The sequence below is a fragment of the Achromobacter sp. DH1f genome, from assembly GCF_000633435.1.
GTDB lineage: Bacteria > Pseudomonadota > Gammaproteobacteria > Burkholderiales > Burkholderiaceae_B > Achromobacter > Achromobacter deleyi.
The window spans coordinates 108,755-203,384 of sequence record NZ_AYMF01000012.1 but is presented as its reverse complement, the minus strand read 5'-3'; the positions used below and the strand labels follow the sequence as shown (position 1 = coordinate 203,384).

At 66.1% G+C, this 94,630-nt stretch carries 81 protein-coding genes and 1 tRNA gene (1 of these 82 only partly in view); 44 read left to right on the top strand and 38 right to left on the bottom strand.

Going from position 1 to position 94,630, the window contains the following annotated elements; genetic code table 11:
* Nucleotides 1–836: 836 nt before the first annotated feature.
* From U858_RS0113275 to mpl, 13 genes are all read right to left on the bottom strand, one after another.
* Nucleotides 837–1,670 carry a symmetrical bis(5'-nucleosyl)-tetraphosphatase gene (locus tag U858_RS0113275; RefSeq protein ID WP_025137641.1) on the bottom strand — a complete coding sequence of 278 codons (834 nt, stop codon included), beginning with the start codon at nucleotides 1,668–1,670 and terminating at the stop codon, nucleotides 837–839.
* Nucleotides 1,667–2,845 carry an LPS export ABC transporter permease LptG gene (lptG, locus tag U858_RS0113270; RefSeq protein WP_025137640.1) on the bottom strand — a complete coding sequence of 393 codons (1,179 nt, stop codon included), beginning with the start codon at nucleotides 2,843–2,845 and terminating at the stop codon, nucleotides 1,667–1,669. Before lptG ends, U858_RS0113275 begins: the two co-directional genes overlap by 4 nt.
* Before the next feature lie 93 nt (nucleotides 2,846–2,938).
* Nucleotides 2,939–3,673, bottom strand: coding sequence for a monofunctional biosynthetic peptidoglycan transglycosylase (gene mtgA / locus U858_RS0113265; RefSeq protein ID WP_025137639.1), 735 nt, complete (start codon nucleotides 3,671–3,673; stop codon nucleotides 2,939–2,941).
* A gap of 4 nt (nucleotides 3,674–3,677) precedes the next feature.
* Nucleotides 3,678–4,541 carry a shikimate dehydrogenase gene (aroE, locus tag U858_RS0113260; RefSeq protein ID WP_025137638.1) on the bottom strand — a complete coding sequence of 288 codons (864 nt, stop codon included), beginning with the start codon at nucleotides 4,539–4,541 and terminating at the stop codon, nucleotides 3,678–3,680.
* On the bottom strand, nucleotides 4,538–5,437 hold the full coding sequence (locus U858_RS0113255; RefSeq protein ID WP_025137637.1) for a TonB family protein: 900 nt from the start codon (nucleotides 5,435–5,437) through the stop codon (nucleotides 4,538–4,540). The genes aroE and U858_RS0113255 overlap by 4 nt, the downstream gene beginning before the upstream one ends.
* Before the next feature lie 56 nt (nucleotides 5,438–5,493).
* Complete coding sequence (locus U858_RS0113250; protein ID WP_025137636.1) at nucleotides 5,494–6,582, bottom strand: ABC transporter ATP-binding protein; 1,089 nt, start codon at nucleotides 6,580–6,582, stop codon at nucleotides 5,494–5,496.
* Nucleotides 6,575–8,353, bottom strand: coding sequence for an iron ABC transporter permease (locus U858_RS0113245; protein WP_025137635.1), 1,779 nt, complete (start codon nucleotides 8,351–8,353; stop codon nucleotides 6,575–6,577). Before U858_RS0113245 ends, U858_RS0113250 begins: the two co-directional genes overlap by 8 nt.
* Nucleotides 8,354–8,515: 162 nt before the next feature.
* Entirely contained in the window at nucleotides 8,516–9,613 is a 1,098-nt protein-coding gene (locus tag U858_RS0113240; protein ID WP_025137634.1) for an ABC transporter substrate-binding protein, read from the bottom strand.
* A 172-nt stretch (nucleotides 9,614–9,785) separates the two neighbouring features.
* Nucleotides 9,786–12,281 (bottom strand): extracellular solute-binding protein, encoded by a 2,496-nt coding sequence (locus tag U858_RS0113235; protein WP_025137633.1) that lies wholly within the window; start codon nucleotides 12,279–12,281, stop codon nucleotides 9,786–9,788.
* Nucleotides 12,268–12,939, bottom strand: a complete 672-nt coding sequence (locus tag U858_RS0113230; protein WP_025137632.1) for a response regulator transcription factor — start codon at nucleotides 12,937–12,939, stop codon at nucleotides 12,268–12,270. The genes U858_RS0113235 and U858_RS0113230 overlap by 14 nt, the downstream gene beginning before the upstream one ends.
* 1,091 nt (nucleotides 12,940–14,030) lie before the next feature.
* On the bottom strand, nucleotides 14,031–15,947 hold the full coding sequence (locus U858_RS0113225) for a ribonuclease catalytic domain-containing protein (protein WP_025137631.1): 1,917 nt from the start codon (nucleotides 15,945–15,947) through the stop codon (nucleotides 14,031–14,033).
* Between the two features lie 72 nt (nucleotides 15,948–16,019).
* Nucleotides 16,020–16,622, bottom strand: coding sequence for a YqiA/YcfP family alpha/beta fold hydrolase (locus U858_RS0113220; protein WP_025137630.1), 603 nt, complete (start codon nucleotides 16,620–16,622; stop codon nucleotides 16,020–16,022).
* A 32-nt stretch (nucleotides 16,623–16,654) separates the two neighbouring features.
* On the bottom strand, nucleotides 16,655–18,025 hold the full coding sequence (mpl, locus tag U858_RS0113215; protein WP_025137629.1) for a UDP-N-acetylmuramate:L-alanyl-gamma-D-glutamyl-meso-diaminopimelate ligase: 1,371 nt from the start codon (nucleotides 18,023–18,025) through the stop codon (nucleotides 16,655–16,657).
* Nucleotides 18,026–18,134: 109 nt separating this feature from the next.
* Between mpl and U858_RS0113210 the strand changes: the two genes are divergently transcribed.
* The 13 genes from U858_RS0113210 to U858_RS0113150 all read left to right on the top strand — a co-directional run bounded on the left by U858_RS0113210 (nucleotide 18,135) and on the right by U858_RS0113150 (nucleotide 29,810).
* Complete coding sequence (locus tag U858_RS0113210) at nucleotides 18,135–18,668, top strand: TlpA disulfide reductase family protein (RefSeq protein ID WP_025137628.1); 534 nt, start codon at nucleotides 18,135–18,137, stop codon at nucleotides 18,666–18,668.
* 89 nt (nucleotides 18,669–18,757) lie between these two features.
* The gene (aroQ, locus tag U858_RS0113205; RefSeq protein ID WP_025137627.1) at nucleotides 18,758–19,192 is read left to right on the top strand and encodes a type II 3-dehydroquinate dehydratase; all 435 of its coding nucleotides are present in this window, start codon (nucleotides 18,758–18,760) and stop codon (nucleotides 19,190–19,192) included.
* An 88-nt stretch (nucleotides 19,193–19,280) separates the two neighbouring features.
* Entirely contained in the window at nucleotides 19,281–19,739 is a 459-nt protein-coding gene (gene accB, locus U858_RS0113200) for an acetyl-CoA carboxylase biotin carboxyl carrier protein (RefSeq protein WP_025137626.1), read from the top strand.
* 9 nt (nucleotides 19,740–19,748) lie between these two features.
* Complete coding sequence (accC, locus tag U858_RS0113195) at nucleotides 19,749–21,095, top strand: acetyl-CoA carboxylase biotin carboxylase subunit (RefSeq protein WP_025137625.1); 1,347 nt, start codon at nucleotides 19,749–19,751, stop codon at nucleotides 21,093–21,095.
* 114 nt (nucleotides 21,096–21,209) lie between these two features.
* A complete protein-coding gene (gene prmA / locus U858_RS0113190; protein ID WP_025137624.1) occupies nucleotides 21,210–22,136 on the top strand; it encodes a 50S ribosomal protein L11 methyltransferase in 927 nt (308 codons plus the stop codon).
* Nucleotides 22,137–22,160: 24 nt separating this feature from the next.
* Nucleotides 22,161–23,519: a DUF3426 domain-containing protein gene (locus tag U858_RS0113185; RefSeq protein ID WP_025137623.1), complete on the top strand. Its 1,359-nt coding sequence runs from the start codon at nucleotides 22,161–22,163 to the stop codon at nucleotides 23,517–23,519.
* Nucleotides 23,520–23,531: 12 nt separating this feature from the next.
* Nucleotides 23,532–24,473 (top strand): carbohydrate kinase family protein, encoded by a 942-nt coding sequence (locus U858_RS0113180; RefSeq protein WP_025137622.1) that lies wholly within the window; start codon nucleotides 23,532–23,534, stop codon nucleotides 24,471–24,473.
* Nucleotides 24,474–24,697: 224 nt separating this feature from the next.
* Nucleotides 24,698–25,201 (top strand): glycine zipper 2TM domain-containing protein, encoded by a 504-nt coding sequence (locus U858_RS0113175; protein ID WP_025137621.1) that lies wholly within the window; start codon nucleotides 24,698–24,700, stop codon nucleotides 25,199–25,201.
* Between the two features lie 410 nt (nucleotides 25,202–25,611).
* Complete coding sequence (locus U858_RS0113170; RefSeq protein ID WP_025137620.1) at nucleotides 25,612–25,851, top strand: acyl carrier protein; 240 nt, start codon at nucleotides 25,612–25,614, stop codon at nucleotides 25,849–25,851.
* Nucleotides 25,829–27,007, top strand: a complete 1,179-nt coding sequence (locus U858_RS0113165; protein ID WP_025137619.1) for a D-alanyl-lipoteichoic acid biosynthesis protein DltD — start codon at nucleotides 25,829–25,831, stop codon at nucleotides 27,005–27,007. Before U858_RS0113170 ends, U858_RS0113165 begins: the two co-directional genes overlap by 23 nt.
* Nucleotides 27,004–27,210 carry a hypothetical protein gene (locus U858_RS33685; protein WP_025137618.1) on the top strand — a complete coding sequence of 69 codons (207 nt, stop codon included), beginning with the start codon at nucleotides 27,004–27,006 and terminating at the stop codon, nucleotides 27,208–27,210. Before U858_RS0113165 ends, U858_RS33685 begins: the two co-directional genes overlap by 4 nt.
* 7 nt (nucleotides 27,211–27,217) lie before the next feature.
* A complete protein-coding gene (locus tag U858_RS0113155; protein WP_025137617.1) occupies nucleotides 27,218–28,345 on the top strand; it encodes an MBOAT family O-acyltransferase in 1,128 nt (375 codons plus the stop codon).
* Nucleotides 28,346–28,361: 16 nt separating this feature from the next.
* Nucleotides 28,362–29,810, top strand: coding sequence for a D-alanine--poly(phosphoribitol) ligase (locus tag U858_RS0113150; RefSeq protein ID WP_025137616.1), 1,449 nt, complete (start codon nucleotides 28,362–28,364; stop codon nucleotides 29,808–29,810).
* Between the two features lie 126 nt (nucleotides 29,811–29,936).
* Here U858_RS0113150 and U858_RS0113145 read toward each other — a convergent pair whose 3' ends face one another.
* The 5 genes from U858_RS0113145 to U858_RS0113125 all read right to left on the bottom strand — a co-directional run bounded on the left by U858_RS0113145 (nucleotide 29,937) and on the right by U858_RS0113125 (nucleotide 39,641).
* Nucleotides 29,937–30,497, bottom strand: coding sequence for a YggT family protein (locus U858_RS0113145; protein WP_025137615.1), 561 nt, complete (start codon nucleotides 30,495–30,497; stop codon nucleotides 29,937–29,939).
* Nucleotides 30,498–30,678: 181 nt separating this feature from the next.
* On the bottom strand, nucleotides 30,679–31,338 hold the full coding sequence (locus tag U858_RS33680; protein WP_025137614.1) for a histone H1-like DNA-binding protein: 660 nt from the start codon (nucleotides 31,336–31,338) through the stop codon (nucleotides 30,679–30,681).
* A 341-nt stretch (nucleotides 31,339–31,679) separates the two neighbouring features.
* Nucleotides 31,680–32,879, bottom strand: a complete 1,200-nt coding sequence (locus U858_RS0113135) for a ribonucleotide-diphosphate reductase subunit beta (RefSeq protein ID WP_025137613.1) — start codon at nucleotides 32,877–32,879, stop codon at nucleotides 31,680–31,682.
* A 21-nt stretch (nucleotides 32,880–32,900) separates the two neighbouring features.
* Entirely contained in the window at nucleotides 32,901–35,831 is a 2,931-nt protein-coding gene (locus U858_RS0113130) for a ribonucleoside-diphosphate reductase subunit alpha (protein WP_025137612.1), read from the bottom strand.
* A gap of 303 nt (nucleotides 35,832–36,134) precedes the next feature.
* A complete protein-coding gene (locus U858_RS0113125; protein ID WP_025137611.1) occupies nucleotides 36,135–39,641 on the bottom strand; it encodes an indolepyruvate ferredoxin oxidoreductase family protein in 3,507 nt (1,168 codons plus the stop codon).
* A 139-nt stretch (nucleotides 39,642–39,780) separates the two neighbouring features.
* Here U858_RS0113125 and U858_RS0113120 point away from each other — a divergent pair, with 139 nt between their 5' ends.
* Entirely contained in the window at nucleotides 39,781–40,230 is a 450-nt protein-coding gene (locus tag U858_RS0113120) for an Lrp/AsnC family transcriptional regulator (protein WP_025137610.1), read from the top strand.
* Nucleotides 40,231–40,761: 531 nt separating this feature from the next.
* On the opposite strand, the gene U858_RS36370 is transcribed toward U858_RS0113120, so the two are convergent.
* The 3 genes from U858_RS36370 to U858_RS0113110 form a co-directional block, all read right to left on the bottom strand.
* On the bottom strand, nucleotides 40,762–40,932 hold the full coding sequence (locus tag U858_RS36370; protein ID WP_255358785.1) for a hypothetical protein: 171 nt from the start codon (nucleotides 40,930–40,932) through the stop codon (nucleotides 40,762–40,764).
* Nucleotides 40,929–41,783, bottom strand: coding sequence for a tripartite tricarboxylate transporter substrate binding protein (locus U858_RS33670; protein ID WP_255358784.1), 855 nt, complete (start codon nucleotides 41,781–41,783; stop codon nucleotides 40,929–40,931). The genes U858_RS36370 and U858_RS33670 overlap by 4 nt, the downstream gene beginning before the upstream one ends.
* Before the next feature lie 174 nt (nucleotides 41,784–41,957).
* Nucleotides 41,958–42,884, bottom strand: coding sequence for an alpha/beta hydrolase family protein (locus U858_RS0113110; protein ID WP_232786529.1), 927 nt, complete (start codon nucleotides 42,882–42,884; stop codon nucleotides 41,958–41,960).
* Nucleotides 42,885–42,968: 84 nt separating this feature from the next.
* Here U858_RS0113110 and U858_RS0113105 point away from each other — a divergent pair, with 84 nt between their 5' ends.
* The 3 genes from U858_RS0113105 (at nucleotide 42,969) to U858_RS0113095 (ending at nucleotide 45,822) form a co-directional block, all read left to right on the top strand.
* Nucleotides 42,969–43,868, top strand: coding sequence for a LysR family transcriptional regulator (locus U858_RS0113105; protein ID WP_025137608.1), 900 nt, complete (start codon nucleotides 42,969–42,971; stop codon nucleotides 43,866–43,868).
* 189 nt (nucleotides 43,869–44,057) lie between these two features.
* On the top strand, nucleotides 44,058–44,564 hold the full coding sequence (locus U858_RS0113100) for a hypothetical protein (protein WP_025137607.1): 507 nt from the start codon (nucleotides 44,058–44,060) through the stop codon (nucleotides 44,562–44,564).
* Nucleotides 44,565–44,628: 64 nt separating this feature from the next.
* Nucleotides 44,629–45,822, top strand: a complete 1,194-nt coding sequence (locus U858_RS0113095; protein ID WP_025137606.1) for an MFS transporter — start codon at nucleotides 44,629–44,631, stop codon at nucleotides 45,820–45,822.
* A 99-nt stretch (nucleotides 45,823–45,921) separates the two neighbouring features.
* Here the strand turns inward: U858_RS0113095 and gltX are convergent, their stop codons facing one another.
* Complete coding sequence (gltX, locus tag U858_RS0113090; RefSeq protein WP_025137605.1) at nucleotides 45,922–47,328, bottom strand: glutamate--tRNA ligase; 1,407 nt, start codon at nucleotides 47,326–47,328, stop codon at nucleotides 45,922–45,924.
* Between the two features lie 120 nt (nucleotides 47,329–47,448).
* On the opposite strand from gltX, the gene U858_RS0113085 reads away from it, so the two are divergent.
* Nucleotides 47,449–49,890 carry a GNAT family N-acetyltransferase gene (locus U858_RS0113085; protein WP_025137604.1) on the top strand — a complete coding sequence of 814 codons (2,442 nt, stop codon included), beginning with the start codon at nucleotides 47,449–47,451 and terminating at the stop codon, nucleotides 49,888–49,890.
* Between the two features lie 45 nt (nucleotides 49,891–49,935).
* Here U858_RS0113085 and U858_RS0113080 read toward each other — a convergent pair whose 3' ends face one another.
* The 6 genes from U858_RS0113080 to yjgA form a co-directional block, all read right to left on the bottom strand.
* Nucleotides 49,936–50,628 (bottom strand): isochorismatase family cysteine hydrolase, encoded by a 693-nt coding sequence (locus U858_RS0113080; RefSeq protein ID WP_025137603.1) that lies wholly within the window; start codon nucleotides 50,626–50,628, stop codon nucleotides 49,936–49,938.
* Between the two features lie 9 nt (nucleotides 50,629–50,637).
* The gene (locus U858_RS0113075) at nucleotides 50,638–51,474 is read right to left on the bottom strand and encodes an ABC transporter permease (protein WP_025137602.1); all 837 of its coding nucleotides are present in this window, start codon (nucleotides 51,472–51,474) and stop codon (nucleotides 50,638–50,640) included.
* A 3-nt stretch (nucleotides 51,475–51,477) separates the two neighbouring features.
* Nucleotides 51,478–52,290, bottom strand: coding sequence for an ABC transporter ATP-binding protein (locus U858_RS0113070; protein ID WP_025137601.1), 813 nt, complete (start codon nucleotides 52,288–52,290; stop codon nucleotides 51,478–51,480).
* The gene (locus U858_RS0113065; RefSeq protein ID WP_051593562.1) at nucleotides 52,290–53,297 is read right to left on the bottom strand and encodes an ABC transporter substrate-binding protein; all 1,008 of its coding nucleotides are present in this window, start codon (nucleotides 53,295–53,297) and stop codon (nucleotides 52,290–52,292) included. The genes U858_RS0113070 and U858_RS0113065 overlap by 1 nt, the downstream gene beginning before the upstream one ends.
* Before the next feature lie 313 nt (nucleotides 53,298–53,610).
* The gene (locus U858_RS0113060) at nucleotides 53,611–54,291 is read right to left on the bottom strand and encodes an alpha/beta hydrolase (protein ID WP_025137599.1); all 681 of its coding nucleotides are present in this window, start codon (nucleotides 54,289–54,291) and stop codon (nucleotides 53,611–53,613) included.
* A gap of 19 nt (nucleotides 54,292–54,310) precedes the next feature.
* Nucleotides 54,311–54,862 (bottom strand): ribosome biogenesis factor YjgA, encoded by a 552-nt coding sequence (gene yjgA, locus U858_RS0113055; protein ID WP_025137598.1) that lies wholly within the window; start codon nucleotides 54,860–54,862, stop codon nucleotides 54,311–54,313.
* A gap of 58 nt (nucleotides 54,863–54,920) precedes the next feature.
* Between yjgA and pmbA the strand changes: the two genes are divergently transcribed.
* From pmbA to erpA, 12 genes are all read left to right on the top strand, one after another.
* A complete protein-coding gene (gene pmbA / locus U858_RS0113050) occupies nucleotides 54,921–56,285 on the top strand; it encodes a metalloprotease PmbA (RefSeq protein ID WP_025137597.1) in 1,365 nt (454 codons plus the stop codon).
* Between the two features lie 186 nt (nucleotides 56,286–56,471).
* Nucleotides 56,472–57,569, top strand: coding sequence for a twin-arginine translocation signal domain-containing protein (locus U858_RS0113045; RefSeq protein ID WP_025137596.1), 1,098 nt, complete (start codon nucleotides 56,472–56,474; stop codon nucleotides 57,567–57,569).
* 266 nt (nucleotides 57,570–57,835) lie between these two features.
* Nucleotides 57,836–58,990 carry an ABC transporter substrate-binding protein gene (locus tag U858_RS0113040; protein WP_025137595.1) on the top strand — a complete coding sequence of 385 codons (1,155 nt, stop codon included), beginning with the start codon at nucleotides 57,836–57,838 and terminating at the stop codon, nucleotides 58,988–58,990.
* Between the two features lie 84 nt (nucleotides 58,991–59,074).
* Nucleotides 59,075–59,956, top strand: a complete 882-nt coding sequence (locus U858_RS0113035; protein WP_025137594.1) for a branched-chain amino acid ABC transporter permease — start codon at nucleotides 59,075–59,077, stop codon at nucleotides 59,954–59,956.
* Between the two features lie 3 nt (nucleotides 59,957–59,959).
* The gene (locus U858_RS0113030; RefSeq protein ID WP_025137593.1) at nucleotides 59,960–60,835 is read left to right on the top strand and encodes a branched-chain amino acid ABC transporter permease; all 876 of its coding nucleotides are present in this window, start codon (nucleotides 59,960–59,962) and stop codon (nucleotides 60,833–60,835) included.
* Nucleotides 60,828–61,616, top strand: coding sequence for an ABC transporter ATP-binding protein (locus U858_RS0113025; protein WP_025137592.1), 789 nt, complete (start codon nucleotides 60,828–60,830; stop codon nucleotides 61,614–61,616). Before U858_RS0113030 ends, U858_RS0113025 begins: the two co-directional genes overlap by 8 nt.
* Nucleotides 61,613–62,326: an ABC transporter ATP-binding protein gene (locus tag U858_RS0113020; RefSeq protein ID WP_025137591.1), complete on the top strand. Its 714-nt coding sequence runs from the start codon at nucleotides 61,613–61,615 to the stop codon at nucleotides 62,324–62,326. Before U858_RS0113025 ends, U858_RS0113020 begins: the two co-directional genes overlap by 4 nt.
* A gap of 324 nt (nucleotides 62,327–62,650) precedes the next feature.
* Nucleotides 62,651–63,079 (top strand): 50S ribosomal protein L13, encoded by a 429-nt coding sequence (rplM, locus tag U858_RS0113015; protein WP_006217309.1) that lies wholly within the window; start codon nucleotides 62,651–62,653, stop codon nucleotides 63,077–63,079.
* Between the two features lie 9 nt (nucleotides 63,080–63,088).
* Nucleotides 63,089–63,481, top strand: a complete 393-nt coding sequence (gene rpsI, locus U858_RS0113010) for a 30S ribosomal protein S9 (RefSeq protein ID WP_006388641.1) — start codon at nucleotides 63,089–63,091, stop codon at nucleotides 63,479–63,481.
* 129 nt (nucleotides 63,482–63,610) lie between these two features.
* A complete protein-coding gene (gene argC / locus U858_RS0113005) occupies nucleotides 63,611–64,675 on the top strand; it encodes an N-acetyl-gamma-glutamyl-phosphate reductase (protein WP_025137590.1) in 1,065 nt (354 codons plus the stop codon).
* Nucleotides 64,676–64,715: 40 nt separating this feature from the next.
* The gene (locus U858_RS0113000) at nucleotides 64,716–65,462 is read left to right on the top strand and encodes a DUF6776 family protein (protein ID WP_025137589.1); all 747 of its coding nucleotides are present in this window, start codon (nucleotides 64,716–64,718) and stop codon (nucleotides 65,460–65,462) included.
* Nucleotides 65,463–65,548: 86 nt separating this feature from the next.
* Entirely contained in the window at nucleotides 65,549–65,920 is a 372-nt protein-coding gene (gene erpA / locus U858_RS0112995; RefSeq protein ID WP_006388644.1) for an iron-sulfur cluster insertion protein ErpA, read from the top strand.
* 133 nt (nucleotides 65,921–66,053) lie between these two features.
* Here erpA and U858_RS0112990 read toward each other — a convergent pair whose 3' ends face one another.
* Complete coding sequence (locus tag U858_RS0112990) at nucleotides 66,054–67,172, bottom strand: anhydro-N-acetylmuramic acid kinase (protein WP_025137588.1); 1,119 nt, start codon at nucleotides 67,170–67,172, stop codon at nucleotides 66,054–66,056.
* A gap of 81 nt (nucleotides 67,173–67,253) precedes the next feature.
* On the bottom strand, nucleotides 67,254–68,663 hold the full coding sequence (locus U858_RS0112985) for a peptidoglycan DD-metalloendopeptidase family protein (RefSeq protein WP_025137587.1): 1,410 nt from the start codon (nucleotides 68,661–68,663) through the stop codon (nucleotides 67,254–67,256).
* Nucleotides 68,664–68,923: 260 nt separating this feature from the next.
* Here U858_RS0112985 and tyrS point away from each other — a divergent pair, with 260 nt between their 5' ends.
* Together tyrS and U858_RS0112975 are read left to right on the top strand one after the other, a co-directional pair.
* Nucleotides 68,924–70,153, top strand: coding sequence for a tyrosine--tRNA ligase (gene tyrS / locus U858_RS0112980; protein WP_025137586.1), 1,230 nt, complete (start codon nucleotides 68,924–68,926; stop codon nucleotides 70,151–70,153).
* Between the two features lie 97 nt (nucleotides 70,154–70,250).
* Nucleotides 70,251–70,907, top strand: coding sequence for a YbhB/YbcL family Raf kinase inhibitor-like protein (locus U858_RS0112975; protein ID WP_025137585.1), 657 nt, complete (start codon nucleotides 70,251–70,253; stop codon nucleotides 70,905–70,907).
* 72 nt (nucleotides 70,908–70,979) lie between these two features.
* Here U858_RS0112975 and U858_RS0112970 read toward each other — a convergent pair whose 3' ends face one another.
* Entirely contained in the window at nucleotides 70,980–71,618 is a 639-nt protein-coding gene (locus tag U858_RS0112970) for a LysE family translocator (RefSeq protein ID WP_025137584.1), read from the bottom strand.
* A gap of 207 nt (nucleotides 71,619–71,825) precedes the next feature.
* Here U858_RS0112970 and glyA point away from each other — a divergent pair, with 207 nt between their 5' ends.
* Together glyA and nrdR are read left to right on the top strand one after the other, a co-directional pair.
* Nucleotides 71,826–73,076, top strand: a complete 1,251-nt coding sequence (gene glyA / locus U858_RS0112965) for a serine hydroxymethyltransferase (RefSeq protein WP_025137583.1) — start codon at nucleotides 71,826–71,828, stop codon at nucleotides 73,074–73,076.
* Nucleotides 73,077–73,205: 129 nt separating this feature from the next.
* The gene (gene nrdR, locus U858_RS0112960) at nucleotides 73,206–73,685 is read left to right on the top strand and encodes a transcriptional regulator NrdR (RefSeq protein ID WP_025137582.1); all 480 of its coding nucleotides are present in this window, start codon (nucleotides 73,206–73,208) and stop codon (nucleotides 73,683–73,685) included.
* Nucleotides 73,686–73,698: 13 nt separating this feature from the next.
* Here the strand turns inward: nrdR and U858_RS0112955 are convergent, their stop codons facing one another.
* Together U858_RS0112955 and U858_RS0112950 are read right to left on the bottom strand one after the other, a co-directional pair.
* Complete coding sequence (locus tag U858_RS0112955; RefSeq protein ID WP_025137581.1) at nucleotides 73,699–74,658, bottom strand: GlxA family transcriptional regulator; 960 nt, start codon at nucleotides 74,656–74,658, stop codon at nucleotides 73,699–73,701.
* 26 nt (nucleotides 74,659–74,684) lie between these two features.
* Entirely contained in the window at nucleotides 74,685–75,251 is a 567-nt protein-coding gene (locus U858_RS0112950; protein WP_025137580.1) for a cysteine hydrolase family protein, read from the bottom strand.
* 214 nt (nucleotides 75,252–75,465) lie between these two features.
* Here U858_RS0112950 and ribD point away from each other — a divergent pair, with 214 nt between their 5' ends.
* Complete coding sequence (gene ribD / locus U858_RS0112945) at nucleotides 75,466–76,617, top strand: bifunctional diaminohydroxyphosphoribosylaminopyrimidine deaminase/5-amino-6-(5-phosphoribosylamino)uracil reductase RibD (protein WP_025137579.1); 1,152 nt, start codon at nucleotides 75,466–75,468, stop codon at nucleotides 76,615–76,617.
* An 87-nt stretch (nucleotides 76,618–76,704) separates the two neighbouring features.
* On the opposite strand, the gene U858_RS0112940 is transcribed toward ribD, so the two are convergent.
* Entirely contained in the window at nucleotides 76,705–79,221 is a 2,517-nt protein-coding gene (locus U858_RS0112940) for a hypothetical protein (protein ID WP_025137578.1), read from the bottom strand.
* A complete protein-coding gene (locus tag U858_RS0112935; protein ID WP_025137577.1) occupies nucleotides 79,208–80,470 on the bottom strand; it encodes a DUF3142 domain-containing protein in 1,263 nt (420 codons plus the stop codon). Before U858_RS0112935 ends, U858_RS0112940 begins: the two co-directional genes overlap by 14 nt.
* An 837-nt stretch (nucleotides 80,471–81,307) precedes the next feature.
* On the opposite strand from U858_RS0112935, the gene U858_RS0112930 reads away from it, so the two are divergent.
* The 5 genes from U858_RS0112930 to U858_RS0112910 all read left to right on the top strand — a co-directional run bounded on the left by U858_RS0112930 (nucleotide 81,308) and on the right by U858_RS0112910 (nucleotide 87,300).
* Nucleotides 81,308–83,224 carry a PrkA family serine protein kinase gene (locus tag U858_RS0112930; protein ID WP_369797668.1) on the top strand — a complete coding sequence of 639 codons (1,917 nt, stop codon included), beginning with the start codon at nucleotides 81,308–81,310 and terminating at the stop codon, nucleotides 83,222–83,224.
* Between the two features lie 12 nt (nucleotides 83,225–83,236).
* Complete coding sequence (locus U858_RS0112925) at nucleotides 83,237–84,496, top strand: YeaH/YhbH family protein (RefSeq protein WP_025137575.1); 1,260 nt, start codon at nucleotides 83,237–83,239, stop codon at nucleotides 84,494–84,496.
* Nucleotides 84,493–86,046 (top strand): SpoVR family protein, encoded by a 1,554-nt coding sequence (locus U858_RS0112920; RefSeq protein ID WP_025137574.1) that lies wholly within the window; start codon nucleotides 84,493–84,495, stop codon nucleotides 86,044–86,046. Before U858_RS0112925 ends, U858_RS0112920 begins: the two co-directional genes overlap by 4 nt.
* 159 nt (nucleotides 86,047–86,205) lie before the next feature.
* Nucleotides 86,206–86,296: transfer RNA gene (locus tag U858_RS0112915), tRNA-Ser, on the top strand.
* 227 nt (nucleotides 86,297–86,523) lie between these two features.
* Nucleotides 86,524–87,300, top strand: coding sequence for a putative nucleotide-diphospho-sugar transferase (locus U858_RS0112910; RefSeq protein WP_025137573.1), 777 nt, complete (start codon nucleotides 86,524–86,526; stop codon nucleotides 87,298–87,300).
* Here the strand turns inward: U858_RS0112910 and U858_RS0112905 are convergent.
* Nucleotides 87,260–87,997 (bottom strand): GNAT family N-acetyltransferase, encoded by a 738-nt coding sequence (locus U858_RS0112905; RefSeq protein ID WP_025137572.1) that lies wholly within the window; start codon nucleotides 87,995–87,997, stop codon nucleotides 87,260–87,262. The genes U858_RS0112910 and U858_RS0112905 overlap by 41 nt on opposite strands.
* A 133-nt stretch (nucleotides 87,998–88,130) precedes the next feature.
* On the opposite strand from U858_RS0112905, the gene U858_RS0112900 reads away from it, so the two are divergent.
* Entirely contained in the window at nucleotides 88,131–89,096 is a 966-nt protein-coding gene (locus tag U858_RS0112900) for a GlxA family transcriptional regulator (protein WP_025137571.1), read from the top strand.
* A gap of 78 nt (nucleotides 89,097–89,174) precedes the next feature.
* Nucleotides 89,175–89,825, top strand: a complete 651-nt coding sequence (locus tag U858_RS0112895) for a DsbA family oxidoreductase (RefSeq protein ID WP_025137570.1) — start codon at nucleotides 89,175–89,177, stop codon at nucleotides 89,823–89,825.
* 88 nt (nucleotides 89,826–89,913) lie between these two features.
* Here U858_RS0112895 and U858_RS0112890 read toward each other — a convergent pair whose 3' ends face one another.
* Together U858_RS0112890 and U858_RS0112885 are read right to left on the bottom strand one after the other, a co-directional pair.
* Nucleotides 89,914–91,188: a hypothetical protein gene (locus tag U858_RS0112890; protein WP_025137569.1), complete on the bottom strand. Its 1,275-nt coding sequence runs from the start codon at nucleotides 91,186–91,188 to the stop codon at nucleotides 89,914–89,916.
* A 23-nt stretch (nucleotides 91,189–91,211) separates the two neighbouring features.
* Nucleotides 91,212–92,204, bottom strand: coding sequence for a tripartite tricarboxylate transporter substrate binding protein (locus U858_RS0112885; protein ID WP_025137568.1), 993 nt, complete (start codon nucleotides 92,202–92,204; stop codon nucleotides 91,212–91,214).
* A 141-nt stretch (nucleotides 92,205–92,345) separates the two neighbouring features.
* Between U858_RS0112885 and U858_RS0112880 the strand changes: the two genes are divergently transcribed.
* On the top strand, nucleotides 92,346–93,251 hold the full coding sequence (locus tag U858_RS0112880; protein ID WP_025137567.1) for a LysR substrate-binding domain-containing protein: 906 nt from the start codon (nucleotides 92,346–92,348) through the stop codon (nucleotides 93,249–93,251).
* A 90-nt stretch (nucleotides 93,252–93,341) separates the two neighbouring features.
* Nucleotides 93,342–94,630: the 5' portion of a glutamate-cysteine ligase family protein gene (locus U858_RS0112875; RefSeq protein WP_025137566.1), read on the top strand. The gene runs 184 nt beyond the window's last position; 1,289 of the gene's 1,473 nt are visible here — the first part of the coding sequence; the start codon lies at nucleotides 93,342–93,344; the stop codon falls past the right edge of the window.

Genomic DNA, 94,630 nt, shown 5'->3' with positions numbered 1-94,630 from the left:
GCGCGGGCGGCCACGTTTGGCGTTTGTGTTGCTGAAAGTGTTGCGGGTGCGCTTCGCGCTGTTGTAGATGAGTTTTCTATTGGGTCGCACATCGTGGGGGTGGGGGCGGTGATGGGCGGCGCGGCAGAGTCCTGCTTGCGCATGCTGACCGTCTCGCGCGCCGCCCATCGGGCGCTGCAGATGGGCGGGGTAGGGCGTTGCCCGCTTCGTGCCGGCCGCGCGGGCGGCCTTGCGAAGCTTACGCGGCGTCTTGCGTGCACCGATGCCGCTCTCGCGTGTGCGTAGCGGTGCTGTTTTCTAGCGGCGCGGATGCCATGGCGTTTCACGTCAGTGTGCAGCGCCTGATGGGCGGCGCGCGAGACGGTCAACATGCGCAAGCAAGAGCCTGCCGCGCCGCCCATCACCGCCCCACCCCCACGATGTGCGACCCAATAGAAAACCAACCTACAACAGCGCGATGCGCCGTCGCAACACATTCCAGCAACGCAATGCCAAACGTGGCCGCCCGCGCGGCCGCGGCTTGGCGACCCTGTAGATCTCATGCCCTGACCACAGGTCTAGCAGCGCAACGACCCAAGACGCACGTAGCCCCTGGCGGGGGTGGCATGCGGAGTGGGCAACCTCGATGCGCCCGAGGGAATCTGAAGGCAGTCGCCGAAGGCGACAACGAAGATGACGAGGGGGAAGTCCGGAGCGAAGGCTCCGGACCGCAATCGTGGGCGCCCACTCCGCATGCCACCCCCGCCAGGGGCGACCTACGAAGCCCCACCGCCGCAAGCAAGCAAGCAAACGGCAAGCAACACCCAGTCAGCCACCCTCAAAAATCAGAAGAAACTTCACTCCGACATCGGATCCTGAAACTGCGAACACTTGATCTGCACCAGCTTCCGATCCTGCAACCGCAACGCCGTCAACGCCCCGCCCCATACGCAACCCGTATCCAGGCAGATCACATCCGGCCGCTGCATCAGCCCCAGCGTAGACCAATGTCCGAATACCGTCGTGATATTGCGCGTCGCCCTGTTAGGGACATCGAACCACGGGACTAGTCCGGCCGGCCATGCGCCCGGCGTTACCTTCGTGGCGAACTCCATGTGGCCGTTCGGCGTGCACAGGCGGATGCGCGTCAGTGCGTTGATGATCACCCGCATCCGCTTGCTGCCCTTGTGGTCTTCCTTCCAGGTCGACGGCTCGTTGCCGTACATCTTTTGCAGCGCCTTCTGCCAGTTCGGGCCGCGCAGCGCGTCCTGTACTTCGGCCGCCAGCGACAGCGTCTTGGCCACGTCCCATTTTGCCAACGTGCCTGCGTGCACCATCAGGTGATCGTGCTCGAAATGGGCCAGCGGGCGCGAGCGCAGCCAGTCGATCAGCGCGGCCGAATCCGGCGCGCGAAGAATTTCGTCGAGCGTGTCTGATTTTGACGGCTTGCGTACGCCCGCGGCCGCTGCCAAGAGGTGCAGGTCATGGTTGCCCAGCACCACCGTGGCGCGGTCGCCCAGGTCGATGATGCGGCGCAGCGTTGCCAGCGACTGCGGGCCGCGGTTGACCAGATCCCCGGCGAACCAGAAACGCGACTTCGGGTCGCCGACCAGTTCGGGATGGGACAGCAAGCGATCCAGCGGCGAGCAGCAACCTTGCACGTCGCCGATCATCCAGATACTGCTGTTCATGCGGGACTCTTACTCCAGGGCCAACGTTGTTGGACGATACGGGTAATGGTGTGGCGGTATTCCATGTAGCTCATGGCGCCCAGCGCCAAGGCCATGGCCCCGATATTCGGGCCCAGGGCCGTCAGCCAGGGCGGCCACTTGCCCAGCATGCCTACGTTCAGCGCCAGCTGGTTCAGCATGAAAAAGCCCACGCCCAGCAGGATGCCGATAAAGACCTTGGCGCCCACGCCGCCGCGGCGCGTCTGCATCAGCCCGATGGGGGCCGCGATGGTGATCATCACCAGCAGCGTGAACGGATATGCCAGTTTGCGCCACAACGCGACAACCTGTCGACCATATTGCAGCTGGTTGTTGCGCAAATAATCCACATAGTCGAGCAGCGTCACGATCGACATGCGCTCGGGCGTGAGCACCCGGGCCAGCAGGCGTTCGGCGCTGAGCGTGGTGTCTACCGTGCGTTCGGGCACCTTCACCACCGTGGCAGGCGGGTTCTTCGGCGGGCGGGCGTTGGCCAGCGCCTCGGCGGCGTCGTCGTCCAGGCGCGTTTCGGCCACGTCTTTCAGTACCAGGTCGCCATGGGCGAACAGGCCTGTGGGCGCCGTCGACAGCACCGACAGCGTCAGGTCTTTCTTGAACTCGTACAGCGTCACGCCCGTGACCTGGCCGTCGCCTTTCAATTCAGCGATGTTGATGATGCGGGTGCCGCCGTTGGCCGTGGGTTCCTTGAACCAGTAGCCGCTGTTCAGGCGGTCGCCGCCGGCGCGGCCGCGAAACTGCAGGTTGGCTTCGCCAGACTTGATTTCGGCCCAGGGCGTGACGTATTCGGACAGCAGGGCCGCGCCGATCATCAGCGGAATGGTCACGATCCAGAGCATGCGCAGCAGCCGCATGCCGCTGACGCCCGAAACCCGCAAGATGACCAGTTCGTTACGTTGGGCCAGGCCCGCCAGCGCCAGGATCGCGCCGATCAAAAGGCCGATGGGCAGCAGGTCGTACAGGCGGGTGGGGATGGCCAGTGCCTGCATGTACAGCAGGGCCAGCATGGAGAACTTGTCGCCCACGTTGTCCAGGTCGTCCACCAGCGCGAAAAACGTGAAAAGGCCCAGCAGGGCCATAAGGACCACTGCACAAGAGCGATAGATCTCGCGGGCCAGGTAGCGACGTGCGGTACGCATGAAAAGGGACGAGTGAGCGCGTAAACGTGAAAGCTTAACAAATCCCGCCGTTCAAGGTGGGCGCAAGCCTTGGAAATCAGTCGGTTTCTGGTGTCAGGGGATGTCCACCATCTGCATCCGGCGGGTCAGGGTGTAGACGCGGGAGTTCAGGTAGTTGGAATTGCGGTGGCTGTCATAGAAGCGCGGGTTGGGCAGCATGGCCGCCAGCCGGGCCGACTGGCTGGCCCCCAGGTTGGCCGCCGGCACATTGAAATAGTGCTTGGCCGCCGCCTGGGCGCCGAAGACGCCCACGCCCCATTCCGCCACGTTCAGGTACAGCTCCAGGATGCGTTCCTTGGTCATGACGTGTTCGATCATGTAGGTCAGCACCAGTTCCTGGCCCTTGCGCACGTAGCTGCGAGAACTGGACAGGAACAGGTTCTTGGCCAGCTGCTGGGTGATGGTCGAGCCGCCGCGCATCTTGCTGCGGCCGGCCTCTTCCTGCTTCTGGTTGTACTCCCAGGCCTTGCGGATGGCGTCCCATTCGACGCCGTCGTGTTCGGTGAAATTGGAGTCTTCGGATGCCACCACCGCCAGCTTCAGGCTGCGGTTGATCTTGTCGTAGGGCACCCATTCGTATTTCAGGCGGAAATCGGCATTGCCGTCCTGCAGGCGGGCCAGTTCCTCGCGCATCACGGCGCTGCTGCCCGGGTTCTGGTACTTGTACCAGACCACCAGCCCGAACAGCCAGAACTGGTACAGCAGCACGGCGCACACCAGCGCCATCAGCACGCCGGTGATGATCCGGAACCAGGAACGGCGCTTGCCGCTCTTGCCGCGGGCGGCCATCGGGTCAGCTTCCGGCCATCAGCGCCTCGCGCAGCGCCGCCAGCACGGGGGCCGGATCGGGCCGGACGCCGTGCCAGATGAAGAAACTTTCCGCCGCCTGGCCCACCAGCATGCCCAGGCCGTCGGCGGTCAGGGCGGCGCCATCCTGGCGGGCCTGCCGCATGAAGGCGGTAGGCTGGGCGCCGTACATCATGTCGTAGCCGGCCGCGCCCTGGGCGTACAGGCCGGCGGGCAGGTCAGGGGCGGCGTCCTGCAGGCCGCTGGCGGTGGCGTTGACCACCAGGTTCCAGCCGCCGGGCTGGGCGGCGTCGGCCAGGCCCCCGGCGGTGACGCGGGTCTGGGGTTCGGCGCCGGTTTCGCGCCAGCCTTCGGCCAGCTCCAGCGCCCGGGCGGCGGTGCGGTTGACGATGTGGATGCGGGTGCAGCCGGCCTGGGCCAGCGGTTGCAGCACCCCGCGGGCGGCGCCGCCCGCGCCCACCAGCAGGACGGACGCGCCGGTCAGGCGCACGCCCAGGCGCAGCAGGTCGGACACCAGCCCGACGCCGTCGGTGTTGCAGCCGTGCCAGGCGCCGTCGCGCCACGACAGGGTGTTGACCGCCCCGGCCAGCCGGGCGCGGCTGGACAGGTGGCCCGAGGCCAGCGCGTAGGCGTCCTGCTTGAACGGCACCGTGACATTCAGGCCGAGCCCGCCCTCGGCGGCAAAGGCGGCCACCGCGGCGCCGAAGCCATCCACCGGCGCCAGCAGGCGCTCGTAGGTCAGCGGCTTGCCGGTCTGTTGCGAGAACAGGGCGTGGATCTGAGGCGAGCGGCTGTGCGCGATGGGGTTGCCGATGACGGCGTAGCGGGCAAGAGGGGGCGCCTCGGTCATGGGGCTTCGGTTTCCAGGGTGTCGTTGACGAAATGCCAGGTGCGGGTGATGACCAGCACGTCGGTGTCGCGGGCGATGTCGGGCGGGAACGGCGGGAACGGCGCGGCCAGCTGCACGATGCGGCGGGCGGCCTGGTTCAGCACGGCGTGGGGCGAGGGCTGGTCGATGTCGACCGCCGCGATGCTGCCGTCGGCGCGCACCGACACGGTGATGCGCAGCGAGCCATAGATGCGGCCGCGGGCTTCGTCCGGGTAGTGCTGGGTGCCGACGGATTCGATGCGGGTGCGCCAGGCATCCAGGTAGGCGGCGTAGCGCGAGGCCTCGGCCGAGGGCGCCACGAACTGCTTGCGGGGTTCAGCGCTGTATTGCTGCACCTTGGCGGCCAGGGCGGCCACCTGGGCGTTCTGGATGACGCTGGCCTGGTCCTGGGCGTCCTGGCCGCGGTCGTTGCCGTCGGGCCAGGGGTTGACCGCCTGGCGCTCGGCGCCGGCCTTGTCGGCCGCGCGCAGCTGGGTCATCAGGCGAGCCTGTTCGGCTTCCAGCTGCACCTGGCGGCGGCGCATGGCTTCCAGCACGATGGTCTCGGCCGACGCGCCGGTCTGGGGCAGGGGGGTGGTGGACAGGCCGCGTTCGGCGTTGCCGCCGCCGCTCATCTGGTTCTGCGCCTGGGCCCGGGGAGTATCGGGCGGCGTTTCGCTGCGGGCGTTCAGCAGCACCACTTCGAGGCTGGTCGCCGGGGGGCGGGACAGCGCGGGCGCGCCGAAGCGCCACGCCAGGGCGCCGGCGTGCACCAACAGCGAAATCGCGATGCCGATGCGCAGGTAATGCTGGGCGGGGGCGCCCAGCCACCACAGCAGACGGCTCAGCGGAGAGGGGGAATCAGCAAGGCGTTGCACGCACGCATTGTAGAGCCAGTCCGCCCGCTGCCGTCACCTGTGGCTGCCCGTGGGGCTTACTTCGAGGGCCGGGGGAAGACCCAGACCTTGCTGGCCGGCAGGGCGAGGCGGCAGGGGCCGGGCTCACGGCCTTCGGGGCCGTAGGCGCGCAGCGCCAGCGTGTTGGCCGGGTCCGCGTCCGGGGTGCGGAACAGGTATTCCCAGCGGTCGCCCAGGTACATGCTGGTCAGAAGCGGCATGTCCAGGTGGTTGCCGTCGGGATCGTCCGCCAGGCGGACCTGTTCGACCCGGATCACCGCGGTGGCGTCCTGGCCCTGGGTCACGCCCTCGCCAGCCTTGCCCCACAGTGCCCAGCCGTGGCCTTCGATGCGGGCGCGGCCGTCGCGCACTTCCGTGACCTTGCCGTCCAGCCGGTTGTTGCTGCCCATGAACTCGGCGGTGAACAGCGTGGACGGCGAGCCGTACATTTCCTGCGGCGTGCCTTGCTGCTCGATCTTGCCGTTGTTCAGCAGCAGGATGCGGTCGGAAATGGCCATGGCTTCGCTCTGGTCATGCGTCACCATCAAGGCCGACAGCCCCAGGCGGATGATCAGTTCGCGCAGGAAGGCGCGGGCCTCTTCGCGCAGCTTGGCGTCCAGGTTGGACAGCGGCTCGTCCAGCAGGATGACGGGCGGGCTGTACACCAGCGCCCGGCCGATGGCCACGCGCTGCTGCTGGCCGCCGGACAGCGCATGCGGATGGCGCTGGCCCAGCTTGCCCAGGCCCAGCTGGTCCAGCACGGCCTGCACGCGTTCGCGCACTTCGGCGGACGGCACCTTGCGCAGCTTCAGCGGGTAGGCCACGTTCTCGAACACGGTCTTGTGCGGCCACAGGGCATACGACTGGAACACCAGGCCCAGGTTGCGCTCTTCGGCCGGGATTTCCTTGCGGGCCCCGCCGTCGTAGACCACGCGGTCGCCGATGGTGATGCGGCCGCGCTTGGGGCCTTCCAGGCCCGCCACGGCGCGCAGCAGCGTGGTCTTGCCGCTGCCCGACGGGCCCAGCAGGGACACCACTTCGCCTTGGCGCAGTTGCATCGACACGCCCTTGAGCACCGGGTTGTCGCCGTAATCCAGGTGCAGGTCTTCTACAGAAAGCTCAATCATGAAGTTTGACTCCGAATCGCAGGGCGATGCCCAGGCCGATCACGACCAGAACGATATTGATGAAGGAAAGCGCGGCCACGATGTCGATGGCGCCGGACGCCCACAGCGACACCAGCATGGACCCGATGGTCTCGGTGCCGGGCGACAGCAGGTAGACGCCGGTGGAGTATTCGCGCTCGAAGATCAGGAACATCAGCAACCACGAACCGATCAGGCCGTACTTGGCCAGCGGCACGGTGACGTGGCGGGTGACCTGGCCGCGGCGCGCGCCGGCGCTGCGGGCGGCCTCTTCCAGTTCAGGCCCCACCTGCAGCAGCGTCGACGAGATCAGGCGCAGGCCGTAGGCCATCCAGACCACCGTGTAGGCCAGCCACACGCTGAAGATGGTGCTGCGCATGGCACGCAGCCATTCGATGAAGTTCTCGCGCAGCCATTCGGCGAACGGCAGGCCCGACAGCCAGCCGCCCAGGTCCGGATCCAGCGCGTTGTCCAGCCACATCGGCACGAACAGGAACACCCACAGGAACGCCAGGCCTGCCAGCAGGCCGGGCACCGCGCGCGGCACCAGCACGCTGTAGTCCATGAAGCGGGTGACGTTGTCCGGCTTGCGGTGCATCGCCAGGCCCACGAACATGTAGCACATCACGGCCAGCGCACCGCCGAACACGCCGATGGCAACCGAGTTGACGATGGCGCGCATCAGGTTCGGTTGCGCGAACACGGTGCGGAAGGCGTCCAGCGACAGCACGTCGAACAGCGACACGCCCATGCCCCAGTTGGACACGAACGCGCGCAGCAGCACGCCCATCAGCGGCACCACGATGGTGACCAGCAGCCAGAACGCCACCACGCCGCCCGCCACCCAGCGCCACTTGCCCAGCGGCAGCGGACGGGCGCGCGAGGCCTTGCCCTTGACGGTGACGAAACGGTTGGCGGTACGCATCAGGCGGCGCTGCAGCATCACCAGCGGAATCGTCATGCAGATCAGCACCACGGCCACGGCGGCCATCAGGTGGTACGACGGAATGCCGAGTTTGTTGGTCAGCTTGTACAGGTAGGTGGCCAGCACCAGGTTGCCTTCCGGATCGCCCAGCACCAGCACCAGGCCGAACACTTCCAGGCCCAGGAAGAACAGCAGCACGGTGGCGTACAGCATGGCCGGGCGCACCATCGGCAGGCTCACCGACACCATCACGCGCAGCGGCGAGGCGCCGGTGACGCGGGCGGCTTCTTCCACGTCCGAACCCATGCTGCGCAGGGCCGACGAGATGTACAGGTAGGCGTGCGGCACGTGCGTGAGGCCGGCGATGATGACGATGCTGGTCAGCGAATACACGTTCCAGGGCACGAAGCCCAGGATGTTCTGCGCCCAGATCGAGAAAAAGCCCACCGGGCCGGCCGCCACCACGTAGCCAAAGCCCAGCACCATCGGCGACACGAACACCGGCACCAGGATCAGGGGCTCGATCCAGCGTCGGCCGGGCAGGTCGGTGCGGATCATCAGGAAAGCCAGCATGCCGCCCAGGGGGATGGCGATGATGGCCAGCCCGAAGGCCAGGATGAAGCCGCTTTTCAGCGCCTTGTAGAAATCAGGGTCCGCGAAGATGAAGCGGAATGCGTCCAGGCTGAAGACCTTGGACGGCGAAAAGAAGGGCGCGGACAGGAAGCTCTGGATGATGATGAACGACAGCGGCACGTAGATGGCCAAGGCTGTGATCAGCACCACCACGCCGCGCGGCAGGGACTGCCATTTTCTGCGCAATGACTGCATGGGGAAATCCTGTTGATTCGATAGACGCGGGGGGCGCCCGCTGGCGATCACCCGCCGGCATTCACCCGCAGGTGAATGTCCGGCCGGCGGGTGGGGGGCATGCCGCCCTCCCGCGTGCTGGCGGCCGGGGGCGGATGCGTTGCCCCCGTGGCGCCGTCAGCCTTACTTGCCTGCGGCAGCGCGCCAGTCCTTGATGAACTGCAGGCGCTTGTTCTGCTCCAGGTAGTCCAGCAGCGTCTCGTTGACCGGAATCGGCTTGAGCGAGGCGCCCAGCTTCTTGGTCATGCCGTCCACATCGTTGTCGCCTTCGATGTCGTCGCGCACCGAGGCCAGGTCAGCCTGGTTGGCCATGATTTCCTGGCCCTTCTGCGACAGCAGGTAGTCCATCCACAGCTTGGCCGCGTTGCGGTTCTTGGCCTTCTTGCTGATGAACGCCACGCGCGACAGCACCAGCGCGTAGTCGGTCGGGTACGCCACGCCCAGCGACGGATCGGTCTTGGCGCGGGTTTCGGCGTACGAGCCCAGGATGTTGTAGCCGATCAGGTTTTCACCCGACGACACGCGTTCCATCATGGTGCCGGTGGACGACTGCACGATCAGGCCGCCCTTGGCGATGTCCTTGAGCGTGTCGAAGTACTTGGGGTCGTTGGCCTTGTCCTGCACGGCCAGCATGAAGCCCACGGCCGACTTCTCGATGTCGTAGGTCGTGACCTTGTTCTTGAACTTGTCCGGCTGGCTGGCGATCAGCTTGGCCAGGGCGCCGTGCGTGGTCGGCACTTCGTTGGCCGGAATCAGGCGCTTGTTGTAGATGAACACGGCCGGCTCGTAGGTCGTGCCGTAGGCCGAGTCCTTCCAGACGGCCCAGGCCGGCAGCTTGCCGATCTCGGGCGACTTGTACTGCAGCGCGTAGTCGGTAGCCAGCTTCAGGGCCGAGTCCATCGACGAGCTCCAGACGATGTCGCCGCTGCTGCCACCGGCTGCCTGTTCGCTGATGTAGCGGTTGTACAGCTCGGTGCTGTTCATGTCGTTGTATTCGACCTTGACGCCCGGGTACAGCGCTTCGAAGCCCTTGATGATGGGGCCGGCGGCCTTGGTGTCGGTGGTCGAATAGATCACGACCTTGCCTTCCTTCTTGGCGCCGTCGAGAATCTTCTGGTAATCGGCCGGGTAGCCCGCCGGCACGGATTGGGCGTAGGCGCTGCCGGCAGCGATGGCGAATGCGGCGGCGCAGGCGGCCGCCAGTCTGGACTTGGCAAGCATGGGTCTTGTCTCCGTTGGAATTAGTATCGACAGGCGCGAAGCCTGTTCGCCCGCATCTTAGGGGCCGGCGTCTGTCGTCGTCCTGTCATGGGGGGCAGGGTGGGATAGGGGTAATCCCGGTATCGGGGACAAGGCCACCGGCGCAGCAAGGCTTCAGGCGACGCCGGTTTTCTCAGGGACGTTCCGGCGTATCGGTGACCAGCCGGATCCAGTTCTGCACGAAGCGCGAGTGGCGCCGCTGGTCCAGCCCCACCAGCAGCGCAGGCGACAGCACCACCGGCTGCACGATGCCCTGCGAACGCGCCAGCACGGCCTCCGAAGTCCAGCGCCCCGGCGTGTCTTCCATGATCGAGCCCAGCGCTGCGTGGCTGGATGCCACCTGCTGTCCAGCCGGCGACAGCAGCCAGTCAACAAGCGCGCGGCCCAGGTCCGGATTGGGCGCCTTGCGGGCGATCAGCACCGAACGCGCCAGCACCAGCACGTAGTCCTGCGGAAACACGATGCCGATCTTGCTGCCCGCCGCCTGGCGCGACAGCGCATAGGACCCCAGGATGTTGTAGCCCAGGTCCATCTCGTCGTTCTCGATCGCGTCCAGCAGTTCCGCGCTAGTGGCCGACAGCCGCACGCCGACCTGGCCGAAGGCGTTGGCCAGCCCCCAGAAATTCGACGACACCAGCTCGTCCTGCTCGGCCATCAGGTAGCCCACGCTGCTGCGCGAAATGTCGTAGGTGCCCACCCGGCCATGCAGCCGCACGCGGTCGTGTTCCAGCGTGCGCAGCAGGTCCTGGCGCGAGCGCGGCACGGTGGCCTCGGTGTAGCGCTTGGGGTTGTAGACGATCACCGCAGGCTCGAAGGTGAAGCCGTAGACCTCGTTGCGCCACACTGCCCACGACGGCAGCTTGGCCGCATAGGGCGAGGTGTAGCGCTGCGCGTAGCCGTCGTTGGCCAGCCGGATCTGCAGGTCCGAGGCCGAGCTCATCAGCACGTCCACGTCCTTCAGCTGGTTCTCGATGGCCGCCTCGTACAGTTCACGGCTGCCCATCTCCCGGTACACCACGGTGACGTCGGGCCGCTGCGCCTGAAAGCCCAGGATCAGCGGCGCCACCACCGGCGTGTCGGTCGGCCCCGCGATGGTCAGCACGCGCGACGACGGCTGCGGCGCCGGATAGCGGGTGACGATCTCGGGAATGTCGGCGGCGCGCACGTCGGCCGGGGCGGCCACCAGCAACAGGGCCGCCGCGAACACGGCGCCCAGCCAGCTGGCGAGCGTGCGCCCGCCGGCCCCGCTGCGCTGGCGCGCGAGCGGCAGGATCACCCGCGCCGACAGGCCGCCGCCTGGGCGGTCCTGCAGCCACAGCGACCCGCCATGCGCCACCGCCACCGACCGCACGATGGCCAGGCCCAGCCCGGAGCCCGGCTGCGATTCGCCGGTTCGTCCGCGTATGAAGCGCTGCTGCACGGCATCCTTTTCGTCATCGGCAATGCCCGGCCCGCGGTCGGACACGGTCAGCGCCACCCGGAATCCCGCCACGGGCGTGGCCTGGATGTCCACGGTGCCGTCCGGCGCATAGCGCAGCGCGTTGTCCACCAGGTTGCGCAGCATTTCACGCAAGGCCACGCGATCGCCCGCGATGCGCGCCCGCCGCACCTGCGGCGCGATCTCGATGCGCAGCCGCTGGGCCTCCAGCGGTCCGATGCGGCGCCGCGTTTCATTGATGGTCTCGGCCACGCCTACCGGAGCCCGCGACCCCTTGCCCAGCCGGTGCGTGATGGTGGCGTCCATCAGCAACTGATTGATGAGCTGGCTGGCATGCATGGCGTTCAAGTGGATGCGCCCCAGTCGCTCGTGCAGGCGCTTGGGATCGGTCTCGTCCAGCGCCACCTCGGCCTGCGCCCGCAGCGAGGCCAGCGGCGTGCGCACCTGGTGCGCCGCGTCGGCGACCAGCGTGTTCAGCGTATCCATCAGCCCGGACAGCCGCTGCATGAACGCATTGAGCGCCTCGACCAGCCGCCGCACTTCGGTGGGCACAGGCGTGACCAACGGTGCCAGGTCATCCGGCGCCCGCCGCCGCAGCTCGCGTTCCACCACGGCCAGCGGCGCAAAGGCCCGCTGCACCCCAAACCACAAGAGGCCCAGCGCCACCAGTGACACCACGATCAACGGCAACACGCTGCGCCCCAATATCTCGTCGGCCAGTTCTTCACGCGACCCCAGCGTCTCCGCTACCCGCACGGTCACCCAGCCCGCATGCTGGCTGGCCGACACCAGCCGCCCCACCGTCGCCACGCGCACGGGTTCATCGTGATAGCTCAGATACGTGAAGACAGGCGTGGCCGACTGCGCCAGCGGCAGCCCCGGCGCCAGGTCCGCATACCCGGTGATGAGCCTGCCGTTGGACGTGCGGGCTTCATAGAACACCCGCTCGCTGCCCGACAGCATGGCCAGGGACGACACTGGCGGTTCAACGGTGACGCCGTTGTCCTCGATCTGCACCGACCCCGCAATCGTCAACGCCGACGCCGCCAGCAACCGGTCAAACGCCTGCTCGGCGGCCCGCTGCGCATAGCCACGCAAAAAGAAGACCAGCCCCAGCAAGGCGCAGGCCAGCAGCACGGCGCCCAGCGTGAAGACGCGCCGCCGAATCGAAAAGCTGTCAGGAAGGCTCATGGCTGCGGGCCTGATACCCCACGCCCCGCACGGTGACGATGTCGATGGACGCGCCGGCCAATTTCTTGCGCAGCCGCGAAATCAGCAATTCCAGCGCATTGAGCGACCCATCATCCAGGTCGAACAACTGGTTCATCAACCGCTCCTTGGCGACGGTCTGCCCCAATTTACCGAGCAGAATCTCCAACAACCGAAATTCACGCCGCCCCAGTTCCAGCGGCGTCCCGGCCAACACGACATGCCGATTGGCCATGTCCAGGCTCAGGTTGCCATAGGTGGTGACGCTGGTGGTCTGCCCCGCGGGCCGCCGCAGCAAGGCCCGCAGCCGCGCCTCAAGCTCGCGCAGGTCAAAGGGCTTGACGAGATAATCGTCGGCCCCCAGGTCCAGCATGTCGATCTTGTCTTCGATCTCGGACCGCGCAGTGACGACGAGCACGGGCGCTTCGAGCCCGGCGGCCCGCAATTCCCGAATGACGGTAAACCCATCTTTGCCAGGCAGGTTGATGTCGAGCACCAAGGCATCCCAAGTCTCGTCCAACCCCCACCGCAACGCCTCCACCCCATTACGCACCCACTGCACGCTATGGCCGGCCGAGCGCAGTTTGCTCTCCACGGCATCGCCCAGGTCAAGGTTGTCCTCGACGAGCAAAATGCGCATGTTTGTTCTCCAATGTTGTTGTGGTTTTTTGGGGGAGTTTAACGGGAGGTCATGCGTTTTAGTGGGCGGTGATCTTTTCGAGGGCCGCCCGTCGCGTCGGCGGTGTGCGGAGCGCGGGGCAACGATTGCGGTCCGGAGCCTTCGCTCCGGACTGCCCCTGCGTCATCCTCGTTGCCGCCTGCCGGCGGCTGCCTTCGGATTCCCTCGGGCGCATCGACGCCCCGCGCTCCGCACACCGCCGACGCGACGGGCTCCACTGCAGCATCTTGACCGCCGCTGGGGCGGGCAGTGTGCTTGGCATTCTTGGGAAACTGCTCGGCGGCAATGGAAGATCTTGCGGGGACGCCAAAAGCGGCCGCGCGGGCGGCCTTCTTTGGCTTATGGGGGGTGGTCGGTTGAAGGGTGGAGGAAGAGGGGGAAGTCGCAAGAAGGGGGAAGTGCGACTCGGGGTGGGGGGAGAGAAAAACAAGCGCGGTCGGTGGAAGGAGTGAGCGATGACCCGGCGGCCCCTCAAACGAGCACTGGTAGGTACGAGTTCGGGCCCTTCAGAAAAGCGCTATTCGGCAAGAGCCCCGGCCCCCCCCAGGAAAGCGCTATTCGGCAAGAGCTCCAGCCCCCAGAAAAACGCCATTCGGCAAGAACCCCGGCCCCCACAAAGATGGGCGGCGCGCCACCACCCTTCAAACGCAAACCATCCGTCATCGCGCCGCCCATCACCGCCCACCCCAAAATGAGGAGGACACCTAGTAAGCAACTGACGAAAAGCGCGCAAGCGTCATCAAGCAAACCAAGACACCGCGTAAGCCGCTGGCGGCCGCCCGCGCGGCCGTCATCGGCGGGCAGCAGCCGACTCTTCCCTGACCACGGGTCTAACAGCGCTTCAAACCAAGATGAACGTAGCCCCTGGCGGGGGTGGCTTGCGGAGTGGGCAACCTCGATGCGCCCGAGGGAATCTGAAGGAGGGGCCGTAGGCCCGGACGAAGATGACGAGGGGGAAGTCCGGAGCGAAGGCTCCGGACCGCAATCGTGGGCGCCCACTCCGCAAGCCACCCCCGCCAGGGGCGACCTACGAAGAAGACGCGAAGAAACAATCAGCTACCCGAACCCTCAGCAGAAGAAGCAGAAATACTGACCTCCCCCACATACCGGCAATCGAGTTCCAAAGACAACTCATCCATCCCCAGAATCTCAACCTCCACAGCCGTCCCCCGCTCCAACTCAGGCATCCCGCCAATCCGAGTCACCAACGGACAATTCGCAAACCGGATCAAATCCTCGCGCAGCACATGCGCCACCGTCCGCGTAATGTGGTTCTGCTTCAGCCAGCGCAGGCACCAGTAACGCTCCATCGCGCTCTGGAACTCCGCCCACGCCGCATACTGCGCGTCGAACGCGCCGATGATCGCGAACAGGTCTGCGTCGCGTGGCTTGAATGGGGCCACCAGGCGGGCCGATACCCCGTGCTCCACCGCGGCAATCAGCTGCCATTGGTTCACCAGGTCCACATAGCGGCGCAGCGGCGACGTGCTCCATGCGTATTGGGGGACCCCGATCGCTTCGTGCGGCAGCGCCTGCGTGCTCATGCGCACCCGGCCGGCCTGCTGCGAACGGTAGATTCCCGGAACGCCGTGCTGGTTCAGCAGGCCGCCCCACAGATTGTTCGCCAGGATCATGTATTCGGCCACCATCCGGTCCAGCGGCGCATTGCGCTGGCGCGGCACCAGGCGTACCGGCGTGTCCGGGTCGTCCGGATTGCCGTCCAGGTAGAAGCTGTACTCCACCCGTGAATTGTTTTCCGGCTTGCCACGCACGTTTTCGCGTTGCGCCGACAGCGCCTGCGCCAGCTTCCACAGCGGGCGCAGCCAGTGGCCGTACGGCAGGTCCGCCGCCGGATCGGACAGGCTTTCTTCCGTGACTTGCGTGTCCAGCATGTTGTGGCGCAGGTTCTCGCGCACCACCACGCGTTCCAGACGCGTCTCGGACTCAATCACCTCGCCCGTTTCCGGGTTGGCCGTCACGTACAGCGACAGCACCGGCACCTCGCGGCCCGCGTCCAGCGAGAACGCGCGGATCACGTTATCCGGCTGCATCGGGATCTTGTCGCCCGGCATGTACACCGTCGACAGGCGCGCGCGCGCCAGCTTGTCGAACTCGCTGTCGCGGGTCACCGACAGGCCGGGGGCCGCCACGTGCACGCCCACCCGCAGATTGCCGTCCGGCAGCGTCGACACCGACAGCGCGTCGTCGATTTCCGTCGTGGTCACGTCGTCCACCGAATAGATCTCGGCGTCGGACAGCGGCAGGTCGCGGTCGATCGGCGGCAGTTCCAGGTCGGGGAAGGCCAGTCCGCGCGGGAAATTCACCGCCAGGAAGCGGCGCTTGTGCAGCGCCAGCGCGTGCGGCCACGCGCCCAGTTCCAGCAGCAGGCGGTCCGGGCTCTTGCCCAGCTTGGCGCAGGCGGCGTCCAGCGCCTTCCATTGCTGCGAATTCTTGTCCGGGCGGATCAGCAGCGACTCGGCGGCCTGGGCGATCGGCTCGGGCAGGCGGCCCGCGGCCATGTCGTCGACCCATTCCTGCTGCTGCTCGGCCTGGCGCTGTTTCTTGTCCAGCGCGGCCAGCGCGGCGGCCAGGATGTCGGGCGGGGCAGGGCGGTAGCGGCCCTTGCCGCGGCGGTGGAAATAGGCCGGCGCGCCGTGCAGGCGCATCAGCAATGCGGCCTGCTCGACCGGGGTGGGGGCGTGACCGAAATAGTCCGCCGCCAGCGTCGGCGTGTCGAACTCTTCCTGCGGCGCGCATTCCCACAGGAATTGCAGGTCCAGGGTGTCGGCGGTCGCGGCCGCCTGGCTCATCAGCGCCGCCGGTTCGGGCGCGGCGAAGTTGAACAGCGTGTTGGCGCGCTTGATCTTGCTGCGCTTGCCCGATTCCGATTCCACCTGCAGGCTGGCGTCGGTTTCAGACAGGATATGGCCGGCCTTGAAGCTGCCGTCGTCTTCGTAAAACACATACATGGTGAGGGTCATCCTGGGCGGCGCGCACGCGCCGCCTTGCGCAGCTATATATAGAGTGTTGAGTACTGGGGACTATCTGGGGCCATCCGGCTGGGGGCCAAGGGCGAAATCAAGCACCTCGGGCAGCCAGGTGGCAAAGTCGGACAAGCCGTGGTCGCTGCCTTGCACGATACGCTGGCGGCAGCCCGCGTAGCGATCGCGCATTTCCTGCCAATCCAGCACCTCGTCGCCCGTGGCCGCCACCAGGAAGTAGCGGTCCGGCCGGGTGACGCGGGGCACGTGCAGGGCGGCCAGTTCGTCGACATAGGCGGGCAGGAACACGAACGGCGCGTCGGAATGATACATGCGGTGCTCACCCACCTGGGTGGCCAGGTCGCGCGCCGCCTCGACGGCGGGGTTCAGCAGCACGGCCTTGCAGCCCAGCTGTTCGGCCAGCCAGGTGGCGTAGAACCCGCCCAGCGACGAGCCCACCACGGTCAGCGCCAGGGGATCGGCCGCCTGGGCCAATTGGCGGCGGGCGATGCCCAGCGCCAGCTCGGCGGCTTCGCGCGGGCTGGCCGGCACTTGCGGGCAGGCCCAGTCCGCTGCCAAGCCGCGTTCGGCCATGGCGTCGGCCATCATGCGGGCCTTGAACGAGGTCGGCGACGAACGGAAACCGTGCAGATAGAGAATCATGGGGTGCCTTTCTGTAGCCGGTAGGCGGGGCCTCAGCCGCGCGGCTCCAGGGCGGCGAGCAGCTTGCCGTGGATGCCGCCGAACCCGCCGTTGCTCATGACCAGCACCTGGTCGCCGGGCCGGGCGGCTTGCGCCACGGCCGCCACCAGGGCGTCGATGTCATCGTAACTGGAAGCGCGCTCGCCCAGGGGCGCCAGCACCTCGGCCGGGTTCCAGCCCAGGGCATGCTTGCCGGCGCGGGCGCCAAAGCAGAACACCAGGTCGGCGTCGGCCAGCGATTCGGGCAGGCGTGCCGCCATGGCGCCCAGCTTCATGGTGTTGGAACGCGGTTCCAGCACCGCCAGGATGCGGGCCGATCCCACCTGGCGGCGCAGGCCTTCCAGGGTGGTGGCGATGGCGGTCGGGTGGTGCGCGAAATCGTCGTAGACCTTGACGCCGTTGACCGTGCCACGCAGTTCCATGCGGCGCTTGACCCCGCCAAAGCGGCCCAGCGCCTCGATGCCTTGGGCGGGCGGCACGCCGATATGCTCGGCTGCCGCCAGCGCCGCCAGCGCGTTCATGCGATTGTGCTCGCCGGTCAGCGCCCAGCGCACGGTGCCCAAGGGCGCGCCGCCCCGCAGCACCTCGAAGGCGCCATCGGCATCGGGGGGGCCGGCCTGCCAGGCGCCATCGGGGCCGAACGTGACGGTTTCCGACCAGCATCCGCGCGCAATCACGCGATCCAGCGCATCGGAATGGGCCGGGCGCAGAATGCGGCCCGACGCCGGAATCGTGCGTACGAGGTGATGGAATTGGGTTTCGATGGCCGCCAGATCCGGGAAGATGTCGGCGTGATCGTATTCCAGGTTGTTCAGGATGGCCGTGCGGGGGCGGTAATGCACGAACTTGGACCGCTTGTCGAAGAACGCGGTGTCGTATTCGTCCGCCTCGATCACGAAGGGGCGGCGCGCCGGGTCGTAGCGGGCCGATACCTGCAGGTCGGGGGCCACGCCGCCGATCAGGAAGTTGGGCGTCATGCCCGCGGCTTCCAGGATCCAGGCCAGCATCGAGCTGGTGGTGGTCTTGCCATGGGTGCCGGCTACCGCCAGCACGTGCGCGCCGGGCAGGATGTTGTCGCCCAGCCATTGCGGACCGGACACATAGCGGGCGCCGGACTCCAGAATGGCTTCCATCAGCGGATTGCCGCGGCTGACCACGTTGCCGATCACGTACAGGTCGGGCTTGAGCGCCATCTGTTCGGGGCCGAAGCCCTCGATCAGCTCGATTCCCTGTTCGGACAGCTGGGTGCTCATCGGCGGGTAGACGCCCGCGTCGCAACCGGTGACCTTGTGGCCGGCGGCGCGCGCGATCAACGCCAGGCCGCCCATGAACGTACCGCAGATGCCAAGAATGTGCAGGTGCATTGAAAACTCTCCTGCCCTGCATTGTATATATAGGCAGCGGCCGTATCGGCGCGCCGGGTCGCCCGGCGGGGTTGCGGCGCAAACCGGCCGCAACGGTTATGATCGCGCCATGAATCGACGCCTACTCCTTTCCGCCGGCGTGGCCATAGCCGCCACGGTCGCGGGCGGCTACACGCTTCTGGGCCGCAACAAGCCCCAGCCCGCTCCGGCACCCGCCGCCGACGATCCCGTCGCCGGGCTGATGCAGCTGCAACTGCCCGACCTGAACGGCGCGACCCATTCGCTGGCCGCCTGGAAGGGCCAGCCCATCGTGGTCAATTTCTGGGCAACCTGGTGCGCCCCGTGCGTCAAGGAAATGCCCGAACTCGACGCCTTGCAGAAAAAATATCCACAAATCCGCTTTGTCGGCATCGGCGTCGATTCCGCCGCCAACATGCAAAAATTTGTCGAGAAAGTACAGGTTTCCTATCCGCTGTGGGTCATCGGGGCCGGTGCCATCGATACCCTGCGTAAACTGGGTAATCCCAGCGGCGGCCTGCCATTTACCATCGTTTTCAATGCAGATGGCAGCATTAACCGGAAAATACTGGGTGAAATCCAGCCCGACGACCTGAATCAAACGCTATCCGGCCTCAAGGCGTAAGTCTGTTGGACAAATAATAGGAATTGGCGTAAAAAGCTGGTTTATCGGCTGTTTTGCCAACAATTGGCAATCCACTCATTGGCAAGCGCATGGCGCAAAACATACTGGTATTGCATGGCCCGAATCTGAACCTGCTAGGCACCCGGGAACCTCATATCTACGGCAGCCTCACGCTGTCCCAGATCAACGAGGGGCTTGAGTTGCTGGCGGGCGAATTGGGCGCCACGCTGACGGCGTGGCAAGGCAATCACGAAGGTGCGCTGGTTGACCGCATCCAGGCGGCCCGGCAAGACGGCACGGACTTCATCATCATCAACGCGGCGGCATATACGCACACCAGCGTCGCGATCCGCGATGCGCTGGCTGGGGTCGCGATCCCATTTATTGAAGTACATTTGTCCAACCTGTATAAGCGAGAGCCCTTCAGGCATCACTCATATCTGTCCGACTTGGCAGTAGGCCTTATCAGTGGCCTGGGCGCGGACGGCTACGAAGCGGCGCTGCGTTACGCAGTGCGGCACTGATCTCGCACCAACTCACCGCTTTTACATCTTATATGGCGCGAACCCGAACACCGGGACGTGGCCGACACTATCTCGGGAAGCAGCTTCTATGGACCTCCGAAAACTCAAAACCCTGATCGACCTGGTGGCTGAATCGGGTATCGCCGAGCTGGAAATCACCGAAGGCGAAGGCAAGGTTCGCATCGTCAAGTTCTCGCAGACCTTGCAGCCGGTGGCCTACCACCAGCCCGAAGCCGGCGTGCACGCCGCGCCGGTGGCTGCCGCCGCCCCGGCCGCCGCTGCCCCGGCTGCCGAAGCCGCTCCGGTGATCCAGGGCCACGTGGTCAAGGCCCCCATGGTCGGCACGTTCTACCGCTCGCCGAACCCGGGCGCCGCGCCCTTCATCGACGTGGGTTCCACCGTCAAGGAAGGCGACCCCCTCTGCATCATTGAAGCCATGAAGCTGCTCAATGAAATCGAAGCCGACAAGTCCGGCGTCATCAAAGAAATCCTGGTCGAAAACGGCGAGCCCGTCGAGTACGGTCAACCCCTGTTCGTCATTGGCTGATAGCTGAAAATGTTCGAAAAAATCCTGATCGCCAATCGGGGCGAAATCGCCCTGCGCATTCAGCGCGCTTGCCGCGAGCTGGGCATCAAAACCGTGGTGGTGCACTCCGAGGCCGACCGCGAAGCCAAGTACGTGCGCCTGGCCGATGAATCCGTGTGCATCGGGCCTGCGCCGTCGCGCGACAGCTACCTGAACATGCCCGCCATCATTTCGGCGGCTGAAGTCACGGATTCCGAGGCCATTCACCCGGGTTACGGGTTCTTGTCCGAAAATGCCGACTTTGCCGATCGCGTCGAAAAGAGCGGCTTCGTGTTCATCGGCCCGCGCCCCGACACCATTCGCCTGATGGGCGACAAGGTCAGCGCCAAGCGCGCCATGATCGAAGCCGGCGTGCCGGTGGTGCCGGGTTCCGAGGGCGCGTTGCCCGACGATCCGCAGGAAATCATCCGCACCGCGCGCGAAGTGGGCTACCCGGTCATCATCAAGGCCGCTGGCGGCGGCGGTGGCCGCGGCATGCGCGTGGTGTACACCGAGGCCGCGCTGCTGAACGCCGTCACCATGACGCGTTCGGAAGCGGGCGCCGCGTTCAACAACCCCGAAGTCTATATGGAGAAGTTCCTCGAGAACCCGCGCCATGTGGAAATCCAGGTGCTGGCCGACGGCGGACGCAACGCCGTGTGGCTGGGCGAACGCGATTGCTCCATGCAGCGCCGCCACCAGAAGGTCATCGAAGAAGCGCCGGCCCCGGGCATCGCCCGCCGCCTGATCGAGCGCATCGGCGACCGCTGTGCCGACGCCTGCCGCAAGATGGGCTACCGCGGCGCCGGCACGTTCGAATTCCTGTATGAAAACGGCGAGTTCTATTTCATCGAAATGAACACCCGCATCCAGGTCGAACACCCGGTCACCGAACTGATCACCGGCATCGACCTGGTGCAGCAGCAGATCCTGATCGCCGCGGGCGAGAAGTTCACGTTGCGCCAGCGCGATATCGTCTTCAAGGGCCATGCGATCGAATGCCGCATCAACGCCGAAGATCCGTTCCGCTTCGTGCCCAGCCCCGGTCGCATCACCAACTGGCACACCCCGGGCGGTCCGGGCGTGCGCATCGATTCGCACGCGTTCAACGGCTATTTCGTGCCGCCGAACTATGATTCGATGATTGCCAAGGTCATTACCTACGGCGATACGCGCGACCAGGCGCTGGCCCGCATGCGCACGGCGCTGTCGGAAATGGTGGTGGAAGGCATTTCCACCAACATCCCGCTGCACCGCGAGCTGCTGCAGGATGCCCGCTTCGTCGAAGGCGGCACCAGCATCCACTATCTGGAAAACAAGCTGGCGCAGCGTCCCTGACCAGCAGAAGGGGCCTCGCGCCCCTTTTTTACCGCCTTGAACAAGGCGTTGCCTTAACCGGCTGACCGGGCCGCGGCTTTTGCCGCGGCCCGTTGGCCAGATGGAAGAATCATCATGCGTGAACTCGTGCTCCACTGCCAGGAGGCGCAAGCCGAGGCCCTGTCCGACGCGCTGCTCGAAGCCGGCGTGCTGTCGGTGTCCGTCGAAGATGCCGACCTGGGCACCGACGACGAGCGGCCCCTGTTCGGCGAGCCGGGCACCGAGCCCGACGTGCAGGCCTGGGAGCGCAACCGCGTCGTGGCCCTGCTGCCCGACGGAGCCGATCCCGCGCAGATCATGGAAGAAGCCGCCGCCGCGGGCGAACTGGATCCGGCGCTGTTCGCCGGCTGGAGCCTGCGCGACGTGCCGGACGCCGACTGGGTGCGCCTGACGCAATCGCAATTCGGCCCGATCCACATCGCCGAGCGCCTCTGGATCGTGCCCAGCTGGCACCGTGACAGCCCGGATGTGCCGGGGCTGCAAACGCCTGCTGCCGACGACGGCGCCATCCATATCGAACTTGATCCGGGCCTGGCCTTCGGCACCGGCAGCCATCCCACCACGCACCTGTGCCTGGCCTGGCTGGAAGCCGAACTGCCGCGCGGCGCGACCGTGCTGGATTACGGCTGCGGTTCGGGCATCCTGGCCATCGCCGCGCGCAAGCTCGGCGCCGGCCCCACGCAGGCGGTCGACATCGACGCGCAGGCCGTGCAAAGCACGGTCTTCAACGCCGACGTCAATCACGTCCAATTACAGGCCATGCTGCCCGACGGCCTGGCCGACGGCACCTTCCAGGTGGTCGTGGCCAACATCCTGTCCAACCCGCTCAAGGTGCTGGCGCCGATGCTGGCCGGCCGCGTCGCCGCGGGCGGCCATCTGGTGCTGTCCGGCGTGCTGGAACGCCAGGCTGAGGAAGTGGCCGCCGCCTACGCGCCCTGGATCGCCATGTCGGTCTGGCGCGCCCGCGACGGCTGGGTCTGCCTGCACGGCCAGAAGGCCTGAGCTGGGTTGGCGCAGGATCGCACCATGGCCCTGACCACCCGCTGCCCGCAATGCGGCACGTCATTCAAGGTCGTGCCCGACCAACTGCGCGTCCGTAACGGCCTGGTCCGTTGCGGCGCCTGCGCCACGGTGTTCGATGGCCGCGCCTGCCTGTTGCCCGAATCGGGCGCGGCGCCAGCGGATGTGTCTGCCGTCGCGCCGCCTCAGCCTGCGGGGGCCACGCCCTCGGTGACCGTGCCCGCCATGGCGGTGCCGTCGGCACCGGCGCCGTTCTCGGCCAACGCGGTCGCCGCGCCTGTATTGGCGACCCCCGTCGCGCCGCCACCCCTGGCACGCGCCGACGAGGCGCCCGTGGTGCAGCGGCCGTCCACCGAACCCCTGCCGCCGCCTGCCGTGCCGCCTGCCGTGCCGCCCGCGGTGCTGCGCGGCCGCGATGATATCCGCCGCCGCATCGAACCCGACGCCGTCCTGGCAGAAGAGGGCGATGACGACGAAGACGAAAACGAAGACCTGGACCGGTACGACGAGGCGCCCGCGCCGCGCAGGCAGGAGCCGGCTGCGCCGCCCTGGCGCGACGAACCCATCGTGGCGGTTCGCGACCATCCGCCCGCCGCGCCGTGGAATGCCCCGCGCAGTCCGACGCCCGCCGAGCCGGTTTTCGTGGTGCGCGATGACCTGCGAGATGACCCGTACGACGACCCGCACGACGACCCGCGTCATGATTCTCACGATGGCCACGCCATCGACGCCGACCTCGACGCGCAAGACGATCCGGATGCCGACTCCCGCGAGCCGATCCTGGGCGACGCGCGCACCCGCTACTCCAGCGCTACCGACGTCGGCCGCGCGCCGCCCGAATTTCTCGACCAGGACCGGCAGGAACGTCGCGGCCTCATGCGCAAGGTCTGGGGCTACGCCTGCCTGGTCGGCCTGATCTTGCTGGGCCTGCAACTGCTGTACGTGTACCGCGTCGACATCGCCAATTCCGTACCCGTGCTGCGGCCGGCGCTCGAAGCCGCCTGCAAGCCCATGGGCTGCACGGTCGGTTACGCCCGGCGCCTCGAACGCATCGCCATTTCATCGTCGTCGCTGCAGCCGCCCACGGGCGCCGCTGCCATCGACGACGGCCGCACGCGGCTCGTCCTGAACCTGGTGCTGCGCAATCGCTACGACAAGCCGCAGCATTGGCCCGCGCTGGTGCTGGACCTGACCGACCTGTCGGACACGGTGGTGGTGCGCCGCGTGCTCATGCCCGAGAACTACCTGACGCCCGAACAGTTGCAGGGCCCCTTCGGCCCAGCAGGCGAACTCAAGATTTCCGTGCCGATTGAAGTGACCGGTGTTCAAGTCAACGGCTACCAACTCGACAAATTCTTTCCGTAAAGGATGACATTCATGGCGACCCCCGTTCTGGTCTGCGGTTCGATGGCGTTCGACACCATCGCGGTGTTCGAAGGCCGCTTCAAAGAGCACATCCTGGCCGACCGCATCCAATCCCTGAGCGTCTCGTTCCTGGTGCCCAGCATGCGCAAGGAATACGGCGGTTGCTCGGGCAACATCGCCTACAACATGAATCTGCTGGGCGGCAAGCCGGTGCCGGTGGCCACCGTGGGCGAAGACGCCGGTGAATACCTGGAACGCCTGACGGGCCTGGGCATCGACGTCAGCCGCGTCAAGGTCGTGAAGGACACCTTCACCGCCCAATGCTTCATCACCACCGACCTGGACGACAACCAGATCACCGCCTTCCACCCGGGCGCCATGTCGTTCTCGGCCACCAACGACCTGAGCGACGCCGACGCGGCCTGGGGCATCGTAGCCCCGGACGCCAAGGAAGGCATGTTCGCCCATGCCGAGCGCCTGCATAAGCGCGGCATTCCGTTCATTTTCGACCTGGGCCAGGCCATGCCGCTGTTCGATGGCGCCGACCTGGAACGCATGCTGGGCCTGGCGCAGGCGCTGACCGTCAACGACTACGAAGCCGGCGTGGTCGAGCAGCGCACCGGCCGCAGCATGGCCGACATCGCCACCAAGCTGCAGGCTGTCGTCGTCACGCGCGGCGCCGAAGGCGCCACGCTGCTGACCGAAGGCAAGACCATCCAGATCGCGCCGGTGCGCGCTACCCAGGTGGTCGACCCCACCGGTTGCGGCGATGCGCAGCGCGGCGGCCTGCTCTACGGCTTGACCAGCGGCTGGAGCTGGGAAGACAGCTGCCGCCTGGGCAACGTCATGGGCGCCATCAAGATCGCCTCGCGCGGTCCGCAGAACCACGCGCCGTCGCGCGCCGAAATCGACGCCGTGCTGCATGCCACCTACGGCATTCACCTGCCGGTCTGAACGCCGTTTGAGCGGGCCCGGGGACCTTCGGGAACCTGAGCGCGCCAGCACGGTCGAATAGCCGTCGATTCACCCGGCCGCCGCGGCTTTTTTCCGCCGCGGCCGGTTTCGCAAGTGGCTTTTCCGCCCGTGGCGGAGCGTTTCAGTGTGTTGCACGTTAGGCTTTCGCCCTATGTGGGCGGAGTATGATCAGTTCGTCGGCAGTGCCCGAACGAGGAGTCCAAATGAACCAAAGCAAAACCCTTTCCCTGTTGACGCCGCGTACTGGCCGGTGGCTGGCCGTGGCTGCTGTCGTAACCTCGATGGCTGTCTTGGGCGGTTGCGCCAATCCCAGCGCCTCCAGCGGCGTCTATAGCTATGATCAGGCCCAGCGCGAGCAGATCGTCCGCACGGGCACGGTTACGGGCGTGCGTCCGATCGTCATCCAGAACGACAAGTCCAGCGGTGTCGGCATGCTTGCCGGCGGTGCGCTGGGTGGCGTGGCTGGCAACGCGGTCGGCGGCGGCACGGGCCGTACCATCGCCACCGTCGGCGGCGCCATCCTGGGCGCCCTGGCAGGCAATGCAGTGGAAAACCGCGTGGGCAAGAATTCCGGCTACGAAATCACGGTGCGTCTGGATAACGGCGAAACCCGCGTCGTGGCCCAGGAAGCCGATGTGCCGATCAGCGTCGGCCAGCGCGTCCAGGTCATCAGCGGCGCCGGCCCGACCCGCGTCACGCCGATGTAAGCCTGTTGGCATGGCCCTGGCAGCAAAAAAGCCCGCGCAAGCGGGCTTTTTTTCGTCTCGACGGCGTGTGAGGCCATCGGGGGCGGATTTAGCCCCTGGTCAGGAAGGTAAGAATCTGTCGCTCCGCTGCAACGCAGCACCCGGTATTTACCCGCAGGCGTAACGTTTACGAGCCTTTTATAGCGAATTGGTCTGTAAGTTTCATGGCGATTCAACGTTTGAAGTGCCATGATTGCACCCGTGAGCGATCTCGACGCGCAATTTTCATGTAACCAAGTGCGTCGGCAGGTCGGTCCAAGTGGCGGTAGAAGTCAGTCGATTTTCAACCGTTTTTTTGTATACTCGCCGTCCTATATCTCGGGGCGGGGAATATTTTGCCGACGAGGCAACGCGTAACGCCGCACTTATTTATGCATACCGAGCAAGAACTCCACACCAAGATCGGCGAGATCGTCGAGTCGATCGTCCTGAAGAAAGTCACTCCCGACACTCAACTGATTGCCACCGGCCTGGTCGACTCGCTCGCCGCCGTGGACATCACGCTGGCGGTCGAGGCGGAGTACGGCTGCAGCATTCCGGCTCCCGAGATCGCAGAGCATCTGCAGTCGGTCCGCACGCTCGCCGGCTATGTCGCTGCCAATCTTTCGTAATACCCGCCTGCTGTCCCACGTTGCGGCCGCCACCACGGCGGTGGCCCTGGCGTACGGAGCCTACTGCGGCGCGGATGACCTGCTGAGCCGCATCGTCCACCCGGTATCGACGGTGGCGTCGGACAAAAGCAACTATCTGCCCAATCTGGGGCCGGATTGGGGCACGCAGCACGTCAACCTGACCCGGCTGGGCAATGCGCTCAGCGACGGCACGCTGGTCGTGCTGGGGTCGTCCGAATTGTCCAGCCACGACCTGCGTTTCGTGCCTTACCGCTTCTTCCCCGAAGAGCTCAAGGTGCCGACGCTGGCCTATGGCCACGCCATGTTCCAGTCTTACGGCATCGTCAGCGTGCTGGAATCGGTGGCGGATTCGCTCACGCCGAACACGCGGCTGGTGATCATGGTGTCGCCGGCCTGGTTCGCCTCGGGCGGGCAGCTGCCGCGCAGCGCGTTTGCCGAACACGTGACCGGCCCGGTCTGGGACCGCCTCTGGGAAAAACCCAGCACGCGCGAGCAGATGCAGAACTGGATCACCGACAACGCCAATTGGGGCTTGCTGTGGCTGATCGCCAATGGCCAGGTCTCCGAGCTGAAAGACAAACTGTCGCTATGGTGGAACACGCGCAAGGAACCCGCGCCCGACCGTCCGCGCAGCAAGCTGTCGGTCCCGGCGCACCGTTTCGTGTCGTGGCCATCGTCGGCACGGCTGAATGCCGGGCAGTGGTCGCGCCTGACGCATGAGGCGCGCGAGGTCGAGCACGAACTGGGCAGCAACAATCCCTACGACGTGCGCGACGACTACTACAAGCAGTATCTGGCGTCGCTGTATTCACCGGCCCGCAACGAATTCGCCAACGTCGACCCGATCACCCGCACCGAGCTGGGCGACCTGTCGCGCGTCATGGCCTTGCTGCAAAAGCGCAAGGTCAAGGCCTACTTCGTGATCCAGCCGTTCAACCCCAAGCTCATCCTCGACGTCGAACGCTTCGACCCGGTGGTGGCCGCCATTACCGGCATGTGCACGCGCTACCAGATGGGTTGCCTGGACCTGTACAGCATTCCCTTCGAACCCGGCATGGTGCGTGATGACATGCATTTGGCCGAGCTCGGTTGGGCGATGGCGGACCAAGGCATTGCGGAGTACTTTTCCCGATGAAACTCTTTCGTAAAGCCGATCCGGCTGCCGGCGACGGCGCCCAGGATCAAGGCGCCCGCAAGTCGGGCATGGCATGGGGCCGGCGTTTCTTCTGGCACCTGTGCCTGTATATCGGGGTGATCCTGGTGTTCGTGCTGCAAGCGCAGCCCACCACGGGTAGCGGCGGACCTATCAAGGTCGAATTCCAATACCAACAGTTCTGACCGCAGCATGGAATTGTTCGCAAGCTTGAGCTTTTTCGGCGGCGCCCTGTGCGGCGGGCTGGGTCTTTTGGCCTACCGTTCCTTCGGCATGCCGCTGCGCATCGGCTATCGCCACGTCATCGGCGTGATCTGCCTGGGCGTCTGGATGGCGGTGTTCTGGGCGCGCCCCTACCAGCCGCTGGCGCTGCTGGCCATTTCGGGCACGGCGTTGTGGGCCGTACGGCGCAACTACATCCCCACCTGGCTGGCCGTCATCATCACCATGACGCCGCTGCTGCTGGTCAAGACCGGGGTCTCGCACCTGGGCGCCATGCTGGGGCTGTCGTTCGCCACCTTCCGCGCCATCGACGTGCTGCTGTTTGCCCAGCGCAACGAGCGCATCTCGCCGCTCGACTATTTCATCTACCTGTTCTTCCCGCTGACGCTGCTGGCCGGGCCGATGTATCGGTGGCGCAGTTTCCAGGCCGACCTGAAACGCGGCTATGAAGGCGTGAACCTCAATACCTGGCTGACCGGCCTGGAATTGATCATGCTGGGCGTGATCCAGAAATTCGGCCTGGCCGAACTGATCTGGCGCTACGGCCTGGCGACGCTGGATGCGCACGATTATTCGTTCACCGGCGTGGCGCTCAACGCCTCGCTCTACAGCGCCTACCTGTTCTTCGATTTCGCCGGCTATTCCACCATGGCCATCGGTATCGGCATGCTGTTCGGCTTCACGCTGCCGATCAACTTCCGCAACCCGCTGGCCACGCTCAATCCGCAGGACTTCTGGCGCCGTTGGCACATCAGCCTGTCCGAGTGGCTGCGCGACGTGGTGTTCATGCCGATCTACAAGGCGCTGAGCAAGACGCCGTTCTTCGCGCGCCACCGCATGGCGGCGCAGAACATCGGCATCTTCGCCACGCTGCTGGCCATGGGCGTCTGGAACGGGCTGTCGGTGCACTACATCGTCAGCGGCCTGATGTTCGGGGCGTATTCGGTGGGCCATAACCTGCTGATCAATGCCGCCCGCACGCGGCCGGCGCTGCAGGCCACGCTGGCGCGTCCCGTCATGCGCTTTCTCGGGCGCGTTCTCACCCTGATTCTCGCTGCCCTGGCGCTGTACGTGTTCAGCGGCCGCAGCCCCATCTGATGCCCGGAGTTTCGGCATGCGTTTCGACCTGAAGACCTTCCAGTTCGTTGACTCTGCCCGCGCGCCCGACGCGCTGGCGGTGGTCGCGGCCGACCGCAGCCTGACCTGGGCGCAGTTGCGCGACGAAGCCGTGGCCTGGGCCGACCAGGCCCGCGAACACGGCGCGGCCCCCGATGTGCCCGTGGCCATCTACGGCCACAAAGAGGCCTCGTTCTTCGTCGCCATGGTGGGGGCCTTGCTGATCGGCGCGCCGTTCGTGCCGGTCGACACCATCTACCCGCCCGAACGCCTGCGCCGCATCGTCGAGATCGTGCGCGCCGCCGCCGTCTACGACGCCGCGGCCCAGGGCTTCGAACCGGGTGACGGCGCCGAACTGGCCGAGCGCGGCCTGGCCTACGTCATGTTCACGTCCGGCAGCACGGGCGACCCCAAGGGCGTGCAGATCGGCCGCGAAAGCGTCGGCCTGCTGGGCGACTGGATGCTGGGCAGCTTCGGCCTGGGCGATGCGCCGGTGTTCATGAACCAGGCGCCGTTCAGCTTCGACCTGTCGATGTACGAAGTGTTCGCCACGCTGGCCGCCGGTGGCACCTGCGTGCTGAGTTCGCGCGAACAGATCGGCGCGGCGGCCACCTGGATGCCGCGGCTGGCGGCCAATGGCATCACGGTATGGGTGTCGACGCCGTCGTTTGCGCACCAGCAGCTGGCCAACCGCGATTTCTCGCCGGCCACCTTGCCCACGCTGCGCACCTTCCTGTTCTGCGGCGAGCCCTTGCCCGCGGCGCTGGCCAAGAAGCTGCGCCAGCGCTTCCCGGACGCCGTGATCCTGAACACCTACGGCCCGACCGAAGCCACCGTGGCCACCACCTGGATCGACATCACCGACGCCGTGCTGGCGGCGCATGATCCGCTGCCGGTGGGCTACGCCAAGCCCGATTGCGAACTGCGGGTGCAGGACGGCGAGATCTGCATCGTGGGCGACCACGTCATGCGCGGGTACCTGAACCGCCCGGACCTGAACGAGGCCAAGCTGTTCGTGGCCGAAGATGGCCGCCGCGGATTCCGCACGGGCGATCTGGGCCAGATGGAGGCCGACGGGCTGCTGTTCTGCCGCGGCCGCATGGACGACCAGATCAAGCTGAATGGCTACCGCATCGAGCTGGCCGAGATCGACGAAGCGCTGCATGGCTTGCCGGGCGTGGAAGGCGGCGCCTGCGCGGTCTTGCGCCGTCCGGATGGCACGGCAGTGCGCCTGATCGGCTTCGTGGCGGGCGGCGCAACGGGCGAGGCCGATGCGCGCTTTCTGCAGCCGGACGCGCTGTCGGGCTGGAAAGACCGGCTGGCCCAGCGCCTGCCGCCCTACATGGTGCCGTCCGAGCTGGTGGCCTGCCCGGCGCTGCCGATGTCGAACAACCACAAGATCGACCGCAAGAAGCTGATCGACATCTACGCCGCGATTCCGGCGTGATGACGAGCGGGCAGGGCGCGAGCCTTCCGCCCGCACGAATCCAAAAAAAAGCCCAGGCGGAAAATGCCTGGGCTTTTTTGTCAGTGCCCGCTGGCGCCTTGCCAGCGGCTGTCTATCGGGTGCGCGTCAGACGCCCACCACGTTGTAGCTCAGGCGGGCCAGCACCATCAGCACGATCTGGGCCACGATCAAGAGCATCAGCGGCGAGAAGTCGATCGAGGTGCGCGGCAGCAGCCGGCGAACCGGGTCCAGCAGCGGCGCGGTCAGGGCCTGCAGCAGCGGCATCATGGGCGCCATCGGGTTGACCCAGGACAGCACCGCCTGGATCAGGGTCAGCCACACGACCAGGTTCAGCGCCCACTTGGCCGCCATGAACACGGCGCCCAGCAGGAACTTGGGCAGCAGCACGGCCGGCAGCAGGGCGCCCAGCGCGACCATCCAGATCAGCACCAGATAGGCGAGCGCGGCCAGCCAGGCGGCCACGATGCTGGTCCAGTCGATCTTGTTGCCGGCGGGAATGATCTTGCGCAGCGGCAGCACCAGCCAGTTGGTGGCCTGGTAGATGACGCGTGCCAGCGGATTGAAGGGGTGCAGTCGTATCGCGTGCATCCAGGCGCGGGCGATCAGGGCCGCGCCGAACAGCGTGAATGCGATTTCGAGCAGGAAGCGAAGGATTTCACCGAGCATGGACGCTATCTACCAAATAAAGACGGCTTTTATTGTCTCACGCCAATGGCGCTACGGTAGTGTCCGGATGACGCGATCGCTGGGGCGGACGGCGCAAAAGGGGGAACCCTCGGGGCAATAAAAAACCGCCTGGCCAGGGCCAGGCGGCTTGAGGTACTGCTACCGATGTGGACCGGTCCGATTACGGACGGCCACCCGTCGGGAACGGCCACGACGCGGCGGGGTTCAGCGCGGTCTTCGCGCCCGGCGCAGCAGCCGTGGACGGCGGCGTAGCGGGCTTCTTCGGAGCGGCTTTCTTCGCAGCGGGCTTCTTGGCAGCGGCGGGCTTCTTGGCAGCAGCCGGCTTGGCAGCGGCAGGCTTGGCAGCAGCGGGCTTCTTGGCAGCCGGAGCCTTCTTGGCTACGACTTTCTTGGCAACCGCCTTCTTGGCAGCGGGGGCCTTCTTGGCAACCGCCTTCTTGGCGACGGCCTTCTTGGCTACCGCTTTCTTGGCGACGACCTTCTTGGCTACCGCTTTCTTGGCGACGGCCTTTTTGGCGACGGCCTTCTTGGCAACCGCCTTCTTGGCGACGACCTTCTTGGCCACTGCCTTCTTGGCTACCGGCTTCTTGGCCGCGACTTTCTTGGCGACGGCCTTCTTGGCTACCGCTTTCTTTGCGACCTTCTTGGCTGCCGGCTTCTTGGCGGCAACCTTCTTCACTGCCGGTTTCTTGGCGGCGACTTTCTTGACTGCTACCTTCTTGACAGCGGCTTTCTTGGCCGGAGCGGCCTTCTTCGCTACTGCCTTCTTGGCGGCGGGCTTCTTCACCGCTTTCTTTACGGCTTTCTTGGCTGTTGCCATGGTCATGCTCCTTAGGTTCAGGGGTCCCAGAACTTAAACCCGTGCCCCGACTCGCCAACAAGGCGAACCGTGCCCGGGCTATTCATCGGCGCATGCCGCTGTTCTGTGCGAGCAACAGCTACTACGGTTTGCGCTAATGAATTCGGCACAGCCATTTGATATGGCCCCCGCTCCTTTGGCGCGAGCCATTTCAAATGGCGCCGGTGGGCAGTCTGATCACAGACCGCCTACCGCTTGTTCTACGTGTTCGAAAACACCCTGACCTGGGAGATCGCCGTCAGGCCTGGCGCGAACGCGACGCTCTTTGAGCGTGCCCGCGCCGGACCTGATGGCGAACTACGTTACTCCCAGCTCAGCGTGCCACCAGTTTGGTATTCGATCACGCGAGTTTCAAAAAAGTTGCGTTCCTTCTTAAGATCGATCATTTCCGCCATCCACGGGAAGGGATTTTCTTCCTGCGGGTACAGCGGTTCGATACCGATTTGCTGGCAACGACGGTTGGCGATGAAGCGCAGGTAGGATTTGAACATGGGTGCGTTCAAGCCCAACACGCCGCGCGGCATCGTGTCTTCGGCGTAAGCGTATTCGAGTTCGACCGCTTTGCGGAAGAGTTCTCGTATTTCTTCGCGGAATTCTGGCGTCCAGAGGTGCGGATTCTCGAGTTTGACGGTGTTGATCAGGTCGATGCCGAAATTGCAGTGCATGGATTCATCGCGCAGGATGTACATGTACTGCTCGGCCGCGCCGGTCATCTTGTTCTGACGGCCCAGCGCCAGGATCTGCGTAAAGCCAACGTAGAAGAACAGGCCTTCCATCAGGCAAGCGAAGACGATCAGGGACTTGAGCAGCGTCTGGTCGGCTTCGGGCGTGCCCGTCTTGAAGTTGGGGTCCGCGATCGCGTCGATGAACGGGATCAGGAACTCGTCCTTGGCGCGGATGGACGGCACTTCGTTGTAAGCGTTGAAGATCTCCGCTTCGTCCAGGTCCAGGCTTTCGACGATGTATTGATAGGCGTGCGTGTGGATGGCTTCTTCGAAGGCCTGGCGCAGCAGGAACTGGCGGCATTCAGGCGCCGTGATGTGGCGGTAGGTGCCCAGCACGATGTTGTTCGCGGCCAGCGAGTCGGCCGTGACGAAGAAACCCAGGTTGCGCTTGACGATGCGGCGCTCGTCCTCGGTGAGCCCGTTGGGGTTCTTCCAGAGGGCGATGTCGCGCGACATGTTGATTTCTTGCGGCATCCAGTGGTTGGCGCAAGTGGCCAGGTACTTTTCCCAAGCCCACTTGTACTTGAACGGCACCAGCTGGTTGACGTCGGTTTCGCCGTTGATGATGCGCTTGTCTGCAACCTTCACGCGCTGCGAGGTGGCGGCGCCGCTGGTCGCCAGGCCTGCCGCGTGTTCAGGCGCGGCGGGCGTGGGCAGGGCGGTGTCGCCGAACACGCCGGTCGCCGCCCGGACTTCGGGCGCAGCCTGCCCACCCGCCGCGGGTGCGGGGGCTTGTGCAGGTTGCGTGGCGAGGGTGTCGTCTTCCCAATTAATCATGATTCATTCTCCGGAGGCGGTTTATTGGCAGGCTTCGCACTCTTCGAAGCCGGGGTCACCCGGCCGCATGGTGCAAACCGCCCCGAGAACTTCGGGTTCCGGCAAAACAGGTGCAGCGGACACGGGGGCGGCGGTGGATTGACCGCCAGCAGTGACGGCGTTCAGTTCGCCGCCGCGTCCCGTGGACTTCTCGGCGCTGGTGGCGCCAAGGGTACGCAGGTAGTAGGTCGTCTTCAGGCCACGCTTCCAAGCCAGCTTGTAGGTGTCGTCGAGTTTCTTGCCCGATGCGCCAGCCATGTAGATGTTCAGGGACTGTGCCTGGTCGATCCACTTCTGGCGACGCGACGCGCATTCAACCAGCCAGCTCGGTTCGACTTCGAACGCGGTGGCGTACAGTTCGCGGAGTTCGGAAGGTACGCGATCGATGCGGGACAGGCTGCCGTCGAAGTACTTGAGGTCGGCGACCATGACTTCGTCCCAGAGACCGAGTTTCTTCAGGTCACGCACGAGGTAATCGTTAACGACCGTGAACTCGCCGGAGAGATTCGATTTAACGTACAAGTTCTGGAAAGTAGGTTCGATGCACGCAGATACACCAATGATATTGGAAATAGTCGCGGTTGGGGCGATTGCGATGCAATTGGAGTTGCGCATGCCGTGTTGTTTGATGCGCGCGCGCAACGTATCCCAATCGAGCGTGCTCGATTCATCGACCTCGACATGACCACCGCGTTCATCACGCAGCATCTTCAACGTGTCTTGCGGCAAGATGCCACGCGACCACAGCGAGCCTTCGTACGATTGATAGCGACCGCGCTCTTCAGCCAGCAGGCTCGAGGCCCAGTAGGCGTGATAGCACACCGCTTCCATCGAGCGATCCGCGAATTCAACGGCGTCTTGCGAGGCGTACGGCACGCGCATCATCTGCAGGCAATCCTGGAAGCCCATGATGCCCATGCCCACCGGACGGTGGCGCGCATTGGAGTTGCGGGCCTTCTCGACGGCGTAGTAGTTGATGTCGATAACGTTGTCGAGCATGCGCATGGCGATGCTGACCGTGCGCTTGATCTTGTCGTGGTCGAGTTCGAAACCGCCGCCGGCAGCCGGCTTCATGTGGGCGACCAGGTTCACGGAACCCAGGTTGCACACCGCGATTTCGGATTCGTTGGTGTTCAGGGTGATCTCGGTGCACAGGTTCGAGCTGTGGACCACGCCGACGTGCTGCTGCGGCGAACGGATGTTGCACGGATCCTTGAACGTGATCCACGGGTGGCCGGTTTCGAACAGCATCGACAGCATCTTGCGCCACAGGTTCAGCGCAGGCATCTTCTTGAACAGCTTCAGTTCGCCGCTGGCAACGCGTGCTTCGTAGCCGATGTAGGCTTCTTCGAATGCGCGGCCGTACTTGTCGTGCAGGTCGGGGCAGTCGGACGGCGAGAACAGCGTCCATTCACCGCCTTCCATGACGCGCTTCATGAACAGGTCGGGAATCCAGTTCGCCGTGTTCATGTCGTGCGTGCGGCGGCGTTCGTCGCCGGTGTTCTTGCGCAGTTCCAGGAATTCTTCGATATCCAGGTGCCACGATTCCAGGTACGTGCAGACCGCGCCCTTGCGCTTGCCGCCCTGGTTCACCGCCACGGCGGTGTCGTTGACGACCTTCAGGAACGGAACCACGCCCTGGCTTTCGCCGTTGGTGCCCTTGATGTGGCTGCGCAGCGCGCGCACCGGGGTCCAGTCGTTGCCCAGGCCGCCGGCGTACTTGGCCAGCAGCGCGTTTTCCTTGATGGCGTCGTAGATGCCTTCCAGATCGTCGGAGACGGTGGTCAGGTAGCACGACGACAGCTGCGAGTGCAGCGTGCCCGAGTTGAACAGCGTCGGGGTCGAGCTCATGAAGTCGAACGACGACAGGATCTCGTAGAACTCGATCGCGCGGGTTTCGCGGTCGGTTTCGCGCAGCGCCAGGCCCATGGCCACGCGCATGAAGAACACCTGCGGCAGTTCGATGCGGGTGCCGCGGATGTGCAGGAAGTAGCGGTCGTACAGGGTCTGCAGGCCGAGGTAGCCGAATTGCAGGTCGCGCTTGGCGTTCAGCGCCTTGCCCAGCTTGGTCAGGTCATAGCTGGCCAGGTCGGGCGACAGCAGGCCGCCTTCGATGCCGCGGGCGATGAACGTGGGGAAGTATTCGGCGTAGCGAGCGCCCATGCCGTCTTGCGAGACTTCTTCGCCCAGCACTTCCTTGCGGATCGTGTGCAGCAGCAGGCGTGCGGTGACCTGGCTGTAGGCCGGGTCTTTTTCGACCAGCGCGCGCGCCGACAGGATGGCGGACTTGTAGACCTCGTCGACGGGGATGCCGTCGTACAGGTTCTTGACCGTTTCCTTCAGGATGGCTTCCGAATCGATGAATTCGGCCAGGCCCTCGCCCGCGGCGACGATGGTGGCGCGCAGTTCGGCGATGTCCAGCGGGCGGCGGACACCCGCGTCCGTGACGTTCAGCACGTGTTCCTGCGGGGCGGCGTCAGCCTTCTGCTGGCCTTCGGCAGCAGCAGCGGCGGCGCGTTCCTGGGTGCGCTTTTCGCGGTAGAGCACATAGGCGCGGGCAACGTCGTGCTGGCCCGAGCGCATCAGGGCCAGTTCGACCTGGTCCTGGATGTCTTCAATATGGAAGGTGCCGCCACCGGGGCGGTTGCGCACCAGCGCGTTGACGGCCTGGGCCGTCAGCTGTTCCACCAGTTCGCGCACGCGGGCCGAGGCTGCGCCCTGGCCGCCGTTGACGGCCAGGAAGGCCTTGGTCATGGCGATGGCGATCTTGCTGGGTTCGAACCCGACCACCGAGCCATTGCGGCGAATGATGTTGTAGCTGGCCCATTGCCCGCCATTGGCGTCGGCCGGGGAATCGGTTTGAGAGGGCGGCACGGCCGAGGGCCGGGTCACAGAGGCGATCGTAGTCTGCATGGAAGCTCCTGTGCGAAAAGCGCGTAGATAGCGACATGACGACGTCATGTCAGGTACGAAATTGGATCTTATTGAGGGGGTCGCAACGCTTGGACGGACGTATCCGTATGGCGTGGCCGACGAGAATCAGCGGTTAGGCGACCACAACATGTAGTGTAGCACCCCTCGTTGGACACTAATTCTAGTGATCGAGTACGACACCCACAAGAAGAAGATAGGACCAAGTTCCCAAAAGATTGTTACCAAATGCACCGGGCGCGCCTGCTAAGGCGCGCCCGGGACAGGACCGCTCAACGCGAGTGTTTATGCGGTTTTCCGCAGGGGTACATCGCGCGGGGCAGGCGCCGTATAGCTTTGCATCAAGCGAGCCAACTCGGTCCGGTACTTCTCGACGTTGGCTGCCTTGACGTGGCCGAAGCCGCGTATGGTTTCTGCAAGGGCGGCGATTGTAGCTGCTTGAGCGAGGGTGTCCCGGGTCAACCCTACAAGTAGCTGGTCTATGGTCTGGCGATACTCGCCGACCAGGGCGCGTTCCATCTTGCGCTCGGCCGTGTGGCCGAACGGATCGAACCAGGTGCCGCGCAGGCGCTTGAAGCGGGTCAGCAGCTTCAGTGCCGTCATGGTGCGCGGGCCCAGCGTGACCTTGCGCGGTATGCCGGTGCGCGGGTCCTTGCGGGCGAAGATCGGCGGGGCCATGTGAAAGCGCAGGCTGTAGTCGCCTTCGAACTGGCCTTGCAGCTGCGCCTGGAAGGCCTCGCCGGTGTAGAGCCGCGCGACTTCGTATTCGTCCTTGTAGGCCATCAGCTTGAACAGGCTGCGCGCCACGGCCAGGGCCAGGCGCGGGGTCTTGGCGTCGGGGGCCAGCTCGCGTTCGCGGGCCGCGACGCGTTCGACGACGTCGCGGTACTGGCTGGCGTAGGCGGCGTCCTGGTAGGCGGTCAGGTCGTCGACGCGGCGGGCCACGGCGCGTTCAAACGTTTCGGGCACATGCAGTTGCACGACTTGAGCGCGGGGGCGCAGCGCGCCGTCCAGGGCGTCGGGCTGGTGCGCGGCCAGGCGGCCGCTGTCGAAGGCGGCCCGGTTGGCGGCCACCGCCACGCCGTTCAGTTCGATGGCGCGGTTGATGGCGGCCTGCGACAGCGGCACGCCGCCGCGCTGCCAGGCATAGCCCAGCATGAACATATTGGACAGGATGCTGTCGCCGAACAGGGCCAGCGCGGCCTCGTGCGCGTCGATGGCGGCAGTGTTGGCCTCGCCCGCGGCGTGGCGGATCTTGGCCAGCAGGGCCTCGGGGCGCATGGCGGCGTCGGGGTTGCGGGTGAAGTCGGACACCGGTGCGACGTAGGTGTTGACGGTGACGCGGGTGTGGCCGCGGCGCAGCGCGCCCAGCGAATCCGGCGCGACGGAGGCGACCGGGTCGCACAGGATCGCGGCGTCGGCCTGCTGCCAGTCCAGCCGCACGGGGCCGGCGGCTGCGCCTGCCGGTGCCAGCCGGATATGGCTGACGACGGTGCCGCCCTTTTGCGCCAGGCCGGTCAGGTCCAGCACGGCGGCCGACAGGCCTTCCAGGTGGGCGGCCATCGAGACGATCGCGCCGATGGTGATGACGCCGGTGCCGCCCATGCCCGCGACCAGCAGGCGATAGGGGCGGTCCAGCGCTGGCAGCTGCGGCAGCGGCAGTTGCTGAATCAGTTGCTGCAGGCGTTCCTGGTCGGCCTTGGGGGCGGCGCTCTTTCTGGGCTTGCCGCCCATGACGGACACGAAGCTGGGGCAGAAGCCTTCGGCGCAGGAATAGTCCTTGTTGCAGCTGGACTGGTCGATGGCGCGCTTGCGGCCATAGGGGGTTTCCAGCGGCACCACCGACAGGCAGTTCGATTTCACGCCGCAGTCGCCGCAGCCTTCGCAGACCGCGCTGTTGATCAGCATGCGGCGCGCCGGGTCGGGGAACTGGTTCTTCTTGCGGCGGCGGCGCTTTTCGGCGGCGCAGGTCTGGTCGTGGATGAGCACGGTGACGCCGGCGATCTCGCGCAGTTCGCGTTGCAGGGCGTCCAGTTCGCGGCGATGGTGCACCTTGATGCCGGGGCCCAGGTCCACGCCCTGGTACTTTTCGGGCTCGTCGCTGGTGACGACGATGCGGGCGACGTTTTCGCCGCGCAGTTGCTGGCAAATCTGCGGCACCGAGATCGGGCCGTCCACCGGCTGGCCGCCCGTCATGGCGACCGCGTCGTTGAACAGGATCTTGTAGGTGATGTTGGCCTTGGCGGCCACGGCCTGGCGAATGGCCAGGTAGCCGGAGTGGTAGTAGGTGCCTTCTCCCATGTTCTGGAAGATGTGCGGCATCTTGGTATAGCGCGACAGGCCGATCCAGTCGACCCCTTCGCCGCCCATCTGGGTCAGGCCGCCGGTGTCGCGGTCCATCCAGGCGGCCATGTAGTGGCAGCCCACGCCAGACAGCGCCTGGCTGCCTTCGGGCACCTTGGTCGAGGTGCTGTGCGGACAGCCCGAACAGAAGTAGGGGCGGCGGCGCATGCCGTCGGCATCGTTGGACAGGGTGTCCTGGCACTCGAAGCCGGTCAGGTCAACGCCGGTGTGCAAGCCGGCGGTGCGCGACAGCCAGGCGGCCAGCGGGCGGGCCAGCAGCGACGGCCGCAATTGGCCGGCCGACGGCACCACGAGTTCGCCGTCAAAGCCCTTCTTGCCGATGACGGTGGCGCGCTCGGGCAGGTTGAACAGCAGGTCCTTGAGCTGGGTCTCGACGACGGCGCCTTTTTCCTCGATGACGAGGATGTGCGACAGGCCGCGTGCGAATTCCAGCATGCGCTCGGCATCCAGCGGCCAGGTCAGGCCGGGCTTGTAGATGCGCACGGGCGCGTTGGCGGTGACGGTGTCCACGCCCAGCCGTGTCAGGGCTTCCATGGCGTCCAGGTGGGCCTTGCCGACGGTGACGATACCGACGGTGGCGCGCGGCGCCGGACAGGTCAGGCGGTCGATGCTGTGGCGGCGCGCGAAGGCGGTGACGGCCTTCATGCGCAGGTTCATGCGGGCTTCGACGGCCAGCGACAGGAAGTCGCGGGCGGAGTATTCGAGCGCTTCGGGCGGCAGGTCGGGGTCGGCCGGCATGTCGTAGGCGACGACGGGGGCGGGCGTGAACGAGTGGCCGCTTTCGATGGTTTCGGACACGGCCTTGAACGCGACCCAGGTGCCGGCATGGCGCGACAGGGCCCAGCCCCACAAGGCGAAGGTTTCGTATTCGTCGATGGAGGACGGATGCACGATGGGCATCTGCCAGCCGATGAGGGACGCTTCGCTGGCGTGCGGGATGGACGAGGACACCGCGGTGTGGTCGTCGCCCACGACCACCAGGACGCCGCCGTGGCGCGAGGCGCCGGCGGCATTGCCATGGTGCAGGGCGTCGCCCGCACGATCGACGCCGGGGCCTTTGCCGTACCACATGGCGAATACGCCATCGACATTGCGGTCGGCGCGCACGCCGGCCTGCTGGGTGCCCATGACGGCGGTGGCGGCCATGTCTTCGTTGATGCCGGGCAGGAACGAGATCTGGTTGGCGTCCAGCGCTTTCTGCGCTTTCCACATGGCCATGTCGACGCCGCCCAGGGGCGAGCCGCGGTAGCCGGACACGAAGCCGGCGGTGTTCAGGCCGCGCTCGCGGTCGATGCGGCGCTGGGTGAGCATGATGCGCACCAGGGCCTGGGTGCCGGTGAGAAAGATGCGGCCGGTCTCGCGAGTGAGGTTGTCGGCGAGCTGGTAGTCAAGGTCCAGCTGGGGCTCGGCGGCGGGGGTACCGTCCATCGTGAATACTCCTGTAGTCGGCACCATGATAGGTTCGCGCAGCATCAGGTTTATTGCGTTTTCGGATCGTGCTATCCCTATAATTCGCAATGAATATTTCGTGTTCGCGGAATTTCGACCTAAAACAGGAGACAAAACGATGGACAAGACCGATATCGGCATCCTCAAGGCCCTGCAGGAGGACGGCCGGGCTTCGGCGCAGCAGTTGTCTGAAAAGGTGGGGCTGTCGGCGGCGCCGGTGTGGCGCCGGGTGAAGGCGCTGGAGGCGAGCGGGGTGATCCAGGGCTATAGCGCGCAGGTGGATCGCAGCAAGGTGGGGCTGGGGTGTATGTTCGCGCAGATCAGCCTGGAGCGGCATTCGGCGAATACGGTGGAAAACTTCGAGCGGTCAGTGCGGGATGCGCCGGAGATTCTTGAGTGCTATGCGGTGACGGGGGATTCTGATTTTCTGTTGAAGATTCTTGTTGAGAGTCCTGAGGCCTATGATCGGTTTTTGCATCGGTTTTTGTTCAATATGCCGGGGATTCGGCAGACTCGGACGATTGTGGCTTTGAGGGAAATTAAGCATGAGTTGAGGTTGCCGCTTTAGGGGTTCTTTTATTGGCGGTTGGTGGTTCTTGAGCCGCGCGTGACGGGGCAGGCGGGTGAGGGCGGGGCTACGATTGCGGTCCGGAGCCTTCGCTCCGGACTGCCCCTTCGTCATTCTCGTCCGCCTTCGGCTCCCTTCGAATTCCCTCGGGCGCATCTACACGCCCCGCCCTCACCCGCCTGCCCCGTCACGCGCTCTTGATGTGCCTTACTGGCGGCCGTTGGGGCGGGCGGCGTGCTTGGCGTGGTGGCCACGATCGGTTTGGGGGTGGAGGAGGGGGCGGGGTCGCCAAAGCGGCCGCGCGGGCGGCCTTCTTTGGCGTTGGGGTGTCTTGCGGGCGGCGATGCCGCTGCGCGCTTGCGCGGGGGGCTGGTTGGGGGGCGGGTCTTTTTTGGTTCTCTTTGTTTTGCCGCTTTCCCGATTGCGCGCTATCTCTCTTTTTCTCGGTTTTCGCTTTTTTGCTCTCTTATATAGATAGAGGCAGCGTCGCGTTGCGCGGCGCTGCCTCTATCTCTATCTATTCGGGCGTTTTTATTGGGGTTGTATGCCCGAGATCTTGATCCATTCCTTCCAGCGGGCGGTGTCTTCCTTGACGAAGGTGTCGAAGCGGGCGGTGTCCATGGCTTCGGGGGTCAGGCCCAGGGCGCGGAGTTTGTCGGCGGTGGGGGTGTCTTTTACCGCGGCTTGGGTGGCGGCGTTCATCTTGGCGACGATGTCGGGCGGGGTGCCGGCGGGGTGCCGGCGGGGGCGGAGATGCCTAGCCAGCCGGCGACGATGAAGTCGGGGTAGTAGGTGGACATGGTGGGGACGTCGGGCCAGGCGGGGTGGGGTTTGTCGGCGGTGACGGCCAGGGGGGCGAGGCCTTTGCCGTCGATCTGGCCCATGGCGGTGAGGTAGTCGACGAAGGCGAAGCCGATCTGTTTGCCGCGCAGGTCGGTGATGATCTGGGTGATGTTCTTGTAGCCGGCGGCGCCGATGTCGATGCCGGCGCGTTTCTTGAAGAGTTCGGCGGGGACCTGGGAGGACGAGCTGTAGTAGCCGAAGAAGACTTCGCCGGGGTGTTTCTTGGCGTAGTCGACGAGTTCGGGGACGGTGCGGTAGGGGCTGTCGGGGGCGACGATGCCGACGGTGCCGAAGGTGCCGAGCATGCCGATCTGGACGAAGTCTTTCTGGGCGTCGTAGGGCAGGCTCTTGTACAGGAACTGGTTGGCGGCGTGGGTGGAGTTGGTGGACAAGAGGAAGGTGTAGCCGTCGGCGGGGGCGTTCTTGGCGGCGTTGGTGCCGACGATGCCGCCAGCGCCGGGGCGGTCTTCGACGATGACGGTCTGGCCGGTCTGCTTGCCCAGGAACTGGGCGAAGGTGCGGGCGGTGAGGTCGGCGGCGCCGCCTGCGGCGGACGGAACGATGAGGGTGATGGGCTTTTCGGGCCAGCCGGCGGCGTGGGCGGCGCCGGCCAATAGCAGCGTGGCGCCGGCGAGCAAGGTGCGCAGGGCGGGACGATGCAGCGAATGGCGCCGAGGGGGCGCGGAGCGATGAGTAAGGGTGCGGGTCATGCTTGTCTCCTGGCGGCGCCGGCGGGCGCCGTTATTGTTTTGCCCTGGGGCTTTGTTGCTGAGTGCGTGGTGGGCTGGGTGTCCGTGCTACGGGGGCTTGTTTGCGGTGCGCGATTCGGGTGATGGGTTCGCAGGGCGGGGCTGATCCGGCCGGTGCATGGGGGTGGCTGGGGGTCAGCCAAATTGCTGGCGGTGCCAGTCCAGGACGGCCGCGGCGCTGGCTTGCCAGTGGTCGCCGTACATCATGCAGTGCGGCTGCCCGGCAAGGACGGCGTGGGCGAAGCCATATAGACGGGCGATAGCTTGGTCTTGTCCGGGCGGGTGGCGGTCGTGCGAGTCCAGGCCGGCTTCCAGGCACAGGCCGGGGGCGGTGATGGCGGCGGGGTCGACGGGCACGCGCAGCAGGTAGCGATCGTTGAGCACCTGGGGGCTTTCGGGGCTTAGGCGGCGCATCACGGCGCTGACGTCGCGGTCGGGCTCGGTGGCGAGAAAACGGGCGCGGACTTCGGTGTCGGCGGGCGGCTGGCGCACGACGCCTTCGGGGACGGGGGGCAGGGCGCGCGCACCCGGCAGGTTGCCCGGCGGGGAGGGCGCCATGAGGATGATGCCGGCGACGGATCGCTGGGTGGCGGCGAGCAGGGTGGGCAGGGCGCCCACGCTGTGGCCGACGACGACGGTGGGGCCGCCCAGCGCATCGAGTGCGGCGATGACGTCCTGGGCCAGGTCGGCGATGTGGGCGTGGATGAAATCGGCGTCTTGCGGCAGCGGGCCATGGCCGCGGACGTCCACGGCGGCGCAGGGCAGGCCGGCGCGAGCGAAGTAATCCAGGTAGTGCGCGTAGCACCAGGCGCCGTGATAGCCGCCCGGCACGAACAACAGGCCGGGGCGAGTGCGGGATAGCGATGCGGCAGCGTCGGCGCGGCGCGTGGCCGGGGCGGATGCCGCGGGCGGGTGTGGCTTGGCAGGCATGCCGGATGCGGCGGCCTGGCCGATCAGCAGCCGGCCTTTTCCGACGGAACGGGTGGCAAGCCGGTCGGCGAGGCTGAAGTCCAGCGGGTCGACATCGTAGGAAGCAGCGGGGGCAAGGGTCGCGGTAGTCATTGCGGCCATGTTACGGGGCGGCCTATGATGAGAAAATTTTATTTTTCCTATAAATCGATAAGTTCTACAAAATCAGACTGATCCATGCCCGCGCTGCCCGAACTGTCGATCACGCACTACCGCCACTTCCTGCTGGTGGCCGAATTGCGCAGCTTCCGCGCGGCGGCGGCGCGGGCGTTTCGCTCGCAGCCGGCGCTGTCGCTGTCGATCCGCGAGATGGAGCAGCGCCTGGGCCAGCCGCTGTTCGAGCGCGGCAACGGCAACGCGTTGACGCGGTTCGGGCAGGACTGCCTACCCCTGGCGCGTGAACTGGTCGAGCACCATGACCGGGTGGCCGGCACCTTGTCGGGGCTGGCAAGCAACCAGGCCGGCACGCTGACGATGGCGTCGGTAGCGACGGTGGCGACGCATTGGCTGCCCGAACTGGTGGCGACGTACCGCGAGCGCTATCCGGCGGTGGCGCTGCGCCTGTTCGACGACAACTCGGAAGGCGTGGAACGCATGGTGCTGGCGGGCGAGGTCGAACTGGGCGTGTGCAGCCCGGTGCTGCGCGACCGGCGCCTGTCGTTCGAGCCGCTGTTGCGCGATGCATTCGGGCTGGTCTGCCATCGCGGCCATCCGCTGGCGAGCCGCAAGTCGGTGACGTGGCGTGAAATCGCCACCCTGCCGCTGGTGGGTACGGTGGCCCATCGGCAATTGGCCGATTACCCGCAGGCGGCCTTCATGATGGAACGGCAGGTGTTCGTGTCCAACATGATGTCGCTGCTGGCGATGCTGGAACGCGGCGTGGGCGTGACGGTGCTGGCGCAGCTGGGCGTGCCGCCGGATTCCCCCGAACTGGCCTTCGTGCCGCTGGCCCGGCCGCGCATCGAACGCGAGCTGGGCATCACGCGATTGGCGGGCCGCAGCATGTCGCCGGCGGCGGCGCGCATGGAAGAAATGCTGCGCGAAAAGGCCGCGCGCGGCGGCCGCACTGTCGTGTGAAACCAACGCATTTTTGCGTGTTAGCGCGGTAAAGCGGGCGCTTTGCACGACGGACTGTTGCGCAATTGCACTTGGCGCGGATCGTCGTTGATTCTTCATGGACGCCTCTTTAGAGTGCGTGATGTTTGCTGCGCGAGGGGCGCGCCGATCTGAGCGGCGCGACGCGTCGACAGACGTGTTGAGGAAGTCATGAGCAGTGTGTATTTGCGTACGGCGGGCGTGGTCTGCGCCGTTCTGATCCTGGGCGGCTGTGTCGCCCGCAAACCCGCCTCCATTACCGAGGCCCAGCCGGAAGGGCCGCCCAAGCCAATGGCCTGCGTGCCGGCCAAGAGCGGCGATCCCATGGTCGGCACCTGGTATTCGAATTCGAAGCCGCGCGGCGTCAGCGGTGATTTCCAGGCCTTGACCGTGCTGTACGCCGACGGCCGCATGGCCTACGAAACGCAGCTCAAGATCGGCCGCAAGACGCGCCCGGCCCTGCGTGAAACCGGCTGCTGGAGCGTGGTGGACGGCATCTACACCATGCAGACCACGCAATCGAACGGCGAAATCGTCGACGCCGCCGACCCGATCTACGTCAACCGCTACCGCGTCGAAAAGGTCGAGCAGGCCAAGCTGACGCTGCGCGAACTGAAAAGCGGCGGCCAGGTCGTGACCGCGCGCCGCATGCCGCAGGGCTATCGCCTGCCGTATTGATGACGGCTTCTGGCCGGGTAGGGTAAGGTGCGAACTTCGCCTTCCCTCCCGCCGCCGGTCTTTCATGCCTGCCCTTTCCTCTGAAGCGCGAGCCATCGCGCTGCTGGCCCTGGCCGCTTTCGTCAGCGCCAGCGCCTTTCGCATCTGTGATCCCATGTTGCCGCAACTGGCGGCCGAATTCGGTGCCTCCACCGGGCAGGCCGCGCGCGCGGTGACCGCGTTCGCCGTGGCCTACGGCGTGCTGCAGATGTTCTTCGGGCCGGTCGGCGACCGCTATGGCAAGTATCGGGTGGTCAGCGTGGCGACCTTTGCCTGTGCGGTGGGCAGCGCCGGGGCCGTCGCGGCCGAGACGCTGGACATGCTGGTGCTCTGCCGCGCCCTGTCCGGGGCGGCGGGGGCGGGCATCGTGCCGCTGTCGATGGCCTGGATCGGCGACACCGTGCCCTACGAGCGGCGCCAGGCGACGCTGGCGCGTTTTCTGACCGGCACCATCCTGGGCATGGCGACAGGCCAGCTGGCCGGCGGCCTGTTCGCCGACACGCTGGGCTGGCGCTGGGCCTTTGCCGCGCTGGTGTGCGGCTATCTGGCGGTGGGCGTGCTGCTGCACCTGGAAGTGCGGCGCCAGCGCCGCGCCGGGATGGGCGTGGTGGATCCGAACGCGCCGCGCCAGGGTTTCGTGGCACAGGCGCGCCAGGTGCTGGGCACGCCCTGGGCGCGGGTGGTGCTGGCCACGGTGTTCATTGAAGGCCTGCTGGTCTTTGGCGCGTTGGCCTTCGCGCCCTCGTATCTGCACGAACGCTTCGACATCTCGCTGACCGCCGCCGGTGCGCTGGTGGCGGTGTATGCGGTGGGCGGGCTGCTCTACACGGTGGTAGCGGGCCGCATTCTCAAGCGCCTGGGCGAACGCGGCCTGGCAGTGGCGGGCGGGCTGGTGCTGGGCGTGGCCTTCCTGTCGTACCTGCTGGGGCCGGTGTGGCTCTGGAGCCTGCTGGCCAGCGTGCTGGCCGGCTTTGGCTACTACCTGCTGCACGCCACCTTGCAGACCAACGCCACGCAGATGGTGCCGTCCGCGCGCGGCACGGCGGTGGCATGGTTCGCGTCGTGCCTGTTCATGGGCCAGGCGGCCGGCGTGGCGTTGGCCGGCGCAGTGGTGGACGAGGTTGGCGCGGCGGTGCTGTTCGGCGGTTCGGCCGTGCTGCTGCCGCTGTTGGGCGCGTTTTTCTCGCGTGCGCTGAAATCCCGGCCCCAGGCGGCGTAGCGGCGCCGAGGCCTCGCGCCATGGAAAAAGCCCCGTCCGGCAACGCCGTTCGGGGCTTTTTTTGGGGGCCTGTGCCCGGCACGGAGCCGGGCGCGGCGATCAGATCGCGGCCAGGCGCTTTTGCACGGTGTCCTTGCCCAGCAGCGCCAGCACGGCGTCCACGGCCGGCGTCTGGGTCTGGCCCGTCACGGCCACGCGCAGCGGAATCGCCAGTTGCGGCATCTTCAGGCCACGATCGGCCAGCACGGCCTTGATCAGCGCCGAGATGGCTTCGCGGGTCCAGTCGGTGCCGGCGGCGCGCTGGGCGAAGTCGGCCAGGGCTTCGCGGGCGGCGGCGGTCAGGTGCTGCTCGACCAGTTCCGGGGCGGCCGGCTTGAATTCGCCGCAGAACAGCATGGCGCCGTCGGCCAGTTGCTCAAGCGTTTCGGCGCGGTCTTTCAAGAGACCCATGACGCCCGGCAGGTCGATCTTTTCCGGATGGCCGCCGCGGTTGGCCACGCGCGGGGCCACGCGTTCGGCCAGTTCGGCGTTGTCCATCTGCTTGATGTAGTGGGCGTTGACCCAGTTCAGCTTCTTGGGGTCCCACTGCGAAGCGGACTTGGACAGGTGGCGGGTGTCGAACCACTGCACCAGCTGTTCGCGGCTGAAGAGTTCGTCGTCGCCGTGGCTCCAGCCCAGGCGGGCCAGGTAGTTGATCATGGCCTCGGGCAGGTAGCCCTCGTTGTCGTATTCCATGACGTTGACCGCGCCGTGGCGCTTGGACAGCTTTTCGCCGTCCGGGCCGAGAATCATGGGGACGTGGCCGTATTCAGGCAGGGTGGCGCCCAGCGCGCGCAGGATGTTGATCTGGCGCGGCGTGTTGTTGACGTGGTCATCGCCGCGCAGCACGTGGGTGATGCCCATGTCCCAGTCGTCGACCACCACGCAGAAGTTGTAGGTGGGGGTGCCGTCCGGGCGGGCGATGATCAGGTCGTCGAGCTCGGTGTTGTCAAAGCTGATGGTGCCCTTGACCATGTCGTTCCAGGACGTGGCGCCTTCCTGCGGGTTCTTGAAGCGCACCACGGGCTGGCGGCCGGCCGGGATGGCGGGCAGCGTCTTGCCGGGCTCGGGGCGCCAGGTGCCGTCGTAGCGCGGCTTGTCGCCGCGGGCGCGGGCGGCCTCGCGCATGGCTTCCACTTCCTCGGGCGAGCTGTAGCAGTGGTAGGCGGTACCGGCGGCCAGCATCTGCGCCACGACCTCGCGGTAGCGGTCCATGCGCTGCATCTGGTAGAAGGGGCCTTCGTCGGGCTGCATGCCCAGCCAGTCCATGCTGTCCAGGATGGCCTGCACCGCTTCCGGCGTGGAGCGTTCGACGTCCGTGTCTTCGATGCGCAGGACGAAGGTGCCCTGGTGGTGGCGCGCGAAGGCCCAGGAGAACAGCGCGGTACGGGCGCCGCCCAGGTGCAGGAAGCCCGTCGGCGAAGGCGCGAAGCGGGTACGGATGGGGGAAGAGGCGTTGGAAGTCATAGGTGGCAATGATAGCGGCTGCGGCGCCACAAAGCGGCGTCGGGCAGGGTCCACATCAAGCGGACGGCGGGGTTGTCTTGTTACGATGAACGGTATTTTAGATTAGCGCCCGCCCACGACATGCTGCGACACGCTCTTGCCCCGATGTTCGAACCCAGTTCGCTGGTGATCGTTGCCGACCGGCCCCTGCCGGCGGCGGGCTCGTTGTCGCCAGCGCTCAAGGCCCGCACCACCGTCGTGGCCTGCGAAACCGGCGCGGCGCCCGACCTGCCCGAGGCCCTGCAAGGCCTGGCCGCGGGTGAACGCCCCGATCTGGCCCTGGTTTGCGTGTCGCCCGCGGTGCTGCCCGAAACCCTGCGCCGCCTGTCGCCGCTGGCGCCGCGTTCGGTCATCCTGCTGCCGCACGAACTGCCTGATCCGTATCCGCGCGGCACGTTGGCGCTGTGCCGCGCCTGGGCCGAAGAAAACCGCTGCGAACTGCTGGGCCCGCGCTCGTTCGGCGCCCAGCGGCCCCATGCCGGCCTGAATCTCAGCCAGCATCCGGTGCTGGCGCGCGCCGGCCGGGTGGCGCTGCTGGCGCAGTCGCGGTCCATCATGGCAGCCGTGATGGACTGGGCCGAAGACGTGCACATCGGTTTTTCCACCGCCGTGTCGCTGGGCGACGAGGCGGTGGTGGGCCTGTCCAGGGTGCTGGACTACCTGGCCAGCGACCCGCGCACCGACAGCATCGTGCTCTACCTGGAAGACGTCGGGCCGGCGCGCGAATTCATGAGCACGCTACGGGCCGCGGCCAGCGTCAAGCCGGTCATCGTGCTCAAGGCGGGCCGGGCGGACACCGACAGCGCCGACGCCATCTTCGACGCCGCCCTGCGCCGTGCCGGCGCCGTGCGGGTGCGCTACTTCGTGCAGTTGTTCTCGGCCGTGAAGGTGCTGGGCTATACCCGTCGCCCCAAGGGCCGGCGGGTGGCGCTGATCTCCAACGGCAGCGGCCCCCCGCAATTGGCCATGGACCTGATCGGTCCGGACGCCGCCGTGCTGCGCGCCGACCTGGCGCCGGCCACGCAGCGTGCGCTGGCGGCGATGCTGGAACCCGACGCGGCCAGCGCCAACCCGGTCATCACCTACACCCCGCTGACGCCGGAGCGCATCCGCGCCATCCTGGACACCGTGCTGGACGATGCCGGCGTGGACGGCGTCCTGGTGCTGCTGGCGCCCGATGCGTTGGCCGACATGCCCGCCGTGGCGCGGGAACTGGCGCTGATCGCTCCCAAGGCCAAGAAGCCCGTGGTCACGTGTTTCATGGGCGACGCCGGCATGCGGCCGCTGCGGCGCATGCTGGACGATGCCGGCACGTCCGCGTTCCGTACGCCCGAATCGGCCGCCGACGCCTTCGGCGTGCTGGCCTCGCACCACTACAACCAGCAGCTGCTGCTGCAGACCCAGCCGCCTGAACCGGCCACGCACGTGCCCGATCTGGCCGCCGCGCGCGACATCCTGGCGCGGGTGCGGGCCGATTGCCGGCGCGAACTCAATACGTCCGAAGTCCGCGCGCTGCTGGCCCTGTTCTACGTGCCGCTGCGCGACATGCCGGTGGACGTGGCGCTGGGCGAACCGGAATCCCGCCCCATGGCGATCCGGGTGCGGCGCGATCCGCAGTTCGGCCCCGTCGTTCGTTTCGGTGCGGGCGGCCCGGATGCGGTGCTGTCGCAGTCCGACCGCGGCATGGACCTGCCGCCGCTGAACGGCTTCCTGGCGCGCCAGCTGATCGAACGCAGCCGCCTGTGGCGCAAGGTGCTGGCGCCGCGCGTCGGCCACCTGGCCGCCGAAGCCTTGCAGCAGGCGCTGGTGCTGGTGTCTGAACTGGTGTCCGAACTGCCCGACATCGAAACGCTGGACATCGATCCGCTCTACGCCGGTGAAACCCATCTGCGCGCCGGTGGCCTGCGCATGACGCTGACCGAAAAACCGGGCTGCGAATCGCCGCAGACCGCCGGCTATCCGCACATGGCGATTCACCCGTATCCGGCGCGCCTGGTGCAGGTGCGCCGCTTTGCCGACGGCATTCCGTGGGTGCTGCGGCCGATCCGCCCGGAAGACGCGCAGCCCTTGCAGGAATTCATCCGCGGCCTGTCCGAACGCTCGCGCTACATGCGCTTCGTGTCGATGATGCGCGAGCTGACTCCGCGCATGGTGTCGCGCTACACCCAGGTGGACTACCACCGCGAGCTGGCCCTGGTGGCCGCCACGCAGGTGCCCAACCCGGCCAACCGCGGCCATCCGCGCGAGGTCCTGGTCGGTTTCGCGCATTATTTGCGCAACCCGGACGGGCGCGGCGCGGAATATGCGCTGGTGATCGGCGACGATTGGCAGCGCCGCGGCCTGGGCCGCCAGCTGATGACGGCGCTGATCGACGCGGCGCGCGAGCAGGGGCTGGAATACATCGACGGGCTGGTGCTGTCGACCAACCGGCCCATGCTGTCGCTGATGACCAGCCTGGGCTTCACCAACGACGCCGACCCCGAAGACCCGACCATGCGGCGGGTCTGGCTGAACCTGGACTGACGCACGGGGGCTGCCCCCGTACGCAGGCCGGGTGGGTGCGGCTCGTCAGGCGGTCTTGCGCGCCGCCTGTGCCGGCGTCAGGCGCGCCACCGCCTCATCCACCGACAGTACGTCGCCAAAGAACAGCAGCCAGCCGTGCAGCGCGTGCTCGTGCTCGGCCGGCGTCACCGCGGCCAGCGCGTCGTCGACCATGATGGTGCGAAAGTCGCGCATCATCGCGTCGCGGGCGGTGGACTCGCAGCACACGTTGGTGACCGTGCCGGCGATCAGCAAGGTATCCACGCCACGCCCGCGCAGCAGCGGTTCCAGTTCGGACGAACCCGGCGCCATGGCGCTGTAGAAGCGCTTGGTCACCCGCAGGTCGCCGGCATCGGGCCGCAGGTCCGGATGCAGCGCGTAGCCGGGCGAATCGCGCCGCAGGGTTTCCAGGCGCCGCGCGCTGCGCTCGGGCGTCAGCATCACGCCGTGGTGGTGCGACCAGAAGGCGTCGGCGTTGTCGGATGCGGTCTGCACCCACACCACCGTGCCGCCGGCCGCGCGCACCGCGTCGCACAGGCGGTTCACCGGTACGATGATGTCGCGCGCGGCGGCGCATTCGCCCTGGTAGCCGGGCAGGGTGAAATACTGCTGCATGTCGATCACCACCACGGCGCAGCGCGCGCCTGGCAGCGTGTCATAGGGGTGCAGACAGCCCTGGCGGGCAATGACGCGGTCCTGGACCCATTGCGGAATCTGCATGGCGGCTCCTTATCCGTAGCGCCGCGCCACCGCGGCTTCGATGCGGTACACCACCAGGTACATCACGCTCGAAATCAGCGCCAGCATGGTGATGGCGGTCATCACGATATTCAGCTTGAAGACCTGGCTGCCGTTCATGATGAGAAAGCCCAGGCCCGAATCGGCCGACTGGAATTCCCCCACGATGACGCCCACCAGCGCCAGGCCGATGTTCATCTTCACCGCGGCGATCAACGTCGGCACGCTGCCGGGCAGCACGACCTTCACCAGCACCTGCCAGCGGCTGGCCCCGAAGGTGCGCGCCAGCTTGACCTTGTTCAGGTCGATGCCGCGAAAGCCCGCATACACGACCATGATGGTCACGAACACGGCGATCGCCACGGCCATGCCGTACACCGCGTAGTCCGACCCCAGCCACAGGTAGAAGATGGGCACGAAGGCGATCTTGGGCATGGCGTTGGCCACCACCAGGAACGGGTCCAGCACCTTGTACAGGAAGTCCGACCACCACAGCGCCGCAGCCACCACGATGCCGATCACCATGCTGAGCGTAAAGCCCACCAGCGTGGCCGACAGCGTGGTCAGGATGTGGTGCGCCAGGTTGCCGTTGGCCCACAGGTCGATGAACGTGGGCCACAGCGCGCTGGGGTAGCTGGTCAAGAGCGGGTTCAGGATGTGCATCCGCGGCAGGATCTCCCAGGCGCACAGGAATACGACCAGCAGCAGCGCCTGGGCCAGGCGGATGTTGCGGCGACGTGCGCGGTCGCGGCGCAGATAGTCCAGGTACTTCTGGCTGGGCGCGGGCACGGCGCGCAGCGGCACGGTGTTGGCGATGGGTGCATTCATGGCTCAACCCTCCACGTGGACGTCCAGCTCGTCCCAGAGCTGTTTGAAGTAGGCGTTGAATTCCGGCCGCGAACGCGCCTGGAATGGCGTGGGGCGCGCGCCGTCGCCATAATGGATGCGGTACTGGCTTTTCAGGCGGCCGGGCCGGCGCGACAGCACGATCACGCGGTCGGTCATCGCGATGGCCTCGCCGATGTCGTGCGTCACCAGCACCACCGTCTTGCCTTCGCGCCGCAGAATGTCGACCACCTCGTCGGAAATGGCCAGCCGGGTCTGCGAATCCAGCGCGGAAAAGGGTTCGTCCAGCAAGATCACGTCGGGTTCGGTGACCAGCGTGCGCGCCAGCGCGGCGCGCTGGCGCATGCCGCCGGACAGCTGGCGCGGCGTGTGCGTCAGAAAGGCGCCCAGCCCGCATTTTTCCAGCAGATGCACGGCGCGCGCTTCGCTGCGGGCATCGCGCCGGCCCTGTATTTCGGCGCCCAGCATCACGTTGTCCAGAATGGTGCGCCATTCAAACAGGTAGTCCTGCTGCAGCATGTAGCCGATCCGCGGGTTCGGCTCGGTGACCGCCTGGCCGTCGATCATCACGGCGCCTGAGGTCGGCGTGATCAGGCCGGCAATCAACGACAGCAGCGTGCTCTTGCCGCAACCGCTTTGCCCGATCAGGCTGACGAATTCGCCTGGCGCCAGCGCGAACGACACCTGCGACAGGGCCTCGGTCTCGCCTTCCGGCGTGAAATAGCTGAGACAGACGTCGCGCAGCTCGATCTTCGCCGTGGCCGCTTCCGGTTTCAGATTATGGACGACGGCGCTCATCATGGGGCCTTCCTGGCAAAGTCGGCCACCACCACGTCTTCATATTTGACGCGGGCGCCTTCCTTCATGACCGCGCTGGCGATCAGCATGTCCTGCAGCTGATTCATCGCGTCGGCCGTGACCAGCGGCGAGGTCTTCCAGATCTGGTATTGCTTGTAGCGGTCGATCGCGTCCGTCACGGCCGCCGCGTCCATGCCGGGAAAGTACGTCATGATCTGCGGCGCCAGCGTGGCGGCCGGCGTGTCCTTCACGTACTTCTCGGCGCGCGCCACCACGTCGGTCCAGGCCTGGATCACCTTGGGGTTGTCGCGAATGTATTTGTCGGTGGCGGTGAACACCGTGTAGTCCACCTGGCCCACTTCATGGCCCACCGAGGCCACGATATAGCCCTTGCCGTTGCGCACCAGCTCGCCGGCCTCGGGCTCCAGGAAGATGCCGTATTCGCCCTGGCCGGCCATCCACGCGCCGGCGCGCGCCGGAATGCCGATGTTGTTCAGCAGCTTGACGTCCTTCTGCGGGTCCAGCCCGTGCTTGCGCAGCGCGGTTTCCAGGAACACGATGGGATTGGACCCGGGCCGAAAGCCGATCACCTCCTTGCCCTTGAGCATGCTCCAGTCGAATTTCTCGACCGGCTTGCGCGCCAGCAGGAAAAAGCCGTCGGTGGCCGTCAAGCCGGCAAAGATCTTCGGCTTGACCGGCGATTCGCTGTTCTGCACATAGATCGACGCCTCGGGGCCGATCAGCACGATGTCCGCGCTGCCCGACAGCAGGGCGGTCATGCCCTTGTCAGTGCCTTGCGAGGTCTTCATCGAGACGTCCAGCCCGGCGTCCTTGAAGTAGCCCTGCGACAGGGCCACGTACTTGGGCACGTAGAGAATGGAGCGCACCACCTCTTCGTAGCGGACCTTCACGGGGGGATTGAGCGCTTCGCCGTGGGCGGCGAAAGGGATGAGCGCGGGCGCCAGCGCGACAAGCAGCGCCGCGACTGCCCGGCGGGGCAATGGCATGGGCTTCACGGGACTTTCTCCTGCGTCTGTATGCCTCGCCGAAACCCGGCGCGACACGGCCAATGGAATGGATCGACTGCAACAACAGGGAAGCCCGAACAGAGATCGCCCGGGCCGATACGGCGTGGTTTGAATACTATATTCAATACCAGGGGGCGACAAGGATTTTGGGATTGGCGTTTTTCCCTAGGAAAGGGCGCCTGTCAGCATCCGAAGAACCGGTGCTGGAATACCACTTGGTATACAGAAAAGGGATGGCCGCCTGGGGAGGGCAGCCGGGCGATCCCGGCGGATCGCCCCCGGCGGGCGGGCGTTATCCCGCCAGCACGTCGTTCAGGAAGCGCGAGATATCCGCCACTTCTTCCGCGCAGACCGAGTGCGGCATCGGGTACGTGTGCCAGCGCACGTCGTAGCCCAGGCGTTCCAGTTCAGCCAGCGAGGCCTGGGCGCGCGGCAGCGACACCACCGGGTCGTATTGGCCATGGGCCAGGAAGATGGGCGTGCGCTGGTTGGCCGGGGCGCGTTCGGCCTCGGCGGTGCCCAGCAGGGGCAGGTACCCCGACAGCCCGATCATGCCGGCCAGCTTTTCCGGCAGGCGCAGGCCCGTGTGCAGGGTCATGGCGCAGCCCTGCGAAAACCCCGCCAGGACGATGTTCGAGGTGGGAATGCCACGCGCGTTCTCACGGGCGATGAGCTTTCTGATGGCGGCTTCGGACGCGCGGATGCCGTTGGCGTCTTCGACCCGCACCAGGTCCATGACCAGGATGTCGTACCACGACCGCATCGCCATGCCGTTGTTGATGGTGACGCGCTGCACCGGGGCATTGGGGAACACGAAGCGCACCGCGGCGCCGGCTGGCAGGTCCAGTTCGGGCACGATGGGCGCGAAATCGTTGCCGTCCGCGCCCAGGCCGTGCAGCCAGATGACGGCGTGCGTGGGGGTGGGGGCGGTTTCGATCTCGATGCAATCGAGCAGGTCGGTCGGTGCGTTCATGGACGGCGGCGGGGGGAAATCAGAGGGTTAGGGTCTTGAGCGCCTGGAACAGCGCGCGATAGTGCTTCTTTTGCGGATCCTGGCCTTGCAGCAGCGCGGCGTTGGCCGTTTTTTCCTTGCGGGCGGCGCGGATCAGGGCGCGCAATTGCTGCACGTCGGCCTGCGGATTGTCGTGCAGCAGCTTGGTCAGGGCGTCGTCGTCGTCCAGCAGGCGATCGCGCAGGGTCTCCAGGCGGTGCATGGCGGCGGTTTCTTCGCGCGAGCCGTTTTCCCAGACGTCGAGCTGGGCGCGGATTTCGTCCGCGGGGGCGTCGCGCATCAGCTTGCCCACGAAGTGCACCTGGCGGCGCAGGCCTTCGCGTCCGGTGGTGCGCTGCGCCATGCGAATGGCTTCGTACAGGCGTTCAGCCAGGGGCAACTGCTTGAGGCGTTCGGGAGACAGGGCGATCAACTGCTTGCCCAGATCCAGCAGCGCATGCATGTCGCGCTTGATCTGGGACTTGCTGGGGCGGTCGTAGCCGTTCTCGTCGTAGCCTTCGTCGACGGATTCTTCTTCGGTATGGGAATTCATGGAAAACTGCGCAATGACAGACTTGGCTATGATAACCGTCTCTGCAAATTGGACAGCAATGGTCAAATCCTCCTCCTCCTTGCCGCTGGCGGCCAATCACGCGCGTTTTTCCGAATTGGTCGAGCAAACCCTGGCGTACGCCCGCCAGATTGGCGCCTCGGACGCCGCGGCCGAAGTCTCTGAAAGCCTGGGCCTGTCGGTTTCGGTGCGCAAGAACGACATCGAAACCGTCGAACAGACCCGCGACCGCTCGCTGGACCTCACCGTCTACGCCGGCCAGAGCCGCGGGTCTGCCTCGACCTCCGACTTTTCCGAAGCGGCCCTGCGCCAGACCGTCGAAGCGGCCTGGCACATCGCACGCCACACCGCCGCCGACCCGGCCGCCGGCCTGCCCGACGCCGACCAGCTGGCCACCGAATTCCCCGACCTGGACCTGCACCAGGCCTGGACGGTCTCGACCGAAGAAGCCGCCGAGCTGGCCCTGCGCGCCGAGCGCGCGGCCCGCGAGGTCGATTCGCGCATCACCAATACCGATGGCGCCACGGTGGGCACCTACGAAGGCCAGTTCGTCATGGGCAACACCCGCGGCTTCCTGGGCGGCTACCCGTATTCGCGCCACAGCCTGTCGGTGGCGCCCATCGCCGGCCGCGGCAACGGCATGCAGCGCGACTACTGGTACACGTCCGAGCGCGACCCGGCCAAGATGGCCTCGCCCGAGGCCGTGGGCCGCTACGCCGCCGAACGCACCCTGTCGCGCCTGTCGGCCCGCCGCATCCGCACCGGCAAGTTCCCGGTGCTGTTCGAGGCTCCGCTGGCCCTGGGCCTGGTCGGCGCCCTGACGCAGGCCGCCAACGGCGGCGCGCTGTACCGCAAGGCCAGCTTCCTGCTCGACGCCCTGGGCAAGCCGATCTTCCCGGACCACATCAACCTGACCGAAGACCCGCACATCCGCGGCGGCATGGGTAGTTCGCCGTTCGACGACGAAGGCGTGCGCACCCGCAAGCGCAGCGTGGTCACGGCAGGCGTGCTCGAAGGCTATTTCCTGTCTTCGTACACCGCCCGCAAGCTGGGCATGCAGACCACCGGTAATGCCGGCGGGTCGCACAACCTGACCTTCTCGTCCACGCTCACCCGCCGCGGCGACGACTTCGAAGCCATGCTCAAGAAAATGGGCACGGGCTTCCTGGTCACCGAACTCATCGGCCAGGGCGTGAACTACGTCACGGGCGACTACTCCCGCGGCGCGTTCGGCTATTGGGTCGAAAATGGCCAGATCCAGCACGCCGTGCAGGAAATCACCATCGCCGGCAACCTGGCGGACATGTTCCGCCAGATCGTCGCGGTGGGCGCGGACACCATCTCGCGCGGCACCAAGACCACCGGCTCGATCCTGATCGAGCAAATGGCCATCGCGGGCACCTGATCCGCCGCGGTGCCCTGCGACGCCCGCCTGCGCGGGGCCCTTCAAGGCCCTGGCCGGCGGGCGTCGCCGTTTGTGTCTTTGCAATCCTTGATCGCTGGGGATTTCCTCTAGCCGTCCTGGGCCATGCCAGCGTGTAATATCCGGCGGGTATTGCTCAAACTAGTATCGCGGCAGAGGAGCAAAGAGATGCAACGACGTTCATTCTTGAAGCAGGCCGGCCTGGGCGCCGTGGCGGCGGGCGCAGCGGTCAGCGCGCCGGCCCTGGCGCAGGATTCCCCCTCTCTCAGCTGGCGCCTGGCGTCCGGCTTTCCCGGCGCGCTGGACCTGCGGGTCGGCGCCGGCCAGGCGTTCTGCAAATTCGTGTCCGATGCCACCGGCGGCAAGTTCACCATCCGCCAGCAGGCCGATGGCGAGATCGCGCCCGCGGCCGACCTGATGGACGCCGTCGGCGCCGCCAAGGTCGAATGCGCTCACGTGTCATCCAGCCTGTACTTCGCCAAAAACCCCGCCTTCTGCTTCGATTCGGCCGTGCCGTTCGGGCTGGACGCCAGTCGCATGAATGCCTGGATGCTCGAAGGCGACGGCCTGCGCCTGACGCGCGAGCTGTTCAAGGCGCAGAAGATCGTCAACTTCCCGCTGGGCAACACCGGCCCGCAGATGGGCGGCTGGTCCAAGCGCGAAATCAAGCGCGCCACCGACCTGAAAGACCTGAAGATGCGGGTCGACGGCCTGGCCGGCCAGGTGCTGGCCCACCTGGGCGTGGCGCCGCAGCAGGCCGACCTGGCCAAGCTGGCCGAAGCCGTCGAGAAAGACGGACTGGAGGCCGTGGCCGGCACCGGTGCCGCCGAGGACGCCAAGCTGGGCCTGAACAAGGTCGGCAAGTTCTACTACGGCCCCAGCTGGTGGGCCGCCAGCGAACAGTTGTCGCTCTACATCAACGAAGACGCCTGGACCAAGCTGCCCAAGCACTACCAGGCGGTGGTCGAGGCCGCCGCCCTGGCCGTGCACGTCAAGACCACGGCGGCCTTCGATGCCCGCAACCCCGCCGCGCTGGCCCAATTGGCCGCCGCCGGCGCGCAGGTGCGCGCTTTCCCGCGGTCGGTCATGGATGCCGCCTTCGAGGCCGCCCAGCAGGTCTACAAGGAATTGAACGAGAAAGACGCCAAGTTCAAGGCCATCCACGACAGCTATATGGGCTTTCGCGACAACGGCATGCCGTGGTTCCGGTTGACCGAAGGCGCCTACGACCAGTATCTGGGCGTGGCGCTGTCCGCCCGCAGCTAGCTTCCCGAAGGCAGGATCCGGATGCCGAATGGCATTCGGCTGGAGGTGGGGTTTTCGCTGATAACCCCGGTTTTTTTACAAAAAAGTGGGCGGTTTTGATCCTTTTGTTGAACGGCATTCGAGTTTCCGCCTGATACAAAGGAGTAATATCCCGGGTCTTGACGCGCAAACATGACGCCTTCAGGCGGCATTGGACGTCAATCCGGCGGGATCACTCCAGCCCGGATAACCAACATTCCGAGACAGACTTTAAGGTGGTATCAACCATGCAATCCAAGACCAAGAAGCTGCTGGCCGCGCTGATCGCTGCCGGCATCGTCCCGGCTGCGCACGCGGCTGACATCAAGCTGGGCGTGGCTGAAGCCTTGTCCGGCGGCGCCGCCCAGTACGGCGTCTCGATCCGCAACGGCTTCCAGCTGGCGGCCGACGAGATCAACGCCGCAGGCGGGATCAACGGCAACAAGATCGTGCTCGTGGTCGAGGACGAACAAGGCAAGAAAGAAGAAGCGATCAACGTCTTCAAGAAGCTGATCTTCAAGGACAACGTCCTGATGGTCTTCGGCCCGACGCTGTCGAACTCGGCGCAGGCCGCCGACCCGATCGCCCAGGCTGCCAAGACGGTCGCCTTCGGCACGTCCAACACCGCCGACGGCATCACGTCCATCGGCAACTACGTGTTCCGCAATTCGGTTACCGAAGCCGACGTGCTGCCGGCCACCATCTCCACCGTCAAGGCCAAGACCGGCCTGAAGAACGTGGCGGTGCTCTACGGCAACGACGACGTCTTCACCAAGAGCGGTTACGACAACTTCAAGAAGGCCCTGGAAGACCAGAAGATCCCGGTCACCACCACGGAAACCTTCGCCAAGGGCGACGTCGACTTCAAGGCCCAGCTGACCAAGATCAAGGGCACCAACCCCGACGCCATCGTGCTGTCCGCCCTGCTGGCCGAAGGCGCCCCGATCATGGTGCAGGCTCGCCAACTGGGCATCAACGTGCCCGTCATCGGCGGCAACGGCATGAACTCGGTCAAGATTTTCGACCTGGCCCCTGGCGGCGCGTCGAACAATCTCTGGATCGGCAGCCCGTGGTCGATCGAGAACAAGGCCCCTGAGAACGTCAAGTTCATCGACGCCTACAAGGCCAAGTTCAACGGTTCGCCCGACCAGTTCGCCGCTCAGTCCTACGACGCCATGTACATCGTCGCCCAGGGCCTGAAGAACACCAAGCTCACCGGCGACCTGCCCAAGGACCGCGCTGCCCTGCGCGACGCCTTGCCCGCCGTGACGTGGACCGGCGCCACCGGCGCCTTCAAGTTCCGTCAAGCCACCGACCGTGCCGGCAAGCCCGCCGGCTACGACGCCGACCAGGCGCCGATCGTCAGCGTGACCAAAGACGGCAAGTACGTCATCGAGAAGTAAGCGCTACGCATCCCCGCGCGGGGGGGTGCGCCTTGCGGACGGCCCGGCCGTCCGCAGGGCGCTTTTGATTTGGAAAGTCCCATCATGTTCGAACAACAATTCGTCAATGCCTTGTCGCTGGGCTGTGTGTATGCACTGTTCGCGCTGGGCTTCACGCTGATCTTCGGCGTGCTCGGGGTGATCAACCTGGCGCATGGCGCCGTCTTCATGGTTGGCGCCTACGCGGCACTGTTCGTGGTCCAGCAATTCGGCCTGCCCCTGTGGGCGGCGCTGATGGTCGCCTTTTTCGTGGCGGGCTTTACCGGGGTCATCATCGACTACCTGGTGCTCAAGCCGCTGCGCAAGCGCAACGCGCCTCACTTGATCCCCATGATCGCCACGATTGGCGTGGGCATCATCCTGAACAACGGCGCCCAGAGCATCTTCGGCGCCAGCAACCTGCGCTTCCCCCACGGCACCGTGCCTGAAGACGTCATCGAAATCGCCGGGTTGCACCTGACCGTCATCGAACTGGGCATCATCTTCCTGTCGTTCGCCCTGATGGCCGTGCTGATGTTCGTCATGCGCCGCACGCAGTTCGGCCGCGCCCTGCGCGCCATCGCCGAATCGCCCAAGGCCGCCTGGCTACTGGGGATCAACGTCGAAAAGCTGTTCGTGACGACCTCGTTCGCCGCCGCCGCCCTGGGGGGCGTTGCCGGTGTGCTGATCGGCCTGTACTCGAACGCGCTGTTCCCGCTGATGGGCCAGCCGATGCTGCACAAGGGCATCGCGGTCATCATCCTGGGCGGCATGGGCGACATTCGCGGCGCCATGCTGGGCGGTCTCTTCCTGGGGTTCGCGGAAGTGCTGTCGGTGGCCTACATCGGCTCCACCATGCGAGACGCGGTGGCTTTCGGCCTGCTGTTCCTGATCCTGCTGGTACGCCCGCAAGGTCTGTTCGGCAAAGTGGTTCAACGCAAGGCTTAAAGAATGAGCGGATTCGAAAACTTCTGGGCCATTTACGGCAACCTGGTGCTCACGCTGGGCACCAACGCGTTGCTGGCCCTCTCCATCTGGCTGACCCTGGCCTGCGGCATGCTGGCCATGGCCAACGCTGCCTTCATGGGCATCGGGGCGTACACCGCCGCGCTGCTCACCATGAACTACGACGCGCCGTTCACGGTCGCGCTGGCCGGCGGCATGGCGGCGCCCGCCCTGGTGGCGGCGTTGATCGGTCTGCCGACCTTGCGCTTGTCGGGGGTCTACCTGGCCATGGCCACGCTGGGCTTTGGCGAAGTCGTCCGTGTGACGATCCTGAACACCGAGTCCCTCACCGGCGGTGCGCTGGGCCTTAACGGCATCCCGCAACTGACGCAGTGGTGGCACGTGGTGCTGGCGGTCGTCATCGTCCTGTTTGTGCTGTGGCGTGTCCGCGCCTCCAAGATCGGACGCTCGTTCGACGCCATTCGCGGCGACGAAACGGCGGCCGGCCTGATGGGCATCGACGTGCGCGCCAACAAGATGCTGGCCTTCGTGGCCGGCGCGATGATCGCGGGCCTGGCCGGCGCCTTGAATGCGCACCTGACCTTCTTCATCGGCCCCAACGAATACGGCTTTGATCGTGGCGTTGAAATCCTGACCATGGCGATCCTGGGCGGCATCGGCGGCTTGGCCGGTCCCGTGCTGGGCAGCTTCATCATTACCGTGCTGCCCGAATTGCTGCGCGGTTTTGCGGATCTGCGCCTGATCGCGAACGGAGTGATCCTGGTGGTGATTGTGTTGTTCCTGCCGCAAGGCATCTGGGATCCGGCGCGCTTCAAGCGCTGGATGCGTCAAGGTCGCCAAGGAGGCAAGCGCCATGCTTGAGCTTTCCTCCGTCTCCAAGAGCTTCGGCGGCCTGCATGTGCTGCATGACGTCAGCCTGTCCGTGCCCCAAGGGTCCATCTTCGGCCTGATCGGCCCGAACGGCGCCGGCAAGACCACGGTGTTCAACCTGATCACCGGGCTGCTGCCGCCCAGCGGCGGCACCATCACGTTCAACGGCGAAAGCGTCCTGAACAGGAAGCCGCACGCGATCACTCGCATGGGCATCGCCCGCACCTTCCAGAACATCCGTCTTTTCAAGGAAATGACGCTGCTGGAAAACGTGGTGGTGGGCGCCTATCGCCACATGAACTACGGCTTTCCCAGCCTGCTGCTTGGCCTGCCGGGCTACCGCGAGCACGAAAAGCGCGCCCGCGAACGCGCCCACGAGCTCCTGACCTGGATGCGCCTGGACCACAAGGCCAACGACCTGGCCGACAACCTGTCCTACGGCGAACAGCGCCGCCTGGAGCTGGCGCGCGCGCTGGCCACCGAGCCCAAGCTGCTGCTGCTGGACGAACCCGTGGCGGGCATGAACACCGGCGAACGCGCCGAGCTCATGCGCGAAATCCTGGCCATCCGCGACCGCGGCTACACCATCCTCATGATCGAGCACGACATGCGCTTCGTCATGGGGTTGTGCGAGCGCATCGCAGTGCTCAACTTCGGCAAGATCATCGCCTGCGGCGGACCTGAAGAGATCCGCAACAACGAGCAGGTCATCGAGGCCTACCTGGGCCGCGAAGACGAAGACGACACCGAACAAGCGGAGGCCGCAAAATGAGCAGCGCCATGCTGGAAGTCCGCGGACTCGAGGTCAACTACGGCCACATCGAGGCTGTCCGCGGCATCGACCTGGACCTGGAAGCCAAGGAAATCACCGCCCTGGTCGGCGCCAACGGCGCCGGCAAGTCGACCACGCTGCTGGCGTTGTCGGGCCTGTTGCCCAAGGCGCGCGGCAAGATCCTCTTCGAAGGCGAAGACATCACCAACCTGGCGCCGCACCAGTTGGTCGCGCGCGGCATCGTCCAGGTGCCGGAAGGCCGCGCCATCCTCACCACCATGACCGTGCTGGAAAACCTCGAGCTGGGCGCCTACCGCCGCGGCTTGAAGAACGTCGGCAACGATCTGGAATACGTGTTCAACCTGTTTCCGCGCCTGAAAGAACGCATCACAGGCATCGCCGGCAATCTGTCGGGCGGCGAACAGCAGATGCTGGCGATCGGCCGGGCCTTGATGGCCAAGCCGCGCCTGTTGCTGCTGGACGAACCGTCGATGGGCCTGGCGCCCATCGTGGTGCAGGAAATCTTCCGATCGCTGCGCGCCATCAATGCCGACGGCCTGACCCTGTTCCTGGTGGAGCAGAACGTGCGCCAGGCGCTGAAGATCGCCCAGCACGGCTATGTGCTGGAAAACGGCGCCATGGCGCTGGCCGGCACCGGTCGCGGCCTGCTCGGCCACCCGCGCGTGCTGGAAGCCTACCTGGGCGCCTGATCGGCCCAACAGGGAAGAGGGGCATGAAACGGGGCCGGTAGGGCTCCTCTCATGTCCCTTTTTATTTATGCAACAGCCGTTCCCTGGGGAGCGGCCGTCGCCCAGCTTGGATTGCTGCCCGCCTGCCCACTTTTTGAGCATCCGTGGTAGAATTTCAGGCTTTCCCTCATTTTGACCATTGCACGGGCGGGTAATAACGCTTAGGCGGGACGTCGATAGCGGTTGCGGTGGGCAAGGTTCACGCCTTGTTTTTTTGCAGCCTAGTTGGGGAAAAAAGCCTGGCCGGATAGTCCAGCCAGATACCATTTTTATCTAGGAACCATCATGAAGACCTTTGTGGCCAAGCCGCATGAAGTCCAACGTGACTGGTTTGTGATCGACGCCAAGGGCAAAGTCCTCGGTCGTGTGGCCAGCGAAGTCGCACGTCGTCTGCGTGGCAAGCACAAACCTGAATTCACGCCGCACGTTGATACCGGCGATTACATCGTCATCATCAACGCTTCCGATATCGTCGTTACCGGTACCAAGGCGAAGGACAAGAAGTACTTCCGCCACACCACGTACCCGGGCGGTATCCGCGAAACGAACTTCGAGAAAATGCAAGAGCGTTTTCCCGGTCGCGCCATTCAGAAGGCCGTCAAGGGCATGCTGCCCAAGGGTCCTCTGGGCTACGCCATGATCAAGAAGCTGAAGGTCTATGCTGGTGCCGAGCACCCGCACACCGCCCAGCAGCCCAAGACGCTGGATATCTAAGGAAACGCCATGATCGGTAACTGGAATTACGGAACCGGCCGTCGCAAAACTTCGGTGGCTCGCGTTTTCATCAAGAAGGGCACCGGCAAGATCGTCGTCAACGGCAAGCCCGTCGACGAGTTCTTCGCTCGTGAAACCGGCCGCATGGTCGTGCGCCAGCCGCTGGAACTGACCGGCCACCTGGAATCGTTTGACATCAAAGTCAACGTGCACGGCGGCGGCGAAACCGGCCAGGCCGGCGCAGTTCGTCACGGCATCACGCGTGCCCTGATCGACTACGACGCGACCCTGAAGCCCGCACTGTCGCAAGCTGGTTTTGTGACCCGCGATGCCCGCGAAGTCGAACGCAAGAAGGTCGGCTTCCGCAAGGCACGTCGTCGCAAGCAGTTCAGCAAGCGTTAATCGCTGCGAAAAAAGCCCGCTTTCGAGCGGGCTTTTTTTTATGGTGTTGTCCCGTGGGACCCCCGCGGTAAGAATTGCGCCTCTCTCAGAGTTATACAATCTAGCCTCGACCCAGGAAGAGCACACATCATGGCCCAAGCATCGAACACCCGTATCAAGGTTGGCATCGTCGGCGGCACCGGTTATACCGGCGTCGAACTGCTGCGTTTGTTGTCGCAACATCCCGACGTGGAACTGACCGCCATCACCTCCCGCAAGGAAGACGGGCTGCCAGTGGCCGACATGTATCCGAACCTGCGCGGCCGCGTGAAGATCGCGTTTTCCTCGCCGGAAAAAGCCACGCTGACCGATTGCGACGTGGTGTTCTTCGCCACGCCCCACGGCGTGGCCATGGCCCAGGCGCAGGAACTCATCGCCGCCGGCACCCGTGTCATCGACCTGGCCGCCGACTTCCGCCTGCAGGACATCCCCACGTTCGAGCGCTGGTACAAGATTCCCCACACCTGCCCGGACATCCTGGCCGAATCCCAGTACGGCCTGGTCGAACTGAACCGCGAAGCCATCTCCAAGGCCCGCGTCATCGGCAACCCTGGCTGCTACCCCACCACCGTGCTGCTCGGGCTGGCCCCGCTGCTCGAAGGCGGCAAGCAACTGGTCGATGCGCAAACCCTGATCGCCGATTGCAAGTCGGGCGTGTCGGGCGCCGGCCGCAAAGCCGAAGTCAGCTCGCTGTTCTCTGAAGCGTCCGACAACTTCAAGGCCTATGGCGTGGCCGGCCACCGCCACCATCCCGAAATCGTCGCCCAGCTCGAGAAGATCGCTGGCGGCAAGGTCGGCCTGACTTTCGTGCCGCATCTGGTGCCGATGATCCGCGGCATGTTCTCGACCATCTACGCCCGCATCCTGCCCGAAGCACGCGACACCGACTTCCAGGCGCTGTTCGAAGCACGCTACGCCGACGAAGCCTTCGTCGACGTCATGCCTGCCGGCAGCCTGCCCGAAACGCGCTCGGTGCGCGCCTCGAACAACCTGCGCATTGCGCTGTCGCGCCCGGGCGGCGGCGACCAGCTCATCATCATGGTCGTGCAGGACAACCTGGTGAAGGGCGCGGCCGGCCAGGCCGTGCAGAACATGAACCTGATGTTCGGCATCGCCGAAACCACGGGCCTGGACCAGGTCGCGATCCTGCCGTAATGCCTTGCCGGGCCAGCGGCTAGCCGCCGGCCCGCTTCCCATGTCCAACGAAACGTCCGCAACACCTCGACCTTCCCGCGCCGGTTCCGGCCTGCGCGTGGCTGCCGGTATCGTGGCGGGTGTCGTGCTGGGGCTGGCGGCGGGCTATTTCTACGCCCGCGGCGTGTACCAACCCAAGGATGCGGTGGTGCTCAGCGCCGAGCAGGTCGAAGCGCGCGACGAGGCCATGCGCCAGCAGGCGGTGCAATTGCGCTACATCCGTGGCCAGCTCGATACTGCGGATGGCGAACTGGTCATCGAACGTTCCGCCCGCCAGGAACTCGAAACCCAGCTGCATGCCGCCCAGGCCGAAGTCGGCCGGGTGCGCGATCAACTGGCTTTTTACGAACAACTGCTGCCCCCCGGCCCCGAGGGCTCGGTGGATATCCGCGGCGCCCAGATCGAGCGCGACGGCGCCGGCCTGCGCTACAAGGTGCTGCTGATGCGCAGCGGCCGCAATGGCGCGGCCGCGTTTGCCGGCACGTTGCGCTTCCAGGCCACCGGCACGCTCAAGGGCGAAACCGTCACGGTGGATCTGGCCCCCATGCAGGTCAGGGCCGAAAGCGGCCCGGTGCCCGCCACTGGCGAAACCACCACGGCGGCGTCGCTGGCGCTGCAATTCGACCAGTACCAGCGCAGCCAGGGCGTCCTGGCCGTGCCCGAGGGATTTGTCCCCGAAAGCGTCACCATCAGCGTCCTCGAAGGCGACACCGTCCGCGCCTCGCGCAGCGTCAAGCTTGAACTTTGAGTCTGGGCAGGGCCTGCGCTATAGTGGATGTATACGAGCGGCGACGCCGCTCACCGGAATACGGCCGAACCGGCCAGGAGTGAATCATGAATGCAGTGACCGAAACCGTCGACCTGCAGGCTGCCCCGCCTGCTCCCCTGGTGTTCACCGACTCGGCAGCCGCCAAGGTCAAGGACCTGCTGGCCGAGGAAGGCAACCCCGAACTGAAGCTGCGCGTCTTCGTGCAGGGCGGGGGCTGTTCGGGTTTCCAGTACGGTTTCACGTTTGACGAAGTCGTCAACGAAGACGACACCGTGCTGGACAAGGCCGGCGTGCAATTGCTGGTCGACCCGATGAGCTTCCAGTACCTGGTTGGCGCCGAGATCGACTACAAGGAAGACCTGGAAGGCGCTCAGTTCGTCATCCGCAACCCTAACGCCAGCACCACCTGCGGCTGCGGTTCGTCGTTCTCGGTGTAAGCCGATAGCGATCGCGTCAGGTTCGCTTGGGCGGGCCGCCGCGGTGCCAGGTGCGTGCGCCTGAGCGACAAAAAAAGCCCTTCGGCATGCCGAAGGGCTTTTTGTTTGGGCCGGTTGTCCGGGTGGCCTGATTTCAGGCCGGGTACCGCGCGCCCAGGATGCGCGGGCCGCGAGCGCCCGTGACCTCGGGCACGCCCGCCGGCCTGCCCGTCAGGAACGCCTGCGCCAGCCACGCAAAGGCCAGGGCTTCGACCTGCTGCGCCGGCACGCCCAGGGCGTCGGTGGCGTGCACCGGGCGCTGCAGGCAATACGCCAGCTCACGCATCAGCCCCGCGTTGTACGCGCCGCCGCCGCACACGTAGACTTCGCGCGTATCGGCAGCGGCCGCATCGATGGCGTTGGCAACGGTGCGCGCCGTCAGGCGTTGCAGGGTCGCCTGCACGTCTTGCGGGGCAGGGGCTGGGCCATCGTAGGCCGCCAGCCGGTCGTCCAGCCAGCGCAGGTTGAAGAGGTCGCGGCCGGTCGACTTGGGCGGCGGCAGCGCGAACCAGGGTTCGCTGGCAATCAGTTGTTCGAGCAGCGGCGCCAGCACCTGGCCGGTGGCGGCCCAGCGGCCATCCTTGTCGTAGGGCTGGCCCAGGTGGCGTTGGCACCAGGCGTCCAGGAACACGTTGGCGGGGCCTGTATCGAAGCCGCGGGGCGGCTGGCCCGGCGTCAGCAGGGTCACGTTGGCGATGCCGCCCAGGTTCAGCACGGCGCGGCCCTGCGGGGCGCCGAAGATGGCGGCATGGAACGGCGGCACCAACGGCGCGCCCTGGCCGCCCGCGGCCACGTCGCGGCTGCGGAAGTCGGCGATCACGTCGATGCCGGTCAGTTCGGCCAGGAGGGCGGGCGCATTCAATTGCAGCGTATAGCCGTGGTCGGGCCGATGGCGCACGGTCTGTCCATGGGCGCCGACGGCGGCGATATCCTGCGCTTGCAGGCCCGTCTGGGCGAGCAGGTCGGCCACGGCCTGCGCATACAGGCGGGCCAGTTCGTTGGCGGCCAACGCGGCGCGGGCCAGTTCGTCATCGCCGGGCGCGTTCAGCGCCAGCAGTTCGACGCGCAGGGCAGCCGGCATCGGCAGGCTGGCGCTGGCCAGCACCTGCGGCGGCTGGCCGTCCGGCAGGCGAACCAGCACGCCATCGACGCCATCGACACTGGTGCCCGACATGAGTCCAATGTAGGAACGCGCGTTTGGAGATGCAGTCATGAGTAGATCCGCCTAAGTAAAAAGCGGCCCGGCATCGAGATGCGCGGGCCGCCTTGCGGGTGCGTCATGCAGACGGGCTGCTTAGCGGCTGGCCACGTTGGTCAGCGCGTCGGGCAGGGTCTGCTGGAATTCGGTCAGCAACTGGATCTGCTGCTTGTACGGACCCACGGCCTGGTTGAACGCGCGGATTTCGGCGGGTTCGAGGGCGCGGGCAACAGGCAGGTCCACCGACAGCGGGTCGATGGGCTGGTTGTCGACGCGGAATTCGTAGTGCAGGTGCGGGCCGGTGGCCCAGCCGGTGGCGCCGACGTAACCCAGCAACTGGCCCTGGGAAATCTTGGCGCCCTTGGTGATGCCTTCGGCGATGCGGCTCTGGTGCGCGTACAGCGTCGAGTACTTGCCGTAGTGCTTGACGATGACCACGTTGCCGTAGCCGTTCTGCCAGCCCGAGAATTCCACCGTGCCATCCGCCGTGGAGTGGATCGGCGTGCCCGAGGGGGCCGCGTAGTCCACGCCCTTGTGTCCCGTCCAGGTCTTGTGGATGGGGTGCATGCGCATGCCGAAGGTGGAACTGATGCGGCTGAACTTCAGGGCGGTGCGCAGGAACGCGCCGCGCAGGCTGGTGCCGTCGAAGTCGTAGTACGAGCCCGTCTTGTTGTCGGCGCTGAACCAGACGGCGGTGTGGGTCTTGCCGCCGTTGATGAATTCCAGGGCCAGCACGCGGCCGGCGCCCGCGTAGCGGCCGTCGTGCGAGCGCACTTCGTAGACCACGCGGAACTGGTCGCCCTGGCGCAGGTCGCGCAGGAAGTCGATCTTGGAGCTGAGGATGTCGGCCATCTGCATGGTGACCGAATCCGGAATACCGGCAGCATCGGTGGCGCCGAACAGCGACGAACGGATCGTGCCCACGGCGACGCGGGTCTGGCGATCGGTGCTTTCGGTGACTTCCTCGGCCTTGTAGCCGTCGCCGGTGCGTGCCACGTGCAGCATGCGAGTGACGACCTGGCCGTCAGCTTCGTTGCCGGGGGTGTGGATGTAGCGCAGCCAGATCAGGTTGCCTTCCGCGTCGGTCGCGGCCTGCACGGAACGGCCCGGGTACAGCTTGTAGATGCTGCGCGCGCTGGCGTCGTGGGTCAGGAAGGTTTGCAGGTCGGGCGAATCGAGTTCCAGGCGTTGCAGCACGGCGGCCAGCGTGTCGCCCGCGCGGATGCGGGTTTCGCTGATGTACGGCGCGGCGCTGGGCGTGCTGACTTCAACCTGTTCGGTGGTCAGCGGCAGAACGCTCTGGATGATGCGGGACGGGGGGATTTCGCTGCGGTCGGGTTGCTGCACCATGCCCAGGGCGGCGGCGCCGGCAAACAAGCCGATGGCGGTGACAAGGAGAGTGCGGCGGAAAAGTCCCGAGCGGTGAGGCTTGGGCTCGACGGGCGCAAACACGGCAGCAACTTTGCGCTTGATGCTACTCGCCAGGTCGTGGAGGCCACGATTCATCGTGAAGATACCCTCTCAGGTGGCTTGAGCTCGCAGGGTGCGTGACACGAACGGCCCCCGCGCGCCACGTTTTCCGGGGCAAGGGCTGGCGCGGGGCGCAACTTGTGAACAAACGGGTGGTAGACCGGACAGCAACTGCGTATATATGACAGTTGCGTATGATTAGGGCGGTATCCTAGCTGATTCGGCTAGAATTTTCGATAGTTTTCGTCACTTTTTACACCTTTTTATCGGCTAAAGCCGTCGCGGCCCCCCAAAAAATGTCTCCCTCCGAAGCCCCCATCACCCCCGAAGTCGAAGCCGATCTGCGTATTGCCAAACGCGGATGCGATGAGCTGCTGGTCGAATCAGAATTCGCCCGCAAGCTGGCCCGAAGCCGCGCCACCGGCGTGCCGCTGCGCATCAAGCTGGGGCTGGACCCGACGGCGCCGGACATCCACCTGGGCCACACCGTGGTGCTCAATAAGATGCGCCAGCTGCAGGACCTGGGCCACGAAGTCATTTTCCTGATCGGCGACTTCACCTCGACCATCGGTGACCCCAGCGGCCGCAACAGCACCCGTCCGCCCCTGACCCGCGAGCAGATCGAGGCCAACGCCAAGACCTATTATGCGCAGGCCAGCCTGGTGCTGGATCCGGCCCGCACCGAGATCCGTTACAACTCCGAGTGGTGCGATCCGCTGGGTGCGCGCGGCATGATCCAACTGGCTTCGCGCTATACGGTGGCCCGCATGATGGAGCGCGAGGATTTCACCAAGCGCTTCAAGGGCGGCATCCCGATCTCGGTGCACGAATTCCTGTATCCGCTGATGCAGGGCTATGACTCGGTGGCGCTGAAGTCCGATCTGGAGCTGGGGGGCACCGATCAGAAGTTCAACCTGCTGGTCGGCCGCGAGCTGCAGAAGGAATATGGGCAAGAGCCGCAGTGCATCCTGACGATGCCGCTGCTGGTGGGCACCGACGGCGTAGAGAAGATGTCCAAGTCCAAGGGCAATTACATCGGCATTTCGGAGTCGCCCGATTCGATGTTCGGCAAGCTGATGTCGATCAACGATACGTTGATGTGGCGCTATTTCGAACTACTGTCGTTCCGCTCGCTGGAGGAGATCGCCGCGCTCAAGCAATCGATCGACGACGGTCGCAATCCGCGCGACGCCAAGGTCATGCTGGCCCAGGAAATCATCACGCGCTTCCATTCGGCCAAGGCGGCCGACGACGCGCTGGCCGCCTTCGAGGCGCGTTTCCGTGACGGCGCGATTCCGGAAGACATGCCCGAAGTCAGCATGGGCGGGGCGCCGGTGGGCATCCTGAAGCTGCTGCGCGAAGCCGGGCTGGTTGTGTCGGGCTCGGAAGCGCAGCGCAACGTCGAGCAGGGCGGGGTACGCGTCAATGGCGACCGCGTGGAAGACAAGTCGCTGCAACTGCCCGCGGGCACCTACGTCGTTCAGGTGGGCAAGCGCAAATTCGCGCGTGTAACCGTGAACCCGTAGGCGTGAAGGGTTGTGAACCCGTGATCTCGCAGTTTTTGATACGCTGGAGGCACGGTCAGGGGCAGGGACGCCTTTGCGGCACTTCAAGGAGCACGACATGAAACTTTCGAGTTTGTCTTTTTCCGATCACGAGTCGATCCCGGAGCGCTACGCCTTCGGCAAGATCGATGCGCAATCGCACGTCGCGCTGGCAGACAACTACAACCCGCAGTTTTCCTGGGACGACGTGCCCGCGGGGACGCAGTCGTTTGCCCTGATCTGCCACGATCCGGACGTGCCCTCCAAACCCGACGACGTCAACCAGGAAGGCCGCGAGGTTCCCGCGGACCTGCCGCGCGTGGATTTCTTCCACTGGGTGCTGGTGGACCTGTCCGCCGACATGCGCGACATCGAAGAGGGCGCCTTTTCCAACGGCATCACGCCACGCGGCAAGGGTGGCCCGCTGGCACCGCTGGAGGCCCGCCAGGGCATCAACTCGTATTCGTCCTGGTTCGCCAACGACCACGACATGAGCGGCGACTACTTCGGCTACGACGGCCCGTGCCCGCCCTGGAACGACGCGCTGGTGCACCGCTATGTGTTCACGCTGTATGCGCTGGATGTCCCGACGCTGAACCTGCAGGGCGCCTTCACGGGTGAAGACGCCCTGCGCGCCATCCAGAAGCACGTGCTGGGCCAGGCGTCTGTGACGGGGACCTACACCCTCAATCCGAAGCTGGCGCCCAAGCAGATCGGGGCGACCTCGGCGTCCTGATCGCGACGCCTGGGTAAAAAAGGGCCACATTAAATGTGGCCCTTTTTATTGGCGGCGACGGCGCAGTGTCCATCAGCCGGTCGCGCGTTTCAGGCGCAGCAGCGCCACGCCGAAGGCGACGAACACCGAACCCACGGCGCGATTGATCCACAGCACGGCGCGCGGTTGCTGGAACAGGCGGCGGGCCCGCCGCGCCAGAAGGCCGTACGCCAGCAGCGAGGGCAGCGACATGCCCATGAAGATGCCGGTCAGGATGAAGAACTGCGGCAAGAGCGGCTCGGCGGCATTCAGGAATTGCGGGAACAGCGCGGTGAAGAACAGGATGGGCTTGGGGTTCAGGCTGGCCACGAAGGTGGCTTCGAGGTAGAGCGCCCAGGCGCCGCGGGGCGGGCGCCCCTGGGCGTCGGGCGGGGGCGCTGCCACGCTGCTGCGGCCCAGCAGATGGCGCAGGCCCAGGTAGATCAGGTAGGCGGCGCCGGCGATCTTGAGCGCCGCGAACAGCAGCGCCGACGATTGCAGCACCACGCCCAGGCCCAGCATGGCGGCGGCCGACAGCAGGAACAGGCCGGTGACGTTGCCCAACGACGACGGCAGCACCGCGCGCAGGCCGCCGGCGGCGCCGTTGCGCATGGCCAGGATGCTGGCGGGGCCGGGGGTGACGACGCTGACGGCGGCGACCAGGGTGTAGGCGATCAAGGTCTGGGTTTGCATGAAAGTTTCTCAAGTCGGGTTGAGCGCGTTTTCCGGCGGTGGGGGGATGTCGGAAATTTCGCGCCCATGCCGGGAATTTTGCCGCCATTCGGGGCATTTTGGCGACAAGGGAATCGAGATGACGCGGTAAACTATTCGTCATTATCCGGGTTTACCCACCCGGGGCGCAGTTTCCTCCTCTCTTACCCGCTTCAGGAACCTCCCGTCATGTTTGACCGCAACCTCACCCTCTCCAAGGCTGACCCGGACGTCTGGGCCGCCATCCAGAAGGAAGACGTACGCCAAGAGCAGCACATCGAGCTGATCGCTTCGGAGAACTACGCCAGCCCGGCCGTCATGGAAGCCCAGGGCACGCAGCTCACGAACAAGTACGCCGAAGGCTATCCGGGCAAGCGCTACTACGGCGGTTGCGAATACGTCGACGTGGTCGAGCAACTGGCCATCGACCGCCTGAAGCAGATTTTCGGCGCCGAAGCCGCCAACGTGCAGCCCAACTCGGGTTCGCAGGCCAACCAGGGCGTGTACATGGCCGTCCTGAAGCCAGGCGACACCGTGCTGGGCATGAGCCTGGCCGAAGGCGGCCACCTGACCCACGGCGCGTCGGTCAACGCCTCGGGCAAGCTGTACAACTTCATCTCGTACGGCCTGGACGAAAACGAAGTCCTGAACTACGCCCAGGTCGAGCAACTGGCCCGCGAACACAAGCCCAAGCTGATCGTGGCTGGCGCTTCGGCCTACGCCCTGCACATCGATTTCGAGCGCATGGCCCGCATCGCCCATGAGAACGGCGCGCTGTTCATGGTCGACATCGCCCACTACGCCGGCCTGGTGGCGGGCGGCGCCTACCCGAACCCGGTGCCCCACGCCGACTTCGTTACTTCGACCACGCACAAGTCGCTGCGCGGCCCGCGCGGCGGCGTCATCATGATGAAGGCCGAATACGAAAAGATCGTCAACTCGGCGATCTTCCCCGGCATCCAGGGCGGTCCGCTGATGCACGTCATCGCCGGCAAGGCCGTGGCCTTCAAGGAAGCGCTGGAACCCGAATTCAAGACCTACGCGCAGCAAGTGGTCAAGAACGCCAAGGTGCTGGCCGACACGCTGGTCAAGCGTGGCCTGCGCATCGTGTCTGGCCGTACCGAAAGCCACGTCATGCTGGTGGACCTGCGCGCCAAGGGCATCACGGGCAAGGAAGCCGAAGCCGTGCTGGGCCAGGCCCACATCACGGTCAACAAGAACGCCATCCCGAACGATCCGGAAAAGCCTTTCGTGACCAGCGGCATCCGCCTGGGCACCCCGGCCATGACCACCCGCGGTTTCACCGAAGCCGAAGCGGAACTGACCGCCAACCTGATCGCCGACGTGCTGGACAACCCGCGTGACGAGGCCAACATCACCGCCGTGCGCGCCCGCGTCAACGAACTGACCTCGCGCCTGCCGGTCTACGGCAAGAAGTAAAACGGCGCTGTGGCGGCGTCAGCCGCCCGGCCCGCGCAAAGGACGGCTCCGCAAGGGGCCGTCCTTTTGTTTGTTTCATCGTTACAATGTCGACGAATTATTGCCTTTCCGTGTTTTCAGGGATCACACATGCGGTGTCCATTTTGCGGCAATTCCGAAACGCAGGTCGTCGACAGCCGTGTCTCGGAAGAGGGCGACGCCATCCGCCGCCGGCGCCGCTGCCAGTCCTGTGACAAGCGATTCACCACGTACGAACGGGTGGAGCTTGCCATGCCGTCGGTCGTCAAGCGCAACGGCAGCCGTAGCGAATACGACCCGGCCAAGCTGCGCGCCAGCCTGAGCCTGGCGCTGCGCAAGCGGCCGGTCAGCACCGAAGACGTGGACGGGGCCGTGGCCCGCATCGAAGAACAATTGCTGGCCAGCGGCTTGCGTGAAGTGCCCACCGAACACATCGGCGAACTGGTCATGACCGAACTGCGCAAGCTCGACAAGGTGGCCTACGTGCGGTTCGCGTCGGTCTACAAGAGCTTCGAGGACATCGGCGAATTCGTCGAGGCCATCCGCGAAATGCAGGGGCCGCTGCTGCCGGGCAAGCTGCGCAAGGAATGACGGCGCGCGCCGTCTATTGAGGTTCCGCCCGCGCCATGCTTGGCGTTTGCGGCTGGAACCGGCGCCATACGCGGCGCAGATGCTGGGCCGAACCAAAGCCCGATTTTTCCGCCACCAATTCCAGGTTCAAGCGCGTTTCGCGCAGCATGTCACGCGCCAGCGCGACGCGGATCTGATACAGATAGTCCATTGGCGTGCAGCCCGCGTGCTCGCGGAACAGCCGCGTGAGATGCCGCGCGCTGGTGTGGGCCTGCTCGGCCAGCGATTGCGCCGACCAGTCCGCGGCCGGATTGCGCACCACGGCGTCCTGCACGCGGTGCACGCCGGGATGCATGTGATTGCGGTGTTCCAGCCACGGCGACAGCGCCGAATCGGTGCCCGCGCGGCGCTGGTAGACCACCATGTCGCGCGCCACCTCGCTGGCCACGCGCGGCCCGCAATGCCGCGACACCATGTGCAGCGCCAGGTCGATGCCGGCGGTGATGCCGGCGCTGCTGACCAGGTTGCCGTCTTCGACGAAGATGCGGTTGTCGTGCAGCCGGGCGGTGGGATCCATGGCGGCAAGCTGCGCCAGGCAGCTGTGGTGCGTGGTGCAATCGCGCTGGCGGGTCAGGCCGGCCGCGGCGGCGAACAGCGCGCCGGCGCAGACGGTCATCAGCGTGAAGCCGTCCGCCGGATGCCGTACCGCAAGCCAGTCGATGATGCGGCGCGCCTCGGGTTCGTCCAGGCGGGTGGGTTTGCCGACCACGCCCGAGACGATCACCAGGGCTTCGGGCGGCAGGCTGTCGGGCAGCGGCTGGATGCGCGCCAGGTGCAGGCCGGGAATGCCGCTTTCGATTTCCGTGGACGGGCCGCAGAAATGCTGCGTGAACGCGTCGGGACACAGCTTGTTGGCGACCCGAAAGGCCTCGGCCGGACCCGCCACGTCCAGCAGCACGATGCCCCGGGGCAGTACGAAGTGCACGGGAATCATCGCAGCTCTTGTCCGAAGGCGCCCGATCAGGCGCTGGCGAAGGCGTCGGCCGCGCGCGCGATGCGGGCAAAGCGCCCTTGCAGCACGAGTTCGGTGCGGTCGCGGATTTCCGCGGGGGTGTAGTGCTGGCCCGACGGGCTTTGCATGGCGAAGGTCAGCGTGGCGTCGGTCGGGAACACGACTTTGTAGCCGGCGTCGCTGGCGTGCCGGGTGGTGGTTTCGCAGCACTGTTCGGTGCGGATGCCGCTGACGATCACGCCTTCGATGCTGTTCGCGGCCAGCCAGTCCTGCAGGGCCGAGCCGTCGGCGCCCTTGGCATACAGCGACGAATGCACCGTCTTGTGGAACACGGCATCGGGCGAAATGCGGATTTCGTCCAGCGTCTTGACGTGGCCGGAAGCCAGGGAAAACGGGTTGGCCGGGTCGTTGGCGGCGCTGATGTGGAACACCTGCAGCACCGGAATGCCGCGCGCCACGGCCGAATCGATCAGGCCCTGGAGTTGCGAGACGAATGCCGGGTATTCGGATTCGTCCCAAAACGGACGTTGCCGGAAGGAATCCTGGACGTCGATGACTATCAGTGCTTGTTTCATGGTTCCGGGCTCCGTGCCGTGGAATTTCAGGGGGGTATGGCAGGCATTGTCGCCCCGGTGAGCCCCCTGGGCGAGGCCGCTCCAGACCAGCGTCGGCCCAAAACGGACATGCTGAAATGCCCCTTTTGAGGATCATAGCGCGGCAGAGCGCGGGGTGTTCGCCGACCGGCCGCCCTGGGTGCTTGCGGCGGGCGGCGGACATACAATCGCAGGCATGACGCACCCCTACGACTCCGACGACCTTACCTGGATGCGGCGCGCCCTGGCGCTGGCGCAAACCGTCATGTACACCACGGCTCCCAATCCGCGGGTGGGCTGCGTGATCGTGCGCGATGGCCGGGTGCTGGGCGAAGGCGCGACCCAGCCGCCGGGCGGCCCGCACGCCGAGGTCGGCGCGCTGCGCGATGCGCAGGCGCGCGGCGAGTCGGTGGCCGGCGCCACGGTGTATGTCACGCTGGAGCCGTGCAGCCATTTCGGCCGCACGCCGCCTTGCGTGGACGCCTTGCTGGCCGCCAGGCCGGCGCGGGTGGTGGTGGCGTTGGGCGACCCCAATCCCCTGGTCAATGGCCGCGGCCTGGCGCGGTTGCGCGAGGCCGGCATTGCCGTCACCACCGGCGTTTGCCGCGACGAGGCGCTGGCCATCAACGCGGGTTTCATGTCGCGGATGAGTCGCGGGCTGCCCTGGGCCTGGCTGAAGATGGCCACGTCGCTGGACGGCCGCAGCGCGTTGCATAACGGCGTGTCGCAGTGGATCACCGGCCCCGAGGCGCGCGCCGACGGACACCACTGGCGTGCGCGCAGCTGCGTGGTCCTGACCGGCATCGGCACCGTACTGAAAGACGACCCGCAATTGACCGTGCGCAGCGTGGCCACACCGCGCCAGCCGCGCCGGGCGGTGGTCGACGGCCGCTTCGAGCTGCCGGAAGACGCGCGCCTGATCGATGGCGGCGAGGTCATTGTGTTCACCGCCCGCGCCGATGCCGCCAAAGCCGCGCGGTTGGCGGCCAGGAATGTGCGGGTGGTCGAGCTGCCTGGACAGGAACCCGACCGGGTCGACCTGCCGGCGATGATGCGCTGGTTCGCTGCCGAGCAGTTCAACGAAGTCCATGTCGAGGCGGGCGCCGGCTTGAGCGGCGCATTGGTGGCGGCCGGTTGCATCGACGAACTGCTGGTCTACCTGGCGCCGATGCTGCTGGGTGACGCCGCCGGCCTGGTCAAGCTGCCGCTGCTGGAGCGGCTGGAGGCCGCCCCGCACTACGAATTCATCGACGCCGAGCGCCTGGGCGCCGACCTGCGCGTGCGCGCGCGGGTGGCGGATCACTGGCGCGAGCTGATGCGCCGGGTCGAACTGCCGACGCTGTCCTAGGGGCCGCGTCCGAGCGATCTTCTTTCCGAGCGCCCTTCTTTCGAGCGCTCTTCTTTACTAGCAGCCCCGCTTTTAAGCAGACCCCGCTCAGGCTTTGCTGCCTCGCGGCCGCCAGGCCCAGATGCCCGCGCCCAGCGCCGCCAACACCAGCAGGCCGCCGGCCAGGAGCAGCCCCGGATGCTGATGGCGCACGCGTTCCCAGGCCTTCCAGGCCTGGATATAGTGAAAGCGCGAGGCGGATTGGAAGTCCGGCTCGGGGCATTCACGGCCGAAGGTGTCGCTGAAGGGCACCTGGGCGCCCTGGTCCACATAGCGCAGGTAGATGGCGGTGGCGCGATCCGGCGTGTCGTCGATGACGTAGCGCGCGCCGCGGCACAGCACGGCGGCGAAGGCCTGCGAGCGGGTCGGCAACTGGTCGGCAGCCTTCAGCGCGTAGTCAGCGGCGATCTGGCGATAGTGGTAGCGCACGTCGGGCTTGGCTTCGCTGGCGGCGTAGCGCACCCGTTCTTCCTGCGTCACGAACGGGCCGGGCAGGTCGGCTTCGGCGCGTTGCAATGGCGTATCGAGCGGCTGGCCGGCGTTGGCGCGGGCCTCGCGCCACCACGGATTGGCTTCACGGCCGGCGCCGGCTGCGTAGCTGCCGTCGTACACGGCGTAATCGGGGCCCTGTTCGTAACCCATGATCCGCATGCCGTCGCGACGCGCCAAGGTGGCGGCGGCGTACCAGGCCTGCGCGCGCGAGGTGCGGCCCCAGGCGTTGCCGGCAGCCAGCAACGCATCGCCGTACTCGGCGGCGCGCTGGCGCACGTTGGATTCCACGATCTTCCAGTCGCCATCCTGGTAGGCCAGGGACGCGAAGCGCGGGTCGGCGTCGGCCGGGAAATAGGGCAGCGCTTCGTCCACCCGGCCCTCGCGCACCAGCCTGCGCGCCAGCAATTGGCGCAGGCGGTCGTGCACGGGCGGCTGGTGCAGGCGGCTCCATTCGTAGAACTGGTCGGTGGTGTAGCGGCTGAAACCGGGCGGTCGCGATGGCGGCGGCGAGGCCGGGGCCTGGCGGTCGACATAGGCCTTGAGTTCGTCCGTGGTCAGCACGCGTTCGGCCACGTAGGCGGCGTCGTTCCAGTACGGCGACAGGGGCCAGCCTTCGTCGGGCGGCGCTTCGCCGTCGCGATGGGCGGCGGCGCGATAGAGCTGGTCCAGCGCTTCGACATATTGGCCGCGCGACAAGGACAACACGCCTTGTTCCGCCTTCAGCAGCGCGCCCGCGTTGGCTTCCAGGCTGCCGTCCGCACGCGGAAATGCCGCCAGGGCCTGCGTGTAGGCGTGCGCGGCGCGTTCGGTGTCGCCCTGGCGCACGCCCAGCTTGGCGCGCACCCACCAGGCCAGCGCCGTATCGAGCCGCTCGGCCAGCGCCTGCGCCAGGTCGTAGCGGCCCACGCGATACGCCAGCGCGGCCACCCGGTCGGCATCGGCGATGTGCTGCGGGTCCTGCGTCTGCAAGGCGGCCACCAGCGATTGCAGCGCGGGATTGGGGGTGAGGTCGGGCCGGCCGGTGGCGGCATCGGCCAGCCCAAGTCGGCCGGTCGCGTCGAAGGTGGCCCAGACATCGTTGGCGCTGTCCGGGTTGCCGTCGACGATGTCGCCCACGCGGGCCAGCCCGTAGGCCACCAGCAGGCGCTGGCCGATCGGGTCGTCGATCAGGCGCGCGGCGCGGCCGGGGGCGGTCAACGCCCAGTTGGCGAGCAGGCGCAGCGATGCGAGGCCGCTGCCGGAACCGCGGGCGGCCTGGTCGGCGTACAGGCGTACGGCAAGTTTCAGGTCGGCGGGCGCGATGGCGTCCATGCAGGCCGTGGCGTTGACCAGATCGTCGTACGTGCAAGGGCCTTGGGCGCCGGTCAGGTACAGGCGGGCTTGCTGGCCGTAGCTGGCCACCGCCAGGCCCAGCGGATCGGCGTCGCCGCGCAGCGCCAGCGCGCGAACGCGGACGTAGGCCTCGGCGTCTTGGGCGCGCCAGGCGTGTGCATCGTGGCTGGCTTCGTGCGAATGCTCGTCGGGCGGGTCGTACGCGGCTTGCGCGTCTCCCATTTCCGCCAGCAGATAGGCGGCCCAGACGCTGCGCGTCGCGGCCTGCGCCGGCGGCAACCCCAATATAGAGAGTAGGCGTTTGCGCGCGCGGTCCCGGCGCATGTCGCCCTGGCCTTGCGGCGCCGTCCGGTAGTCCACCGCGGCCGCGACATACAGGCGCACCGCTTCCGGCAGGCCCGCGCCGGCGGCGTAGGCCTGATCGCCGTCGGGTTGGGCGCGCATGGCGCGGATCTGGTCGCGTTGCGCCGGGCTCAGCGCCGGATCGAAATCTTCCGGCGTGGCGTCGGACCGGTAGGTGCCGTCGGGCAGCAGCGCCGATTCGCTGGCGCGCAGCGCGTCGGTGGCCGGCGTCAGCCGCGCGGCCTCGTAGGCGAAGGAATTGGCGGGCGTGCCTTGCAGGGTGCCGGCGCGATCATCCAGCAGTTGCGGCGGGAATTCCGGGCCGCAGGCGATGACGATGCCCGCGCCCGCGGCGCAGGCCAACACCAGCACGGCAGCAAGCGATTTACGGTTGTACATGAAGGCTCGGGGTTGCGGATTCACAGCGTATCCATCCAATGGCGCGCTCGGCGCCGGCACGCAAAAGCCCATCTTGCGCGCGGCGAAGATACAGGCCCTGGCGGTCGTATTCAAGGGTGTAGCCGTTGATGCCATCCGCCGTGCGGCAGGCAGCATCGATCCGGATGGCAAACGGCAGCGGCGCATCGCTGTTGCCGCGGTTGGCCAGCAGCACGTTGCGCGCGCCGCCGGGGCCCGCGGTTTGCACCGCGACGGCCACATCGGCGTTCAAGGGCTGGCGCGCAAGCACGGCGCGCCAGGTCGGCAGGCTCCAGGCGCGCGTGTCGGCGGATGTCGGCAAGCGGAACCAGACGATGCCCGCCAGGCCCGCAGGCCGGTCACGGTCCAGCGCGGCGACAAACGCCGCCATGTCGGCCGGAGCGACCAGCAGTTCGGCCGAGCGGCCCCCGGGCATCAGCGCGGGGCGCTCGCTTTCGACGGTGGCGATGCGGCCGTTGTCGTCCCAGGCGACGCGGCTGCCGTAAGTGGGCAGCGCCACACGCCACGGCCGGCTGGTCTGGCGCGCGTAGGCATCCAGCCAGGCGTGCGCGCGCTTGGCGTTGAACAGCCCCAGCGCGGGATCCTGCACGGCATGGACCTGCAGCACGGTTTCGTCGGGCACGGCCAGCAGCGCGGCCAGCGCGGGGCTGTTCAGCCAGGTGGGCAAGGCGGTGATCGACAGCGCCACGCCAGGTGCCAGCCGGCGCTTCAGGTCGGTCAGCATGGCGGTGTAGGCGGGCAGCTGCGAGGTGGCGCAGTCGTAGTCGATTTCAAGTGCGGCGGGGGTAACGCCGGCATTGCGCCATGCCGCCAGCGTGGCGGTGGCGCGCGCGATGATGTCGTCGGGCCGCAGCGCGCCAACGCGGCCATCCAGCCGCAGCACCGCCACCACCGGCCGCTGGGTTGCGGCCAGCGCCGCGAGATCGGGCGCGGCATCGAACCAGACGCCGTCGGCGCGCATTTCCGCCGCCAGCACGCGCCAGGACCGCACGGATTCGGCGCCATCGGCCAGCGCGCCGGTCACGGCCGGTGTCCAGCGCCGTTGCCACACGTAAGCATCATTGGGAAGCGCACCGCCCGCTTGCTTGGTACCGGCAGGTTCGCAGCCGGTCAGGAGAAGCAGGCCGCAAAGCACCGCAAGCCAGGGCCGGCGCCGTCGGGCGTTGGCGATGCGAAACCCCGACATGGCGGGTCGCGAACGGTGCGGCATGATGCGGTTGAAGGCGTTGAAAAGAGAGCGCGGGCGGGAAATGATGGATGCGTGATTCTATCCTTGATGCCGCAAGGGGTATTAGCACTCTCGCCATGCGGCTGCCAACGAAGGGCTGCGATAGCCGCAATCCATCGCCCGCATAGCGTTTACCGGTGCGGCTTGCAGCCGAATCGCAGCAAGTTTGGGAGCGATTTGCACGTGAACGGCGTTCGCGTTCTCCCTAACATTTTCTGCTGCGTTTTTTTGCGCATCGGTGCAAATGAATTGCCACAAAATCGTCAAATCGGCTTAAGCTAAGACCATGACTTGGCGCTACGCGCGCATGGCTTGCTCCACCGCCCGCAACGCGCCCTCGTCACCACGGATTCCAGTGTCGCGTACCGGCGCTTTCAACAACCGGACCGACACGTCGCTGAACCAGGCCGCACATTGCGCCGTTCAGACCGTTCGCTGCCATCGTTCAGCGAACGCACCGGGCCTTACGCCCGGATCATAAGAATCCACCGGGATATCGCTCATCCCTTCAAATCATTGCTGACCATTTCATATGCGGCCGCATCATGCGCCCGTTCTACAGCGATATGCTGAAGGCGTACGAGTGAACTTATTCACGTTAGTTGCAATCCCTGACGGAACTTGTGTCCGAAGGGTGCAGCCTAAACGGAAAGGGCCCGATCGTGCTCTTGGTTGATGTGTGGCGAAAGCAACATACGACCGTGCCGAAAATGCTTATGGCGAGATTATCTAGTCACGCGTAAGCACAGAGGCACACAATGGGGACACGTAGGGACGTCATGGCTTTTTCGCGTGTTGTAGGAGGTTTCCGTGCAAAACATCGTCGAAGGCTTCAAGTCGCAGTATGCAAGAGAGCAGGAGTCAGAGCTTTCCCTTGAGGAATATCTGAACCTCGCCAAACGCGATCCGATGGCATACGCCAGCCCCGCTGAGCGCATGCTGGCCGCGATTGGCGAACCTGAAATCGTGGATACGCGCAACGACCCACGTCTTTCCCGTTTGTTTTCCAACCGGACCATCCGGCGCTATCCAGCGTTTCAGGAGTTCTACGGCATGGAGGACGTCATCGGGCAGATCGTGGCGTTCTTCAAGCACGCCGCGCAGGGACTGGAAGAGCGCAAGCAAATCCTCTATCTGCTGGGGCCTGTGGGCGGCGGCAAGTCGTCCATTGCAGAACGCCTGAAGGTCCTGATGGAGAGCTATCCCATCTACGCGCTCAAGGGTTCGCCCGTGAACGAGTCGCCGCTGGGCCTGTTCCATCCGGAACGCTTCGGCGACACGCTCGAAAAGGAATACGGCATTCCGCGCCGCTACCTCACGGGCATCATGTCGCCGTGGGCGGTCAAGCGCCTGAAGGAATTCGACGGCGACATCTCGCAGTTCCGCGTGGTGCGCCTGAATCCTTCGGTGCTGCGCCAGGTGGCCATCGCCAAGACCGAACCGGGCGACGAGAACAACCAGGACATTTCGTCGCTGGTGGGCAAGGTCGATATCCGCAAGCTCGACCGCCACTCGCAGGACGATCCGGACGCCTACAGCTATTCCGGCGGCCTGTGCCTGGCCAACCAGGGGCTGCTCGAGTTCGTCGAGATGTTCAAGGCGCCGATCAAGATGCTGCATCCGCTGCTCACGGCCACCCAGGAAGGCAACTTCAAGGGCACCGAGGGGTTCTCGGCGATTCCGTTCAACGGCAGCATCCTGGCCCACTCGAACGAGTCGGAATGGCAGACCTTCCGCAACAACAAGCACAACGAGGCTTTCCTTGACCGTATCTATATCGTCAAGGTGCCTTACTGCCTGCAGGTGTCGGAGGAAGTCCGCATCTACGAAAAGCTGCTGCATCACAGCTCGCTGTCCAAGGCGCCGTGCGCGCCCGGAACGCTGGACATGATGGCGCAGTTCTCGGTGCTGACCCGCCTGAAGGAACCCGAGAATTCCAGCATCTATTCCAAGCTGCGCGTCTACGACGGCGAAAGCCTGAAGGACGTCGACCCCAAGGCCAAGGCGTTGCAGGAATACAAGGACTACGCCGGTACCGACGAAGGCATGAACGGGGTGTCCACGCGTTTCGCGTACAAGATCCTGTCCAGCGTCTTCAACTACGACCAGACCGAAGTTGCCGCCAACCCGGTGCACTTGATGTACGTGCTCGAGCAGCGCATCGGCCGCGAGGACTACCCCGAGGAAATCCGCCGCCGCTACCTGGAGTTCATCAAGGGCTTCCTGGCGCCGCGCTACGCGGAATTCATCGGCAAGGAAATCCAGACCGCCTATCTCGAGTCATACTCCGAGTATGGCCAGAACATCTTTGACCGCTACGTCACGTTTGCCGACTGCTGGATCCAGGACGAGGAATTCCGCGACCCGGAAACCGGCGAAAGCTTCGACCGCAGCGCCTTGAACGATGAACTGGAAAAGATCGAGAAGCCGGCCGGCATCGCCAACCCGAAGGACTTCCGCAACGAGATCGTGAACTTCGTGCTGCGAGCGCGCGCCAACAACAACGGCCGCAACCCGACCTGGACCAGCTATGAAAAGCTGCGCGAAGTGATCGAGAAGAAGATGTTCTCGAACACGGAAGACTTGCTGCCGGTGATTTCGTTCAACGCCAAGGCCTCGGCCGAGGACAAGTCGAAGCACCAGAGCTTTGTCGACCGGATGGTGGAAAAGGGCTACACGGAAAAGCAGGTCAGGCTGCTGTGCGAGTGGTACCTCCGCGTGAGGAAGTCTTCCTGAGCGAGGTGAATCATGAATTCACTGATCGATCGACGTCTTAACGGGCGCAACAAAAGCGCTGTCAACCGGGAGCGCTTTCTTCGGCGTTACAAGGACCAGATCCGCAAGGCGGTCCATGGGATGATCCGCGACCGCTCGATCCAGGACATGGATCAGGGCGGCGAGATCAACCTGCCCGCCCGCGATATTTCCGAGCCGACTTTCCGGCACGGCGCGGGCGGCGACCGGGAAATGGTGCATCCGGGCAACCGCGAATTCGCCAAGGGCGACGCCATCGACCGGCCGCAAGGAGGAGAAGGCCAGGGCGGCAACGAGCCCGGCGAAGGCGAGGCGGTCGATCAGTTCACCTTCAGCCTGTCGCGCGCCGAATTTTTGAACCTGTTCTTCGAAGACCTGGAACTGCCGCACCTGGCGCGCAACCAGCTGGGCGAGGTCAGCCAGAAGAAATGGCAGCGCGCGGGCTACACCACCACCGGTTCGCCCAGCATGCTCAGCATCAGCCGCACGCTGAAGTCGTCGCTGGCGCGGCGGGTGGCGCTGAGCGTGAAAGCGCGTGCCGACCTTGAAGACGCTGAAGAACGCCTGGCCAAGGCCCTGTCGGCGGGTGCGCCCGCTGACGAGATCCGGACGCTGGAGCAGGACGTCGAAGACTGCCGCGAGCGCCTGGCCCGTGTGCCGTTCCTGGACGACCTGGACCTGCGCTACCGCAACCGCGTGTCGGTATCCATTCCGATGGCGCGCGCGGTCATGTTCTGCCTGATGGACGTGTCCGGGTCCATGGACGAGGGCAAGAAAGATCTGGCCAAGCGCTTTTTCACGCTGCTCTACCTGTTCCTGTCGCGCAAGTACGAGCACGTGGACCTGGTCTTCATCCGCCACACCGACAATGCCGAGGAAGTGGACGAGCAGACCTTCTTCTACGATCCCAAGAGCGGCGGCACCATCGTGCTGTCGGCGCTGGAACTGATGCGCGAGATCGTCGAGAAGCGCTATCCGCCCACGGCCTGGAACGTGTATGCGGCGCAGGCCAGCGACGGCGATTCTTTCGGCGCCGACGCCGGCAAGAGCGCGCGCTTCCTGGCCGAACACCTGCTGCCGGCCTCGCGCTACTTCGCCTATATCGAGATCCCCGACTCGCAGGAAGCCCGCAAGAGCAGCCTGTGGGCGGAGTATGAACAGAAACTGGAGCCGCATTTCGTGATGCGGCGCATCTGCGAACGCGGGGAGATCTATCCCGTGTTCCATGACCTGTTCAAGAAGGAAACCGCATGAATGCCATCGTGGGCGCACTCGTAGAGCCGGAATCGGTCGGCGGCAGCCCCCGGCCATTGTCGCAAGGTTCCGAATGGACGTTCGAGCTGATCCAGTCCTATGACGACGCGATCTCGCAGGTCGCGCGCGAGTACGGGCTGGACACCTACCCGAACCAGATCGAGGTCATCACCTCGGAACAGATGCTGGACGCGTATGCGTCGGCCGGCCTGCCGATTGGCTATCCGCACTGGTCCTACGGCAAGGAATTCATCCGCAACGAGCAGTACTACCGTCGCGGCATGCAAGGCCTGGCGTACGAGATCGTGATCAACTCCAACCCCTGCATCGCGTATCTCATGGAAGAAAACTCCATGACGATGCAGGCGCTGGTGATCGCGCATGCCTGCTACGGCCACAACTCGTTCTTCAAGGGCAATTACCTGTTCCGCCAGTGGACCGACGCCGACGGCGTACTGGACTACCTGGTGTTCGCCCGCAAGTACGTGATGGACTGCGAAGACCGCTACGGCATCGACGCCGTGGAAGCGCTGCTCGACTCCTGCCACGCACTGTCGCACCACGGGGTCGACCGCTACAAGCGGCCCACGCCGATCTCGTACAAGGAAGAAGCCGCCCGCCAGGCCGAGCGCCAGGAGCACGCCCGCCTGCAATACAACGACCTGTGGCGCACGCTGCCGCGACTGGAAGCCGACAAGGACCCGCGCGCGGCCGCCGTGGTGTTTCCGCCCGAGCCCGAGGAAAACCTGCTGTACTTCATCGAGAAGTACTCGCCCAAGCTGGCGCCCTGGCAGAAGGAACTGGTGCGCATCGTGCGCAAGGTGGCGCAGTACTTCTACCCGCAGACGCAGACCAAGGTCATGAACGAGGGCTGGGCGACGTTCTGGCACTACACCATCCTGAACCGCCTGCATGAAAAGGGGCTGGTCAACGATGGCTTCATGATGGAGTTTCTGCAAAGCCATACCAACGTCGTCAGCCAGCGCGGCTTTGACGAACGCGGCTATGGCGGCATCAACCCGTACGCCCTGGGCTTCGCGATGATGTCGGACATCCGCCGCATCTGCGAGAAGCCCACGCCCGAAGACCGGCGCTGGTTCCCGGACATCGCGGGCGGCGACTGGCTGAAGACGCTGGACTTTGCCATGCGCAACTTCAAGGATGAGTCCTTCATTTCGCAATACCTGTCGCCGCGCCTGATCCGCGAGTTCCGCTTCTTTGCGATCTCGGACCACCAGGCCAACCCCAAGCTGGAAGTCGCCGCCATTCACGACGACGAAGGCTACCGCGACATCCGCCGCCTGCTGGCCGCGCAGCACAACCGCGACAACCAGGTGCCGGACATCCAGGTCACGCGTTTCAACCGCGACACCGACCGGTCGCTGGTGCTGCGCCACCTGAAGAGCCGCGGCCGGCCGTTGGCGGCCGAGGATGCCGAGCAAGTCATGAAGCACCTGGCGCGTCTGTGGGGTTTCCGGGTGCGGCTGGAAGAGACCGAGCCGGACGGCACGGTCAGTTCCTACCGCGAACAGGACCCGCCGCCGGTGTAACGTTTGGCCGACCCCGGGGCGCCTTGTGGGGGCAGGCCCGGGGAAGGACCGAGGGGACGCAATCGCGTCCCCTTTTTCTTTTTGCCGGCGGGCGCTGCAGCATTCTTTCCAATCTGCTAGAATCGCGGATTCGCATTTTTCGGAATGCGTACCAGATCAGGACAGGTGGCCGAGCGGTTGAAGGCGCACGCCTGGAAAGCGTGTATACGTCAAAAGCGTATCGGGGGTTCGAATCCCCCTCTGTCCGCCAAGAATTTCCGTAAGAAAGCTCAGGTCTGAAAGATCAGACCCGAAACCCGCAAGCCGCGATGGCCCTGCGGGTTTTTTTACGTCCGTCAGCCGCGTGCTTGCCTGGATTCATATTTCGATCGGTTGCAACACAGTGACCCGTATTTCTGCCGGTTGCAACGGCCCCCGGCCTGAAAATGCCGCTCCTACACTCCGCCTGAATTCTTCAGTCTTGATAGGCGGCCCATCATGTTCGAGTGGTTTCAACGCAAGTTTTCGGCCTGGTCGCCGGAGCATCGGCGCGTGGTGGCGCGTTTTCCGGGGGCGGATGGGCGTGCGGAGCCTGCGGTTCGCCCCTTGGCCACCGGCATGACGGTGGCTTTCTATACGAAGGACAGCGTGTACGAGGCCGAGAAGAACCGCCTGGTGCGATCCGCCGAACGGCTGGGGCTGCCGGTGGATGCCGAGGCGATCGATTCCACCGGGTCGTGGGTGCGCAATGCGTCGATGAAGGCCGGGGTGCTGGTCGCCATGCGCAAGAAGCACGTCGGGCCGATGCTGTACGTGGATGTGGACGCGGTGTTTCACCGCGATCCGTGGCCGGCGCTGGCGGGGATGGATTGCGATATCGGCGCCTACTTCGAGCCGGATGGGCACCTGCTGAGCGGGACGCTGTTCATCAACCATACGCCGGCCGCCACCGAGCTGTTGCAGGCGTGGGCCGATGCCTGCGCGGCGTCGCCGGACGAGTGGGACCAGTTGGTGCTGGAACGCATTCTGGCTGACGATGCAGCGTCGGCTGCGCCGCGCTTTCGGCTGGGCATCCTGCCGGTGTCCTATTGCTGGATCTTCGACAAGACCGACAATGCGCTGGGCGGCGAGGTGTTCATCGAACACCTGCAGGCCAGCCGCGAGGCCAAACAGAAAAAGCGCGCGTTCGGCCGGGTGGGGCGGGCTGTCCGGCGGCGCCGGGACCGGGTGCGCGTCATCGAGAAGATCCTGTTTGGGCGGGTAACGCCGGGGTAGGCGCTTCGTCCTGCCGCCCGATCTGATGCAGCAGGAAGGTCTGGCGCTTGGTGAAACCCAGGCGTTCATACAGCGCGATGGCTGCCGCATTGTTGTCGCGCACATGCAGAAAGGCCGTGTCGCCGCGTTCCGCGATATCGCGGCGCAGGACGTTCATGAGCCTGCCGGCCAGGCCGCGTCCGCGATGCGCCTCGTCCACGCACACCGCGCTGATTTCCACATAGCCGTCCAGCCGCATGCGTTCGCCTGCCATGGCGATCAGGCGTCCGTCTTGCCGCAGGCCGATGTAGCGGCCGGTTTCGATGGTGCGCGGGCCGAACGGGCCGGGCCGTGTTTGCTGGGCCAGGGCGAGCATGTCGGCGCTGTCTGCGGGGCGTAACGACAGGATGCCGCCGTCGTCGGCATCCGGCGCGGGCGCGGCATCCACCATCTGAAAGAACGAGAACAGGGTTTCAGTACGCAGGCCGTCGATGGGCGGCACATCGGACAGGGTCTGCAGCAAGGCCTGGCCGCCGGGCGGGATGAGGCGTTGCAGGGCGTCGAACGCCTCACGCGTGGTGTTGCGCAGCGCGGCGAATGGGGCGACATCCGGGTGATAGCGAACGGCCAGGCCTTCGCCCTGGCGTAGCGATTGCTGGCGGGAGGCCAATGCGAACCACGCCGGATTGTCGAGTTGGCTTTGATCGGGGTGTTGCATCGCGGGTCTCGCTGACATGTTGAGGGTGCGTGGGCCGGGCGGGGCGGAACCGGCGGGGGATCGAAGGCATTCTAGACATCGCTCCAGTCAGGCATCTATAGTCGTAAATGACAATAATTAGGTCATTTACGACATGCGAATCTGCATCTACGCGCTGGACGGCGCGTTCGACACCGGGCTGACGGCACTGCTGGATACGTTCGACACGGCCAACGAGCTGGCCGCGCTGAGCGGGGGCGGCGCGGCGCCGTTCGAGGTGACCGTGGTGGGGGCGGGCCGGCGTATCCGCACGGCGCTGGGCATGTCGGTGGCCGTGCAGCCGGCGGACGACGTACCGCGGCCGGACTGGGCGGTGGTGCCGGCGTTGAATGCCAAGACGCCGCCCAAGCTGGTGGCGGCGCTGGGCCGGCGCGACGTGGCCCGGGCCAAGGCGCAGTTGCAGGCATGGCGAGCGCAAGGCGTGGGCATCGCGGCCGCGTGTATCGGCACCTTCGTGCTGGCCGACAGTGGCTTGCTGGACGGGCGCGACGCCACCACCACGTGGTCGCTGGCGCCGCTGTTTCGCGAACGCTATCCGGCGGTGCGGCTGGACGACACGCGCATGATCGTCAGTTCCCAGGGCGTGGTGACGGCGGGCGCGGCGATGGGGCACCTGGACCTGGCGCTGTGGCTGATGCGCCAGGCCAGCCCGGAACTGGCGGCGACGGTGGCTAAGTTTCTGCTGATCGACAACCGGTCGTCGCAAGCGCAGTACATCATTCCGGATTTCCTGGCCCATGCCGATCCGCTGGTCGAGCGTTTCGAGCGCTGGGTGCGCGGCAATCTGTCCAAGGGTTTTTCCTTGCAGGACGGGGCGGCGGCGTTGCAGGTGCATGCGCGCACGTTGCAGCGGCGCACCGAGAGAGTGCTGGGCAAATCGCCGTTGGCGTTCGTGCAAGACCTGCGGGTGCAGCGGGCGCAGCAGCTGATGTCCAACGGCTGCGATCTGGACCGCGTGGCGGCCGAGGTGGGGTATGCGGACACGTCGACCTTGCGCAGCCTGCTGCGGCGCAAGTTGGGGCGGGGGATGCGTGAATTGCGGCCGGGGGGCGGCGGCTGATCCCCTGGCGCACCCAGGGCTTTTTCAACCCGCCGTGCAGGTTTGATCTACGCTGCAAGCTTGTTCCCGGAGATTTCCATGTCCAAAGTCACTATCGATTTCGTGTCCGACGTTGCCTGCCCCTGGTGTGCGGTAGGCCTGGGCGGCCTGCTGACCGCAATGGAGCGGGTGAAAGGCGAGGCCGACGTCGAGCTGCGGTTCCGGCCGTTCGAGCTCAATCCCGACATGCCCAAGGGCGGGCAGAACACCATCGAGCGCCTGATGGCCAAGTATGGCTACGACCGCGAGCAGGTGCAGGCCAACCGCAAGGTGATCACCGAGCGCGCGGCGGCGGTCGGCATGCGCATGCGCATGGCCGAGGACAACCGCTCGTTCAATACCTTTGACGCGCATCGCCTGCTGCACTGGGCCGGATTGCAGGGCCAGGCCAGCCAGACGGCGCTGAAGAAGCGCCTGCTGGAAACCTATCACTACGACAACCAGGACACGGCGGATGCCGACGTGCTGGCGCGCGCAGCCGCGGATGCGGGGCTGGACGAAGCCGAGGCCCGCGAGGTGCTGGCCTCGGGCCGCTATGCCGATGAGGTGCGCAAGGAAGAGGCCGAATGGCGCGAGCGCGGCATCACGTCGGTGCCGTCGGTGATCCTGAACGGCAAGTACCTGGTGTCGGGCGGACAGCCGGCGGACGTGTTCGAGCAGGCGTTGCGGCAAGTGGCGCAAGAGGGCTGACGCCGGGGCGGTCCGGCTCGGACCCCGCGTACGCGTGACGCATCACCTGTCGAAAAAAAAAAGGGGCCGCCTTGAGCGGCCCGTTCTTTTATCCCTTCACGATCGGCGCGACGTCCAGCACATACATCTGGCGTTCGCCTTCGTGCACCGAGTCGATGCAGACCTGCGTGCCGTCGCGGCTCCAGCGCGGGTGCAGGTCGCAGCGGTTTTCCTTGGACAGCGTGGGGTCGGCGTAGAAGCTGCCCAGGTCGTGGCGCCGGCCCGTCTGCATGTCATACAGGAACAGGATGCGTTCGTGCGTGACGGGGTCGGGATAGGTGTCGCTGAGCAGCCAGCGGGTGTCGACGGGCGAGAAGGTCATGTGGCCGTTCTCGGTCAGCACGCCATCGCCCACCACCTGCACGGCGCCGTCGGGGGCGTCTTCATACAGGTGGTAGTGGATGCTGCCGTCGTGCGGGCCCCAGACAATGATCGAGCGGTCGTCGCGCCAGAGCGGATGCGAGATCTGGTATTCGGACTTTTCGTAGTCGAAGGTGCCGACCGCGCTGGGATCGAAGTCGTCGGCCAGTTGCGGCAGCGGATGGTCGGAACATTCCAAGAGGCGCATGTCGCTGCCGTCCGGGTTCATGGTGATGAGCCGGTGCAGGAAGCAGGTTTCGTCCTTGACGCGTTCGGTCCAGCGGTGCAGGAACAGGATACGGGTGGACGACGGGTTGACCTCGATGTGGCTGACCCAATGGATGGCGCGTTGCATCGAGGCGCGCGGGTGAAAGGCGGCCAGATCCGCGTAGCTGACCAGCAGGCGGTGTGCGCCGCTGTCCAGGTCCAGCGTGTGGATACCGTCGTCGGCGGGCGCATTGGCAACGGGGCCGGGCGCATGTTCGCTGTAGCCGATGGTCTGGTGCGTGATGTACAGGCGCCGGTAGTCCACGCATAGCGCGTAGCGGCTGCTGGGCGCGGCGACGTAGATCGGCAGCGGCAGAGTGCGGGTTTCACCGGTGATGACGTTGTGCACGGCCGAGCGGAAACCGGGATAGAAACCGCTGTCGTCGTCGCGGCGGCAGTTGTAGATCAGCTGCGGCTCGGCCTTGCCGTCCAGCCATTGCAACTGGCAGCCCATCTGCCAGTTCCAGGCGGTGGTGGCGCCGACGGCGTGATAGCGGTCGCCCTGCTGCAGGTCGAAGTAGCCGACCTCGGCGCGCAGGTCGGGCGTCAGCACGGCGTCCTTGACCGGCGTGCGGTTGGCCAGCAGATAGCGGCCGCCGCGGTGCCAGACGGTCTTGTTGTAGTAGCCGAAGAAGTGGTGGCCCGGCGGGGCCCCCAGGCGGCGGCAGGCAATGTCGGATTGGGGCATGCGGTTCATCACGCGTTGAGAGAGAAAAAGGGTCAGCCTGCGCTGATGTGCTCGGTTTCGATGACCTTGTTCCAGCGGGCACGTTCGCGTTCGACGAACTCGCGCGCCTCGGCGGGGCTGTTGCCCACGGGCGTCATGCCCAGGCGTTCCAGTCCGGCGCGGAAGGCGGGGTCGGCATAGACGCGGCGCAGGTCGGCGCTGATCTTCTGGATCAGCGCGTCGGGCACGTCCTTGCTGGCGGCCAGCGTGGTCCACGAGGTGACCGTCAGGCCGGGCAGGCCGGCCTCGGCGGCGGTGGGCACGTTGGGCAGCGCGGGCGAGCGGGTGGCGCCGGTGATGGCCAGGGCACGCAGCTTGCCGGTCTGGATGTAGCCGATGGTGGTGGGCACGTTCTCGAACAGCAGCTGGATCTGGCCGCCGAGCAGGTCGTTGGTGGCCGCCGAGCTGCCGCGGTAGGGAATGTGCACGATCGGCGCCTGGGCGGCCATCTTGTACAGTTCGCCTACCATATGCACCGACGAGCCCACGCCGGCCGAGCCGAAGTGGATGGTGTCCGGCTTGGCGCGAGCCAGGGCCGTCAGTTCACCGAGGGTGTTGGCGGGCAGGTCGGGGTTGGCGACCACCACGTGCGGCATCTCGGCGACGATGGTGATCAGTTTCAGGTCGTCGGCGGGGCGGTAGTTCAGGGTCTTGTAGACGCCATAGGTGGCATGCAGGCCGATGGAGCCGAGCAGCAGGGTGTAGCCGTCGGGTCCGGAATCGGCCACGTATTTGCCGCCGATGTGGCCGCCGGCGCCGGGGCGGTTTTCCACGACGACGGATTGGCCGTAGAGTTTGCCCAGGTGTTCGGCCAGCAGGCGGCCCTGGATATCCGAGCTGCCGCCGGCCGTGAAGGGCACGATGATCCGTAACGGACGGTCCGGATAATTGGCTTGGGCATGGGCGGCAAACGGCAGGGCGGAGCCGGCCAGGGTCAGGCAAAGGGCTTGCAGGACGCGGCGGCGCCAGGGACGGCATGCATTCATGGTGTTTCCCTACAGCGGTTGGATTTCAAGGACGGCGCCGGTCACGGCACCTTGAGAGCCACGAGTGTAGGAGTCGCCAGGTATTTGAAAAAATTCTTTTTTCGGCATAGCCTATGCAGATTTGCCATACCCTGTGAGCCCATGAGCCGACCGCTGAATTTCCGTCAGATCGAAGCCTTCCACGCGGTAATGTTGACCGGCACGACGACCGGCGCCGCGCAGATGCTGCGCACCACGCAACCGTCCATCAGCCGTCTGCTGTCGCAGGCGCAGCAGGCCAGCGGCCTGAAGCTGTTCGACATGGAGCGCGGCCGGCTGCGGCCCACGCGCGAGGCCAAGGACCTGTTCGATACCGTCAAGCGGCATTTCGTCGGCCTGGAACGCATCGAAGACCGCGTGGCTGCCATGCGCCGCAGCGGCAGCGGCGTGCTGCGGCTGGCCTGCACGCCGGCATTGGGCCTGGGCATGCTGCCGGGCGCGGTCGAGGAATTCGCGCAGCGCTACCCCGACGTGCATATCAATATGCAGACCGTGGGCAGCCAGTACCTGCGCGAAGGGCTGCTGCACGGCACCTACGACGTGGTGGTGACGACGGTGCCGCTGGAAGGCGCGCATCTGTCCTTGACCAGCCTGCATGAAAGCGCGGCCGTGTGCGTGATGCGGCCGGACCATCCGCTGGCCGACCTGGCGTCCATCGGCATTGCCGACCTGAACGAGCGCCGTTTGCTGGTGTTGAATGCCGACGACGATGTCTACTTGCAGTTGCGCGGCGCGATGCTGGCGCACCAGGTGCAGCCGGTGTCCGAAATCGAAACCACGTATTCGTCGACGATCTGCGCGCTGGCCGCGGCGGGCACGGGGCTGGGCATCGTCAACCCGTATATCGCGGACGTGTTTGCGCAGCAGTTGGCGATTCGACCGTTCACGCCCAAACTGCCGGTGCGGGTGAGCATGGCCTATCCCGCGCAGACCGCGCCGTCGGTCGTGACCGAGGCGTTCGTCGACATCCTGACACGGCGCCTGCAGACGATGGCGGCGCTGGCCTGATACGGTGCGTGTGGAACGGCCTCGGACCCGGCGTTACCAAGCGGGCAGCGCGCAGGGCGGGTTCGAGATGACAACAAGGAGACCGTAGTGATGGGGGCGGGGCAGACACTGGGGCTGGAGATGGAAATGGCCGTGGCGCACCGTGCGACCGGCGCAAGCCATCCGGTAGCCGGCTATTTCGATGCGCTGGCCGGCATCAAGGCGGCGCGCGGCGAGGCACCGGAACTGGTGCATATCGGCACACGAGCGGTGGGCGTCTCGGTCGCGGCCGGTGAAAGCGGCCTGGACAACGGCTTCAATCTGCTCGAGACCGCATTTGCGCCGGTGTCCGATGCCGAAGGCGGCCTGAACGAGCTGGCGCGGCGCGTGTCGCGCGAGCTGCGCGATGCCAGCGCGGCGCTGGCCTTTGAAGACGCGGTGGTGCTGAATGCGTCCGAGCATCCGCAGTGCACGCTCGACCCGACCTGGTACGCGTCGGTGCATGTGCCGCGGCCGATCTACCGCGAACTGGTGGGCCACCGCGAATGGCTGCACCGCGTGGGCATCGATGCCAAGGCGCAGAACAGCCCGTGCACGTCGGTGGACGTGACGCAGGCGGCGCGCGCATTGAACGTGGTGCTGGCGCTGGCGCCGGCCGGCATCGCCATTTTCGCCAACAGCCCGCTGGAAGGCGGCCGTGCCACCGGCCTGAAGGAAAACCGGCTCACGGTCTGGGACCGCATGTTCCGCCATTCGCGCTATGCCGGCGACCATTACCTGCAACGCCTGCCCGAGCGGCCATTCGTGGACCTGGGCGACTATTTCCGCTGGATGTTCGCGCCGGGCACCGCCAGCCGCTGCCTGCCGCTGGCGGTGGACGACGGCTACAAGTCGGCCACCGGCGTGCATCTGGCAGGCTCGCCGTCGCTATCCGAATTCCTGGCGTCCGGCGGTTGGCCGGGCCGGCGCACGGATACCGGCGAGGCGGTGACGATCGCGCCGCAAGGCGGCCATTTTGAATATTCGCAGTTCGCGCATTTCCTGGATGCGCGTTGGCGCTACCGCCTGGCCGAGCCGCCGTCGCTGGAGGCGTTGCGCACGGCCTGGCGGCGGCCGGGCGGGATTGAAGAACTCTACGCAGGCCTGGGGGCCAGCGGCTATATCGAAGGGCGCGGCCCGGGGGCGGGTTTTGCCGACGCGCAGTTGATACACGAGGCCGGCCAGCCGGTGGCGGCGACGCTGGTGATGGCGCCGTCGGCGTTGCAGCTGGGCCTGATGCGCAACCTGGCGCAGGCCGAAGACCTGCTGCGGTCATGGGGCTGGTTGCGGCTGCGCGCGATGCGCGCCGACGCCATGCGCGATGCCCTGGATGACGACGCCGTGCACGCGCTGGCAAGCGA

What these genes read in the sequence shown, in the direction of transcription:
- mpl (WP_025137629.1), bottom strand. Translation starts at nt 18,025, where the DNA reads ATGCACCTGCACATTCTTGGCATCTGCGGTACGTTCATGGGCGGCCTG.
- U858_RS0113030 (WP_025137593.1), top strand. Translation starts at nt 59,960, where the DNA reads ATGAGCGGATTCGAAAACTTCTGGGCCATTTACGGCAACCTGGTGCTC.
- U858_RS0113225 (WP_025137631.1), bottom strand. Translation starts at nt 15,947, where the DNA reads ATGTATGTGTTTTACGAAGACGACGGCAGCTTCAAGGCCGGCCATATC.
- U858_RS0113110 (WP_232786529.1), bottom strand. Translation starts at nt 42,884, where the DNA reads ATGACTACCGCGACCCTTGCCCCCGCTGCTTCCTACGATGTCGACCCG.
- U858_RS0113060 (WP_025137599.1), bottom strand. Translation starts at nt 54,291, where the DNA reads ATGAACGCACCGACCGACCTGCTCGATTGCATCGAGATCGAAACCGCC.
- U858_RS0112990 (WP_025137588.1), bottom strand. Translation starts at nt 67,172, where the DNA reads ATGACTGCATCTCCAAACGCGCGTTCCTACATTGGACTCATGTCGGGC.
- U858_RS0112920 (WP_025137574.1), top strand. Translation starts at nt 84,493, where the DNA reads ATGAATGCCATCGTGGGCGCACTCGTAGAGCCGGAATCGGTCGGCGGC.
- accC (WP_025137625.1), top strand. Translation starts at nt 19,749, where the DNA reads ATGTTCGAAAAAATCCTGATCGCCAATCGGGGCGAAATCGCCCTGCGC.
- U858_RS33680 (WP_025137614.1), bottom strand. Translation starts at nt 31,338, where the DNA reads ATGGCAACAGCCAAGAAAGCCGTAAAGAAAGCGGTGAAGAAGCCCGCC.
- U858_RS0113045 (WP_025137596.1), top strand. Translation starts at nt 56,472, where the DNA reads ATGCAACGACGTTCATTCTTGAAGCAGGCCGGCCTGGGCGCCGTGGCG.
- U858_RS0113025 (WP_025137592.1), top strand. Translation starts at nt 60,828, where the DNA reads ATGCTTGAGCTTTCCTCCGTCTCCAAGAGCTTCGGCGGCCTGCATGTG.
- U858_RS0113085 (WP_025137604.1), top strand. Translation starts at nt 47,449, where the DNA reads ATGCTGCGACACGCTCTTGCCCCGATGTTCGAACCCAGTTCGCTGGTG.
- mtgA (WP_025137639.1), bottom strand. Translation starts at nt 3,673, where the DNA reads ATGGCCGCCCGCGGCAAGAGCGGCAAGCGCCGTTCCTGGTTCCGGATC.
- ribD (WP_025137579.1), top strand. Translation starts at nt 75,466, where the DNA reads ATGACGCACCCCTACGACTCCGACGACCTTACCTGGATGCGGCGCGCC.
- U858_RS0113130 (WP_025137612.1), bottom strand. Translation starts at nt 35,831, where the DNA reads ATGCAGACTACGATCGCCTCTGTGACCCGGCCCTCGGCCGTGCCGCCC.
- gltX (WP_025137605.1), bottom strand. Translation starts at nt 47,328, where the DNA reads ATGACTTCCAACGCCTCTTCCCCCATCCGTACCCGCTTCGCGCCTTCG.
- U858_RS0113240 (WP_025137634.1), bottom strand. Translation starts at nt 9,613, where the DNA reads ATGCTTGCCAAGTCCAGACTGGCGGCCGCCTGCGCCGCCGCATTCGCC.
- U858_RS0113175 (WP_025137621.1), top strand. Translation starts at nt 24,698, where the DNA reads ATGAACCAAAGCAAAACCCTTTCCCTGTTGACGCCGCGTACTGGCCGG.
- aroE (WP_025137638.1), bottom strand. Translation starts at nt 4,541, where the DNA reads ATGACCGAGGCGCCCCCTCTTGCCCGCTACGCCGTCATCGGCAACCCC.
- lptG (WP_025137640.1), bottom strand. Translation starts at nt 2,845, where the DNA reads ATGCGTACCGCACGTCGCTACCTGGCCCGCGAGATCTATCGCTCTTGT.
- U858_RS0112950 (WP_025137580.1), bottom strand. Translation starts at nt 75,251, where the DNA reads ATGAAACAAGCACTGATAGTCATCGACGTCCAGGATTCCTTCCGGCAA.
- nrdR (WP_025137582.1), top strand. Translation starts at nt 73,206, where the DNA reads ATGCGGTGTCCATTTTGCGGCAATTCCGAAACGCAGGTCGTCGACAGC.
- accB (WP_025137626.1), top strand. Translation starts at nt 19,281, where the DNA reads ATGGACCTCCGAAAACTCAAAACCCTGATCGACCTGGTGGCTGAATCG.
- U858_RS0113135 (WP_025137613.1), bottom strand. Translation starts at nt 32,879, where the DNA reads ATGATTAATTGGGAAGACGACACCCTCGCCACGCAACCTGCACAAGCC.
- U858_RS33670 (WP_255358784.1), bottom strand. Translation starts at nt 41,783, where the DNA reads ATGACCCGCACCCTTACTCATCGCTCCGCGCCCCCTCGGCGCCATTCG.
- rpsI (WP_006388641.1), top strand. Translation starts at nt 63,089, where the DNA reads ATGATCGGTAACTGGAATTACGGAACCGGCCGTCGCAAAACTTCGGTG.
- U858_RS0113070 (WP_025137601.1), bottom strand. Translation starts at nt 52,290, where the DNA reads ATGAGCGCCGTCGTCCATAATCTGAAACCGGAAGCGGCCACGGCGAAG.
- U858_RS0113100 (WP_025137607.1), top strand. Translation starts at nt 44,058, where the DNA reads ATGAGCAGTGTGTATTTGCGTACGGCGGGCGTGGTCTGCGCCGTTCTG.
- argC (WP_025137590.1), top strand. Translation starts at nt 63,611, where the DNA reads ATGGCCCAAGCATCGAACACCCGTATCAAGGTTGGCATCGTCGGCGGC.
- U858_RS0113000 (WP_025137589.1), top strand. Translation starts at nt 64,716, where the DNA reads ATGTCCAACGAAACGTCCGCAACACCTCGACCTTCCCGCGCCGGTTCC.
- U858_RS0112900 (WP_025137571.1), top strand. Translation starts at nt 88,131, where the DNA reads ATGCGAATCTGCATCTACGCGCTGGACGGCGCGTTCGACACCGGGCTG.
- U858_RS0113220 (WP_025137630.1), bottom strand. Translation starts at nt 16,622, where the DNA reads ATGATTCTCTATCTGCACGGTTTCCGTTCGTCGCCGACCTCGTTCAAG.
- U858_RS0113180 (WP_025137622.1), top strand. Translation starts at nt 23,532, where the DNA reads ATGGCGACCCCCGTTCTGGTCTGCGGTTCGATGGCGTTCGACACCATC.
- U858_RS0112880 (WP_025137567.1), top strand. Translation starts at nt 92,346, where the DNA reads ATGAGCCGACCGCTGAATTTCCGTCAGATCGAAGCCTTCCACGCGGTA.
- U858_RS0112985 (WP_025137587.1), bottom strand. Translation starts at nt 68,663, where the DNA reads ATGAATCGTGGCCTCCACGACCTGGCGAGTAGCATCAAGCGCAAAGTT.
- U858_RS0113040 (WP_025137595.1), top strand. Translation starts at nt 57,836, where the DNA reads ATGCAATCCAAGACCAAGAAGCTGCTGGCCGCGCTGATCGCTGCCGGC.
- U858_RS0112890 (WP_025137569.1), bottom strand. Translation starts at nt 91,188, where the DNA reads ATGAACCGCATGCCCCAATCCGACATTGCCTGCCGCCGCCTGGGGGCC.
- U858_RS0113105 (WP_025137608.1), top strand. Translation starts at nt 42,969, where the DNA reads ATGCCCGCGCTGCCCGAACTGTCGATCACGCACTACCGCCACTTCCTG.
- aroQ (WP_025137627.1), top strand. Translation starts at nt 18,758, where the DNA reads ATGGCGCAAAACATACTGGTATTGCATGGCCCGAATCTGAACCTGCTA.
- U858_RS0113075 (WP_025137602.1), bottom strand. Translation starts at nt 51,474, where the DNA reads ATGAATGCACCCATCGCCAACACCGTGCCGCTGCGCGCCGTGCCCGCG.
- U858_RS0113155 (WP_025137617.1), top strand. Translation starts at nt 27,218, where the DNA reads ATGGAATTGTTCGCAAGCTTGAGCTTTTTCGGCGGCGCCCTGTGCGGC.
- U858_RS0113095 (WP_025137606.1), top strand. Translation starts at nt 44,629, where the DNA reads ATGCCTGCCCTTTCCTCTGAAGCGCGAGCCATCGCGCTGCTGGCCCTG.
- U858_RS0112940 (WP_025137578.1), bottom strand. Translation starts at nt 79,221, where the DNA reads ATGTACAACCGTAAATCGCTTGCTGCCGTGCTGGTGTTGGCCTGCGCC.
- U858_RS0113210 (WP_025137628.1), top strand. Translation starts at nt 18,135, where the DNA reads ATGAATCGACGCCTACTCCTTTCCGCCGGCGTGGCCATAGCCGCCACG.
- U858_RS0112905 (WP_025137572.1), bottom strand. Translation starts at nt 87,997, where the DNA reads ATGCAACACCCCGATCAAAGCCAACTCGACAATCCGGCGTGGTTCGCA.
- prmA (WP_025137624.1), top strand. Translation starts at nt 21,210, where the DNA reads ATGCGTGAACTCGTGCTCCACTGCCAGGAGGCGCAAGCCGAGGCCCTG.
- yjgA (WP_025137598.1), bottom strand. Translation starts at nt 54,862, where the DNA reads ATGAATTCCCATACCGAAGAAGAATCCGTCGACGAAGGCTACGACGAG.
- U858_RS33685 (WP_025137618.1), top strand. Translation starts at nt 27,004, where the DNA reads ATGAAACTCTTTCGTAAAGCCGATCCGGCTGCCGGCGACGGCGCCCAG.
- U858_RS0112935 (WP_025137577.1), bottom strand. Translation starts at nt 80,470, where the DNA reads ATGCCGCACCGTTCGCGACCCGCCATGTCGGGGTTTCGCATCGCCAAC.
- U858_RS0113020 (WP_025137591.1), top strand. Translation starts at nt 61,613, where the DNA reads ATGAGCAGCGCCATGCTGGAAGTCCGCGGACTCGAGGTCAACTACGGC.
- U858_RS0112955 (WP_025137581.1), bottom strand. Translation starts at nt 74,658, where the DNA reads ATGATTCCCGTGCACTTCGTACTGCCCCGGGGCATCGTGCTGCTGGAC.
- U858_RS0112885 (WP_025137568.1), bottom strand. Translation starts at nt 92,204, where the DNA reads ATGAATGCATGCCGTCCCTGGCGCCGCCGCGTCCTGCAAGCCCTTTGC.
- U858_RS0113165 (WP_025137619.1), top strand. Translation starts at nt 25,829, where the DNA reads ATGTCGCTGCCAATCTTTCGTAATACCCGCCTGCTGTCCCACGTTGCG.
- U858_RS0112925 (WP_025137575.1), top strand. Translation starts at nt 83,237, where the DNA reads ATGAATTCACTGATCGATCGACGTCTTAACGGGCGCAACAAAAGCGCT.
- U858_RS0113145 (WP_025137615.1), bottom strand. Translation starts at nt 30,497, where the DNA reads ATGCTCGGTGAAATCCTTCGCTTCCTGCTCGAAATCGCATTCACGCTG.
- U858_RS0113275 (WP_025137641.1), bottom strand. Translation starts at nt 1,670, where the DNA reads ATGAACAGCAGTATCTGGATGATCGGCGACGTGCAAGGTTGCTGCTCG.
- U858_RS0113125 (WP_025137611.1), bottom strand. Translation starts at nt 39,641, where the DNA reads ATGGACGGTACCCCCGCCGCCGAGCCCCAGCTGGACCTTGACTACCAG.
- U858_RS36370 (WP_255358785.1), bottom strand. Translation starts at nt 40,932, where the DNA reads ATGAACGCCGCCACCCAAGCCGCGGTAAAAGACACCCCCACCGCCGAC.
- U858_RS0112970 (WP_025137584.1), bottom strand. Translation starts at nt 71,618, where the DNA reads ATGCAAACCCAGACCTTGATCGCCTACACCCTGGTCGCCGCCGTCAGC.
- erpA (WP_006388644.1), top strand. Translation starts at nt 65,549, where the DNA reads ATGAATGCAGTGACCGAAACCGTCGACCTGCAGGCTGCCCCGCCTGCT.
- U858_RS0113150 (WP_025137616.1), top strand. Translation starts at nt 28,362, where the DNA reads ATGCGTTTCGACCTGAAGACCTTCCAGTTCGTTGACTCTGCCCGCGCG.
- U858_RS0113230 (WP_025137632.1), bottom strand. Translation starts at nt 12,939, where the DNA reads ATGCGCATTTTGCTCGTCGAGGACAACCTTGACCTGGGCGATGCCGTG.
- U858_RS0113080 (WP_025137603.1), bottom strand. Translation starts at nt 50,628, where the DNA reads ATGCAGATTCCGCAATGGGTCCAGGACCGCGTCATTGCCCGCCAGGGC.
- U858_RS0113235 (WP_025137633.1), bottom strand. Translation starts at nt 12,281, where the DNA reads ATGAGCCTTCCTGACAGCTTTTCGATTCGGCGGCGCGTCTTCACGCTG.
- tyrS (WP_025137586.1), top strand. Translation starts at nt 68,924, where the DNA reads ATGTCTCCCTCCGAAGCCCCCATCACCCCCGAAGTCGAAGCCGATCTG.
- pmbA (WP_025137597.1), top strand. Translation starts at nt 54,921, where the DNA reads ATGGTCAAATCCTCCTCCTCCTTGCCGCTGGCGGCCAATCACGCGCGT.
- U858_RS0113035 (WP_025137594.1), top strand. Translation starts at nt 59,075, where the DNA reads ATGTTCGAACAACAATTCGTCAATGCCTTGTCGCTGGGCTGTGTGTAT.
- U858_RS0113245 (WP_025137635.1), bottom strand. Translation starts at nt 8,353, where the DNA reads ATGCAGTCATTGCGCAGAAAATGGCAGTCCCTGCCGCGCGGCGTGGTG.
- U858_RS0112895 (WP_025137570.1), top strand. Translation starts at nt 89,175, where the DNA reads ATGTCCAAAGTCACTATCGATTTCGTGTCCGACGTTGCCTGCCCCTGG.
- U858_RS0113065 (WP_051593562.1), bottom strand. Translation starts at nt 53,297, where the DNA reads ATGCCATTGCCCCGCCGGGCAGTCGCGGCGCTGCTTGTCGCGCTGGCG.
- U858_RS0112975 (WP_025137585.1), top strand. Translation starts at nt 70,251, where the DNA reads ATGAAACTTTCGAGTTTGTCTTTTTCCGATCACGAGTCGATCCCGGAG.
- U858_RS0113170 (WP_025137620.1), top strand. Translation starts at nt 25,612, where the DNA reads ATGCATACCGAGCAAGAACTCCACACCAAGATCGGCGAGATCGTCGAG.
- rplM (WP_006217309.1), top strand. Translation starts at nt 62,651, where the DNA reads ATGAAGACCTTTGTGGCCAAGCCGCATGAAGTCCAACGTGACTGGTTT.
- U858_RS0113185 (WP_025137623.1), top strand. Translation starts at nt 22,161, where the DNA reads ATGGCCCTGACCACCCGCTGCCCGCAATGCGGCACGTCATTCAAGGTC.
- U858_RS0113120 (WP_025137610.1), top strand. Translation starts at nt 39,781, where the DNA reads ATGGACAAGACCGATATCGGCATCCTCAAGGCCCTGCAGGAGGACGGC.
- U858_RS0112910 (WP_025137573.1), top strand. Translation starts at nt 86,524, where the DNA reads ATGTTCGAGTGGTTTCAACGCAAGTTTTCGGCCTGGTCGCCGGAGCAT.
- U858_RS0113250 (WP_025137636.1), bottom strand. Translation starts at nt 6,582, where the DNA reads ATGATTGAGCTTTCTGTAGAAGACCTGCACCTGGATTACGGCGACAAC.
- glyA (WP_025137583.1), top strand. Translation starts at nt 71,826, where the DNA reads ATGTTTGACCGCAACCTCACCCTCTCCAAGGCTGACCCGGACGTCTGG.